Here is a 115,343-nt window from a genome sequence, read left to right on the forward strand (position 1 = left end):
CGCATTGTATGACGAAAGTAAAAAGGATCATACTTGGGATGCCAGGTTCCACCCCAATGCCGTTACGTTAAGCCCGGCGCGGGTCGCTCGTCTCTCGTTGCTCAACTCCAGCGTGGGAATGCCGTGCGGGCGCCGCGCGTCCCGTCTGGTTACACTGGACGCCGAGCCGCGGAACGGGCGCCGGCGGGCGGTAGTCCCGCTGCCGGGGAACCATCTTCCCGCATCGATCTTTGAAATTCTCGGTTGCGCAGCGCGCAGCCGAACCGAACAAAGGGGTGAAACGTGGAGACTGAAGCAATCGCAACCCTGATCCGGGCCGGTATGCCGGACGCGGCGGTGCAGGTGACGGGTGACGGCAGTCACTTCGAGGCGGTGGTGGTGAGCCCGGCCTTCGCGGGGCTGACGCCGCTCAAGAAACAGCGCCTGGTGATGGATACGGTGCGCGAGCAGCTCGCGAGCGGGGAGCTGCACGCGCTGTCCATCAAGGCCCTGACACCCGCCGAGCGAGGGTAGGGTCCGCTGTGCGGACCGCTGCCCACTTCGGCCATGGCTGCGAGGGTTGCGAGGCGCGAGGCCGCCGGTCCGCACAGCGGACCCTACGGGTGGCCTCGCTTTGTCCGTTGGCGTGCCGCGCCGACGGTGCCATACTGCAGGGGACCCGGAATACGCCGACAGCCACCGAGGTAAGACGATGTTTCTAAAACACTCAATGTCCGGCAAGATGGTCGAAGTCCTGAGCCTGCGGGATCTGTTCAACCCGCTGCGCGGGACCGTGATCGGGCGCTATCACTATGGCGATGAGGCGCAGGACCCGGAGAGCTTCGATAAGGGCGATCTGGCCTTCTGCTCGGACGAGCCCATCCCCAAGTGCTGGACCGATCCGCATTACCGCGACGATGGGGTGACGGGGCACGACCAGGCCCCCGGCTGAGCGGCCATCATCCCGGTTTGTGTGCGACCGCCAGGACGTAGTCCAGCCCCCGATAGATGCCCGCCGCATCCATGGACAGGGTCACGCGCGCCGGCAGCCGCATCAGGGGGTGCAGCCGCGCGATCGGCGCCGGGTCCTGGGCCAGACAGCGGTGCAGGGGCGCATAGACCTCGTCGCGGATGGAGTCCACCCGCACCCCGGTGAATCCGCAGGCCGCGAGCCGCCCGGCATACTCTTGCCGCGTGTAGATATTCTCCTTCGGAATTGGAAACTTGCCGGCGACCAGGGTCCAAGACACGCGTTGCTGGAGGCGCGCCCCCCAGCCGCTTGCCGTCGGCATGGGCAGGATGTCGGCGACCACCAGGCGCCCGCCCGGGCGCAGCACCCGGAAGGCCTCGGCGAAGAAGCGCTCGCGGGTGCGGAAGTGGAAGGCGCATTCGAGTGCCGTCACCACGTCGAAGGCGGCGTCCGGCAGAGGCATCGCGGTGGCCGAGCCCTCGCGCAGGTCGATCCGCTCGCAGAGTCCCAGGTCCGCGACCCGGGCGCGGGCGACGGCGACCTGGGAGGCGGTGATGTTGAGCCCGGTGATGGACCGCGGCGCCCGCGTCTGGGCCCAGCGGATATCCTGATCGGCAAAGCCGAAGCCCACGTCCAGTACCGCGTCCGCGTCCGTCATGTCGGCGCGCTCGGCCAGCAGGTCGGCCATGGCGACGCAGGCGTCGTCGAGCGTCCGGGCGTCGCGCCAATAGCCCAGGTTGAGCCAGAGACCGCGCCCGGTGGGCGCGCGGGTGGACAGCAGGTCATAGACCTGGGACACGTCCAGTGACTGGAAGGGGTTGTAGACCCAGTTCAGGTAGCGCAGCGACTCGCGCAGTGAACCGGCGTGGGCGGGGGCGGCAGGCATATTTGAGACCTCGTGCGGGTGTTACCCCCGAACTTGGGTCCTGGCCCGCCGGATCACCAGGTCGCCCACCCCGATATAGCGTCGGGACTGCTGTCCAATTACAACCAGCCGGCACCGTCGTTGATGCGCAACTTTGTGGCCGCCGACTCGCCGGCCTGAGGAGCCTCGCTAGATCTTGAGCCCCAAGGCCAACCCGGCGATGAAGGACGCGGAGTTCGAGAGGTTGTGGCCGATGAAGTCCAGGAAGGCGCCGCCATTGAGCGACAGCCAACTGGCCCAGGTGTCGTACTGGCCCTCCATCCCGGACCAGTCGACGTGTGCGATGCCGGCGTATTGCAGCGCGAAGATGCCGATCAGGATCACGCCGATCATCACCAGCGCGAGCTTGAAGGCGATCTTCAGTGCATAGCCCACCGCCAGGCCGACCATGAAAGAGAAGCCGAGTTTGAGAAAGAAGGCCTCGTTGAACAGGGTGCTGAAATCGGTCACGGGCGGTCCGGGTGGAAGCGCCACCGGCTGCACCGGGGCGGCGGCGTGGGTAACGGCGCCGAAGAGGGCGCCCGGGATCAGGGTGAGGGCGGAGATCCGGCGGTTCAGAGGCGGCATGGGACGACTTGGGCTCGATGCGAAAGGTGGCGCCATTATAGCCCGCGGACGTGATAGCCGGATGTAGGGGCGGGTTTCAAACCCGCCCCCGCCCCTGCACCAGGGGCCTGTCCGGAGGTCAGGTGCGAAGGCTCTATCAACTGATCGGGGCGGTTTCGCTCTGGCTCTGGCCCAGATTGTCCTTCCAGGTGATCTCCACCGGGTCGCCGACCGCGCCGCCCAGGAACTTGAAGGACAGGTAGGGGTTCTTGGAGACGCCGCCGCTCCAGGAGGCGGTGAGTACCACCTCGCCCTTCCACTTGCAGACGACTTCCTCGATGAAGTGGGCCGGCACCAGTTCGCCGGTCTTGGCGTCCTTGCGCAGACCGTTCTCCATGGGGTGGCTGATCAGGCACTTGACCACCGTTTCGGTGCCTTCGAGCTTGGCCCGCACCTTGATATCGGACATGTTCGCTGACCTCGGGAGACATGAATGATGGGGGTCGCGCGCTCAGCCGCCGCAGCCGCCGATGGTGACCTTGACGGTCTTGGTGTTACTGAACAACCGCTCGTCCTGCTTCACCACCGCAATCAGGTCCGCCGTCTTGGCCATCTTGACGCGCGTCGAGACGTAGGGCAGGGCGGCGGGACCCAGGACGAAGGAGGCGACCAGGGGGCGCTCGTTGCCGGCGGCGACGATGGCGATGGTGGTGACGTTCTCCAGGCTGGTCTCCACCGTCACCGGGACCACGGCGCCGTTCTCGGCGAGGTCCGGGGCCTTGATACGGACCTCGTCATTGGTCTCGGGGGCGCCGCTGCCCAGCAGGGCCTTGAGGGCCGAGCCCAGGTCCTGGGACGCGAAGGCGGCCTGGTTCCAGTCCGCCAAGAGCAGCCCCGGGGCCAGCGCGAGCGCGGCGCCGACGGGGCCGACGGCCAGGGAGCCTTTGAGGAGGGTCCTGCGGGTGTCGTCAATCATTCACTTTGCTCCTCTGCGAATATCGATGAGTGTCTTGGGTCCGTCGGCAGCGCCTGCGGCGTTGAGCCCGAAGGGGTCGCGCCCGCGTTTCTTCTGCGCCCGCTCCTCCTCCTTCCAACTCTCCAGCAGGACCTGGATCTGCGCCGCCTCGTAGTAGTCGAGGTCACGCTGGCGCAGGGCGAACTCCAGTTGCTTGATGGCCGGCTCCAGGTCGCCCTCGGCATAGAGCTTCTCGGCGCGATAGCGCAGACTCGCCCCCTTATCGCCCGACTTGATGGCGACCTGGCCCAAGAGGTCGAGCACCATGGCGTTGCCGGGGCGCACCGCCGCGACCGCCTTGAGCTGCTCCATCGCCTTGCGGGGCTGCCCGGCGCTCGTCAGGGCCTCGGCGTAGGCGACGCGCAGCGGCCAGTTGCCGGGGTACAGGCCGACCGCCTCGCGCAGGTGGGCCAGGGCCGCGTCGGTGCGGCCCTGCTTCAGGTCGATGCGGGCATCCAGCACGATGAACTCGGCCAGGCTCGGTTGTCCCGCGAGCAGCCGGGACGCCTCGGCCTTGGCCTCGTCGAGCTGGCCCGAACGCAGCAGGGCCAGGGTGTAACCGTAACGCTCCGCGGACTCGTTGCTGAAGCGGCCCTCCCGCAGCGACGCCTTGAAGGCTGCCAGCGACTTTTCCGGACGGTCATAGGACGCCTCGCGCAGGCGGGCGCGCGCCAGCAGGAAGCGCAGGCTGTCGGGGCGCTGGCGGACCCCGTACTCGGCCGCCCGGCCCAGGGCGTCGCCGATGCGGTTGCTGTTCACCGGGTGGGTGCGCAGGAACTCCGGCGCATTGTTCTCGTAGAGTCGGCTGGTCTTGGAGAGGCGCTCGAAGAAGGCCGCCATGGCGTAGGGATCGCGCCGGGCGTTGGCCAGGGTGGCGATGCCGATGCGGTCCGCCTCCTTCTCATCCTCGCGGATGACATTGATCTGCCGCTGGATGGCCGCCGCCTGGATGCCGGCCAGGGCGGCCATCCCCGCGTCCCCGGACCCGGCCTGGGTGGCGAGGATGGCGGCCGCGATCATCAGTGCCATGGTGGGGATGTTGAACTTGCTCTGGTCCTCGTAGCCGCGCATCAGGTGGTGCTGGGTGATGTGGGCGATCTCGTGGGCTATCACGGCGGCCAACTCGTCCTCGCTCTGGGCGGCCAGGATCAGGCCCGCGTAGATGCCGACGTGGCCGCCCGGTCCGGCGAAGGCGTTGACCACCGGCTGATCGATCAGGAAGAAGTCGAAGCTGCCCTTGGCGCTCTTGTCCGCGGCCACCAGTTCGTTGCCGAGCGATTCCAGATAGGCGGTGATCAGGGGATCGTCCGAGACCGGCAGGGTCGCGCGCACATGGCGCATGAAGGCCCGGCCCAGGCGGATCTCCGCCCCGCTGCTGATGAGCGCGTCCGAGGAGTCGCCCATGTCCGGGAGGTTGAACTGGCCGGCCCCGACGGGCGCCCAGGGCGCGGCGCCCAGGGTCAACGCGCCCGCGAGGCTCAGGTGCAGCGCCGCCCGGCGCCACGCGGTGGTCTTGGTGTTGTAGTTCATGGTCGACTGAGAGGCTCGCCCGCCGATCAGGGTCCGGCCCGCACGGCGGCGGACATGAATGGCGGGCATTATGGACGAGACGGGGTGCGTAAGTGCGCAATTAAGGGGGATATGCGCCGCATCCCGGCCAATCCAAGCCGGTGAGCGGGAACGCAGGGCGCCGACCCGGGATCCTGAAGGGCCGCCCGGGCGCGACACCCGCCCCGGCGTGCCCGCTCCCTTAGGCCCCGCCAGCCTTGATCATCCTTGCGGCCGCCCCGGGCCGGAGTCCAAGGCTTCAGCCTTGGATGGACAGGACCAAGGCTGAAGCCTTGGACTCCAGAGGGTGGTCGCTGGCCGGCGCGCCGATCACGGCCGGCCCCGCCGAACCCCCGCCACGCTCCCCCGGCTTGTCTTCTATTAGAAAACCGCTGTATTCTTATTTTAGTCTCTTGGCCAGGCTCCCGGGTCTGGCCGCCTACCCGGCAAGGCACGCCCCGCGACCGACCGGCGAGACCGCAGAGGACCAGCCCGCGGCCCGACTGCGCCGCGGGGCGACGGTCGCGACCCGCGATCCAAACACCACACAACCAAACGCTCGGAGACCGCAGATGAATCAGTTCTACTACGACGCCGTAACCAAGATGGAGCAGGCGGGCGTCGCTGACGAGTACATCCAGGGCTGGCAGTGCGGCTTCCTGCAGAACCCCAAACGCGAAGACCAACGCCTGACGGAGGCCTACGAGGCCGGCTATGCCGACGGTGAGGAGAAGAATGTCGACAACTTCGCCGACTGGGTCCAGGACTGACCCGTTGCCGAGCGCGGCCGACCGGCCGTGCTCTTGCGCATCTTTCCTGTAGGCTGGGTAGAGCGCAGCGAAACCCATCCCTCGCGTGCGGCTAAGGCGCTGAATGCTGGGTTTCGCTGCGCTCTACCCAGCCTACGGATCAAGCCTCGAGTGATCGGCACACGGTCCCATTTGCGGACCAGTACGCCGTGCAGGACAATCGCTCCATCCAAGCCGAGCGACCCCCAAGCCCCATGTCCTTCCCCGTGCCGTTCCCTGGCGATTCCTCCGGTTCCGCCCCCGCGCGCTTGCGTACCCTGCTGGCGGGGGAGGGCTGTCTCACCATGCCCTGCTGCTTCGACGCCCTGTCCGCCCGCCTGATCGAGCAGTCCGGCTTTGCGCTCAGCTTCATGAGCGGCTTCGCGGTCTCCGCGGCGCGCCTGGCCCTGCCGGACACGGGCCTGATCACCGTGACCGAGATGCTGGACCAGGGCCGGGCCATCTGCCAGGCGGTCGCGATCCCGGTCATCGCCGACGGCGACACCGGCCACGGCAACCCGGCCAATGTGCGTCGGAGCGTCACGCAGTTCGGCCTGGCCGGCTTCGCCGGGGTCATGATCGAAGACCAGGCGGCCCCCAAGCGCTGCGGACATACCGGCGTCAAAGAGGTGGTCGGGCGCGCCGAGGCCCTGGCCCGGGTGCGCGCCGCGGTCGACGCCCGGGACGCGGGGGCCGGCACCCTGATCATGGCCCGCACCGACGCCCGCAGTGCCCTGGGTCTGGAGGAGGCCCTCTGGCGCCTGGCCGCCTTCGCCGACCTGGGCGCCGACCTCCTGTTCCTGGAGGCCCCGCGCGATGAGGCCGAGATGGCCCGCTGCTGTCGGCAGGTCCCCGGGGTGCACATGGCCAATATGCTCGAAGGCGGCCTCACGCCCGTCCTGCCCCCGGCGCGTCTGGCTGAGCTCGGCTATCGCATCGCCGCCTATCCGCTGACCCTGCTCGCGGTCGCCGTCGCTGCTATGCGCGAGGCCCTGGCCGGGCTGGCCGCCGGGCAGATGCCGCCGCACCAGACCGACTTCGCGACCCTGCGTGTCATCCTCGGCTTCGACGCCTACGACCGCCTGCTCGAAGACTACGCTGCCCCCTGAGTCCAGCCCTCGCATGCCACCCAGTCTCGACACCCTGATGTACTGGATCGGCCAGAGCGCCGTGGTCCTGATGGCCGCGGCCGGGGTGCTGGAGGCCGGGCGCAAGCGCTTCGACCTGTTCGGCACCGTGCTCATCGCCGTGGCCGCCGCCCTGGGCGGTGGCTCGGTACGCGATCTCCTGCTCGCGCGCCCCGTCTTCTGGGTCGGCGACCAGACCTACCTCATCTGTGCCGTGAGCGCCGCCCTGGTGACCTTCTTCCTCGCCCGAGTCTTCGTACTCCCGGCCCGCCTCTTCCTGATCCCGGACGCCGCCGGGCTCGCACTATTCAGCGTCGCCGGCACCAAGGCGGCCCTGGTCTGCGGCGCCCCCTGGCTGGTCGCGAGCGTCATGGGCGTCGTCACCGGCGTGGTTGGCGGCATCCTGCGCGACGTCCTGTGCAACGAGGAGCCCCTGGTCTTCCAGGGCACCCTCTACGCCACCGCCGCCTGGGCCGGCGCACTCGCCCTCATCGCCCTGCTGGCCCTGGGGCTCGACGGACGCATCGCCGCCCTGCTCGCCGGCTCCGGCATCTTCCTGCTGCGGGTAGCCGCCATCCGCTGGGACATCGGCCTGCCGCGGTTCACCGCCAAGGGCGCCTGAGCGCCGCGCGCCGCCCCCTGTGGGAGCGGCGTCCCGCCGCGACGAGGCCCGCGCGGACCTGTCAGGACTCATCGGGCTCCTGGGCCGCCCCCAGCGTCGATGCCGTCAAGCCAGACGACGTGCGACCGACGGTTTGCCTCTCGTTCCCAGGTCCAGCCGAGACGCTGGACTGTTGAAGTGCGATCGGGTATCAATAGTCCTCCGGGACCGATCGCCCCGGGAGGACTCACAACCGGAGAAGACAACGATGATCGAACTACCGCTCGCCGCCCTTTCGGTGGAGGAAAAGATCCAGGTGATGGAATCGCTGTGGGACGACCTTTGTCATCGGGCGGACGACTTGGAATCGCCATCCTGGCACGCCGACATACTGGCGCAACGAGCGGCCGACATTGCGCAAGGCACGGAGCAATTCACTGACTGGGAAAGTGCCAAACGGGCAATCCGGGGCCGGTTGCCGTGAAAGTCGGAATACTCTCCGCGGCGTCCTGCCTGCCTTTCGCGGGCCGCATCCCTGCCCTTGAACGAGACGGCAGACAACCAGCACCAGATTGCCGATAATCGCCCTAAGTCGGCCGTCCCACGGTCGCCCACAGCCGCGCCCCCTTCCCCGAGGCAAGGACCCTGACCCATGGCCAAGTTTCTCAACACCAGTGCGACCAACTACTTTCTGGAAGAGCTGATCAAGGCCGCCCGGGAGCGGCTGATCATCATCAGCCCCTTCCTCAAGTTCAACGACCGCATCCGCGAACTGCTCGAAGACAAGGACCGCATGAAGATCGACGTGCGGATCGTCTACGGCAAGAGCGAACTGGCGCCCCATGAGATCAACTGGCTGCGCTCGCTCGCTTTCGTACGCACCAGCTTCTGCCAGAACCTCCATGCCAAGTGCTATCTGAACGAGCGCTCCGCCATCATCACCTCGATGAATCTTTACGATTTCAGTCAGGTGAACAACAACGAGATGGGCGTCTTCGTCGAGCGCGACCAGGAGTCGGACCTGTACCGCGAGACCTACGAAGAGGCCCAGCGCCTGATCCGGGTCAGCGAAGAGGTCAGACTCTCGGCCGAGAAGGTCGAGCAGCCGAAGGATGAGGGACGCGAACCGGCTGCCGGTGCCGCGGATGAAAACGGGTTCGAGAAGCTCACCACGTCCAAGCTCGCCAAGGCGCTTGGGATGCGGACCGGGGAACTGGGCGACAAACTTATCCGTGCGGGGTTGGTCGAGCGGGATGGGGAGGATTTGAAGCTCACCGCCAAGGGTAAGGCGGCGGGAGGGGAATTGAGGGTGTCCGGGAAGTTTGGGCCGTATTTTCTGTGGCCGGCGGATTTGCGCCCTTGATGCTAGCGGCAATGGTTTTCATATACCGTTTCCCGTCGTTTCAAAGGCAAGAGTATAGCCAGCCCCCGGCTACAGACTTCATGCGTAAGATAGGTTACGGCTATGGACGTTGATTTCTTTGCCGAGGATCCCCGTAAAGGGGCTCGGTCTGCCATGGAGCAGGTAATGAACAAGGGCACCGACCAACTGGCCATCGCTTCAGCGTTTTGCACGGCCGCAGGTGTTGCGCTTCTTAAACGCCAAACGAGCCGCCTGAAAACGACGGACTCGTTTGTCGTGGTCTCAGCAGCACCACCAACCGACTATGATCAGCTCGCAACGCTCCATCCCTTGATACCTGCAAGTCTCTTCGTCCATTGGGGAGCGCTGGCGCCTTGGGAGAAGAAGGCTGGTGCAGCGTTGATGCATTCAAAGGTAATCTATGCTCGATCTGGTCGAGAATGTTGGCTGTGGACGGGTAGCCACAACCTGACCGGAAACGCAACGCAAGGCGGAAATTGCGAGGCAGCAGTGTTGCTGCATGGGTCTACCGAGGAAAAGCCGTTTGTCGATGCCCTACGACATCTGAAAGCTTGCCGGAATGAGGCTACGCTCTACGATCCGGATACACCAGCGCCTAGCGGGGTCGAGCGCAACAACATCTTGGTGATTCACGCGGAAGGGGACCCTATACCGCGAATTGCGTTGCCTTGGCGTATTCACCTCTGCTTAGACTCCGCTGATTTTGATGAGCTGATTGCGGCTCCAGCGCAGGTTCGATTGTTTTTATACTCAACAGGAGCGCTTCGTCACGGATGGCAAAGAGCTACGCCGAATGCGGCGTATGCGGGCAAGCTCACAGGCCTAAACCTGACAGCCCTGAATCCAAATGCGGGGCAGGCCGGGACGACTGCTGCATGGAGTGCGGCAGACTTCAATATTGTAGAATCAAGCGGCGTGCCGGTGTTAGCCGCCTCCGGAGCACCGGGTGCGGCAGTGACAACCCAAGCTGTTATCTTCATTAACGCTGTGTCCAGTGCGACTGAGGTGCTTTTTTCGGAGAAACCCCGGGTTGAGATTGAGATGGAACCTGGCGAGCAACGATGGGCTCCTGTCGATCCCGACATGCGAACTTTCTTTCGCGGCAGTCATGTCCGTGGCTCTATGTTGCTTCACATTCCTATCGCTGGTCGTCGACAGGTAATCAGGGTAACCGGGAACGAAGCGCGAGAGCGTGATTTCGATAGAATCCAAGCGGCGGTGGCTGGCAATCGTGACTTCCCTGTCTTGTATGGGGAGATGTCGGAGGCTAGACTTGTCAAACGGCATCCATTTATCGTCCGCGCCAAATATCGGCTACGCGATGGAGACTGAACTATTTCTATTCTCAACGGGACTCAAGTTCGGAAGTCCGGGGACAGCATTCTGATTTCCCTGGCCGCCAAGCGCAAAGCGGATGTGCAACGGAGGCCGGGATGATGAGGAGAGTCAAATGAACACCTTGACGATTGAGCTTCCGGTAAAGGGACTACCCTCACCAGCCGAGTTGGCGGATAATTTCGCCGACGAGGCGCGCTTCCTGCGTGCACTCAAGCTCTTCGAGTTGGGCCGCATTTCCTCGGACAAGGCTGGCCGATTGTGCGGCATGGGTCGCGTCGAATTTCTGTTGACGGCAAGCCGCGCCGGGGTCCCATTGGTCGATTTGAAGGGTGACGATCTCGCGGAAGAGTTCGTCTGATGCCGGCGGAAAGCGCGGTGATCAACGCCGGTCCGCTGGTCGCCCTCTCGTTGGTGGGGCGGCTCGATTTGCTGACCGACCGTTGCTGGATCTGAGACGGGCTGGCTATTACCTGTCCGACGCGATGATCGAGAGCGCTTGTGCGGCCTCGATCATCGTTCCGGCCAGTTCCCTGACGGAGTCCAAGGCTTCAGCCTTGGATGGGCAGGACCAAGGCTGAAGCCTTGGACTCCAGAAGATGGCTGCCGGTTGGGACGATGATTGAGGCCGCTTGTGCAGCGGCCCTGCGCACCTGAAAGGCCGCCATTCTCCGCCATGGCTGACGCCGCGCGAGTCTCTATCGGTCGCGCAAGTGGGTAGGTCGCTCAGGTCGACCGAGAGGCAGCCTTCGACCGCCTCGTAGAACCGCGCCGTTTCAGGGCTGAAGGCCCTTACGAGGGCCTTGATCATAACTCCGGCCCCCCTGCTGGACGGGCGGTCGCTGGTCCGCGCAGCGGACCCTACGGCGTCTCAGGGTCCGGGCAGTCTTGCGTGCAGTGTCAGTGTCTCGGTACGCGGGCGTCACGGGATGTGGCGCCAAGGCTGAAGCCTTGGACTCCAGGGGGCGCGGTGTGCCTCCTTGGCGGATTGTGCCTTCGGGGGGCGTCGGCCTCGCAATTGCCCGCGCCACGGCGCCGCGATTCACCTAAGATTGGCGGTTACCCCGGGCGCACCCCGGCGACCGGTGTCCCGGCGCCGGGGGCGCCCCCCGGTCACTGTGACCCCAGTCAGAGGATTTTGCGATGTCAGACACTTGGCGCTTTGTGGCGCGTCCCGGCGCGACCGATACCATTTATGGGCTGGATCTGAGCCCCGACGGCGGGCGCGTCGCGACGGCGAGTTGGGACAGCGCGGTGCGGGTGATGGACCTGCAGGAGGGGCGCACCCTGCATACGCTCAACGGGCATGAGGGGCGGGTCTACTCGGTCGCGTTCCACCCGGACGGGCGGCTGCTGGCCTCCGGCGGGACCGACGCGGTGGTGCGGGTCTGGGACTCGCTGGAGGGTCGGGCGCTGTGGAGCCAGAGCGGGCACACGAGCCTGATCTACGGTGTCGATTTCCAGCCCCAGGGGGACTTGCTCGCCTCGGGCAGCGAGGATGGGACCGTCGCGATCTGGACGGTGCAGGGGGAGCGGGTCCACCACATCGAGGGCCACAACCAGTATGTGCAGGGGGTCGCCTTCAGCCCGGACGGGCGCCTGCTGGCCTCCGGCAGCCGCGACTGCAACCTGATCCTGTGGGATGTGCGCAGCGGCGCCGAGGTCGGGCGGGTGGCGGTGGTCCACAACGGGATCAACAGCGTGCGCTTCACGGGCGACGGCAAGCGGGTGCTGCTGACCAATGTGGACGGCTCGGTCGGCATCTGGGACCTGGCCAGCGGGACACTGCTGATGGAGCGCAACGAGCACCGCTACCCGGTGTGGTCGGCGGTCTTCAGCCCGGACGGCGGTACCTTCGCCACCGCGAGCGCGGACCGGACCGTGTGCTTGTGGGATACGGCGAGCGGTACCCAGCTAGGGCGCTTCACCGGGTTCGGGGCGGACGTCTACAGCCTGGAATACACCCCGGACGGACGCTTCCTGGTCTGCGGCAGCGCGGATAAGACGATCCGGCTCTGGGGCCGGGACCTGTCGGACGCCGACTGGCAGTCGCTTACCGGGCGCTGGGCCGCGAGCGAGGAGGCCGAGCGTGCCGGGCTGGCCCCGGCGGCGGCCAAGCCGGCACCGGCGGCGGGGCAGGGGGGCATCTTCGGGCGGCTCTTCGGGCGTCGCTGAGAGGAGCGGGGGCGTCCCGCCCCCGTCGGCAAGAGACCCGGGGCGGGACGCCCCGGCTCCTGTCTAGGCCGCCGCCCCCAACTCCCGCGCCCGCTCCCGGCGGGTGTTGAGATCCGGGCTGTCGGCGAGCGGCGCGGACTCCGGCCAGCCGGCGCAGTGACGCTCGATCAGGCCCGCAAGGCCCGCGATGTGCTCGGGTCCGTCGTTGAGGCAGGGGATGTAGCCGTAGGACTGGCCGCCGGACTCCAGAAAATAGTCCCGATTCTCCACCGAGATCTCCTCGATGGTCTCCAGACAGTCGGCCGCGAACCCCGGCGAGATGACGTGCACCGAGCGCACCCCCGTGGCGGCCCACTCCTTGAGGGTCTCGTCCGTATAGGGCTTGAGCCATTCCTGCAGGCCGAAGCGCGACTGGAAGGACAGCAGCCAGCGTTCCTTGGCCAGACCCAAGTCCTCGACTACCAGGCGGGCGGTCTTCTGGCACTGGCAGTAGTAGGGGTCACCGTTGAGAAAATAGTCCTTGGGGATGCCGTGAAAGGAGAACAGCAGCCGCTCGGGCTCCCCGTGCGCGGCCCAGTAGCTGCGGATGCTGGCAGCCAGGGCGGCGATATAGCCGGGGTCGTCGTGATACTGGTTGACGAAGCGCAGCTCCGGCAGCCAGCGCCAGGTGCGCAGTTCCGCCGTCACCGCGTCGAAGGTGGAGGCGGTGGTGGTGGCCGAATATTGCGGATAGAGCGGCAATACCAGGATGCGCCGGGCATGGGCGGCGCGCAGTTGCGCGAGCGCGCTCGGGATCGACGGGTTGCCGTAGCGCATGCCGAGCACGACCTTGACCGGCGCGGCGAAGCGGGCGGCGAGCGCCGTCTGCATGGCCGCGGCCAGGCGTTTTGAGATCACCATCAGCGGTGAGCCCTCCGGGGTCCAGACCGCCTGGTAGTTCCGGGCCGTGCGCGGCGGGCGCGCCCGCAGGATGATCCCGTGCAGGATCAGCCACCAGAGGGGGCGCGGCAGTTCCACCACCCGCGGGTCCCACAGGAACTCGGCCAGATAGCGGCGCACGGCCGGGACCGTGGGGGCGTCCGGCGTCCCCAGGTTCACGAGCAGCACGCCCAGGGTTTCGGGGCTGTCGTGGGGCCCCCCGCGGGTGTTGGCATAGAGGATGGTGCCGTCGCGTTTTCTCGACCCGGCCGTCAGTGTTTCGGCCGCGGCGGGCGCCGCGGGGTTCGTCGGGCGGGGTTCTGACTCAAGTCCAGGCATGTCGATCGGGCCTCAGTCCTGTGCCTGCTCGGACAGGTGTCTGAACAGGGCGCGAAAGCGCTGGGGGTCCGGGGTGCCGAACAGGGGGTCATCGGCACGGGGGGCAAGGGCCTCGATCGCGTCCCAGTCCGCCGTGTCGAGACGCGCCCGCGCGATGGGGAAGGCCTGCGCATCCTCCAGGGTCATGTGGGCGTGCAGCGTCGTGACCAGTTCCCGGCCCTGGCCCTCCACCTCGTCGCGGCGCAGGACCTCCTCGTGGGCGATGCCGTCCAGGGAGCGGCGAAAGCGCTTGTTCATCTGGACCACGACGCTGTGCTGGCGCATCAACACCTCGAAGACATCGCGGTTTTCCGCCCCCTGGTCGAGGGCGCGGCGAAAGATCAGGTCTTCCGTGGGGTGATGGATGGTATCGGCGTAGGTGTCCATGTACTCGAGCAGCTCGCAGAAGAGGTCGTAGTCCGGTTCCTGGCCGTCGCGGAAGCGGTCGAGCAGGGCACTGAGCAGGTCGAGCAGACGCACCAGACGGACGTGGTCCTGGGCGAGACGTTGCATGAGCGGATGCATGGGCGCATGACTCCAAGGTGAAGGGGCCGGACGTCGCGAGTGGACGCTGAGCACGGGCCGCCAGGATGTCCCTGGTCGCGACCGCGCCGGCCCAAACCCCACTAATAAGGCATCACGGCGGCATTGCCAAGCGCAAAGCGCGCACAGTGTGCGCCAAGCGGGACTGCGGCGTCGGCAAGCAGTCCGCGAGGCGGGCGGGAAACGCGCCCTTCGCGCACCAAAAGGGGCGCTGTGGGGGGCATTTGTGGCCTGCCGATCGCCGCAGGAGGAAGGTTTCGAGCCCCGACAGGAGCCGATAACGAGCCCGAAGTTGGGCGCCGGGGCGAGGACGACAAAGAAACCGAAGATGGTCTTCTCGGGGTTTATGGGGACCCCGATGGGACTGCCGGGGCGGTCCGGCAGCCCGGGGGGACGCGGCGCTTGCCGCAATGGCCGGGAAGGGTACCCGGCCTAAGAGGTCGCGATGGGGCGGCCGTCACCGCCTGTCCAGAAGCATCTCAGCAGAACGATTACGCAAGATTCTCCATAATCGTTCCGCTGACTGTCAGACCCCTGGTGCGCCTGCTCAGCGCATATTGCGTCCATTGGCGGCCACCCTCGGCGATCCGGGCGGGGACGCCTTGGATGTCGCAGGTCCGGCGGACGGGGCACATTTCTCCTTGCCGCTGCCGGTCGCTTCGTTACTGCGCGTGGCCAAGCGGTTGACACAACTGCCGATGACGCCTTCCTTGCCGGAGCAAGGTTCACTAGCGCGCCATTCTGCGGCCGCGGACGAAGCGGAAAGGACGGCCAAGACTGCGATCACGAGTTGACCGCTTTTGTCAACAATAATTTTGGCGGTCGATGCCGGGACCGCAGGTCGCTCGAGCGGACCGTCCGCGGTTGGCCTGGACGCTGATCAGGCCCCCGGAATTCCAGTGCCGCACGAGGACTGACGCGACCCGCCCCGCGGGGAACCGGATCACAGATTCCCAATCCCGCGGGTCGCGCGCGCCCGGTCTTTCGACAATTGCGGATGCACGTCACTGTCCGTTCGTCGGATGCTGTTAAGCTCCCATCGACGCAATGTTGCATTCGGTCACGGATGTTGCGTAGCGGCGCGGCCCTGCCCCGGCCTCAGGCCGGGAGCGGACGCCATCTCGCATCCATCGCGGCAGAGGGCCACGGGTCGGTCGGTCAGCCCCGCGATTACTTCTAACGAGTCTGGGAGCTCTATCCATGTCAGCGCAAGAGAACAACAACGGCGTCGGTCTCGATCGTCGCGGCTTCCTCAAGGGCTTCGCCTCCGCGGCGGTGGCTGCCACCCTGGTCGGCCCACGCGAGGTCCTCGCCGATGAGTCCAGTGCACCCGGACGGCTCGGGCGCGAGCTCCTGCCGCCCCCGACCATCACCAAGCCGGCCGGTACCGAGAAATACTGGCGGCAGGTCCGCAAGGCGTTCTCCCTGTCGAGCGACTATATCCACATGAACACCGGCACCACCGGGTCCCAGCCGGAGTTCGTCCAGAACAACCTGGCCGTCTACAACCGCTACAAGAGCGAGGACCCGCGCGACTGGGCGGCCAACCTGGCGGCCGATTTTCCGACCCTGTTCCCGATCACGCCCTCCGCCATGGGCGCCCGCCAGTTGCAGGTCGCCAACGCCTACGGGGCCAACGCCGAAGAGATCGTCCTGAGCTACAACACCACCGACGCCTGCAACCTGATCTTCGCCGGCACCCCCTGGCAGCCCGGTGACCGCATCGTCACCACCAGCTTCGAGCATCCGGGCCTGGCCGGTCCGATTGCCTGGGCGCGGGACTACCATCAGGTCGAGGTCGTCGTGGTCGACATGCCCTCCAGCTTCCCCGCCACCCTGACCCCGGCGCAGGTGGTCGAGTGGTTCCGGCCCGCCTTGGCGGCGAATCTGGGTGCCGGGAACAAGCAGTACCTTGCCGTTTCCGAGGTCTTCTACAAGAACGGCCTGCGCCTGCCGATTGCGGAACTCTGCACGCTGGCCCGCAGTTATGGCGCCTTCACCATCATCGACGCCGCCCATGGCTGGGGCATGTTGCCGGTCGACTGCCATGCCTATGGGGCGGACTTCATCGCCGGGGCCGGCCACAAGTGGCTGTGCGGCGGACCGGGCACGGGCATCTTCTATTGCCGCACCTCCGATGCCGCGGCACACACCCTGCCGCCCCTGGCCCCCGGCAGTTTCTCCAGTTACGGTAACCCGTTCGTGATCCCCAGCGTCTTGTTCAACAGCCGCGCCTTCCGCCCGTCGAGTTCCATCCAGTCGCGCGGCGAGTACAACACCCCGGCCGTCTATGCTATGACCGACTCGCTGGCCTTCTTCTCCCAGATCGGCCTCAACGCCATCTACAACCGCGGTGTAGCCCTGGGCAACTACCTGAAGGGCCTGATCGCCGCCCAGTGGGGCCCCGGGGCCCTGTGGGTGCAACAGAACCCGAACAGCGCCTTCGCCACCGCGGTGACCTCGTTCAACCCCTTTGCCGCCAAGGACGATTCGGCGAGCCACGGCGTCATGAATGCAGCGATTTCGACGATCCTCACCAACCTGGCCGCGGAGATACCGAAGATCTATATTCGCTCGACCACCTGGCGCACCAGCCACCTGCTGACGGCGGACAACCGGGTGGGGTTCCGTATCTCCACCCACGGCGTCTACAACAACTACGACGAGATCGACTACGTCTTCGCCCGTCTGGTCGACCAGGTCAACCTGAGCGGACTGGCGCAGCACGACTGAGTCCAGCCCCGCGAGCGCCGGGCACGGGCCCGGCGCGCCTGCCTCAGGACGGCTTCTTATGCCGCAGCCCGGCCTGGGCGAGTTCGTCCAGATACCCCTGCCAGAGGCGTTCCTGATTGACGCCCAGGTGGCGCAGATATTCCCAGGAATAGATGCCGGTGTGGTGGTCATCGTCGAAGTGCAGGCAGACGGCATAGTGGCCGACCGGCTCGATCCGGTCGATGCCCACGTCCTCCTTGCCCACCTGGAGCGTCCCCTGGCCCGGGCCATGGCCCTGGACCTCGGCGGAGGGTGAGAAGACACGCAGATACTCGCAGGGGAGGCTGAAGCGGGCGCCGTCCTCGAAGGCGACCTCCAGGACGCGGGACAGTTGGTGCAGGTTGAGTTCGGTCGGTGCGGGCATCTGGTACTCCTACCCCGCGCGCCGCCGGCGCGCGGGGTGTTGATGAATATGAGTGACGGCCGTCGGGCCGTACGCCGTAGGATGGGTAGAGCGCAGCGAAACCCATCGTTCCCGATCGCAGAATCGTAGGATGGGTAGAGCGCAGCGAAACCCATCGCTGCGCGGGGCCGCTCCCGCCGCCAGGCCGTCAGAGGATGTAACGCGACAGGTCCTCGTCCGCCGCCAGTTGGGACAGGTTCTGGTCCACATAGGCGGCCGTGACGGTCACGGTCACCCGGTCCAGGTCCGAGGCGTTGTAGGAAACGTCCTCCAGCAGCCGCTCCAGCACCGTGTGCAGCCGCCGGGCGCCGATGTTCTCGGTGCGCTCGTTGACCTGCCAGGCGATCTCGGCCAGGCGGCGAATGCCGTCCGGGGTGAACTCCAGGTTGACCCCTTCGGTCGCGAGCAGCGCCTTGTACTGATCCGTCAGCGAGGCGTCCGGCTCGGTCAGGATGCGCACGAAGTCCTCCGTGGTCAGGGCCTTCAACTCCACGCGGATGGGCAGGCGGCCCTGCAGCTCGGGGATCAGGTCGGAGGGGCGCGCCAGGTGGAAGGCGCCCGAGGCGATGAACAGGATGTGATCGGTCCGCACCGAGCCGTGCTTGGTGGAGACGGTACTGCCCTCCACCAGCGGCAGCAGGTCGCGCTGCACCCCCTCGCGCGAGACGTCGGCCCCGGAGACGCCCTCACCACGGCGGGTCACCTTGTCGATCTCGTCGAGAAAGACGATGCCGTTCTGCTCCACGTTCTCGATGGCGCGCAGCTTCAACTCCTCCTCGTTGACCCGCTTGGCCGCCTCCTCGTCGCGCAGCAGCTTGCGCGCGTCCTTGATCCGCAGCTTGCGCCGCTTGGTGCGGCCCTGGCCCAGGTTCTGGAACAGGCCCTGGAGCTGGCTCGTCATCTCCTCCATACCGGGCGGGGCCATGATCTCCACGCCCAGGGGCGCGGCCGAGACCAGGATCTCCACCTCCCGCTCGTCGAGTTCGTTGGCGCGCAGCTTGACGCGGAATTTCTCCCGGGTGGCGGTAGTCGCCGTGGTGGTGCGGCTCTCCTCCTCGAAGCCGCCCGGGGGCGGCAGCAGGGCGTCCAGGATGCGCTCCTCCGCGGCCGCCTCGGCCAGATCGGCGAGCCGGGCCATCTCCTGCTCGCGGCACAGCTTGATGCCGATGTCCGCCAAATCCCGGATGATGGACTCCACGTCGCGGCCCACATAGCCCACCTCAGTGAACTTGGTGGCCTCGATCTTGATGAAGGGGGCATTGGCGAGACGGGCCAGGCGGCGCGCGATCTCGGTCTTGCCGACCCCGGTGGGGCCGATCATCAGGATGTTCTTGGGCGTGATCTCGGTGCGCATCGGCTCCGGGATCTGCATCCGCCGCCAGCGGTTGCGCAGCGCGATCGCCACCGCGCGCTTGGCCTCGTCCTGGCCGACGATGTGCTTGTCCAGTTCGGCGACGATCTCTTGGGGGGTGATTTCCGACATTGGATTTGGAGGTCCGTGGATGGGCCGCCCGGCCGGCGGCTCGGCGTGACGCTTGAGGTTATATATAGGGTATAAACGCCCTTCAAAGGGCACTAAGGTGTGGGTCGTCCACGGCTTCCGCAAGACTGCCCGGCGTCGGCGCGATCGTCGGTCCGCACAGCGGACCCTACGGGCGCGGCCCGTAGGGTCCGCTGTGCGGACCAAAGCCCTACCCGCACACGCCGCGGCATCGACAGGGCAGAGACCCCGACGTACTCCCGTACTAAGGAACGGTTCACGAATAAGTTAAACAATTCCATTGGGCTGCACGATGGCGTCGTTGTCGTTGTCGTTGTCGTAATCGAGGTTATCGTAGCACCCCGGATTTTCTCGCACCCCAAAGTGCATCGCTTTTCCGATTACGACAACGACAACGACAACGATTGCGTTTAACTCGTTCTTGGCTCGTCACTAACGTCCTTCCCCGACCCCCGCGTCCAACTCCTCGAGCACCAGATTGTGGTTGGTGTAGACACAGATGTCCGCGGCGATATGCAGGGCGCGCTCGACGATCTCACGGGCGGACAGTTCCGAGTTCTCCAGGAGCGCCCGGGCCGCCGCCTGGGCGAAGGGACCGCCGGAGCCGATCGCCATCAGGTTGTGTTCCGGCTCGATGACATCGCCGGTTCCGGAGATGATGAGCGAGGACTGGCCATCGGCGATGCACAGCAGGGCCTCCAGCCGGCGCAGCATCCGGTCCGTGCGCCAGTCCTTCGCCAGTTCCACCGCGGAGCGGACCAGGTGTCCCTGGTGCTTCTCCAGCTTGCCCTCGAAGCGCTCGAACAGTGTGAAGGCGTCCGCGGTGGCCCCGGCAAAGCCCGCGATCACCCGATCCTTGTAGAGCCGCCGCACCTTGCGGGCGTTGCCCTTCATGACCGTGGCGCCGAGCGACACCTGACCGTCGCCGCCGATGACGACCTGACCGCCGCGACGCACTGAGAGGATGGTAGTACCTTGAAAAATTGGCATGGGCGAGGGCTCCGGGGACGGCCCCGATCGGGGGAATCCCCCCATTCTACGCCAGGCCCGCCCGCCGTGGCGTGAGTAGGAGCGGCCCCCCGGCCGCGACGAGCCCCCGCGGATTGCCATGGCGTGGCGGTTTATCCCAGAAAAAGCAGTTTAGCCGCCAATGAACGCAAATAGACGCAAATAATCAGAGACTTGGGCTTTACTGAATGTTCACTGTCCGGGTGACGCCCGCGACGATGCTAACCAGCAGATTTATTTGCGCTTATTTGCGTTCATTTGCGGCCAAATACTCTGATTGGGCTTCTCGCAGCGTCGCGGCGCGGCCGGGGGATCGCTACCGCGGATGCCGTGTCTTCGGCAACGTCACGGCCAGTGCCGCCGCCTCCGCCCGGCAGTCGCGGGTGGGCCTCAGTCCCTTGGCGCGGGCCGCGGCCAGTTCCGCCTTGGCGGCCTCCAACTGGGCGCGAAAGGCCGGGTCCGCGTGCAGGCGGGCGACTACGCCGGGCGCCAGCACCCGGCTGGCCGTCACGTCGCTCTGCCAATGCACGCCGCAAATCACCCGGCTCTGGCCAAAGGCATAGCCGCGCGCGAGGAGCCGGTCGGCACGCTCGGGGGCCAGTTCGGTGAGGATCAGGGTCCAGGTCCAGCCGATCATGGTATGACCGGATGGGTAGGACCCATTGAGCCGCAGCCGCGCCTCATCGTCCGGGGTGCAACTGGCCTGGCGATTGACGACGAAGGGGCGGATGCGCCGGTAGTGCTCCTTGGTCGGCGCGGCGGCAAGCTTCGCATCGGTCGCGCTGCGGCCCAGGAGGGCGTACAGATTCGGCGTGGCCTCTTGCGTGATCGGCGCGTCCAGCGCGCAGGAGAAGGCCTGCGGGCCCTCCGGAAGTTTGAGTACCGCGTCGGCGCTCGCCAGCGCCCAGCGCGGCGTGTTGCGAAAGGCGCGCGTCGCGCGGAACGCCGCCTGGTCGGCGGCCATGGCGGCCGATCCCGGGGCGGGCGGGGGCGGGAGCAGCGTCAGGCCGTCGGGCAGCGCGTCGGGCTGCAGGAAGCCGACCGGTATCCCCGGCTTGAGCTCGGCCACAGCGGCGGGTGGCGGGGCCTGGTTGACCGACGCACAGCCCGCCGCCAGGACCAAGCCGGCCAGCGCCAGCCAAGGCAAGAGCCGCCGTGGGGCTGCGGGCGCGAGCGGTCGAACGGCGGTCGATGGCTTCCCACCCAAGTCCACTGCACGCGATACACCCATTCTCGCTATCTCCTGTTCGCTGGTCTTCATCAATGCGGCCGGCAACCGGCCGCCCTGCCGGATAGCATATCGCCTTCTCGACCCGGTGTCGGGTCAGCTGAAGGCCACCGGGAACCCTGCAAGAGCGAGTCGACGAGGCCTGGGTCTACAACGCCGAGGCCGGCGTGGGCGGCTCCGAGGGGATGACCCAGCGGCTTAAGCTCAAGCTGTGGCCGACCGGACCGGATGGCGAGGCACCGGTGCGTGTCGGCGTCGGCGGCCCCATGCCAAGATAGGGCCGCCGGGGCTGAGTTGACGAGCGGCGAGCGAATGAGGCCGGTCGGCGCCAGGTTCGTGCGCGCAGCGGGGTTACTCGCGTCACCGCGCGGCGCGCTCGTGCAAGAATCGACGGCGCGCCTGCGGCCCCCCGTCCGGCTGAAGCCTTGACCTCCGGTGGGGGCCCGATCGCCCATAGAGGCCGAGATTTTGCGTTTAAGGTCGCGTAGCGACGCTGTGGGAGCGGCTTCAGCCGTGACGCGACCGCGCAAACTGCCGTGGCCTCCATCTATGAGTTCTACGACCGGCGTGATGTACCCATCGCCGGGTTGCTGGGGCTGCAACTGCTGCGAGAGAACCGCCGTGGTGCCCTCTTCGGCGTGCCCGGGCGGTTGTTCGGGCGGACCTTGGCCCGGTTGATCGCGGGCGGGCGATCGGTGGTCGTGGTACGGCAGGGCGATCGGGACTGGACCGGGATCCGCGAGCGGGTGGTGGCGTGGCGGATTTCTCGTGCCTATCCTGTTAATCCTGTCCAATTTCATGCCCCTTGCCCGATCGCCGGCTTGGCCCCGGCAATTCCGCCCCGCGGCACCAGCCGGCGGCCGGTGCTTCTGGCTCGCACGCTCCTGCGTGGGAGCAAGTGCGGGCGCTCCGCGTCCAGTGCCAAGACCGGACGCGGAGCGCCCGCACGGCATTCCCCTGCTTCCGCGTGGAAACGAGAGGCCAGGGAGCCCCGTGAAGGGTTAGAATTCGGCCCCCTCGACTCAATGAACGGACACCGATGAACAGCAAACCACGCCCAATCGTCACACCCGGGGGCCAGGCCCCGGCGCCATCCGGGTCGCCGGTCCCCCTGTCACGCCGGCAATGGCTCCTCGCCGGGGTCGCGATCGGCCTGCTCAACGTGCTCATCACGAACGTGCACCTCGCCGATCGACCGATCGGCGCTTCGACCGGCTATCCCTATCTCGCGGGCCTGGTCGCCGGCCTGGAAGGCGCGGAGTATTTCCGGCAGATCGCGACGGCCGGTTCCTGGGAACTGCTGTTCCTGGCGGGCGGCTTCTGCGGGGCCCTGGCCGGTGCGCTCGCCTCCCGGACCTTTCGCCTGCGCGGCGTGCCGGCCCTGTGGGCGCGGCGCCGGGGGCCGGGCCTGGTGCGGCGGCTCTTGTGGGCCTTCGTCGGCGGCTTTCTGCTGATCCTGGGGGCGCGTCTGGCCGGCGGCTGCACCAGCGGGCATATCCTGTCGGGCGGGATGGAACTGGCCGCCAGCGGCCTGCTGTTCGCCCTGGTGGTCGTCGCCTGTTTCGTGGCCGCCTCCCGCGCCTTCTATGGGGTGTCGCGATGATCGTCGCCTTCCTGGCCGGCGTGGCCTTCGCGCTCATTGCGCGGTGGGTGGGTATCACCCGCTTCGAGCGGATCATCGGGTTCGGGCTGCTCCTGGACTTCACGGTCGCCAAGATACTGCTGGTGGCGATCGGTACCTCGGCCCTGGCCTTCTTCGTCGAGTACCAGCTCGGCGCGGCGGTCCTGGAGGTGAAGCCGCTCCTGATCGGGGGCGTCGTCGCGGGCGGCGTGCTCTTCGGTGTCGGCATGGCGCTGCTCGGCTACTGCCCCGGGACCATGCCGATGGCCTTGGGCGAGGGCAGCCTGGACGCCGGGGTCGGTCTGGCCGGTGGGCTCACGGCCGGCCTCCTCTACACCCTGGTCTACCCCTGGGTGGCGCCCTGGATTGGTCCCGACCTCGGGGCGGTGAACCTCTATGTCCAGGACCCGGTCGCCTGCGCCCTGATCGTGGCGGTCTTCGCGGCGGTCCTGTTCGCCGCGGCCTTCTGGTTGGATCGGCGCCGCCCGTCCGCGCCGGAGCCGGCGGCCGGTGTAGAATCCGCCATGAAATAGGCCGTTGAACGGCCGCCCCTGGCCCCCTGCATCGAGACTGGTGACCCCAAGTGTTAGACCCCCGCCTGCTTCGCACCGACCTGCCCCTGGTCGCCGCCCAACTCGCCCGCCGCGGGATGCGGCTGGATACCGCCCGGATCGAGGCCCTGGAGGGCGAGCGCAAGGGCCTGCAGGTCCGGGTGCAGGAGCTGCAGAACGAGCGCAATACGAGTTCCAAGGCCATCGGCCGGGCCAAGGCGGCGGGGCAGGACGCCGCCCCCCTGCTGGCCGCGGTGGCGGATTTGGGGACCGTCCTGGCGGCGGCCGAGGCGCGGCTGACCGCCATCCAGGACGAGCAGGGCGAGATTGCGCTCGGCCTGCCCAACCTGCCGGACGCGAGCGTCCCCGACGGGGCGGACGAGACCCACAACCGCGAGGAGCGCCACTGGGGCGAGCCGACCCGTTTCCACTTCACCCCCAAGGACCATGTCGATCTGGGGACGGCCCTGGGCTGGATGGACTTCGACCTGGCGGCCAAGGTCACGGGGGCACGCTTCGTGGTCCTGTCCGGGCCGCTCGCCCGGCTGCAACGCGCACTGATCCAGTTCATGTTGGACCTGCATACCAAGGAGCACGGCTACACCGAGGTCTATGTCCCCTACCTGGTCAACGCCGACAGCCTGCGCGGCACCGGCCAGTTGCCCAAGTTTGCCGCGGATCTCTTCAAGGTCCCCGGCGAGCGGGACTTCTATCTGATCCCCACGGCGGAGGTGCCGGTCACCAACCTGGTGCGCGACTGCATCCTGGAGGCCGACCAGGTGCCCCGCCGCTGGGTCGCCCACACCCCCTGCTTTCGCAGCGAGGCGGGCGCCTCCGGCAAGGACACCCGCGGCATGATCCGCCAGCACCAGTTCGAGAAGGTGGAACTGGTCCAGGCGGTGCGCCCGGAGGACTCCGCGCTGGCGCACGAGGCACTCACCGGTCATGCCGAGACGGTCCTGCAACGCCTGGGCCTGCCCTACCGGGTGGTGACCCTTTGCACCGGTGATCTGGGGTTCTCCGCCTGCAAGACCTATGACCTGGAGGTCTGGCTGCCCGGCCAGCAGACCTATCGGGAGATCTCCTCGTGTAGCAACTTCGGCGACTTCCAGGCGCGCCGCCTCCAGGCGCGCTGGCGCAACCCGCGCACCGGCAAGCCGGAACTGCTCCATACGCTGAACGGCTCGGGGCTGGCGGTCGGACGCACCCTGGTGGCGGTGGTGGAGAACTATCAGCACGCGGACGGGCGGATCGGGGTCCCGCAGGCCCTGCGGCCCTATCTGGGCGGGGTGGAGATGATCGGCTGAGGGGGCGGCTCGTTTGTCGGATGGGCAGAGCGCGGCGATGCCCATCTCTCTCTTACGGCTGCCTACCGCGCCATTTTCGTTGTCGTTGTCGTTGTCGTTGTCGAGGTTGTCGGAGCGCCCCGGATTCTCTCGGACCCCGAAGTGTATCGTTTCTCCGATTACGACAACGACAACGAGTGCGCTCAGTTCCCCACCTCCGGCCTTTGTCTAAGCCGGCGCGACGGCGCGCCATTACCCGGCAAGAGGTATCCTGTCGATGAAACTGGTAATCGTTGGCGGCGTGGCCGCCGGCATGAGCGCGGCCAGTCAGGCCCGGCGGATCGACCCCGCGACCGAGATTCTGGTGCTGGAAAAGACCCAGGATGTCTCCTACGGGGCCTGCGGCCTGCCCTACAAGCTCCCGCCGGACGAGCGGATGGAGGACCTTCAGGTCATCACCGCGCAACGCTTTCGTGACGAGCGCCGCATCGACGTGCGCCTGGGTCATACCGTGCTGGCCATCGACCGGGCCGCGCGCCAGGTCGTCGGGCGTCATGCGGACGGCGACTTCCGGCTCGCCTACGACAAGCTGATCCTGTGCACCGGGGCGCGGGTCTGGAGCCCGCCGATCGCGGGTCTGGATGACCTGTGGGGGCAGGGGGCCTATCCGCTCAAGACACTCGAGGACGGGCGGGTGCTCAAGGCCGCGGTGGCGGCGGCCCCGCCTAAGCGTGCGGTGGTCATCGGCGCGGGTTACATCGGGCTGGAGGCGACCGAGAACCTGCGTGCCCTGGGGGCGGCCGTGACGGTGGTGGAGGCCCTGCCCGAGATCCTGCCCTGGCTCCCGGCGACCTTGCGCGGGCGGGTGCTCGATGAGGCCGGGAGGCATGGTGTAGAACTGCTGACGGGCACCCGGGTCGAGTCGATCGCGCGTCAGGGCCGCGACCTCCTGGTGCAGACCACCCGGGGGACCCTGACCGCGGACCTGGTGCTGGTGGCGACCGGGGTGCGCCCCGAGGCGGGGCTGGCGGCGGACGCCGACTTGCCCCTGGGCGCGGCGGGCGCCATCGCGGTGGATGACTGTCTGCGCACGGCCGATGCGGACATCTATGCCGCCGGCGACTGCGCGGACGCACGCCACGCGGTGACCGGCCGCTCGGTCTGGTTCCCGCTGGCCCTGCGCGCCAATCGCTCCGGCAAGCTGGCCGGAGAGAACGTGTTCGGCCGGGAGCGGCGGGTGCCGCCGGTGCTGGGCACGGCCGCGTTCAAGTTCTTCGGGCTGGAGGTGGCGCGCACCGGTCTTTCCGGCGACGAGGCGGCGCCGGCCGGGCTCGACACGGTAAGCATAGAGGTCCTGGCGTCCACACGCGCCGGCTACTATGGGGGCGGGGGCAAGCTCTCGGTGTGGCTCCTCGGGGAGCGGCACACGCGTCGGCTGGTCGGGTGCTGCATGGTCGGCCCCGAGTCCGCCGCCCACCGGATCGACACCGCCGCCGCGGCCATCCAGGCCGGGATGACCGCCGAGCAGCTCTACGACCTGGACCTGGCCTATGCGCCGCCCTTCGGACCCTCCTGGTCGCCGCTGCTGGTCGCCGCCTCCCAATTGATCAAGGCGTTGGACTGATCATGGCAGCCACCGACCGGGTGATGCGGCTGCGCAGCGAGCTGGAGGCCCGGCTGCTGAGGATTTCCTTCTTCGGCACCCTGCTCATCGCCGCGCTCGGGGTCCTGTTCGGGCTCCTGGCGCGCTCGCCGGCCGTGCTGTTCGACGGTCTGTTCTCGCTCGTGGACGCCGCCATCACCTGGCTGACGCTGCATGTCGCCCGGCTGGTGGCGAGCCAGGGGGACCACCGCTTCCAGTATGGGTTCTGGCACCTGGAGCCGCTGGTCATGGCGCTCAAGGCCTCGGTCCTCATGGTGCTGGTCGCCTATGCCTTCCTGAGCGCGGTGAACAGCCTGCTCAAGGGCGGCTACGAACCGGCGTTCGGCACCGCGCTAGTCTATGCGGTGCTGGTGGCCGTGATTGCCTTTGGCATGTGGTGGTGGCTCCGGCGTCAAGCCGAACGTATCGACTCCGCGCTGGTGCTCTTAGACGTGAAGGCCTGGCTGATGTCGGGCCTCATCACCGTCGCGCTGCTCATCGCCTTCGTTGCCGCCATGGCGATGCAGGGCACCGCGGTGGCGCACCTGATCCCCCTGGTGGACCCGGCGATCCTGGCGCTGCTGGCGCTTTTGATCCTGCCGATGCCCTTCCGGGAGGCCCGCGAGTCATTCACCGAGATTCTGGTCATGAGCCCGCCCGAGTTGAACGCAAGCGTGCGCGCGGCGATGGCGCAACTGGTGGCGCGTCACGGCTTCCTGGACTATCGCAGCTATGTCTCCAAGGCCGGGCGCGCGCGCTTCATCGAGGTGGCGGTGCTGCTGCCGGCCGAACTGCGCTTGTCGATCGGTGAACTCGACGCGTTGCGGGCCGAGATCGGGGCGGCGATCGGGGGGGAAGGACCGGAGCGGTGGCTGACGATCGTGTTTACGGCGGACGCGGCGGAGCTGTGACGTGGTGAACCCGAATTGGCGACCACGGCAGATTGACAGCCCCGAATCGCGCGTATCTATTTTTGATATCCACCTGTCGAGCAATCGCCATGACGACCGTCGCCAAACCGGACCGACTGCTGTTCCGCTTCCGTCCCGCGGATTCCAGCAACGGGATCAGCCGCGCCACCCTGGCCCGGCTGGCCGAGACCCTGGGCTTCACGGAAACCCAAGTCATGCATTACGCCCTGAACCGGCTGGCGTCGGAGGTCCTGCCCGCCTACGAGCCCGACGACGGAGAACTGACCCCTGAACAAGTGGACGCGATCCGGCAGGCCGAACCGCAAGGCCGGGTGCACTCGGTCTCATCCAGCCTCTTCTGATGGGCGCCCGCTAGTGGCCGACCCCGGCGGCGGGTGACATTGTGTGGTGCCACTTCCCGCAGGACCGGGTGCCGACACCCGGACCCAAACCGCGCCCCGCGACGGCTCAGGTCGTTGCGAGCCCGGTCACACCATCGGCGCAGCCGAAGACCTCGATCCCCAGGCGCTCGGCCACCGGCCGGGCCTCCGGGCGGACCATCGGTGAGATGACGAGCTTGCGGGTCGCCGTGCGGCCGTGGCGGCGCTGGTAATACTGCACCTTGCGCTCGAAGGTGTAGATGTCCGACTTCGACATGGACGACTTGAGTTGGAGTTCGACGGACATGGCGGACGACCCTCGGGATGGCAGGGACCCTGACACTGGTTCGGTAACGATTGGCTTAGAGTCGCTCGGGGCCGGCGGGGGCAATGCAAGGCACTTCGCGGGTGCCGGACGGACGCCGCCGGGGTTTCGATCGGATCACTGTCAGACTAGCTCCCGCGCCGTCCGGTCGCAAGCGCCAGCCGCCACCAGGGTGCGATCGAAACGGATGTGGGTCGGCTCGATCGTCGATTGCAGGATGGGCAAAGCGCAGCGTGCCCATCCCCCAGACCTCGACGCGGCCTACTATTCGCCTGGATTGCGCACTACCGCGGCTCGTGGTCGATCTCGTAGGCCTCGATCAGGTCGCCGACCACCGCGACGAGCGAGTATAGCGGATGCCCGGCATCGTCCCGCACCAGGTCCAGCAGATCGTTCAGAAACGCCGTGGTCCGCTCATAGTCCGCCTCGCACTCGATGTGTGCGAGGGGCGCCAGGGACTTCAGCGCCTGCCAGGCCGGCACCACCCGACGCTTGGCATGGGGCCTGGCATCCGGGGCGCGCGCGCTCCAGTCAGGACCGCCCGCGCTGCCGCAGGTCGCAGAGGTCGGCGCCCAGGCAGGTGGGCAGGCGCTCGATCAGCGCGTCGGCGGTCAGGTCGTCCAGGCCCTGGAGCACGGTCTTGCCGCACCGCTGGAACCATTCCCGGACCCGCGTGGAGAGACGGGTGCCGTCGCGAGTCCTCGTGCGGCGAGTCTGCGGAAACTGTAGAGCGGGGGTGCGGATCGGGCAAGCGGCGGTTGCCGTACCAGGAATCGAGGAATCCGCGCACTCCGATGCGGGGCCTGCTCCAACTGTTTCGACGCGGGGCGCTAGGGCCGGAAGGTGGCTATAATTGTTGAAAATCGTTGTACGAACCTACGATATGCAACAATTACTCGGCAGAGAGCGGCTCCTTGCCACCGTCCAACAACACTTCGCGGAGGCCCCCGCGGTCGCCTTGCTGGGTGCCCGGCAGGTCGGCAAGACGACCCTGGCCCGCGAGGTCGCTCGCGTCTGGCCGGGACCGACGACCACCTTCGATCTGGAGCGGGCGGCCGATCGGGCGGCGCTGGCCGGGACGCCGGAGGCGGTGCTGTCCGCCTGCACTGGTCTGGTGATCGTCGATGAGGTGCAGCGCCTCCCGGAGTTGTTCGCACTGCTCCGCCCCCTGTGCGACGCGCCGGATCGCAAGGCGGTCTTCTTGTTGCTCGGCAGCGCCTCCTGGGACCTGGTGCAAGGCGTCTCCGAGAGCCTGGCGGGGCGCGTGCGCCTGGTGCGGGTGCCCGGCTTTTCGCTCGACGAAACGGGGGCGGGCGAGCAGGACCGCTTGTGGTTTCGCGGCGGCTTTCCGCGCGCCTTCCTGGCGGAGTCGGACGCGGCCTGGGCGCGCTGGGTCGAGTCCTTCGCCGAGATCTTCCTGGAGCGCGACATCCCGGGGCTGGGCTCGCGGGTGGCACCGTCGGCGCTCGGGCGCTTCTGGCGGATGCTCGCCCATTTCCACGGACAGACCTGGAACGCCGCCGAACTGGCACGCTCGATGGGCGTCAGTCCGACCGCCGTGAATCACTACCGGGACCTCCTGGAGGGCACCTTCATGGTGCGGGTGCTGGCGCCCTGGTTCGAGAACCTGGGCAAGCGTCTGGTGAAGTCGCCGAAGGTCTATGTGCGCGACAGCGGCATCCTGCATCATCTGCTGGGCTTGGACAGCCTGTTCGGCCTCCGAAGCCATCCGCGCTATGGCGCCAGCTGGGAGGGCTTCGCGCTGGAGCAGACCCTGATCCGATTCGGCGAACGGGACGCCTGGTTCTGGGCCACTCAGCGGGGTGCGGAACTCGATCTCCTGCTCTTGCGGCATGGCCGGCGCTTCGGGTTCGAGTACAAGTGCAGCGATGCCCCGACCAGCAGCCGCTCCATGCACATCGCGCAGGCCGATCTCGATCTGGCGCATCTGTGGGTCGTCTATCCCGGCGGGCGACACTATCCGATGGCTCCGGGCATCACCGCACTGCCGCTCGCCGGGCTATCGACCTTGGATCTGGCAACTGCTGCCTGATGCTCGGCGTAGTCAGCTATAACAAAGCTCCGTAGGATGGGCAAAGCGCAGCGTGCCCATCCCCCAGACCTCGACGCGGCCTGCTATTCGCCTGGATTGCGCACTACCGCGGCTCGTGGTCGATCTCGTAGGCCTCGATGAGGTCGCCGACCACCGCGACGAGCGAGTATAGCGGATGCCCGGCATCGTCCCGCACCAGGTCCAGCAGATCGTTGAGAAACGCCGTGGCCCGCTCATAGTCCGCCTCGCACTCGATGTGTGCGAGGGGGGCCAGGGACTTCAGCGCCTGCCAGGCAGGAACCATCTTATCCAGGTCCAGTGCTGCATTCATTTCCGACTCCACCGATTCCGGTCATACTCGGCATGGGTCATGACATCCCGCACATAGGCCCGCTGCTTATCGAAGTGGAGCACTGCGGCGATCCGGTACTTGTTGCCGCCGACATCGAAGATCACGTAGCCGTCCACATAGTCCGCGGACCTGAAGGTCTGCCGCAGCGCCGGGAAGGACAGGGCGCTGCATTCGCTGAGCCGTCGATACCAGTCCTGTAAGGGTGGCTGCGACTCGGGATGGCGGGTCCAGAATTCCGGCCTTGATCATAACTCCGGCCACCGCGCGAGCCGCGAGGCCGCTGGTCCGCACAGCGGACCCTACGGAACGCGGCCTTACCGTAGGGTCCGCTGTGCGGACCGATCGCCGCTGGCCAGAGTTATGATCAAGGCCAGAATTCCCGGATTGGACGTTTGGGGATGACTCGCATAAGAATAACTGTTGGGGTTCCTTCGTCACCCCAAGCTACGCTAAAACGCATCGAAAGGTCGATATTCGCCCGAGGGCATCCGCCAGCCAAGCCAGCGTTTCGCATCGTCTTTGGGTTCGACCCAGCGACGGTTGGGGCCATCCGGGTCGTGCCAAACGACCCAATTGCCGTCGGGGAGCGCCTCCATGGCCCTGTCGCAGGTGGCACGAAGGCCGCCATCCGGTTGCTTCGTGAGCGACCAGCGGCGGATAAGTCCGCTCCGGCCCGCGGAAAATAGCCAGTGATTGTTCGGGTGAAACGCGAGACTCAGGACGGTCCATTTCACGTCGCCGAACGCTCCCGGCTCTTCGTCGCAGGTCAGCTTACAGAGCTGGCGACGCGTCTTCGTTTCCCAAACCCGTATCACCGCCCCTTTGCCTGCTGCCGCCACCAGACGCGAATCCGACGACATCGCAATCGCATGCAGACCGCCTTCATCGCACTCAATCGCCCCCAAATGCTCAATCACAACGCGCTTGCCCGGGCTTTCCGACGACCGTTGCGTTTCGATTCTCAGCAAAGTCACCGACCGATCCCCGAGCAATCCCATGAGCGACCCTTGCGCATCCATTGCCATGGCGTGACTGCAGGGAATTCCTGCTGTGGCCCACGGGATGCGCATTCCCCATCCCATGGGCGTTCCACTAGCATCTCCAAAACCAGCCGCCCACCGGAACGCTCGTTTGATGTAACTGAAAGGGGGAACAGCGCTCGTGAGGAGCCGATCCGAGTCTGGATCATAAATCCATAACTCCGAGGTGGAATCATCAATACTGATTAGCGCCAGCCAATCTGATCGGGGATGCCAAGCCATCGCGCGGACGTTGGAATGTAGATCGTACGGAAGTCCTCCGGTTCTCTCACGTCGGCCAGCGTGACATACGCTCAGCGTAGCCGAGGAGACAAATGTTGCGGACATCTCTCCGACAAGCAAGCCACCATCGTCAAATGCCGCGAACCAACGGTCATCAGCTGAAACCGCGATATATTTCGCCTTCAAGCCGTCATGGTACTCGTGGAACGCGGTGTCGACGGCAATTTTCGGACAGGCGTCCACGGTATCCGTATCACTTCCACAGAGGAAGACCTTTCTGAGATGGGCGGTCACTACGGTCAACTGTCCACGACAGCTCAAGGCGATCTGTTCGCAGAGGGGCGCCTTGATCGATTGCAGCAAGTTGCCGTCGCTTGGATTGACTAGAAATACCAAACCGTACTCCGTGGTGGCGCCAAGACGGCTGCCATCGGGCGCCATGACCAGGTGCAAGTAGACATTTGGTAGCCCGTCGGACCGACCCTTGGCTTCCAACGCTTCCGGAAATACTACTGGCCGCGGCCGATCCCAAATTGGCGGACGCGGGTCACGGAATACACCGCCATTGTCATTGTGGTTGGTTCCCTCGGTCTGCCGCCCTGCCCGAAATTGTTTGCCGATCTCCTCCAGCTTGTCACGCACTACCGACGGGTCGCGAAGGTTCTTCCATTCCAGATGGTTGTCGTTGGGGCCGTGAATCTTTACCGTCCGACGCCAAGGTCGAGCAGCCCCCGCCATGCACCTCGAAATGTGCGGAGGCGAGTGGAATGCTCCCTCGCTCTCCGCGACCGGCAACGATAGTTCGCGCATACCCGCCAACGATGCAGTAGGTCACAAGATGGTTTGGAATGAGCTTCGCCGCGACCGGATGCCATTTCATCGGAAAGATTTCTATAGCCTCAGAGAAGGGATGCGCCAATACGTTCTCGTGCCCGCGCGAAGCCATGAAAACAAAGGGCTCGAATGATCGCCGCACCCACCCAGCCGCCAATCGCTGCCGCGGCGATGGTCGGAAGCGGCTCATGCCACAGGAGGTAGGCCAGGCCGCCGGCGATGAGCACGCCCAGGATCAGCCCGGGCAATTGGGCAACTTGCTCGAACACACGGTACCCGGCAAGGGCCAGGACCAAGCCGGAGAGGATTCCCAGGACGGCCAGCGCGTCCCAGAGGAGATACAGCGGGGCGAGGGTCTGCGGGTCCATGGGCACTCTATGAAGGGCGGAAAACCTCGTAACCGGAACAGTGTAACGCGGCGTCGCGACCCCTGCATGTCGGCGTCGAGCCGAGCCAGCCGCCCCGGCATAAGGGCCGAGGTTTTCCAGTCCGGCATCGGCGGTCTGCCGGCGGGGCCGCGCGACCGGTTGGAGACCGCCTTCAACTTGAGCAGCAACGCCAAGCAGGAGACCCTGGTGCTGACGCGCGCCGCCGCCGAGCCCGCGTTCTGGCCGGATGGCGCCGAATAGCCGGGTAGGTCGGGTCAGGCGCGCGCGGCGGCCTCGACCGTCCTTCCGGCCAGCGACGTTTGTCGGTCGGCCGTCAGGTCGACCAACTGGGAGCGCCGCACCCCAGTGCGGCCCGGCCTGTCCGCACCATGCGACGCCGCAGCCGTCTGCGAGATCGTGCCGCACTGGGGAGCCGCCCGCTAATTCCACCGCGCCAGATCGGCCCGGGCGATGCGAATCCGCTGCATGATCGCCTCGCGTTTGAGATTGAAGACCACCATCCCGCCGGTAATGGCCGCGCCGAGTCCCATCAGGATCAGGGCCCGGGTGTTGCCCTGGTCGGGGTAGAACCGGACCATCTGCCCGCCCACGTTCAGCACCAGGAAGGCCACGCCGGCATAGAGAAAGACCCGGATCTGCAGGGCGATGCCGATGATTATCCCGGCGAGTGCCAAGGCCAGGGCCAGCACGAAGACGCTCAGTTCCGGGCGCAGGAAGAGATCCAGCCCCGCGCCGGCGTACAGTGCGCTGAGCGCCGCCAGCCGCGCGCCGTTGCACACCCGCGGCCGCAGTTCGCGCCGGTGCAGGTGCACCAGCACCAGCACCGAGATCGCCGCCGGGACTATATAGAACTGCCACAGGCCCCAGTGTTCGGCCCATAGGGGTGCCCACAGATAGACCACGCCGTTGAGGGCCAGTACCCCGAGGTACAGGGGCCAGGGATTGCGCAGGGTATGGGCCAGCGACAGATACAGCACCGCGGCGGCCAGCAGGACCCCGCCGGTCCAGTGCGAGGCGAGTTGCCAGGGCGCGGTCGCGATCGCCAGGAGCGGCAGCAGCAGGGCCAGGGGGTACAGGGGCCGCAAGCCGGTGACCCGATGCAGCACCAGGACGCCCGCGGCGGCAGCCAGCAGCGCGATGCTGTCCCAGGGCGTGAAGGGCGACAGCCCCAGGAGCACCAGCCGTCCGTAGACGATCAGCAGCCCAGTGAGGAGCACCCCCGCATAGACCCATTCCGGCTCCTCAGGCTGCCGCCAGGCGCGCACCGCCGCCAGTCCCGCCAGCAGCAGCAGCGCGGTACCCGTCGCCGCGGCGTCGGCCGTCTGGCCGAAATGCCAGGGCGGCGGCCCTGAGCCGGCCAGGTACGTCACGAGGAACCAGGTGTGCCAGCCCAGCCACAGCAGGCTCAGGGTCAGCAAGGCCCAGATCAATCCAGTCACGGTCCGCTCGACCCCGCGCAGGCGCGTCCGCAGGCCCTCGTCCGCCGCGGGGTGAGCCTCCGCCAGCCAGTGCCGCAGGCGCTGCCGGACCACCATGAACAGGGCCAGCAACAGCACGGTCTGCAGGGCGTACCAGGGCAGCATCCGGGTGATCGCCAGGAGCGGCATTCCCGCCAGCCACATGGCATAGCCGCCCGCCAGTGCCGCCAGCGCCAGCAGCAGGCCGAAGTTCAGCCAGAACGAATCGCCCTGCCACCAGCCCCGCGCCAGCGCCGCCAGGGCCAGCAGCAACAGGGTCAGGGTCCAGGCCGGCCAGTCGGTACCGGCCAGCGGCACCAGCAGGCCGAGCGCGGCGATCGGCAGGAAGTCGAGCCACGGCGCCAGGGCGGCACGCCAGAGGTCCGTGCGGTGCGGCCCGTACCGCCAGGCCAGCAGGAGCGCCCCGCACCACAGGGCCAGGCCCAGCGGCAGCCACGCCAGGGGGATCGCCAGATCGTGCAGGAGCGTCGGCACCGTCACCGCGAGCGCCGCCAACAATACCTGGGCGGTCAGTTGTTCCGGCCGCCGCCACACGGCATGGGCGGCCGTGGCCGCCAGCAACAGGGCAAGCGGGCTGTGCAGGCCCGCGGTGGGCGCCAGGCGCAGCGTCCCAAACCACGGCAGACTGCCGGCCGCGACCAGCACCAGCCGGGCGAGCAGCAGCACCAGGATCGCGAAGGGGATCCAAAAGAGCGGCGCCGCGAGCCCCTCCTGCCGCCAGGATAGCCACCGGGCCAGGGTCGGACCCTGGCGCCGCCACAGCGCGAGCAGCAGGAACAGCAGGTTGACCCACAATAGCGCGGCGGCAAACTCGCCGCTCGGGGCGGGCCGCCCCAGGCCCAGGTCCCACCAGGTCCACTCCAGTACGCCCGCGGCCAGCAGGCCGCTGCCCGCCAGGGCCGCGACCGCCAGCCAGGGCAGGCCCGGCCAGGCCGTATTGCTTTGCAGCAACAAGAGATAAAGCGCCAATCCGCCCAGCGCGGCGGCGGGCGACCAGACGCCGGTCAGGACCCCGATCGTCACCCCGCCCAGCACTGCGACCAATCCCAGCAGCAGCCAGGCCGGCGTTGCCACTGCCCAGTCCGGCCGGCGGGCATTCCAGCGGGGGAGCGCCAGATTGCCCAGGGCCGAGAGGGCCAGGCCCCAGCCGACCGCGGTCCAGACCCCGGTGCGCAGGTCGAGGTGCGTCTGTGTCGCCAGGCTCCAGACCAGGGCGGTCGACAGCAGGGCCAGTGCCGGACCGCGCCATTGCGGCGCCTGCGCCAGCGGCCGGGTCACCGGGAAGAGCGCGACACACAGCAGCCCCAGGAGGACCGGCAGGCGCGCATCACCGGCCAGGGCCGCCAACGGCGCCCCGGCCAGCGCCAGCAGGTACAGCCCCCCGCCGGTTGCCTGGAGCGGTGTGCGCCACCAGGCCAGCGGCGTACCGGGTGCGAGTCGGGGCCCCAGCCCCACCGCCGCCGCCGTCAGGCCCAGGGCCAGGAGTGCGTTGAGCCCCGGCTGCCCCAGCGCGAACAGGACGGGCGGGGCCAGCCAGGCGGCGGTCAGCCAGGCGCCCAGCACCAGCGTGATGAGGGCCGCCCAGGCGTGCAGGGGCGTGCGGTGATACCAGCCGGTCAGCAGGAAGGCGAGCAGGCACAGGGTCAGGGCCGGCAGGAGCGACGGCATCGGCACGCCCAGCCGGGCCAGCGTCAGAACGGTCGACAGGACGACCGCGGCGGTCAGGAGGGTGCAGGCGTGCAGGCTCGCCTCGATCTCTCGGCCGCCCCCGGTCCCGCCCGGCACCGTGAATCCCAGGACCCGGGCGAGCTGCCCGGCCAAGGGCTGCGCCAGGAGGGCGACGCCCGCGCGCCAGATGAGCAGCGCATAGAGCATGGCCGCCGCGAGCCGCCAGGGCCAGGTCAGCCCCAGTTGTCCCAGCCCGGCGAGCAGGCCCGCCAGCCCCAGGAGCATCGGCACGGCGATCCAGCGGAACAGGTGGAAATAGCCGACGATCAGCACGCCCGACGCCGCCGCCAGGGCGGCGATCCAGGGTCGCCCCGGCCCCGCCGGGGCCTCCAGGAGACGGGGGACCAGGTGCACCAAGCCGAGCGACCACAGCAGGGCCATCGCCTGTTCCAGCGGCGCTTGGACCACCGCGGTCAGCCCGGTATCCCACGGGCCTGGGGGTTGCGGGTCCGCGTGGTGCGGTACGGCATCCGGGTCCGCCTGCAGGAGACCTTGCAGGCGAGCGCGCCGCTGGAGCCGCCACAGGAAGGCCCACAGGATCGGCACCAGGCAGAAGGCCGCCAGCCCGGTGCCGGGACCGGGGAAATAGCCGCGCTTGATCAACGCACCGATCACACCCGCACAGGCCAGCGCCGCGTAGAACAGCGATTGCCAACGCAGAACCAGACTCAGCCACAGGAGCAGGGTCCCGGCCAGGGCCAGCAACAGGATCGGCTCCAGGCGTCCAAACAGCCCCGGCCACAGGGCGAGTCCGCCCAATGCCAAGGCGAGCGGGATGTTGGTCACGGCGGCGGCGCTGAACAGCCGCCGCGAGGCGGTCGACTGGCGGCGGTCATGCAGGCCCAGTGCAGCCCATGGCACGGCCAGGGCCAGCAGGCCAAAGGCGGTGCGCAAGGCCCAGTCGAGCGGCAGCCAGTCCGGCAGCCAGACGACCGCCGCGGTGCCCAGTACGATCACGGCGGCGTCGGCACTGGCCCAGCGGGGATCGGCCTGCGGCAGGGCCAGCGCGAGACGCACCGCCGCATACATCAGGAGCGCCGCCGTCGCGGCCGTGGCGAATCCCGGGGGTTCGCCCAGGGGGGTCCAGACCAGACTCCAGACGGTCACCCCGATCAGGAGCAGGGCGCCGGCCGCCAGGCACTGGAGCGCCAGGTTGCGCGAACGGGCCGCCGCCAGGCGCGCCAGTCCCAGCAGGGCCAGCAATCCCGGCAGGCTGGCCAGCCCGTGCCAGGCCGGCGGCAGACCTGACAGGACCGCGAAGCCGTAGAGTCCGCCCAGGCAGGCGATCAACAGATACAGCGGCGGCAGGGTCCGATACCGCCAGGTCATCCAGCCATACAGCACCGCCCCCATGGTCAGCGTCAGGAGCGCCGCCGGGGTGCTCTGCACCGCCACGGCCACCGCCACTGCCGACAGACCATAGAGCAGGAAGCTGAAGCGGGACAGGAAGGCATACTTGCTGACCCACTCCTTGAACGCGGCGTCCACCGGCAACAGGAGGCTGGTCAGCGCCATCAGGTAGGGGCCCAGGTAACCGGCCGGCAGCGGTTGCGGCCAGACCCAGGTCAGGTGGATGAAGGAGACGGCCGCGGTATAGACCAGGGTGCCGACGGCGAACCAGGTCGTCAGGCGCCGGTCGACGAAGAGCCGCCGCAGCCATTCGCCCGTGAAGCTCCAGAGCGCATAACTGAGCAGTGCCAGGAGCAGTACGTGCAGTGCCGCCAGGACCGGCCAGCCGGGCGCGACCCAGGCCAGGGGGGCGGCCAGTTGGACCGCCGCCAGGGCCGCCAGCAGCCAGGCAAAGCGGCCCTGGAGCGCCCGGTCCATCAGCGCGCCGGCCAGGGCCGCGCCCCAGGCGAAGGCGGCCAGGGTCGCGAGCCCCAGGGGCACGCTGAGCATCATCAGAACAGCATCCCCGCGGCTGGCGTCGATCAGACGGACCGCATCCGCCAGGACCAGCGGTCCCAGCAGGACCGCGAGTGTCAGCAGCATACTGCTGGTCGCCACCAGTTCCGGGCGGCGGCGGCGGAACTGATAGCCGGCCCAGAGCAGGAAGGCGGCCGCCCCGCACAGACTGCCGAAGACCACCAGCGCATTGACGAAACCGGTGGTATTGGCGACCAGGAACTGGACCCCGGCTACGAAGCAGAAGCCGCCGACGAACCAGCCGATGTTCTGTACCAGGAAGGGTAGGATCAGCTTCGGCCAGCCCGACAGCACCTGCCGCAGCCGTTGCATCCGGGTTGGTGTATCCGGCCGCCGGGCCGGCGCGGGGGCTGAGTCACTCGGTCGCTCTGACATGGTGTTTTCCATTGACCAATGATCGATTCCGGCGGGAGTGTCGTCTTGCACCTGGTGCACCCGCGTCCACCCCCAGGCCCGGCCGGAGAGGGGTTGGGGGAGGGGGGGCCGAAGGGTCGCGGCGAACCGGCGCCGCCAGCCTTCAGCCCGTGATTTCCTTGCGCAAGGCCGCCAGTTCGGCCTCCACCTCGACGTTTGTCTCCAGCCGCAGAAATTCACGTTCGAGCTGGCTGTACTCGCCGGCGAGTTCCTCGCGCGCCTCCATCCGCGCCTCCATCTCGCCCACCCGGTCCGCCATGCGGCCCAAGGAGTGATCCAGATCCAGTCCGGTCTTGAAGCGGTCGCGGACCTGATCCATCTGCTCGAACGCCTGCGCGGCCCGCTGCCGGGCGACCAGACTGCCCTTCTTGAGCCGCGCCTCCTCCAGCTTCGCCTCCAGAGCGCGCAGTTGCGCCTTGAGCCGTTCGCTGGTACGGCGGGCCGACTCCCAGGACGTCTCCAGGCTCGCGACGATGCCGTCGTGTTCCTTCTTGCGCAGCAGGGCCTCCCGCGCCAGGGTCTCATTGCCCGCGGTCAGGGCCGAGCGGGCGCGCTCCTGCCACTCCCCGGACTGGCGGCGCTGGTGCTCGAGCTCCTTCGCCAGTTGCTTCTCGCTGGCCAGGGCGTCGACCACCCCTTCCCGGGCGTTCTGGATATTCTCCTCCATCTCCCGGATGATCTGCTTGATCATCCGCTCCGGGTCTTCCACCCGGTCCACCAGCTCATTGAGATTGGCGGCGATGACATCGCCGAGACGCTTGAACAGATTGGCCACGGAAAACCTCCGAACAGTCAGGCAGTGGCGGGCAATCGGCGGCTGCGATTGCCGATAAGCCTTATATATAGCAGGATTTCGGCCTTGTGCAAGGCGGGCCGGGTCACGGGCCGGACCCGTGGGCGACTGGCCGGGCATCGCCCCCCTTTGCTATCCTGGCGGCGTCGGCAAGGCGCAGCATCGCGGCCCCCGGCGCCACCAATGGACCGGACCTCGGACACCGCCATGACAGGGCCGATTCGCCTCCTGCACCTCTCGGACATCCACTTTCGCGCCGGCACCACCTGGGACCGGGAGCCGGTGCTGCGCGACTTGGCCGCGGCCATCGCCCGCGAGGTGGCGGACGGACTGGTCCCCGACCTGGTGGCCATCACCGGCGATATCGCCCAGGCCGGCGCCCCGGCCGAGTACGCCCTGGCGCGCGACTGGCTGGCCGGGCAACTCTGGCCGCGCCTGACCCCCGGGCGTTCAAAGCCGCTGCCGCGGGACCCGCTCTTGCTGGTACCCGGCAATCACGACGTGGACCGCACCCGGGTCACCCCGACCGTGCAGCACGTCCAGGACGCACTGCTCCAGGGGCGCTCGCAGCCGGGTATTGCCGACCTCTTCGCCGACGATGACGCACGGGCACTGGTCCTGAAGCGTCACGCCGCCTATCTCGCCTTCTACTCGGACTGGCTCGGCCAACCCCAGTCGCTCCCCTGGTGGGAGCGCACCATCACCATCCGCAAGACCCGGCTGCACTGCGCCGGGCTCGACTCCGCCTGGATGGCCCGCGGCGACGCGGATCGCGGTCACCTGTTACTCGGGCTCTGGCAGGTCAACCAGACCATCGACACCGGGAATGCCGCAGGGGCGCACTGGCGCCTTGCCCTGCTGCACCACCCTTGGGACTACCTGGCCGAGTTCGACGCCACTGAGGTGAAAGACCGGGTCCAATTGCACCGCGACCTGCTCCTGCGCGGGCACCTGCATCAGGTGGACTCCGCCCAGATCCTGCGCGCGGATCGCCGGCGCGACTGCCTGGAACTGGCCGCCGGGTGCCTCTACGAGCACGGCAGTTACCCCAACGCCTTCCAATGGATCGAACTCCAGGCGGCCCCCAAGCAGGTGCGGGTCTTGTACCGCGCCTGGGTCAAGGGTGCCTGGCAGGTCGACGGCAACCAGCCTGGCTGCCCGGACGGCGTCGTGCAGTTCGAGCTCGCCCCGGTCGAGCGCCAGCGCCCGCCGGCCAAGCGCCGGAGCCCACCGCCCGCCGACCCGACCCGCTATCTCCAAGACCTCTGGGACGAGACCGCCACCATCGCCATCCGCGGCCTCAAGACCGGCCGCCCCGAGGCCAACCGCATCCCCATCGCCGACCTCTTCATCGAACTCCAGGCGAGCGGTGCCGCCTCCGCCGGGGCGTCCGGGGGCGCCGCGGCGCGCACCGACAAGGGCGGGCCGGCCGACCTCGGCCGGCAAGGCGCCGCCCCGCTGCACGCCGCACTGGCCAACCGGCGCCTGGTCATCGTCGGCGACCCCGGCTGCGGCAAGACCACCTTCCTGCGCTGGGTCGCCCATTGCCTGACCGCGGACCGGCTCGGGCGCCCGCCCGGCCCGCGCGCCGCCGCCCTGCACCTGGGCCTGGGGCGCGCGCGCCTGCCGGTGCTGGTGCGGATCGCCGATTGGCTGCAATTCATGGAACGGGTGCAGGCCCAGGACCTGGGCCCGGCGCTGGTCAAGGGCGCCGAGTGGCTCCCCGAGTACCTGGGCGCCCAGGCGCAGGACCAGTGCCTGGGGCTCGACGCGGACGCCTGGCGCCTGCTGCTGCGCGCGGGCGAGGTCCTGATCCTGCTCGACGGCCTGGACGAGGCCCCGGATCTGGGCCGGCGGCGCGCCCTGGTCGCCGTCATCGAGTCGGCCGCGCGCGCCTACCGGGACTGCCCGCTGGTCGTCACCAGCCGCCCGGCGGCGCTGCGGGAGGAGGTGCTGCTCGCCGGCTTCGCCCACACCCTGATCGAGCGTCTGGACCCCGCCGCCATCGCCCGCTTCCTCGCGCGCTGGAGCGCCGCGCTCTTTCCGGACAGCGCGGCGCAGGCGCAGCGGCACCGCCGGGCGCTCGCCGCCGCGCTGGACTCGCGCCCGGAGATCCGGCGCCTCGCCCGCAATGCCGTCATGCTGACCGCACTCGCCGTCCTGCACTGGAACGACAAGCGCCTGCCCGAGCAGCGCGCCGAGCTCTATGACTCCATCGTCCACTGGCTGATCCGGGCGCGCGAAGACCGTGCCGGGCGCGCCCCGGTCCAGCGCTGCCGCCGGGTCCTGCGGGATCTCGCCTTCGCCATGCAGTCCGACGGTCGGGGCCGCCAGGTCCAGGTGACCCGTCACTGGGCGGCCGAGCGCATCGCCCAGCACTTTCCCGCCGCCGGCACCGGCGACCCCGGGGCCATCGAGCGCGCCGAGGCCTTCCTGCTCGATGAGGAACTCGACAGCGGTCTCATCGTGCGCCGCGGCAACCAGGTGCGCTTCTGGCACCTGACCTTCCAGGAATACCTGGCCGCCCAGGCCCTGGCCGGTCGGGCGGATGCCGAGCGCACCGCGGCCCTACTGGACAGCGCCGACGGCGGCACCCCGGCGCTCTATCGCTCCGAATGGCGCGAGACCGTCCTCTTGCTCGGTGGTGTGCTCCACGAGCAAGGGGGCGAGAAGGTCGAGGGGCTGGTCGCGGCCGTCCTCGACCGGCTGGGCCCCGGGTCCACCCTGGCGGAACAGGCGCGCGCCGCCGGGCTCCTGGGGGCACTGGTGCGCGACCTGGACCCTTTCGGGTACCGCCCGGCCGACCCCCGCTATGCGCGGTGCCTGGCCGCCGCGCTGGCCGTCTTCGAGCCGGAGCAGGCCGACGCCATCCCACTGGCGGATCGCATCGCCGCGGCCGATGCCCTGGCCCAGGCGGGCGACCCGCGGCTGGATTGGGCGCATCCCGAGCGCTGGGTCGAACTGCCGGGCGGGCGTTTCCGGATGGGCGCGCAGCAGCAGGACGCCCAGGCCCCCGGTTATGACGAGAAAGCCAACAAGTTCGAGGCCCCGGTCCATCAGGTCCAGGTCAGCGGCTTCGCCATCGCCCGCTTCCCGGTCACGGTCGCCGAGTTCGCCGAATTCCTGGCGGAGGAGGACCCGGACCCGGGTTGGTGGCGGGCCGGCGGTGCGGACGAGCCGGTCGAGCCCCACGACTGGGAGGACCAGCAGGCGCACCCCAGTCGCCCGGTGGTCGGGGTCTCCTGGTATCAGGCCATGGCCTTCTGCGCCTGGCTGACCGATCGGCTGGCCAGGCCCCAGGGCGCCAAGGGCGATCCCCTGCTGCCGGAGGGCCGCGTCGTCTCACTGCCCAGCGAGGCGCAGTGGGAATATGCTGCCCGCGGTGGGCCGGGTCGGCGCTACCCCTGGGGTGAGGAGGCGCCCGCTGCGCGGCGGGCCAACTTCGACGACACCGGGGTCGGTGACCCGAGCCCGGTGGGGGTCTTCCCGGCCGGTGCGACACCCGAGGGCGTGCTGGACCTGGCCGGTAATGTCTTGGAATGGTGTCTGGATGCGGACGACGACGGGTTTTATGACCGGTGTCAGGCGCAAGGAGTGGTCATCGACCCCCTGGCCCAAGGCGACGGCGGGTCGTCGCGCGTGCTGCGCGGCGGTGCTTTCGTCATCAGGGCCTGGAGCCTGCGCTCCTCGTTCCGGTTCAGGTTCGAGCCCAGGAACCGGGACCCGCTCGTCGGGTTCCGCTGCGTCCTGGCCGCGCCCCGCCAGCCTTGACCCATTGACCCTTTGACCCTTTCTTCCAACGGACCGCGCAGCGGTCCGTTCGCGTTTGACAAGGGGCTGACAGATTGTCAGTGTCATTGTCAGTGTCAGTGCGATTGTCAATGACGGTGTCAGGCAGCGCCGCCGCCCCGCCTGCCCCCGTCGCAACCCCGTGACACCGCTCCAGCGGTGTCACCCAGGTGTCGGCCGCTGCGCGGCCCGGATCGATCGGCGCCCGCCCGGGTCAGGGCGTCGGCCGCTCGGTCCCGCGGCGCAGAGCGCCTGACACAGGCGTGATACCGCTGGAGCGGTATCACGAGGGCGGCGTTCGGCGTTGGCCGAACTGCTGACCAATGCCTTGGGGGCCGCGGATCACCCGTCCCCGGCCCGAGCGGGCGGCCTTGCTCATATTCCCGGGCACCGCGACCACCGCGAGGTCGCTGGTCCGCACAGCGGACCCTACGACTTGCGCCCGTAGGGTCCGCTGTGCGGACCGATCGCCGCCGACCGCAATTTTGTCGAGGCCGAGCGGGCCGCGGCCGGCGACGACTTGGCCTCCCGATCCGCGTTGACAATCACAATGACATGACAATGACAATCACAAAGTGTCACGGCGTTGTCAGTCGCGGACCATCACCTAAAGCTACCGGACGTTCCCACGGACCGGGCGTCGTTGTCATGGTCGTGGTCGGATTGTTCGATTACGACAACGACAACGACAACGACAACGACAGCGTACCCGGGATCTCGGTCACCACATCACTTCTGATCGCCCGCGCCCTGAGGTGCGGCCTTTCCCAGGCGCCCCGTTGGCGCCATACTTTCCCCCACACCCAGAGCCGGGAGGTCATTCACCGTGTCCCAGACCGCCGAGGCATTGACCCGGTCCTACCTCGAGGGCCGGGAACCCGACAGCGATGAGCCGGAGATGGATAGCTCTCTGCACTGGGACCAACTGGCCCTGCTGGTCAGCACCCTGGAGTGGCACTGGCGCGGTCGGGACGACTTTTTCATCGGCGCCAACCTGAGCGTCTATTTCCGCCGTGACCAGTCCGCTCGTCGCGAGTTGCGCGGCCCGGACTTCTTCGTCGTGCGCGACGTGGAGCGGCGTCCGCGCCGTTCCTGGACCGTCTGGCTGGAGGGCGGGCGCTACCCGGACCTCATCATCGAACTGCTCTCCGACGAGACGGCCCGCACCGACCGGACCTTGAAGAAGACCCTCTACGAGACGGTCTTTCGGACCCCGGAATATTTCTGGTTCTCCCCTGAAACCGCTGAGTTGAGCGGTTTCAGCCTGGCCGACCGCCAGTATCGGCCGATCGCGCCGGATGTCCGGGGCCACCTCAAGAGGCACGTTCTGGGGTTGGCACTGGGGGTGCTGGATGGATTGCTGCGCTTCTACGATGACGTCGGCACCCTGGTTCCGACACTCCCGGAGGCGGTGCTCCAGGAGCGGGCGCTGTTCGAGCAGGAGCAGGCATGTGCCGACCGGCTTGCGGCGCGGCTGCGGGCCTTAGGTGTAGACCCGGATCAGTGACCGTTCTCTCAGATCTATCCAAGACTACACATAGGTAGCTTCAGTGCTAAGTTCCTGCTTCATTGAGGCTGCCCCCTTCTTTTCGTTCTTGGCGTCTTTGCGTGACACCTCCGCTTTCCAGGCCAATGGGTCACGACGCCCGCCGAACCTCCAGTACGTCGGGCGTCTGCGCAAGCTTGGCCAGCACCAGGTCCAGGTGCGCCTTGTCGCGCACCTCCACCGTGAAGCGCATGGCGGCGGTGTCGGTGGTGCGCTCGGAGTGTGAGTTGACGCCGAGCACGTCCACGTCGGCGTCGGCGAAGATGGAGGAGATGTCCCGCAACAGGCCCTTGCGGTCGGCGGCGATGACCAGCAGGTCCACCGGGTAGGCGGCGTCGGCCGGCTGGTCGGCCCAGCGCACGCGCAGCAGCCGCGCCGCCTCCCCCTCCGGCAGGTGGCGGACATTGGGACAGTCGCGCCGGTGTACGGTGATGCCGCGCCCGCGGGTGACGAAGCCGACGATGGCGTCGTAGGGGACCGGTTTGCAGCAATGGGCGATCTGGGTCAGCAGGTCGTCGACCCCTTCCACCACGACCTCCCCGGCGCCGGGCTTGGGCTTGCTCGGTGCCTTGGTGCGCGGCTCCGGCTCCCGTGCCTCGGGGCGCCCATCCGGGGTCCGTGGCTCGCCCACCTGGCGCGCCACCACGCCGACCGACAGGTCCCCGCGGCCGATGGCGGCCAGCAGGTCCTCCCCGCGCTTGAAGTTGTAGCGGGGGGCGAGTTGCTCCAGTTGGGGCTTTTCACTGATGCCCAGACGCACCAGTTCGCGGTCCAGGGCGGCGCGCCCGGCCTGCCAGTGCAGGTCGTGATCCTGTTGCTTGAACCATTGGCGGACCCGGTTGCGGGCGCGCGCGGTGATGAGGTAGCCCTGGTGGGGGCTGAGCCAGTCACGGCTGGGGGCGGCGTTTTTCTGGGTCAGGATCTCGACCGTCTCGCCGCTGCGGTGTGCAGCGATTGGTAGAGGTTGCCCAGTTGATTTGTGTGCTTACCAAGGTTCTGGTACAAAAATAGCCGCGTTCTGTGCTATTTTACACTCAGCAGAATCACCCGCAGTCCTGAGCCGTTGCCATCATGCCGACGTACACCCGAAAAGATGTCTGCACTGCACTATGCGTGGATGACCACCGGGTTAGGCAGTGGATGAATCATGCACCCTTTGCGGAGCGGCCCGCGACGCCTCGTTCGCCTCGGCGCTTCGATCTTCAGGACTTGGTGCTCTTGGCCCTCGCCTGTGATTTGGAGGAACGCTATGGTCTCAAGGGGCGGGTTTTCGGGCGTGTCCTGCCGGCCCTGGATGCGTACCTGCGCCGTCCTCGCAGCCCAAAGCCGGACGAACGCATCGTGCTTTCCGTCGAGACCTGGCAAGTCGAAGACATCCTGCCGAGTTCCCCCCTGGTGGCTGGCTTCATCATCGATGTCGCCAAGGCCCGGGAGCGTATCGGTCTCTTTTTGGGCGTGGTCCCGATCCAGCGCGAGTTGGCGCTTGGTCCAGGTCGCGCTCGGTATCTGCCGTCATGAGTCTGGAACTCGCGTGCAAGTACCTTGGCTGGCCCGAGCCTGGGCTGGTGATCAACCCGTCCGGCGAGGGGTTGCGGGCGCTCAACACCCTCGCGCGCAAGAAGATCGGCGATCGGCTCGCCCAGGATTTCCCCGAGACGCGAGGCTGCCGGATCGCGATTCTGGCCAACGACTTCAATGCCCCAGGTACCCCGGTACCCCTGGCAATCGTTTGCGTATTCGCGCGCGCCGTTCCTCAACGCGCCCTTGCTGCCTTGCATCGGCTCGCCTGGAACTTCAGTCACGCTCCGACCCTGGTGGTCGCCGAGGCCCAGCGACTTCGCGTCTTCACCTGCTGCAAGCCGCCCCCGTCAGGCAACCAGCTGTTGGAGGAATGGGAGAATCTCCCCTCCGAGATTCCAGACGAAGCAGTTGACTTCGGCACAGCGCTTCAGGGCACTGCCGCGAAGGCGCTGCATTGGGTCAATTTGGCCAGTGGCATCCTCAGTGTCCGGTACCCGCAGCTTTTCGACCGTAATCAATGTGCGGATCGGATGCTGCTGGAGAATCTGAAGGTCGTACGTGACAGACTGCACAGCGGTTCCGCCGAGCGATCGGCCCTTGCGTTGGATATCATCCACGACCTGCTGGCCCGACTGATCTTCGTGCAGTTTCTTTTCCAACGCATGGACTCCCACGGCCAGGCGGCTTTGAACCGCGAGTTTATGGTCGGACTTCATGAACAGGGCCACCTGCGGTGTCGGCACGAAGACCTCGAATCGGTTCTCCGCGACCACGCCGATACCTACGCACTTTTCCGCTATCTCGATCAGCGTTTCAACGGCGATCTTTTCCCCGGCAAGGACAAACCGGCGATGCAGCGGCGCGACCTGTGGGCCGACGAGATGGCCGTGGTTCAACAGACGCATCTGGACCTGATGGCCGAGTTCATTGCCGGACGCATGCGAGTCAGCAGCGGTCAGTATGCCCTTTGGCCCCTGTATTCCTTCGATACGATCCCATTGGAGTTCGTCAGCAGTATCTACGAGGCATTCGTCACAAAGCAGAAAGGGACCGTCTATACCCCAGTTCAGTTAGTAGACTTTTTACTTGATGGTGTATTGCCATGGACGGGAGACGAGTGGAATCTCACCATCCTGGACCCCGCCTGCGGTTCCGGAGTTTTTCTGGTGCGCGCCTTTCAGCGCCTGGTTTACCGCTGGCGCACGGCCAATCCCGGGTCCGAACCCACCGGTCGGTTCCTCTCGCGGTTCTTGGAACAGAATTTCTACGGGGTCGATATTGACCCCGCGGCGATCCGTGTTGCCTCCTTTAGTCTCTACCTCGCGCTGTGCGACGAGATCGATCCGCGCCGTTATTGGACCGAGATCCGCCTTCCCTGCCTTCGCGATCAGCGCCTTATCAGTGGGGATTTCTTCGACGACCGCTTACCCGGACTGAATACGTCCTTGGATGCCGGGCGTTATGACCTCGTGATCGGCAATCCGCCATGGGGGAAAAGGACCGTGGCGCCGAAAGATGCTCATAATCAATTGCGGGCTCCGCGGCGATGGGCGAAGGAGCATGGCTGGCCGCTGAGTTATCACGACATCGGTTCATTGTTTATAGCAAAGGCGGGCCAGCTGACCAAAGCAGAGGGCTGCTTCTCACTCATCCAGCCTGCCGGTGCCCTCCTTTGGAATCGATCCGGACCGGCAAGTCAGATTCGCCGACGCTTACTTGAAACGTTCGCGGTTCGGGAGATTGTCAACCTCTCTGCCGTGCGTTTTGGACTTTTTATCAAGGCGCTTGGTCCATGCGCGATTATTACCGGTTTTCCCACCCTGCCCCGGCAGGATGCAACGATCAGCTATGTCGTGGTCAAGCCGGTCAATGAACTGGGCGACGAATATGGGTTTGAGGTTGGACCTTATGATTCGCACGAGGTCCCACTGCATGAGGCGACCAACGATCCGCTCGTCTGGATTACCTTGACCTGGGGCGACCAAAGAGATCGCGTTCTCCTTAGAAAGTTGACGAATTTCGGAAATCCTCATGACCTGGTCGAGAGAGGTGGGCTGCGCAAGCGGCGGGGTCTGATTCGAGGTCGAGGCGGGCGCCAGAAGGAACAGCCAATATTGAATCGCCCAATCCTAGAAAGCAAGAAAATACCGTCCTCTCGGCTTCTGACGCTCGATTCGGCGACTCTACCTACGAATATCGATCCCTATACCGCCTCGTCCGATTCTACAGACTGGCGTGCCTTCGAGCAACCGCAGGCACTGGTGAAGATGGGATGGACTAAAGAGACAGGTCGATTTCGTGGCGTGCGCGTACGCGGAGAGGCCGCGCTCTGCAACGACAGCTACATCTCGCTTGGTGGGAGCGATGCCGATCCTAATCTCGTTGACTCCGCGGTTCTGAGCTTCAACAGCAAGTTCGCGACCGCCTTCCTATTGCTGACCAGTGGCCGCTTTGCCAACTATCGGCCCGCGCCGAGCATGGATGACCTGATGCAGGTCCCTTGTCCGGCTCCGCGCCCCGGCCTTCTTGAAGGTTTGGACACGCTCGATCAGGTCGATCAGCGCACCTATGAGGCCTTCGGGTTCTGCAACAGCGAGCGGGCGCTGATTGAGGATCTGTTTCATTACACTATCCCGTTCTTCAAGGGCAATGGAACCGCAGTGCCAAGGTTACCGACCCGTCGTGGCGAACAATCGGAACTGGTAGTTTACGCGCAGTGGTTGATCGATGTGATGCATGCTAGCTTCGGTACGCGCCGAGAGTGTTCGGCGACCATCTTCAATGATGTCGGCGAACAGTTGCCTGTGCGTCTGGTCGCATTGCACCTTGAAGCGATCTCGGGGGAGATGGAGGGCGTGCGGATGCGGTCTCTCGACGACGCTGAACTGGTTGGGACACTGCTCGGACTCCAGACCCTACTGACCCAGCAAGAAGCGGGCAGCGGATTCGTCTACCGGCGCATTCTGCGCGTCTACGACAAAATTGAGTGGGCTGGTCGGTCGGTTCCCACCGTCTTTATCGCCAAGCCAGATGAGGCCCGGTTCTGGACTCGCACCATGGCGATGCGCGATGCCGACAGCATCGTCGCGGACATCCTATCGGCGGGGTTTGCCGGAGTGTCTTCGTGAACCAGCGCTGGCCGGGCCGCAACGCACGCCTGAGACCGACGCCCTTGCATCGCGCCTTCCCACAGACCGGGGAATTCACCGCGCTTGCTGCTGCATTCTCGGCAGATGCCGTCAATGAAATGCTCGCTTTGGTGTGGCGGGGATTCGATCGTCTCTGCCGCGATTTCGGGCTAGTGATCGCGAGTCTGGATGATCGCCAAATCGAGCGTAGCATCACCAGTGCGCTGGAGAGCTACATGTCGTTGGAGCGGGACCCCATGACCGCGTATCACACCAAGCACGAGGCATGGGAAATGGAGACCGCCGAATCGGATGGGGCGCATCCGCCGGCCTATGACATCGCCTTCGTGCTCAACGCTAACTTCCGAGTCATGTGGCCGCTGGAGGCCAAGCTGCTGCGCACCGATAGGCAGGTGGCCGACTATGTGAACGATCTGCGTGGGAACATGTTGACCGGCCGCTATGCGCCGTTCTCAAAGAGCGCGGGGATGCTAGGCTATCTCTTGTCCGGTCAGGCGATTGTCGCGGTGAAGGCAATTGAGGCGCAGCTTTCGGTGGCGCTACTGCCATATCCGCTGTTTCACCCGAAGCGAGAGCACTATCTCTCTTATCACGAGCGAAATCTGGAGCACCTAGAGGACATTTGCGATATCTTCGACTGTCATCATTTAATCATGTCGATGGTGATGGCGCCTGACGTTTTATCCCCTGCCAGCCCGGCTGAGACTCCTACGTGACGCGGAGGGATTGTGCGAAACCTAGACGAAACGATCAGGCCGCACTGGCACCCATTTCTTCGGCGAGGATTTCGTTCAGCCTATCTACGTCTTTGCCTTCAGGCTGTTGCTGTAGTCGACGTTGGGCAAGGGCAACCAACAGCTCGCGGTGACGACCGGTTTGCCAAACAGGATCGAAAGCGGCGATCCAGTGTGGGTGATCGACGGCGTGCTTCAACCAGAGGACACACAGATCTTCTAACTGTGGATTGCCTGGGGTGGTTCGCCAAAACAAGGCAAAGGCGTGAGGCCAGGAAACGTTCGCAATCGGCATTTCTTGAAGATATCGGGGTCCATAGCTATTCAGGTTTTCGTCTTGCGGGTTGGCAGCAAGCAGAGCTTGCCAGACCAAAGCCCACGACCCTTGCAGCATTGAGATTTTGTCGATCCACTGGCTGCCGAGGCGTGCCAGCTCCGGATGCCCGGGTTCTTCCGTCCATAAACATCTCCAAGCATTGGGCCATGATTTGTTGGTTTGGTCAGAGTTTACCAACCAACTGATACCGGAAGAGAAAAGCTGCGGGTCCCTTGGGTTGTTGTGAGGTTGTTGACCCAACATATTCGGCGATGACTCATGTTCGGGCGGGTCACCAGCAAGCCGTTCTTGACCGGACTTTATCAGCCCCGTGTCGTTTGAGTTGTTATTCCAAAGAGATAGCCACAGAGTAATCCAATGCCGATGATCCAAGGGTACGGTAGCTAGCCAGCGTTGTCCATGCCGGATCAGATTCTCGTCGCTGGGGCTACGGTGTCTTAACGATTGCCAAATCGCTGTCCACCAGGGATGCTCGGGTTGGACAGTCGTCAACCAGTTTCGGGCAAGCTCTGCCTGTTCCGGGATGGCGCGAATAGTTCGAGGCATGAAGTTCTTGAGTTTGAGCCACGAGCCAGATTCGTAAGATCCGCGGGATGCCCATTCCCAAGCGATAGCGTCGACCTCGGGCATGTAGGGTATCGTGCCGTGAATCAAGCGCCAGACGTGGGGCCAGGAATTATTTTCCGGTGGTGTATGAATGAGCCAGCGGCGTGCCAAGTCGTGCAGTTGGATGTCATGTCATCAGGGGTACGGCCGAATAGAGCCTCCCAGGCATATGGCCATGATTCGTGTCCCAGAGAGGCATTCGCGAGCCAGTGGCAGGCGAGATTCGCTAGCTCCGGGTCGTCCGGACTGTTTTTCCGCAGGGCCTCCCAGACGTAGTTCCACGATCGATGCTCGGGCGGGGCGGCGGCAAGCCACTGGCGCCCCAGACTGTCTAGCTCCGGGTCGTCCGGACTGCCTTTCCGCAGGGCCTCCCAGACGTATTTCCACGATCCATGCTCGGGCGGGGCGGCAGCAAGCCGGTCTTTGGCAAGTTTCGCTTGTTCCGGAATCGAGCGAATCGCTTTCAGCAAGAAGGCCCGAAGTTTGAACCAAGACCCAACGTCACACGAGCCGCTCGACACCCAGTCCCAAGCAATGGAGTCGACATCCGGCACGTAAGCTGCCGTCTTGTGGATAGAACGCCAGACGTGAGGCCAAGCGGCATTTTGCGGCGGCATGTGAAGGAGCCATCGTCGCGCAAGCGCCTCATTATCGTGAGGATTGCACTCGAACAACACCTCCCAGACATGTGGCCACGACTCATGGTCAAGCGGCAAATTCGTGAGCCACGCGCGCCCTATGTCGCTCAGTTCGGCATCACCTGGACTGCCTTCGCGCAGTGCCTCCCAGACGTACTGCCATGACCCGTGCTCGGGCCGGGCGGCCACGAGCCAATGGCGCCCAAGACTGGCTAGCTCCGGGTCGTCCGGGCTGCCTGCGCGCAGGGCATTTCAGACATAGACCCACGACCCTTGCTCTGGCGGGGCGGCGGCAAGCCACTGGCGCCCCAGACTGGCTAGCTCCGGGTGTGACGGATTGCCTTTGCGTAGCGCCTCCCAGACGTATGTTCACGACCCGTGCTCGGGCGGCGCGGTGGCGAGCCACTGACGTCCAATGCGGGCTAATTCTGGGTCGTCTGGAGTGTCTTCGCACAGGGTATTCCAAACGTGCGTCCACAACTTATGCGCCGGTGCGGCGGCGAGCCACTTGTGACCGAGATTGGTTAGGTCCGGGTCCCGTGGGCGTTCTTTCCAAAGGGATTGCCACACATATGTCCATGACTCGTGTTCCGGTGCGAGATCACGCAACCGGTTATATGCTAGTGGGATTAAATCCTGGTCGTCCGGGTTGCGCTTTCTCAGCAATTCCCAAACGATTTTCCACCAGCCATGATCGGGCTGATGTCCAACAAGCCAATTCTTGGCGAAAGTTGTCTGTTCCGGCATGTTGCGAATGGCCTTGAGTAAGAATTTCCGAAGTTTGAACCAAGAGCGAAACTCGGAGGACCCTTGAGATGCCCATTCCCATGCGAGTGTGTCCACTTCAGGAATATTAGGTAGTGTCTTGTGAATAGCGCGCCAGACGTAGGGCCAGGAAATATTTTCCCGTGGCGTATCAAGAAGCCAGTGGTATGCCAATTTCTGAAGCTCGATGTCTTCAGGGTTAAGAAAGTACAATGTATTCCAGGTGTATGGCCATGATTCATGCTCTAGAGAGACTTCCGTGAGCCACTGGCGGCCGAGATTGGCTAGCTACGGGTCGTCCGGACTGCCTTCGCGCAGGGCATTCCAGACATAGACCCACGATCTAGGGTGTTCAATATCTCACCTATATCGCAAATTAAATTCATGCAGTTTTCGTGTTTGACACAAAATCAATGAGAGCACGCCGACGCCGGGCCAGCATCGACGCACCGAGGTGCGTTGTCGCCCACTGCTCGACATCAATAGTACGCACCGATTCCATCGCCTCCTGAATCAACGGAGTCGCCAGGTCGGCGATGAAGGCAGGAATCGCAAGCACCAGCTTACCGATCTCCTTGAGCGGCCCCCTGGTGGTGAAGCATTTGTATTTCCCGAAGACCGATTCGATGATATCGGAGGAGGCCAGCCAGACACTATCAGTCGGGATCTTGGCGGATTCCAATGCGACCTTCGCGAGAATCTGTTGGGTAAAGGCCGCCGCCCGTGGGGTGAGCGTTGACGGCGGTGGCAGCGTGGCCTGGAGTGATTCTTGGGAGCCCTGCTGAAGACCCGTGGATTTGAGATGCGACTGAATCAGCTTGGATTGCGCCATCATTTGCGCGTAATCCACCAGGTCATCCCGGTAGGACAGTAGCCAGGCAAAGCCGTCAAGGAAGCGACTGTACCCGGCGTCCGCTTGCTGCCAGAACACATCGTCGAGCGTATCACTCTCGAGGTCTGAGTGTGTCTGCAGTGCCTGGCAAAAAGCCGCCCGGTCGGGATAGCGAATGCCGACGATGGCCCGCAATGGGTGCGCCCGGGCGGCGCCGAACCGCGCGCACAGGTGCTCCCATGCCGGCCACTTCAGGACGTATTGCGCGCGGATCGCGCTGAAGTCGCCGCGATCATGGTAGGCGAGGACGCGTTGTGCCCACCGCACATGGACATCCAGATTCATAAAACGCGCCTTGATGCGCTGCCGAGGCGGCAGCAAGAAGGCGAGATCGGTCTGCTGCAAGGACGACCACGCGCGGCGACAGTGCGCCAGCAAGGACTCCCAGCGCGCATCTCGGCCCATCTCGGCCTTGAGCCGCGTCGCAATAAGATGCGATATATCATAAGTATAGACGCAGGCAGTGGCGTGCTCCTGAAACAAGGCGATGCCCTTGTGCAGGTCGCTGCCGTGGTCGGCAACGATCTGGACTGGTGGACCGGTGCGTTGCGCAACGCGCCTGAGCACTTGTGCGACCCACGCTCCCGTGCTGTGTGTTGTGATCTCCACGGCCAGCACCTGCATGGCGCCGTGACAGGGTGCGGCCTCCGAATAATGTGCCTAACCGTAGCACTCAGCCCCAAACTGGTCGATCTTCTGCCAGAACTGTGCCCATCGTCCGGTGGTCTGCGTCAGTGCGCGTAGGCTGAGCACAATCTTGGCCCCTTTGTTCTTCCAGCGCATCCCGGAGGCACATAGCCGTTGCTTGACCAAGGTCTTGCAGGCGGCCTCGGTGACGCCCGATCCGATCGGCAGTCCCGCGGCGACGAAGCCCGGGTAGTCCATTTGATGGCGATGGTTGGTGAAGTAGGTCCAAGCGCTGAGAACGTCGTCGCGCAGCGTCTGCGAGAGGGTGTGCCGCTGCGACAGGCGCGCGGCCTCGCCGATGAGCAGGTCAAGGGCGGCGGGGTCGTGCTTGAGCGTCGTGCAGTGCGCGCTCTGCCACTGCGCGCGCGGGCCCTCGGCGTGGCGCTGCGGATGGGTCGCTTGGGCGATTTTGCCCACGTATTCCGTTGCATGGAAAAAATCGATCAACTGGCGGTCGGTGTGTTGCTCGAGGAACCGCCAGTTGCTTGCCGCCCCGTCGGCGATGCCCAGGTACAGTGCCTCGGGGAGGTGCCGCTTGACGCGTTGGATCTCGCGCTCCATGCGTTGCCGGAACTCCTGCTTGCCGTACTCGGGTGCCGCAGCGAGGTAGATGGTGTGCTGGCGCTCGCCCTCGCCGTCGTAAAGCGAGAGGGTTCCGACCATGGCTTCGCGCCAGCCCGCACTGTCGGCCATGGGGATCATGGCGCCGTCGAGGCTGACCACGACGGTCGCGATGGGCGTCTCAAGCGCCGGCATCGCGTACTCCCAGTCCTCCTCTTTGGCCGTGGCGATGGTGCCTACCCACTCCGCAACATTTTGAATATACGAGGTAGCGATCGTCCGACCGTGGTTCTGCTCAAGGTCAGTCTGCACCGCGCGCACGTTGAGCTGCGCATACTTGTGGCTGAGTTGACTGGCGAATCGGGGGGTCGCCCCGCGCACGATCCGCGCCTGGTGCTCGAGCGGACAGTAGATCCGCCCGCCGCGCGAGCTTTGGTAGACATAACGCTCGACCTCGACCGGCCCGTAAGGCGTCTGGTACTCCTTCGGATCGCGCCCGCGCGCGGTCAGCTTGATCGCGCCGACACGGATCGCACTGCCGTCGGTGTCGAAACGCTGCAGCGCCTCCTCGGTGGCGCAGCGCCCCACCGCGTTGGTGGCCTCCTGGATGGCTCCTTCCATGTCCAGCAGGCTACCGCTGAGCCGCACCGTTACCTCGACCGTCACCTCGTCACCCGAGATCCTGACTACCTTCGCCACGACTGCACCTTCTCGTCTAGTCACAGAAGGTTACGAAATACTCCTCAAAGGCACATCATGTCAAGGCCGCACCCCCGTGACACGGGCTGTAACCGCTCTGGGCCAGTGCACTCACCGGAATACCCAGGATGACGAGGCACTTGGACGCCCCCAAGGCGATCGTATGGTCGGCGACGTAGATCCAATCCGTGCGCCATTGCGGTTGGCGATTGAGAATCGCGAGACCGCAGCGATAGACCCAGTTGAGCACGGTGGTGTGGGCTGGCGCCGCCACCGGGAGTGACGCGCCGAACAGATTCAATACCCGCGCCACCCCGCGGCTGCCGAGCCCCGCGTGCAGATACAGCCGCATGGTTAACTGCATGACCATGACCGAATAGTGATGGCCGACCGGCGGGGACAGCGCAAGGTGTGGTGGCTCATCCGCTGGTTCGTCATCCGCCGGCGCCGCGGCCTCTTCGGCTCCCGTTCGCGCACGCTCCGCCTTTAGCGCACGCGCCTTCCACTGCGCGCGGCTGTGCTCCAGATCCCGAATCTTGACCTCCGCGGCCCGCAGGCGCTGCTGCCGCTCCAACGCTTTCGCCTTCCAGGCATCACGTGATCGCTGGAACAGGTTGGCCAGACGGCTCGCTGGGCTCTTGAATGCATTCATCACGTCGTGCGTGCTCCGGCAAGGCGGTCAGATCACCGCGCCAGTAGACTGATCAAGCGTTCGTCGTTTGTCAACGGCTTGGCATGAGAAAGTGGCGCACGCGTCATCGTACTCCCCCAAGCACAGAACCGACCGCCGGGCCTTCCAGGCAACACGCTTCTTGCATCGACTTTTCGGCGCCTTTTTAGGTCAGATTGAACACCCTACCCACGATCCATGCTCGGGCGGGGCGGCGGCGAGCCAACGGCGCCCGAGGCCGGGAAGTTCCGGATCGTGTGGACTAGCTTCACGCAGGGGCTGCCAGACGTATGTCCAAGACGCATGATCGGCGGGAATATCACCGAGCCACCGCCGACCAAGTGTTGTTAACTCGCGGTTCTCTGAATTCGCCTTCAGCAGGGAGCGCCAGATATATGTCCAGGATGCGTGTTCGGGGGGGGTATTTGTGAGCCACTCAGCGGTGACGTTCTGTACCATCGCATCTTCGGGGAATGTTCCGATGAGCTTTTCGAGCAAGAAGCTGGCATCTGCGTGCGGTGGACAAGACCTGATCCAGGCGAGATACCAGGGCTTCAGTACCTCCGGGGAAACCCCTTGATCCCAGAGTGGCTCCAAGACATAGTTTGCAGCACGTTCCCGATGCCACAGGTTCGCCCAAGTCAGACCCCAGCCGATCGCCGGGGCGTGGCTGTCGCCCACTAGCCGACCCAGGACGAAGCATTCTTCGACTCGGAATTGATGCCGTTCAGTCCATTGAAGCACGGCCGTAGGCGGAGTCTCAGAATGCCCCAGGAACTGGAACGCAATGTCGCCCCAATCGAAGCTCGCTGGCGCATGCGGCAGCAGGGCCTCAGCGGCTGCAAGCAGGTTGGCGTCATTCGGGGCGGCACGGAGCGCGCCGATCAGGATGGCGCCAATATGACTGCGGGGCGCGTATCGCGGGATCCAATCAGCGATCAGCCGGGTAACCTCCCGTTGCTGGGTTTGCCAGAGGACATCCAGGGCCACCGGTGCCCATTCGCGCCACTCCGGGGTGCGCCGCAACAGATCGAGAATTGCCGCGATAGCCCGAGCGCGGAGCACCTCATTCATCCGCTCCAGGTGTTGCAGCAGCTTGTGGCAGGTGAGGCGCAGTCCCTGTTCGGCCACGTCAGCATCACCAAGGCGACCGATTGCGACGCCGATCGGGTCCGGGGTCAGGGGCAGGTCCGGCACCAGCGCGGCGAGGTGGACCCAGACGGGCAACTCGGCGGTGACCATTGGACTTTCGGGAACGCCGGCGCGCAGGGCATAGATCTTGCCCAGCAGGTCGATGGTCGGCGCACGGTCGACCCGCCGGGCGACCCGGTCCGCTTCGTCGATCCAGTGCGATTCGCCGGGCGCCAGGGCGCGGGTCAAGGCCCAGAGCGGGGCGGTTCGCTCGCCTGGGCTGGCGGCGCTGGCGAGTGCATCGCCGATGGCTTCTTCGAGGTGCTTCGCGCGCACGTACAGGTGCCGTGCGCCCGGGTACCAGGCCTCGTAGATGGCGTTGGACAGGTGTGGATGGGCCAGCCAGACGCCGTGGCGTCTGGAATCGGCGTATTCGGCGATGTGATGCTCGACTCTGAGTTGGTCCAAGACCCCACGCAGGTGGGGGCCGAGGCGCTCGTCCATGATCCCGGTCGGATAGCCGGCGTACAGGCGGTTCAGCGCCAGCACCCGGGAGAGGACGGATTCGAGTACCCCACCCCGGTCGCTGGCCTGGATGCGGCCGCGGAACCGCTTTGCGAAATCCGGCAAGGACTGGCCGACGCGCCATTGGAAGAAGAGTTGTACCAGCAGCACGTCCTCGTCCCGGTCCAGGTGGGGCGGGTCCTCATTGGTGCGCTGGCGGTACCAGGCGCGCAGGGCGTCGAGTTCGTGAGACTGCTCGCGGGGCAGGTCGAACTGCTCCAGCATCAGGTCCGTGCCGTAGTCGTCGGCCAGTCGTTGCGCCTGCTCCGTGGGGCCGCAGCAGATCACCAACGGCAGCGCGTCGCCCTCGCCCTGCTGACGCAGGTCCTCCAACTCGATCAGGGCGGCGTTCCAGAGTGCGCCGGTCTCCTGTGCGTCCGGAGCGTAGGGGTCGTCCATGGCGATCAGGGGTTGCAACTCCGGTCCCTGGAGGTGTCGGCACCAGCGCACCGCCTCGGGCAATAGCTCCGGACGGTTGCCGAGCCAGAGGATGGGACCGAACCCTCAGTCATGGAGTGCCGCGAGGACGTGGAGGAGGGCCGCGCTCTTGCCGCAGCCTGAACGTCCGCCGATCCAGAACAGGGGCAGGCGCAGGGTCTTGTCCGGGTGATGTCGGCAGCGGGTCGTCCACTCACTGATCCGGTCGGTCAGCTCGGGATACAGGGGTTCGCGAACGGCGAGATAGCCCTTTCGCAAATGATGGACCTGGGGGCGTTCGCCGGTGAGGACTTCCCCCTGGGTGATGGTGTCGGGCGCACGGTCGGCCGAAGTCCAGAAGGTGATCCCGGCCGGGCGTTGATTGTGCTGTTGGTTGAGTCGGTGGAGGTCGTTCCAGACCCTGGCGGCCGCCTGCACGAAGCCTTCGGAGCCGGCATCGGGGGCGGCGAGCAGGTCGCCGACCCAGCCACGGACTTGAGCGAGAGGGCTCTCGGCGCGCAGCTCGTTCGCCAACAGGGTCAGCAGGTCGTCCAGCGGGTCGGCGAGGATCTCGGCGCTCAGCGCGGAGCGGAAGCGGTCCAGGTCTTCCGGGTTCGCATCTGCGGTAGGTATCCAGGTCCGGGCGACGCCCTCGACCTTGGATAGGTCTCCGCGCGCTGCCTGGATTCGGTAGCGCAGGATGGGTACCAGCTCCGGTTGGTCGGTGACGGCAGTCGTGTGAACTGACCACAGGTCACGGAGCGCATCGCCGATCTTCGCGGGCGTCAGGCTCCGCTTGATCTGGCTGACGAGCAAGGTGTCGTCGCCGTCCGCCCGAACCAGATCGGAGAGGGTCTCGGTGAAGACCCGGGGGCCGCTGTCGCCCGTTGCGGAGCGTGCCTTCAGCCAGACCTGGGCGCTCGCAAGCAATGCGCAGAGGAACTGGTAGTGGAATCCGGCCAGCGCCAGACGCCCGCCCGCCGCTGAACGGGGATGGGCTGCTTCCCAGGCGGTCCTGAGGGCGGCAATCTGCCTTTGTCGCGTCAGTAGTTGCGCCATCACCGATCAGCGTCAATCTCCATGCGTCGCGGAATCTTGAATGGCCGATTATTATCGGACGGGGGCCGTTTTGACCAGCATACACTCGTGGCCGAGTGTGGGCGGCGAGGGCACATGTGGCACCGACTCGTTGGCGGTCGGTGCGATAGAGACCGCGGGGATATCTCGGCCCGCGACCTTCGCCACGGTGGACGGGACGGTCTCGCTCCATAATGGTACAAGGCATTCCGCGGTTCGCCTTGAGGCTCGACCTTCCCCACGAGGCGCGCCGGGTCCGCGGTCGTCCGCGGGCAACTGTCGCGGCGGGACGCTGCTCCCACGGGCGGACAGGTCCGTTCAGACTAGATTAAGAGGCCCGCCGGACCTCCAGTACATCCGGCGTCTGGGCCAGCTTGGCGAGCACCAGGTCCAGGTGCGCCTTGTCGCGCACCTCCACCGTGAAGCGCATGGCGGCGGTGTCGGTGGTGCGCTCGGAGTGTGAGTTGACGCCGAGCACGTCCACGTCGGCGTCGGCGAAGATGGAGGAGATGTCCCGCAACAGGCCCTTGCGGTCGGCGGCGATGACCAGCAGGTCCACCGGGTAGGCGGCGTCGGCCGGCTGGTCGGCCCAGCGCACGCGCAGCAGCCGCGCCGCCTCCCCCTCCGGCAGGTGGCGGACATTGGGACAGTCGCGCCGGTGTACGGTGATGCCGCGCCCGCGGGTGACGAAGCCGACGATGGCGTCGTAGGGGACCGGTTTGCAGCAATGGGCGATCTGGGTCAGCAGGTCGTCGACCCCTTCCACCACGACCTCCCCGGCGCCGGGCTTGGGCTTGCTCGGTGCCTTGGTGCGCGGCTCCGGCTCCCGTGCCTCGGGGCGCCCATCCGGGGTCCGTGGCTCGCCCACCTGGCGCGCCACCACGCCGACCGACAGGTCCCCGCGGCCGATGGCGGCCAGCAGGTCCTCCCCGCGCTTGAAGTTGTAGCGGGGGGCGAGTTGCTCCAGTTGGGGCTTTTCACTGATGCCCAGACGCACCAGTTCGCGGTCCAGGGCGGCGCGCCCGGCCTGCCAGTGCAGGTCGTGATCCTGTTGCTTGAACCATTGGCGGACCCGGTTGCGGGCGCGCGCGGTGATGAGATAGCCCTGGTGGGGGCTCAGCCAATCGCGGCTGGGGGCGGCGTTTTTCTGGGTCAGGATCTCGACCGTCTCGCCGCTGTTGAGCCGATAGCTCAGGGGGACGATGCGCCCGTTGACCCGGGCGCCCCGGCAGCGGTGGCCGATCTGCGAATGGACCTCGTAGGCGAAGTCGAGCGGGGTCGCCCCCTTGGGCAGCTCGATCACCTTGGCGTGGGGGGTCAGGACATAGATCTGGGCGGGCTCGAACTCGGCCTTGAAGCGCTCCAGGATGTCGGTGGCGTCCTCGCCCTCGCTCTTGAGCTCCAGGAAGCTGCGCATCCAGTTGATGCGACGCTGGAACTCGGCGTCCGGGCCCTTGCCGGCCTCCTTGTAGGCCCAGTGGGCGGCCACCCCCAGCTCGGCATGGCCGTGCATCCCGTGGGTGCGGATCTGGATCTCCAGCGGCTTGTCCCCGGGGCCGATGACCGCGGTGTGCAGCGATTGGTAGAGGTTGCCCTTGGGGCTCGCGATATAGTCGTCGAATTCCTTGGGGATGTGGCGCCAGAGCCCGTGGGCGAGCCCGAGCGCGGCGTAGCAGTCGGCCACCGTGTCGACCAGGACCCGCACCGCGCGCAGGTCGAAGATCTGTGAGAGATCCACGCCCTTGCGCTGCATCTTGCGCCAGATGCTGTAGATGTGTTTGGCCCGGCCGGTCACCTCGGCCTTGATCCCGGCCTCGGCGAAGGTGCGCTGCAGGGTCGCGATGACGTCCTTGATGTAGCGCTGCCGCTCCTCGCGCCGCTCGTCGATCGCGCGGGCGACACGCTGGTAGGCCTGGGGCTCCAGGTAGCGCAGCGCCAGGTCCTCCAGTTCCCACTTGACCTGCCACATGCCGAGCCGGTTGGCGAGCGGGGCATAGATGCGCTGGGTATCGCGGCTGATCCGGGCGCGCTGTTCGCGTTCCAGATTCTTGATGGCGCGCATGAGGTGCAGGCGCTCGGCGAGCACCACCAGCACCACCCGCACATCCTCGGCGATGCCGAGCAGGAGGCGGCGCAGGTTCTCCTCATGCTGCTCCTGGTCCTTGGCGGCGATGATCGCCTCCACGTTGGCGATCTGGCCGATGCGCGCCAGGTCCCCGATCATGCGGGCGATGCCGGGTCCGAAGCGGTCGGCCAGTTGCGCCTCGGTCAGGTCGCCCAGGCCCAGACAGCCGTTGAGCAGGGCGGCGATCAGGGTCTCGTGGTCCATGCGCAACTGGGCCAGGATGTCCGCGGTGGACAGGACATGGCGCACATGGGTCTCGCCGGTCTCGATGCGGCGGTCGCCGCGGCAGCGGGTCAGCGCGGCGCAGGCCCCGGCGATCAGCTTGCGGTCCTCCAGGGCATAGTTGGGCACCAGGTTGTCCAGCCAGTGCCGGATCGCGTCGTCGTCGCCGGTATCCTGCTCGGGGAGGTTGTAGACGGGTTTAACCATGTAAGCCAGAGGGTATGTGGGTCGTCCGGCGATGCAGGGTCGCCGTGGGCGCCGGGTCCGCCGGACTGGGGCCTGGCGCAGATTCACGCGTGGCGGATCGGTTTCATCGCCATCATAGCAGCCTAAGTCCCGACACGACCCGAGAAACCGCAACTGTCGTCGATCGCGACGAATTCCAGGGTTGCCCCGGCGACCCGAGCATTGCGCCGCGGTGTGGCTAAGCCGCAGGGGCGCCGTGGTTTGTCACCCGGAGCCGCCGCGGGGCTTAACAATATGATAAACTACCGTTTAATCAATGCCCATAGGTAAGTACCCCAAATACTGACAGGCCGGAGGATACGGGACCCATGAGAACCTCAGTCGTCATGACGATCGATGTCGAAGCGGATATCGCCGGCGGCATCGAAAGCTATTCGGATGGCTTTCGTCCAGTCATCGACCAGCAAGTCGCCTGCAACATTGACGGACACAGCGAGGGACTGGGGTTTATCATCCGGACCTTGCGCGAGCGGGGGCTGCGTGCGACCTTCTTCGTGGAGGCCGCGCAGGCGAACTATTTCGGGCCGGCCGCCATGGGGCGCTATGTCGATCTGCTCCTGTCCGCCGCTCAGGACGTGCAGTTGCATGTCCACCCCTGCTGGTTTTCCTATCACAACGGTGTGCCTGACTTACAACAATTGCCCGGCGATTCCTGTGCGGCGCTTGCGGAGCCGGTGTTGGAGGACTTTTTCGCTCGCTCCATCGCGACCTTTCGCGACTGGACCGGCGGCCAACCCCTGGCCGTGCGTACCGGCAGCTTCCGCACCGGGCGCAACGTCTATCGGGTGATGAAGCGCTTGGGTATCCCACTTTCCTCCAATCTCTGCATCGGGCTGAGCGAGCCCGCGGAACCGGACTACCGACTGCCTGGCGGATGCCGTCTGATCGAGGGTGTCAGGGAATATCCGTTGACCTCTTTTCTGGACCGACGCGGACTCGGGTCAGCGCGATTCCGGCCCCTGCAAGTCAGGTCGTGCTCGAGCCTGGAGATGATCGCCATCCTCGATGGGGCACAGGCCGCCGGCTACGAGACCGTGGTCATCCTGACCCATCCGTTCGAGTTCGTGAAGTCGGCCACCGAGAAGAACCGCAACGCCTGGACGCACGAGATGTTGATTACCAATCGCACCGTGCGCGCGCGCCTGCGGCGGCTGTGCGATTACCTTGTCAAACATGAAGAGCGGTTTGAGGTATGCACCTTTGCCGACTTGGCGTCCCGCCCGCCGACGTCGGTGCGCCCCGTTCGGCCGTTGCACGGATCGCCGGTTCTGTCATGGCTCCGGACCCTGGAAAACGGCTTCAGTGATCGTGTGAAATGGCTATGAACCGATCGGTGCACCGGGCTGCGCACCAGGTCATGGTACTGGGCGTGGACTCCCCCATCGGCCTGGCGATGATACGTGAGCTCGGCAGGCACGGGGTGCTGGTGCATGGCATCGGCCGCTCCTCCCGGAGTCTGGGGCTGTATTCCCGCTATATCGCCTCGCGGCATGTGCGTCAGGATGGTGACGAGGCCCTCCTGGCCCAGCTTCTGGGCATCGCCGAGGCGACCGGCTGCCACTGGCTGATGACCGTCTCTGAAGGTGATATCTGCTGGCTGCAACGGATGCGTGAGCGGCTTGCCCCAGCGGTGGTCGCCTTGGTGCCGGAGGCGCTCCCGATGGCGCGGGTGCTGGACAAGGCGACCACCATTGCGGCGGCCCAGGGGCTGGGCATCGCTACCCCCGAGACTTGGTCGTGGCCGGATCTCGCCGCCATGGAACGGGCTCTGCCGGGGCTGAGCTTTCCGCTGGTACTGAAATGGAGTCATCCGGCGCGCGTGCAGGTCAAACTCGATGAGATCGGCGTGGCATGTGAGAAAGCCCTTTACGTTCATGATGCCGCGCAGCTGCGGGCCTATCTGGAACTGGTCAGTCCCGTGGGGGAGTTGCCGTTGGTCCAGCGATTCTATCCCGGTTACGGTCTCGGGCAGATGGCTTACATGGCCGGCGGCACGGCGCTCTTGCGTTTTCAGCATCGGCGGATCGCGGAATGGCCGCCGGAGGGCGGGTTTTCCGCCGTCTGCGAGTCGGTGGGCCTGGACGCCCATCACGACTTATTCGAGCGTTCCCTCGAGCTGTTGCGCCGACTGGAATTTTCCGGGCCGGCGATGGTCGAGTATCGGTTCGATCCGCAGACCCGTCAGGCGGTGCTCATGGAAATCAATGGGCGCTTCTGGGGCAGTCTACCGCTCGCCTACCACGCGGGTGCCGGCTTTGTCTGGACCGCCTATGCCGTGGGGGCGCTTGGCCGTACCGACACTGTCCAACCGGCTTATCGCGCAGGTATGCGGTGCCGTTACATTGTCCCGGAGCTGAAACGCCTGCTCCGGATTACTTTCAGTCCGGGGAAGATCCAGAATCGCGCCTTGAAATTCAGTCCCGCGAAGGAGTGGCTTGGCTTTCTGGCGGCCTATGTGGATCCGCGCACCCGGTACTTCGTATTTGAGGTCGGCGATCCGCTGCCCTTTTTCTCTGATCTCTGGTTCGCCCTTACCCGCCGCTGGGGTCCTTGAATGCCGTTGTGACCTGCTTGCCGCCAGGACTGCACGAGGCCGGACACACTGCGCTCGATGACGCGCAGGCAGGTGTCGAAGTAGGCTGGGCTCAGGGTCATGGGGTCGTGAATATGCGGTCGCCGCGGCCTGCCCCAGAGTCCCAGCAAGGTGATCGGCGCCGGACAGTCGCCGAGTCGGCGCCGCAACTCCCGCGCCTGGCGTATCTCCATCACGACGTACAAGTCGGTTTCCCGGGGTGAGAAATCCTCCCAGGCGGTGGCGCGATGCGCCGTCAGGTCGGCGCCGACCCGTGCCGCGGCAGTGATCGCATCCGCACAGGCGGCCTGCCCCGTCACCGTAGACAGTCCGAATGAGGCAGAGGGTACCCTCAGTTCCCGGGCGAGTTGGTGTGCATAGGGACTGCGACAGACGTTGCCCGCACAGACCCAGACCAGACGCTCCACGCGCGCGAGCGCGGGTTGGTCGAACGGGCGTAATCTGCCCGCTGCCAGTTCGCTCCAGGCGAGGCACAGGCGCACCAGTCCACGCCAGGTGCCGAAGCGATCGTCCAGTCGGGTCAGGAGGGTGCGGTGTGCGGGTGGGGATCGGTGCATTATGGTGTCGCTGGTCTTTTCGGTAGCCGGATAGAAAAAGGGCCTGACCTGCGGCGCCCCGTCAGGCGCCGGATGCGGCTTCAGTCCAGGCAATGACTGACCAGTCCGTCCGCCAGTTTGGGCTCAAACCAGGTGGACTTGGGGGGCATGACCTCGCCCAAGTCCGCGACCGCCATCAGTTCGTCCATCGGGGTGGGGTAGAGCGAGAAGGCGACTGCCAACTCGCCCGAGTCCACCCGCTCCTGCAGCGCCCCGAGACCGCGGATGCCGCCCACGAAGTCGATGCGCTCGTCGCGGCGGGGGTCCGCGATGCCGAGCAGGGGGCCGATCACTTGGTCCTGGAGCAGGCTGACATCCAGTCGGCGCACCGGGTCCGCGGCGGGGATGCGGGCGGGGTTCAGATCCAGCCGGAACCAGCGGCCGGCCAGGTACATGCCGAATTGGCCCGGCCCTTGGGGGGCGATGGGCCCCGGGGCCGGCGTGATGGTGAAGGCGTCGGCCAACTGCCCCAGGAAGGTCTCCGGGGTCTTACCCTGCAGGTCCCGCACCAGGCGGTTGTACGGCAGGATCTGCATCTGATCGTGCGGGAACAGCACGGACAGAAACCAGTTGTAGGGCTCGTCGCCGGTGTGATCGGGGTTGGCGGCACGGCGTGCCGCGGCCACCCGGGAGGCGGCGGCGGAGCGGTGGTGGCCATCGGCGATATAGAGCGCATCCAGGGCGGCGAAGGTCGCGGTGAGCCCGTCGATGGTGGGCTGGTCGGCGATGGCCCAGAGTTCGTGGCGCACCCCGTCCGGGGCCGTGAAATCGACCTCCGGGGCGGCGACGCTCACGCGGGTCAAGACCTGGTCGATGCCCGGCGTGGCGCGGTAGACCAGGAACGCGGGGCCGGTCTGGGCATTGAGCACATCGATCTGGCGCACCCGGTCGTCCTCCTTGACCGGCCGGGTGAATTCGTGTTTCTTGATCCGCCCCGCGTCATAGGCGGCCACCGAGGCGGCGGCTACCAGTCCGGTTTGCACCTGCCGACCCATGGTCAGGCGATAGCAGTAATAGCGCGCCGTCGGGTCGCGGACCAGCACGCCCTCCGCGCACAGCCGCTCCAGGTTCTCGCGTGCCTTGGCATAGACCGCCGGGGCATAGGGGTCGGTGTCCGGCGGCAGGTCCACCTCCGGGCGCGAGATGTGCAGAAAGCTCAGGGGCCGCCCCGCTACCATGGTGCGGGCCTCCTGGGCGTTCATCACGTCATAGGGCGGCGCCGCCACCGCGGCGGCACGGCCGGGGGCGGGGCACAGTCCGGCGAAGGGTTTGATCAATGGCATGACGAAACTCACATCGAAAGTACGTTAGTACGGGAAGAAAGTACGTTTGTAACGAGCCAAAAGGTTAAGCACAATCGTTGTCGTTGTCGTTGTCGTTGTCGTTGTCGTTGTCGTTGTCGTTGTCGTTGTCGTTGTCGGAGAAGCGATGCACTTTGGGGTGCGAGAGAATCCGGGGCGCTGCGATAAGGACGATTACGACAACGACAACGACAACGAAAATGGCGCTTAGGCAGTCCCAACTTTCTTAACGGACGGGAGGGGCATAAAGTACGCCCCCATCGCGCCACAGCGCATTGGCCCCGCGCTCGATCTTAAGCGGTGACCCCGCACCCAGGTTGCGCTCGAAGACCTCCGCGTAGTTGCCCACCTGGTCGATGATGCGGTAGCTCCAGCCGCGGTCGAGCCCGAGCAGCTTGCCGGTCTGGCCGTCCACGTCTAGCAGGAGTTGAATGTCGTCGGCATGGGCACGCGCGCGCGCCGCATCGACATTGCCGGAGTCGATCCCGGCCTCTTCGGCGTTGATCAGGGTGAAGAGGGTCCAGCGCACGATGTCGAACCAGCGGCCGTCGCCGGTGCGTACCACCGGTGCCAGGGGTTCCTTGGAGATCATCTCCGGCAGGATGCGATGGGCGTCCTCGCCCGCCAGTTCGGCGCGCATGGCGTAGAGCTGGGAGAGGTCCGCGGTCAGGGCATAACAGGTGCCGGCCAGGTAGGCCTTGGTTGCCGCCGGGGTATCGGGGAACTCCTTGAGATCCAACTCCATGCGATTACGTGCGAAATAGGTGCGCGCGTTCTGCGGGCCGCTGCTGCCGGCGGCGCACACCGGCTTCTTGGACAGTTCACGCGCGCTCAGGGTGCTGGTGTTGCGGTGGACCATGAAGCCCTGGCCGTCGTGGTAGAGAATGCCGACGAACGTGAGTTCCGGATCGAGGTCCCGCTCGAGGGTCCAACTGGTGTTGCGTGCGAGCAGGTCCGCTTTTCCCTGGCGCAGCGCAGCGAAGCGGTCGCCGCTGGGGGTGGGCACCAGTTCCACCTTGTCCGCGCGGCCGAGCACCGCCGCTGCCACCGCCCGACAGAAGTCCACGTCGATCCCGCTCCAGTGGTCCTGCGCATCCTTGAAGGAGAGGCCGGGAACGGCACCATTGACGGCGCAGCGCAGCACCCCGCGCGCCCTGACGTCCTGCAGGGTGTCGGCCTGGGTTGGCGTTGGGGCCAGCGGCAGGGCACCCAGAAGGGCCAGGGCGGCGAGCCGACGGGACAGTGGATGCATGGGGCTCTCCTTCACGTTGGGGGCGGTACGCCATCCTACCAGCATGGGCGAGGGGGGGCGATGGGACCAGGGCGGGTGTTATCCTTTGCCCGCGCCGCGCTGCGCCGCCGCGGTGCGCGCCCGGTCTGGGTGGCCGGGGCCTTGCTGCTCGTGCCGGCGGTGGTCAAGCGGCCCCTGCTCGACCTGGCCGTGACCGGCACCGTTGCCCGCATCGTCGCCTTCATCGGCGTGGGGGTCATGATGATCGCCATCGGCTCCGCGGCGCTGCGGGCCGCGGCGGCGACCGGCAGTCAATCCCTGATGACGTCACAACCCGGAGGCCATGAGATGCCGCTGCGCCGCATGAAACAGCAACCCGCCACTGCCCGCCGGCGCTGCCCGGCGCTGTTGCTGAGCCTCCTCGCCGCCGCCTTTTCCGCCACGGCCGACCCGCGCCTGCGCTGTCAGATCGAGCAGGGCGGCACCGTGCAGGTCCTCGACGTCGCCCCCGTGGCCGATCCCTACAGCGTCGCGCCCGTCACCATCAACGGCCGGTTCCGCTTCAAGGCCGTCGTCATCGGTGACGCGCGGCGGATTGCCTATATCAATCTCTATACCTATTTTCAGACCGAGCGGCGCCTGGTCCTGCTGCATCAGGCCAAGTATATCGCCCCCACGATTGCGTCCGACCCCGCCGCGACGCTCACCGGGTGGAACTATCTGTATTCTCCCGGGCGGGAGCGTGAATTGCAGTATCGTTGTACCCTGGTGGAGGTAGCCCCATGACCAGACGATTGCGCCTGGCCGCCGCGCTGTGCTGCGCTTGCTGCTGGTGCGGCATGGCCGCTGCGATGGGCTTGATCATCGATCCGGCCGGCGCCGCTTCGTCCGCACCGCGGACCCCAGGGCTGGACGCGCAGCCCTTAGGGTCCGCTGTGCGGACCAACGACCTCTCGGTAACCGGGGTGGTCGGCACGAGGATCGAGGCCGCCGCGCCGCCGGATGGGTCCAACGTGACCCTGGTCCTGGTAGGCGACATCATGCTGGATGAAACACCCGGCGCGGTGATCGCCCGCGGGCAGGACCCCTTCGCACCCTTTGCCGCGATCCTGGACGGTGCCGACATCCGGATCGGCAACCTGGAGTGCGTCGTGGCGACGAGCGGCGAGGCTGAGCCCGGGAAGCCCTACACTTTCCGCGCCCACCCGCGCACCCTGGAGCCGCTCAAGCGTCATTTCGATGCCGTGACCCTGGCGAACAATCACTCCGGCGACTTCGGACCCGGCGCCTTCGGCGAGATGCTCGGGTTATTGGATCAGGCGGGCATCGGCCGCTTCGGCGGCGGTGCGGACCTGGCGCAGGCGCACCGGCCCCTGATCGTCGAGCGCAAGGGGCTGCGGATCGCGCTGCTCGGCTACGACGGCTTCCTGCCGCGCAGTTTCGAGGCCGGCTACGACTGGCCGGGGGTCGCCTGGGGCGAGGACGAACAGGTCGCGCGCGACATTGCCATGGCCCGCACGGCGCATCAGGCCGATCTGGTCATCCCGGTCATGCACTGGGGCTGGGAGCACGAAACGATCGCCAACCCGCGCCAGCGCCAATTGGCGCGGCTCATGATCGACGCCGGGGCGGACGCCGTGGTCGGCGGCCACCCCCACGTCATCCAGGACACCGAGCAGTATCGCGGCCGGCCCATCATCTACAGCCTGGGCAATTTCGTCTTCAACGGCTTTAGCGAGGCCAGCAACAACACCGGCTGGGTGCTGCGCATGGAACTGGACGGGCAGGGCGTGCGCCGCTGGCGGACCCTGGTTGCGCGCATCGATGCCGAGGGGATTCCGCATCCCGACCCGGCGGGCGGGGGCGATTGTTGGGAGCGGGGGCAGGAAGCGGCGGCGCCCTGCGGGGGCGAATAGGAAAAGAGTGATGGTCCGCAAATGAACGCAAATGAACGCAAATCAGAATGCGCCTGAGCGTAGCGCAGCGAACAGCACGCCACACCGGAGGTCGAGGCTTTAGCCGGTCGGCGCCGATGCTGCTCCACCTGAAATCGGCAATTAGTCACGCAAAGACGCAAAGAACGCAAAGAAGAATAGAGCCCTGCAAGCGATGATCCCGTAACCCGGCAGGTGAACCGTGCGACAGAGATATCGCATTGGAATATTCTGTATCTTTGCGTCTTTGCGTGAAACAAATCCTTCTTCCAGGCTCCAGCCCGCCTCCGGCTAAAGCCTCGACCTCCGGTTTTCATCCGGGCTTGGGGCTGGGGGCCTGGCACGACGATCAGCCCGGAAAGAGTAGTCCTCACGCCAAGGCGCCAAGCTCGCCAAGGTTTTTCAGTGCGTTATCGGCGTTGCGCGATTCACTCGGCGGTGATTTGGATGCTGCATCTACGCGATTGTATTCTTGGCGAGCTTGGCGCCTTGGCGTGAGCAACTGGCGGATTTGGGATCAGGCGCGCCGCATCCGCCAGCCGGGATGGTTGCGGCGCGTCTTGGTGGATGCGCTGCGCTTACCGTGCAGGCTGGCGACCTCGCTCTCCAAGCGGCCGAGCCGGGTCTTGATTTCGCGCACGTCCTCGCGGACCTCGCGCTGGGAGTCCAGCACCCGCTGGACCATGGTCATCAGGAGTTCCAGGCTGGCGTCGGGCATGATGGTCTCGCCGGGGGGGCTGCTGGTTCATGGGCAGTCTCGAATGGTATCGTCGTGTCCTTCCGGCAAGGCTGCATGAATGCCGAGCGCGGTTCCGGTAGCGTGGGAGCCCCGCGTCATTGGCGAACCCAAGGCCCGCCGTTGTCGCTGTTGGCGGAGCGGGCGAGCCGCCAGTAGCAAGCTGGGATGACGTCTGCCTGCCCGTGCGCGCCCACGCCCCAGCGCGGTGACGGGTCGGGACCTTGGGCGGTGTGGGGAGGAGGCCCGCACGGGCGGCACGGGGCCGCCGCGGGATCAGTCCGGCGCGGGTTCGGCGGCCAGGCGCGCCAGCGCCGTGGTGTAATTCCAGGGCATCCAGGCCGGCGGGTCGAGTGCCACCGCGGCGGGATGGCGCTGCAGCGCGACCAGGTAATCAAACGGCGCCACTTGGTGCAGTTCCGCGGTATGGATCAGACTCATGAACAGATCGCCGACCTTGGCGCCGTTCAAGGTGCGATAAAACAGCGAATTGTTGCGATGCAGGATGGCCTTCTTGAGCGCCCGCTCGCAGATGTTGTTGCTCAGCGGGGCGCCGGGTACGCGCAGAAACAGGGTCATTTTTTGCCAATGATTCTGCATGTAGCGGATCGCCTGACCGAGCCCCGAGTTGGGCTCCACGGCGTGCGTCTCCAACTGCGTGGCCATCCAGTCGTGGAGCGCCTGCATCCGCGGGCCGCTTTCCTGTTGGTGCAGGAGTAAGCGCGCGTGCGGGTCGAGTCCCTGGTGCTGGGCCTGGTGGTCAGTGTGGAACACGGGACGCAGGGTTTCCAGCACGAAGGCGACCTCGTCGGGAAAGGCGTCATGGACCTCGACGAACTTGCGGCGCCCATGGGGAATACAGGACGCGGCCTGCGTGGGATGATCCCCCGGGGTGTTGCGCGCCAGGGCGTCGGACATCTGGATCGGGGGCACGGGGTCGTGGCGCCGGTTGAGGACCTCGGCGAGGTGCTCCCCGGCATGACAAGGTCCGGTTTTGAACAGGGCGATCGGGCCATTGACGGTCTCGGCGACGACGCCGCTGGTGAACACCCCGGTGCGCTCGGCGTTAGCTCCCGGGGGCAGCGCCTCGGCCCGCGCCTCGGCGGTGAATTTCAGGATGCGCATGGTGGTGTCGTCGTTATAGAGCACCGTGCCCTGCGCCGCCTGCTGGGCCAGCTCCTCCACCGCGGGGGCGAGGCACGGCGCGGCCGCCGCGACCACATCCCATTGGGTAGTGGCCGGCAGGGGGATGGCCAGCGCCTGCTCCAGGCGTTGGATGCGATGAAACGGCAGCCCGCAGCCGTATTTCAGCAAGGCGATCATGGCGGCGGCGGTCGCGTCGTATTTCGCCGCGCCCACGCCCGCGGGGGGGTCGGCCGTAAACACCGTGCCGCACAGCCCACAGCGCAGCCGCTCCAGGGTGTAGACCTGCGCCTGCAGGGGCGCCACGCCGGTGACGCGCACCAGGACGGCGGGCTCCTGGCGTTGGACATAGACCCGGCCGGTGCAACCGGGCTCGGGACAGGGGTCGCCCTGCTTCAAGGTGGCGTGGGCAACCGGGATGCGCGGGGCGCGGGGATACTTGTCGGCCCCGTTGCGGCCGTGGCCAGTGCGTGTCTTTTGGTGGGGCGGCAGCGTGGCATCGCCGTCGCTGGCGCCCGGCGCCGCCGGGTCGGCGTCGGCCGGCGGCGCCGGGGCATCGCGCGGCGCTGGCTGGTCCTTGCCCAGGACCGTGTCCGTGGTCTCGGTGCGGGGTCCGAAAATCAGCCGACGCACCCGCTCCAGGGTGGTGGTCGTGGTCTCCAGTTCCTCGGTCAGGCGCGCCAAGGTGTCGACCGCCGCCTTGAGGGTGGCGTGGTCATCCACCGGCAGCGCTTGGGTACGGGTGCGCTCGACAATGGCATCGAGTCGCGCGATGGGGACCGACACCCGCGGGGTGCGCGGGTTCTTACGCCGGCTCATGCCGCGACTGGCCGGTGGTGCAGGAGCGTCGTGTTCATACACGGCGTTATACCGCATCGTACACCGCCACGTCACGCCCCCGGCGTCAACGCCCGCCACACCGGCGCCCCCGCCGCGGCGCGCCAATCCCCACCGGCGAGCAATACCGCCAGTTCCTGGGGGGCCAGCACCTGCCCCGGCGGGCCGCTCGGCCAGTGCCGAAAGCGGCCTTCGGACAGGCGCTTCTGACACAGCCAGAAACCCTGGCCGTCGTAGACCAGGAGCTTGATCGCGGTACCGCGGCGGTTGCGGAAGACGAAGAGTGCTCCACTCATGGGCTCGTCCGCCAACACCTGGCGCACCCGCCGGGCAAGACCATCAATGCCTTGGCGAAAGTCCGCCGGGTCCGTCGCGACCAAGACCCGCAACTGCGGGGTCAGGGCAAGCACGGCGCCGCCTCCCACAGGCGACACGCCACCGTCGCGACCTCGCCGGTCGCCGCCCCGGTCCACTCGATGCGCAACGAACGACCACGGGCGTCGGACAGGGTCAGCACGCAGCCCGGCCCCGACGGTGGTAAGCCCAGCATCATTTCCACAAAGGCCGGCGGCGCCGTGGTGGGCACCGGCAGGGGCGCTGTCCGCGCCGTCAGCCGCCGCTTCAAACCGGCGTAGTCCAGTCGCAGCGTCGTGGCGACCTTGCTTACCCCATGGCGGGCGGCCAGTTCAACCGCCCGCGACCACAGTTCCGCGGGAATGCGCGCGCCCTGGGACGTGGTGTTGCGCCAGTGGGCAAAGGCCGCGGCCGTCTGTGCCAGATCGGCCGCGGCGGGAAGTGACAGTGACATCGTGGAGCCTCCGGATCACCAAAAACGGGGCTCCTACGCTACCGGGCTAGGGACGGGATTTCATGCAGCCTTACCGGAAGGACACGTTCATGGGCAGTCTCGAATGGTATCGTCATCTGCGCTCCGGGTGTCGTTGTCGTTGTCGTAATCGAACAATCCGACCACGACCACGACCACGACCACGACAACGACGACAACGTACCCGGGATCTCGGTCACCACATCAGTTCTGATCGCACCCGCCCCATCGCGCTGCGCGTGCCTTACCCCGCCCGCCGCAAGGTCTGCAACGGCGGCCGGATCAGCAGCGGGTAGGTGGCCAGGGTCCCGGCCAGGCCGATCAGCAGGCCGGAGCCCAGGACGCCGGTGACCCAGAGCAGCGGGTTGAAGGCGAATTGGAGCCCGAACAGGCGCTCGGCGATGAGCCAGCCGGTCAGTTCCGCGAAGATGGAGGCGAGCAGGCCCGCCAGCAGGCCGGTGGCGGTGAATTCGACCGCCAGGCTGCCGAGCAGGGCCCAACGGCCGGCGCCCAGGGTGCGCAGGATGCCGTGCTCGGTGCGCCGCTCCGCGAGGCTCGCCTGGATGCCGGCGAACATCACCAGCAGCCCGGCGGCCAGCGTGAAGAGGAAGACATATTCCACCGCCAGCACGCCCCGGTCGACGACCGCTCGCACCTGTTTGAGCAGGGCATCGACATCGAGCAGGGTGACGCTGGGGAAGCGTTGCACCAGTTCCGGGATCATCGACTCTCCCGCCCGCGGCAGGTGGAAGCTCGTGATATAGGTGGCCGACTCGGTGCCTAAGAGGCCGGGCGGGGAGACGACGAAGAAATTCACGTTGAAGCTGTCCCAGCGGACCTCGCGCAGGCTGGTTACCGGGGCCGTCACCTCGTGACCGGAGACGAAGAAGGTCAGGCGGTCGCCCAGCTTGATGCCCAGGGTCTCGGCCAGGCCCTGTTCCACCGAGAATTGCGGGGCCGCGGCGGGCGCGTCCCACCACTGTCCGGCGCTGATGCGGTTGTCGGCCTGGGGCCGGTCGGCGAAGCTCAGGTTGAACTCCCGGGCGGCCAGACTCTCGGCGCGGGGGTTCTCGTAGTCCGACGGGTTGACCTGGTGCTCGCCGATGCGGATCAGGCGCCCGCGGATCATCGGGAAGATCTCGGCCTGGGCGATCCCGTGAGCCTGCAGGAAGTCGCGCAGCGGCTCCACCTCCTGGGGTTGGATATTGATCAGGAAATGATTGGGGGCACCCGCGGGCAGCCCCTCGCGCCAGGTCTTGAGCAGATCCACCCGCACCACGGCGAGCAGCAGCAGGGCGAGGATACCGAGCCCGAAGCCGGCGATCTGCAGTACCGCAAAGGTGGGCCGCCGGGTCAGGGCCGCGAGCCCCAGCCGCCAGACCCCGCGGGCGCGCCCGGCGAGGCCCCCCGCCAGGCGCACCAGCCCCAGCACGGCCAGGACCAGGGTCACCAGGGCCAGGGCCACCCCGCCCAGGAGCTTCCAGGCCAGGTCCGGGTCACCCGCCTGCCACAGGATCAGCAGGGCCAGTGCCAGCAGGGCCCCCAGCGCGGCGAGTGCGGTCGAGGCGCGCGGCGTCCCCAGGTCACGGCGCAGCGCCCGCAGGGGCGACACCCGCGTCAGTTGCAGCAGCGGTGGGACCGCGAACCCCAGCAGCGCAATCAGGCCGGTCGCGACCCCGACCGCCACCGGCCGCAGCGAGGCCGCGGGCAGGTCCGCGCCGAACCAGTCCGACAGGGCCGCCACCAGGCCGAGCTGACCGAGCCAACCCGCCAGACAGCCGACCAGGCTCGCCCCCAGCCCGAACAGGGTGAGGCGCAGCAGGAAGACCCGCATCAGCAGGTGCCGCGGGGCGCCGAGACAGCGCATGATCGCCACCGCGTCGATCTGGCGCTCCACCAGGCGGCGGCTGGCGAGCGCGATGGCGCTGCCGGCGACCAGCAGCGTTACCAGGGTCGCCAGGTGCAGGAAGCGGGAGGCGCGGTCCAGGGCCGACTCGAACTCGGGGCGGGCAGTGCGCCCGTCCACCAGGTTGAAGTTGACCGGCAACCGCGGCTTGAGCCAACCGGTATAGGCGTCCACCGCGGCGACCTCACCGGCCAGCAGCAGGCGGTGCTTGACGCGGCTCGCCGGGCTGACCAGGCCGGTGGCCGGCAGGTCCGCGGCGTTCATCAGCAGTCGGGGGGCGAGTTGGAAGAGGCCCCCGCCGCGGTCGGGTTCATAGCTCAGGATGGCGCCGATGCGCAGGCGCGCCTCGCCCAGGCCGACTTCGCTCCCGAGCGGCGCCTCCAGGAGTCGCAGCAGGCGCGCCTCCACCCAGACCTCGCCGGGCGGCGGCCCCTGTTCGACGATGCGCTCCGGGTTGGTGAAGCCGTCCTGCACCCGCAAGCGCCCGCGCAGGGGGTAGGGCGCGTCCACCGCCTTGACCTGCACCAGTTGCGGCCCCTGCGCGCCCATGACCACGCTGGGGAACTCGAGCGTGCGGGTGCTGACCAACCCCAGCCGGGTCGCCTGCCCCAGATAGTCGGCCGGCGGGGCCGCGGAGCCGTCGATGGCCAGGTCCGCGGCGATCAGCTCCCCGCCCTGGCGGGTCATGGACGACTCGATGCGCTCGGTGAAGAAGCCGACCGCGGTGATGGCCGCCACCGTCAGGACCAGGGCGGCGCCGAGCATATAGAGCTCGCCGCTACGCCAATCCTGGCGCAGGAAGCGACGGGTGATTCGCCATGTCGATGGGGTCATAAAGAGTTCCTGGTGCGAAGTCGATTGTGGACAATAGAGAACGGTTCGCTGATAAGCCATTAGGCAGCGTCGTTGTCGTTGTCGTAGTCGTAATCGAGGTTATCGTCGCGTTCTGGATTTTCTCGCACCCGAAATTGGATCGTTTCTCCGATTACGACAACGACAACGACAACGACAACGACAACGATGGTGTTTGTGTTTAATAATCTCCCCGGATTTACGCCATCGCCGACAAGGCCCCGTCGTGCATCCGCAGCCGCCGGTCGCAGCGTTCGGCCAGGCGCGGGTCGTGGGTCACCAGCACCAGGGCGGCGCCGGATTCGCGCCGCAGGTCGAGCAGCAGGTCGATGATGTGCTCGCCGGTCGCCTCGTCCAGGTTGCCGGTGGGTTCGTCCGCGAACAGGACCCGCGGGCGCGGGGCATAGGCGCGGGCGATGGCGACCCGCTGCTGTTCCCCGCCGGAGAGTTGGCGCGGGTAGTGACCGGCGCGCGGGGTCAGACCCACCCGCTCCAAGGCCTCGTCGGCGCGCACCTCGGCGTCGCTATTGCCGGTGAGTTCCAGCGGGAGCAGGACATTCTCGCGGGCGGTGAGGGTGGGCAGGAGTTGGAAACTCTGGAACACGAAGCCGACGCGCCCGGCGCGCAGTGCCGCCCGCCCGTCCTCGTCCAGCCCCGCCAGGTGCCGGCCGCAGAGCCAGACCTCGCCGCGGCTCGCGCTGTCGAGCCCGGCCAGGAGCCCGAGCAGGGTCGACTTGCCGGAGCCGGAGGCGCCCAGGATGGCCACCGCCTCACCGGCCTGGATCTGGAGGTCGAGCCCGTCCAAAATGGTCAACTCGCCGCTCGGAGCGCTGATATGCTTGCCGAGCCCCTGGGCCCTGGCTACGACTTCGACCGGATTGACTGTCATGATGCGCCTGCTGTGGATTGCCTTTCTCAGTGTGTCCGTGCTCGGACTGCCGCCCGCGGCGCGCGCCGACGCCGCGCCGCCCGTGATCCTGGTCCTGGGGGATAGCCTGAGCGCCGCCTATGGGATTGCGCTTGCGGACGGTTGGGTCGCCCTGCTCCAGGGCCGCCTGCGCGAGCGCGGCCTGGACTGGCGGGTGGTCAATGCCGGCCTCTCCGGCGACACCACGGCCGGGGGCCTGACGCGCCTGCCGGAACTTCTCAAGCGCCACCGCCCGGCGATCCTGATCGTAGAACTGGGCGCGAATGACGGCCTGCGCGGTCTGAAGCCGACGGTGGTCCGGGACAATCTGGCCCGGATCATCCAGGCGGGGCGGGCGGCCGGCAGCCGGGTCCTGCTCACCGGTATCCAATTGCCCCCCAACTACGGTGCGGCTTACAACCAGGCCTTTCAAGCCGTGTTCCAGGACCTGGCGGCGGCGCAGGGGGTGCCGCTGGTGCCCGGGCTCCTCGCCGGGGTGGCCGAGGACCGCGCCCTGATGCAGGCCGACGGGGTCCATCCGGGCGCCGCGGCCCAGCCGCGCATCCTCGATAACGTCTGGCCGGTGCTGGAGCCGCTGCTGGTGACGGACCCACCGGCGGGCAACTGATCGGCCGTTCCCGTCACCGCGTCGTCCGCCAGGCATCCGGCGGCCGGGAAGGCGCTACAATCGGCTGCCCCGGCCTGTGCATCGGTCGGGTCCCATCTGCCAACGGAGTCGCTTATGCATCGCATCACCATCGTCGGCTCGGGTTTCGGTGCCTTGAACGCCGTCACCAGGCTGCGCGAGTCGGGTCTGAGCGCGGACCTGACACTGGTCAGCCGCCGGCCCGAATTTGTCTACTATCCCAGCCTGATCTGGGTCCCCAGCGGGCTGCGCACCGGCGATGACCTGCGCATCAATTTGAGGCAGTTCTTCAAGCGCATGGGGGTCAATCACGTCGCCGCCGAGGCGACCGGGCTCACCAACGGCGGCCGGACCCTGGAGACCAGCGCGCGGCCGATCGACAACGACGGACTGATCATCGCCAGCGGCGGGCGCTTCATCAAGAAGCTCCCCGGGATCGAGCACGCCATCACCCCCTGCGAGGGCATCGCCGCGGCGCAGGCGATCCGCGACCGGGTGCAGGCCATGGATGGGGGCACCATCGCCATGGGCTTTGCCGGCAACCCCAATGAACCCGGTTCCATGCGGGGCGGACCGGTCTTCGAGTTCCTGTTCGGGATGGACACCCAGTTGCGCCGCCAGCGGCGGCGCGAGCGCTTCAAGCTGGTGTTCTTCACCCCGGCCGACAAGCCCGGCAACCGCCTGGGCCCCAAGGCCGTGGGCGGTCTGTTGCAGGAGATGGCCCGACTCGGCATCGAGACCCACTTGGGTTCCAAGCTCAAGGGTTTCAGCGAGCGCCAGGTCACGACCGAGGCCGGCAGCTTCGATGCGGATCTCATCATCTTCATGCCCGGCATGACCGGCGACGCCTGGTTCGACAATACCGACCTGCCGCGCTCCCCGGGCGGGCTGCTCCAGGGCGACGCCCAGTGTCGGGTACCGGGCTTCCCGCGAGTCTATGTGGCCGGCGACGCGGGCAGCTTTCCGGGGCCCGATTGGATGCCCAAGCAGGCGCACATGGCGGACCTGCAGGCGCGCGCCGCCGTCCACAATCTGGTCGCCGAGTTGCAGGGACGCGAACCCACCGAGACCTTCCGGGTGGAACTGCTCTGCATCGTCGATGCCAACGACCGGGGCATGTTGGTCGGACGCAACGAGAAGTACAACATCGTCCTGCCCGCCATGCGCATTCTCCACTGGATGAAGCGCGCCTTCGAGTGGTGGTATCTGCGGCAGTATCGGTAAGCGCTGCCGCCAAGATGCCGTCGTTGTCGATTGGTGAACCCTTCCAAAGGCTGGATTCCAACACCATGACCACCGATCTCACCATCGAAATCTTGCGCGAGATCCGCGACGGCATCCGGGAACTGCGTCAGGACTCCAATGAGCGGCTGGACCAGATCAACGCGCGGCTGGACCAAAGCAATGCACGGCTGGAGCGCGTGGAGATCGGGCTGCAGGACCTGGGTACCTTCATGCGCCGTATTGCCTTGGATCAGGCCAAGCATGAGCGCTTCCACTCACACCATGTGGAGCGGCTGGAGGAGGACGTCTCGGACCTGAAGGTGCGGGTCCAGCGGCTCGAGGAAGGGGCCGGCGCCTGAGCCGCGTCGGCCCATGGTTCCGGCCAGCCGCGGCACTGGCCGGCTGGAGTCCAAGGCTTCAGCCTTGGATCAGCAGGCCAAGGCTGAAGCCTTGGACTCCAAATGCGCAGCGCTGGCCGCAACGATGATCCAGGCCGGCGCATCCGCCAACCGCCCGACAGGAGGATGACGTGTCCCTGGACCCACTGCGCGCGGCCATCGAGGGCCGACACCCGCTGATCTACATCCACTGCGCCGAGGAGGTACGGGTAGCCCAGCGGTTGTGGCGCCTGGCCGCCGAGGTCGCTCCGGGGAGCGCGCTCTGGACCTGGACCTGCACCCGGGGGCTGCAGCCCGCGGCCGACGGGTCGGCCGCCCCTGTCGTCTCGCCGACGGCGGGCGACACCCGCGACCCGGTCGCCGCCATCCAGGCGGTCGCCGCGGCGCCGGCGCCCGGCCTTTATCTCTTTCACGACCTGACCCCCTTTCTGGAGCGGCCCGAGGTCGCACGGGCGCTGCGCGACGCCCATGCGGCCCTGATGGGTCGGCCGGGCAGCGCACTCCTGATGATTTCGCCGGAGGTACTGATCCCGCCCGCGCTACGCGCCAGTGTGCTGTTGCTGGAGATGCCCCTGCCCGATACCGATGAGATCGGGGAGCGGGTACGCTCGGTGTGGGTCGGCTATACGGCCAAGCCCCTGCCGGACGAGGCCCTGGGCGAACTCACGCTGGCCCTGAAGGGACTGACGCTCGACGAGGTGAGCCATGTCATGCACCGCGTCCTGGCGACCGGGCGCCTGACCCGCGACGGGATGCTGACCGCGGTCGGCGCGGCCAAGAAGGCGGCGGTGAGCGGCGCCGCCTTCCTCGACTATGTGCCGGACCTGGTGGACCCGGAGCGCATCGGCGGCCTCACCGTCCTCAAGGACTGGATCGTCCGCCGCGCCCCGCTGTTTAATCAGCGCACCGTGGACGCGGGTCTGCCGGTACCCAAGGGGCTGCTGCTCATGGGCATCAGCGGGTGCGGCAAGAGCCTGTGCGCCAAGCTGATCGCCCACGCCTGGCGCGTGCCGCTGTTCCGGCTGGACATGAACCTGATCTATGCCGACCTCTACGGCAACCCCCAGGCGACCTTCCACAAGGCCCTGCGCACCATCGAATCGGTCGCCCCCGCGGTGCTGTGGATCGACGAGATCGAGAACGGCCTGGGTGGGGGCGAGGGCCGCGCCGACGCCGCCTCCCACATCCTCTCGGCCTTCCTGACCTGGATGCAGGAGAAGCCGCCGCTGGTCTTCGTCGCCGCCACCGCCAACCGCATTGAGGCCCTGCCGGCGGAGATGATCCGCAAGGGCCGCTTCGACGAGGTCTTCTTCTTCGACCTGCCCAACGACGAGGAACGCGCCGCGATCTTCGCCGTCCACATCCGCCACAACCGCGGCGACCCCGCCGCCTTCGACCTGGAGCGACTGGTGCGCGACAGCCGCGACTGGACCGCCGCCGAGATCGAACAGATCGTCATCGCCGCGCGTATCGACGCCGAGCGCGACGGCGGCCCCTTCGCCACTGAGCACATCGCCGTCCAGGCGCGCCGCCTGGTGCCCCTGTCCAAGTCCATGAACGAACAGATCCGCTTCATCCGCGACTGGGCCTGGGACCGCGCCACCCCGGCCTCCGCCAATCCGAAGGTGCGTTTCGACTGAGTGCGGCGCTACACTGAGGGGGCCCGCGGCCGCGGACCCCGGTCCGGGTGGACGACAAGCGTCCGTCCTATTCTTGACGCAGCAGACAGGGGTGATCGATCGATGAATCAGGCAGACAAGTCGGAAACGCTCAAGGTCTCACTGCTCGGGGCTGAACTCGGCGCGGACGAGATCCAAGTGCTCGCGGACCAGATGGGGGTGATGACGCTGCACGATGGTGAGACGCTGCTCGTCGAGGGCGATGAGCACCGTACCCTTTTAATGCTCGCCGCGGGCGCCATCCAGGTGGTCAAGGTCGTCGGCGACACCGAGGAGACCATCTACCAGTTGCGCGCCGGCGAATGCGCCGGCACGCGCGCCTTCGTCGATGGGTCGCCGCGCAAGGCCGGGCTGCGCTCAGTCGGCGACAGCCAGGTGTTGACCTTGGAACCCGACGCCTTCGAGTCCCTGGTCGAGACCCATCCATGGCTCGTCTACAAGGTCATGCGCGCCCTGTTCCGCATCACCCACGCCAACCTCGTGCGCGTTAACTCAGAGACCAGCGAGCTTCGCAATTACCTGTTGAAGACCGGCGGACGCTATTGACCGCCGGGGATCGTTGGTCCGGGAACCCCCGGCATCCGGCTCCCAGGCTCCAGCGCTTGACCGGCGAAACGAGGACGACCGCCATCACCCTGGCCCTGCGCGAACGGCTGGAGCGCCTGGAGCGGACAATTGCCAGGCGCCGATTGGCGGACGAACTCGACGTAATTGCGCACCACAGCGACGGATCGCTGCGTGCTTGGCCGCCAACGAGGCTCCGACTGCGGCGTTGCGAGAACTGATGCGTGGCGAACCACACTGACTTGCTGATTCGGCCTCTCCAGCAGACCGACGACCGCTCTGCATTCTACAGCGGCGATGTCGATCTGGACCGCTTCTTCCACCTAAGGAGAGATAGATGAACCCCATGGCCCTGATCAAAGTCCTTGGCAGCCTGTTTTCATGTCAAGCTGCCTATGCGGTTCCTGATTATCAGCGCAGCTATGCCTGGGTGCGACAGGAAAATAATTCCAAAGACCATCAGGTAGATGACTTTTGGTCCGACCTCTTACAAGCCTACCGAAACTCGGCAGCTAGGGAACAGAACGGTGACGCCGCTCAACCCTACTATTGGGGAACCATCACCGTCAATAAGACAAACCGAACGCGAGCTAATGGAATATTGGCGATACCCATTTACGATGTCGTCGATGGGCAACAGCGCCTGATCACCTTGTCGCTTCTCCTCGCCGCATTTGATCATGTGGTTTTCAAGGATTTGCAGAAGCAACTTCTACCCGGCGGTGCACCTATCATCACCCCCGGTAGCCTGAATCTCGACTCGTTTAACGACCTTATAAGCAACGTGCCCGAGAACCAGATTCGCGGCCTCGATCTGGCGACGAATACCCGATTGATGGAGGCGAAAAAGTATCTTTCAGAACAGATTAGGCAGCGTCAACCGGCCGAGCAACAGGGATTGCTAGACTTCTTTCTCAACAGCACCATCGCGCTTGAATTCGACGCCGGCAACGAGCAGTTGGCGATGCAAGCCTTCCTTACGCTCAACGACCGCGGCAAACCGCTATCGGTACTCGAAAAACTGAAAGGAACTCTGTTCGCTATCGATCATACGCAGGGTGGCAGGCGCGCCGCGCAAATCAACCAGGTGTTCGGCCTGGTCTACCGCACCCTGGACACGATCAATGAGCTAGGGAGGACGGAGCAGCTACCGTTTTTCAGGGACTTGAATGACGAAGGATTCGTGCGCCTTTTCTATCACTATTTTGCCCATCAAGCCATCGCGGTGCATCATCTCGACAATCCGGTTGACAAGTTGGCGCATAATGCCCTAGCGAGCGCAGCCTCCGCATTGGACTTTTTCCAGAGGGCGGCATCGCAACTGGCAAATGGAGCTGCCGGGGTCGGCGGCTTCCTTACTGACTTATTGACGGACATGGAGAATGTTGCCAACGGATTGAACGATATCGCGTTGTCCAGCAAGGCGCAGGCGAACCCCGCTCTGCTGAAACTGTTTGGCTTTCTCGGTATCCATCCCTCGATGATGCCGATTCTGGTTGGAGCCCAGATCCATGGATGGTTGACACCTCAGTTCATCAAAGCGATCGAGACGACGGACGTCCGCGTCTTCAAGGTGGCGAACAAGACACGCATTACACCGCTGTATCAGGACACGCTACCGTATTTACGTGCCATAAATGAACAGCCCATGATTGCGGCCCTGAACGGTTACTGGAACAACTGGCAACCCGATGCCTATTTCAGCGCCAACCTCAGCAATCCTTACGGAAGACCAGGGCTCAAGTATTTGTTGTGGGAGTTCATTTCCTCCAGCCATCCTGGTTTTATTTCTACGAATTTGCGATTGTTCAAGGACGTGACGATCGAGCATGTGTTTGCACGGACGCCAGCGATCACCCTGCCTGGATCTGGATTCACCAACCCCGATGACTATGCCTCATCTAACAACTTGGCCGGCAATCTATCGTTGCTTGAGAATGTCCTTCAAAATATCGCTAATAATCAACCTCCACCCCTGAAGGTGCCTGCTTATGGGCGGTCCGCGAATCCCTACATTAAGGGTCTCGGGAACTATATCGCAGCGCAGGGATTCAGCAAGGCGGATGTGATAACCAGGACGAGCCAGTTTCAGAACTTCGCTGTAGCGCACTGGTGTTAGCTATCGCGGGCAGTTGCGGCGTTTTCCCGTCGTTTCTAAGCTTTGCTTGGGAATGCGACGACGAAGCTCTGTTTCGCGTATCACGGGAAGTAGATCTCCCCCTTTGGGTTCCCAAGCAGAGCTTGTGAACCAGGGCATATCCCGCCCGGCCCGGAAGCGCCCCGCTCAAGAAAAAAGGGCCTCTCGGCCCCTTCTTCTTGCCCGGCCATCCGCGGATGGCCGAACCGGTCTTTACACTAGGCAATCACTCGCCCAACTCGATCGCCTTCATGCTCAACCGAATCCGTCCCTGCTTATCGACCTCCAGCACCTTGACGCGCACCACGTCGCCCTCCTTGAGCTTGTCGGTGACGGACTGCACCCGCTCTTCGCAGATCTGGGAGATGTGCACCAGACCGTCGCGGCCGGGGAGGATGGTGACGAAGGCGCCGAAGTCCATGATGCGGGCGACCTTGCCCTCATAGATCTTGCCCACTTCCACATCGGCGGTGATGAGGCGGATGCGGCGCTTGGCCTCTTCGCCGGCGGCCTTCTCCACCGAGAAGATCTTGACCATGCCGTCGTCGCTGATGTCGATGGTGGCGCCGGTCTCCTCGGTAATGGCGCGGATGACCGAGCCGCCCTTGCCGATCACGTCGCGGATCTTCTCCGGGTGGATCTTGAGCTCGATGATGCGCGGGGCGTGCTCGGACATCTCGGAGCGGTGCACCGTGATGACCTTGTTCATCTCACCCAGGATGTGCAGCCGGCCGACCTTCGCCTGGGCCAGTGCGACCTCCATGATCTCGCGGGTGATGCCCTCGATCTTGATGTCCATCTGCAGGGCGTTGATGCCCTCGGCGGTGCCGGCGACCTTGAAGTCCATGTCGCCCAAGTGGTCCTCATCACCCATGATGTCGGTCAGGACGACGAACTGGTCGCCTTCCTTGATCAGGCCCATGGCGACGCCGGCCACCGCGCCCTTGATGGGTACGCCCGCGTCCATCAGCGACAGGCTGGTGCCGCAGACGCTGGCCATGGAGCTTGAGCCATTGGACTCGGTGATCTCGGAGACGACCCGCACCGAATAGGGGAAGGCCTCGATGCCGGGCATGACGGCCAGCACGCCGCGCTTGGCGAGGCGCCCGTGGCCGATCTCGCGGCGCTTGGGGCTGCCGACGCGCCCGATCTCCCCGACGCAGAAGGGCGGGAAGTTGTAGTGGAGCATGAAGTGCTCGCGCCGCTCACCCTCCAGGGCGTCGATGATCTGGCTGTCGCGCTCGGTGCCGAGCGTGGTGATGACGAGCGCCTGGGTCTCGCCGCGGGTGAAGAGCGCGGAGCCGTGGGTACGCGGCAGCACACCGGTGCGGATGGTGATGGGGCGCACCGTCTTGGAGTCGCGCCCGTCGATGCGCGGCCGGCCTTCGAGGATGCTGCCGCGCACGATGCGGCTCTCCATGCGCTCGATGGCGGCCTGGACCTGCGCCTCGCTCCAGGGGCAGTTCTCGATGGCGCGGATGCGCTCGACGACATCGGCGCGCACCGCGTCCAGGACGCCGTAGCGGGCCATCTTGTCCTTGATGGTGTAGACCTCGGCGATCGGATTGGTACCGAACCGGTTGACCGCCTCTTCCAGCGCGGGGTCGGGCTTGACCGGGTTGAAGACGATGGGCGCCTTGTGGACGGCCGCCGCCAGTTCCCGGATCGCTTGGATCACCACCTGCATCTGCTCGTGACCATACAGGACGGCCCCGAGCATGATCTCCTCGGAGAGCCCGCGCGCCTCGGACTCCACCATCAGGACGGCGTGCTCGGTGCCGGCCACGATCAGGTCGAGATCGCTGTCCGGTCCCAGGCCGACGACGGCGGGGTTCAGGGTGTATTCGCCGTCCTTGTAGCCGACCCGGGCGGCGGCGATGGGTCCGTTGAAGGGGGCGCCGGAGACGGCGAGCGCGGCAGAGGCGCCGATGAGGGCCGGGACCTCCGGGTTCACCGCCGGGTTCAGTGACTTGACCGTGGCGATGATCTGGACTTCGTTGGTGAAACCATCGGCGAACATGGGACGGATCGGCCGGTCGATCAGGCGCGAGGTGAGGATCTCGTTCTCGCTCGGGCGGCCCTCGCGGCGGAAGAAGCCGCCGGGGATGCGGCCGGCGGCGTAGGTCTTCTCCTGGTAGTCGACGGTCAGCGGCAGGAAGTCACGCTCCGGGCCGGCCTTCTTCTGCACCACCACGGTCACGAGCACCACGGTGCCGCCCATGTTGACCAGCACGGCCCCATCCGCCTGGCGGGCGATCTCGCCGGTCTCCAGGGTCATGGTCTGGTTGCCGAACTGGAATTGTTTAACGATTGGCGTGGGAATCACGGGTCTTACCTCGGGTCTGTGCCTCGGGCCTGGATCGCCGGTCCGGTTCCCCGCCGTCGATCGCTGGTTTGGGCCTCGGGTGTTGAGTCGCCGCAGCTTCAAGCGTCCTGGTGCGTCGGGGGCTCGGGGGTGTCGTCCTCGCGGCGGCACCTTCAGTGGGGCCCCGGCGGCGCCTCGCGCCGCGGGACCCGGGACCGGACGACCGCCGTCGCCGGTCCTGGGGGCTCGCCTTAGCGGCGCAGGCCCAGACGCGCGATCAGTTCGCGATAGCGGTCCAGGTTCTCACCCTTGAGATAGTCGAGCAGCTTACGCCGGGAATTGACCATCCGAACCAGACCGCGGCGCGAGTGGTGGTCGTGCTTGTGGGTGCTGAAGTGATCGGCCAGACCCTGGATGCGGGCGGTCAGGAGCGCGACCTGCACCTCGGGGGAACCGGTGTCGTTCTCGGCACGGGCATAGGCCGTGACGACTTCTTTCTTCTGGGCGGCAGTCATAGTCATTGCGGGTCTCCTGATTCGTAATGGGGACTTGAGGATGTGGACCCTGGCGCGGCGGCACCTGCCGCCGCTGACCGCCCCGACAATGACATCAGGGGATCGGGCCGTGGTTAGTTAAGAGTTAGGAGTTAGGAGTTAGGAGTTAGGAGTTAGGAGTGAGGAGTTGATAAGACAGATGGAGCGAGCCGGAACCCATTGCTGGGCTAACAACTCCTCACTCCTCACCCCTCACCCCTCACCCCTCACCCCTCACCCCTCACCCCTCACCCCTCACTCAATCATTATACCAAACGTTTCGGCTGCACCTTCCCGTCGTCCTGGATCTCGCCGACGCCCAGGAAGTGCTTGGAGACGTCGTAGAGCCGCACCAGGCCCTCGGTCGGGGCCTGGGGCACCAGCACGGCCTGGCCCTGCTGGAGATAGAAGGCGGCATCGGCGGAGAGGCGCACCGCCGGCCAATGGCCGAGCGCCGAGTCGAGCGGGAGAAGCAGGGCGTCGAGCCGCGCCGCCGCGCCCTCCTGGTCCGCCAGGTCACGCACCTGATCCAGGGTGATGAACTCGACCACGTTCTCCGCGTAGGGCCCGACCCCGGTACGGCGCAACCGGCTCACATGGCCGCCGCAGCCGAGTTCACGGCCGATATCCTCGGCTAGGGTACGGACATAGGTGCCCTTGGAGCAGTGCACGTCGAGCTCGATCTCCGGCCACTCGCAGGCGAGCAGATCAAGGGAGAAGATATGGATGGGGCGCTTGGCGCGCTCGACCTCCACGCCCTGGCGGGCCAGTTTGTAGAGCCGCTCGCCCCCCTGCTTAATTGCCGAATACATCGGCGGGAGCTGGTCGATCAGGCCTAAGAACTGCTCCAGAACCGCGCGCACCCGGGCCTCGTCGACCCCCACCACGGGCTTGGTCTCTACCACCTCGCCCTCGGCATCGGCCGTGGTGGTGGTGACACCGAGTCGTACCCGCACCCGATAACGCTTATCCGCGTCCAGCAGGAAGGCGGAGAACTTGGTGGCCGCCCCCAGACACACCGGCAGGAGCCCGGTCGCCAGGGGGTCCAGGCTGCCCGTATGCCCAGCCTTGGCGGCCCGATACAGGCGTTTGATACGCTGCAAGGCGTCGTTGGAGGTGAGCCCGAGCGGCTTGTCCAACAGCAGGATACCGGTGACGTCACGTCCTGGATTGCGCCGTTTGCCGCCCATCATCGCGGCTGCTCCGGTGTGGCTCCGGGTGTCGGCACGTTCCCCTGGTCATCCGCACCGCCGTCGGTGTCGTCCTCCGCCGGGTCCGCAAGTCCTTCGACCGCATGGTCGATGAGGGCCGACAGGCGCATTCCGGCACCGATGGACTCGTCATAGACGAAGTGCAGTTCCGGCATGGTGCGCAGCCGCACCCGTTGGGCCAGGGCATGGCGCAGAAAGCCGGCGAGCCGACCATTGAGCAGCCGCGTCTGTGCGACCCCGTGAGTACCGTCGGTGTCGAGGCCAGCCGCGGCGTCGCCCACCGTCGGCAGGCAGGTGAAAAAGACCTTGGCGTGTGACAGGTCCTTCACCACGCGGACCTCATGGATGGTGAGATCGGCGAGGCGCGGGTCCCGCACCTCGTCGCGCAGCACCTCGTAGAGCTCACGCTTGAGCTCGGCGCCGATCCGCTCGGTACGATCGAATTCCTTCACAGGACCCGCGCCCGCTCGGTCCGCTCGAACACCTCGATGTGGTCGCCGACCTGGACATCGTTGTAGTTCTTCACGCCGATGCCGCAGTCGGTACCGGCCCGCACCTCGGCCACGTCATCCTTGTAGCGGCGCAGCGACTCCAGCGTGCCCTCGTAGATCACGACGTGGTTGCGCAGGACGCGGATCGGGTTGTTGCGCTTGATCATCCCGTCGACCACCATACAGCCGGCAATGGCGCCGAACTTGGAGGAACGGAACACATCGCGCACCTCCACCATGCCGATGATCTCCTCGGTGATGACGGGCTTGAGCAGGCCCGAGATGGCCTTCTTCACGTCGTCGATCAGCTCGTAGATGATGCTGTAGTAACGCAGATCGAGCGCCTTTTCCTCCACCACCCGCCGCGCCGCCGCGTCCGCCCGGACGTTGAAGCCCAGGATGATGGCGCTGGAGGTCACCGCCAGGTTGGCGTCCGACTCGGTGATGCCGCCGACCCCGGTCGCCACCAGGATGACCTTGACCTCGTCGTTGGTGAGCTTGAGCAGGCTCTCGCGCAGGGCCTCCAGACTGCCTTGCACGTCCGCCTTGACGATCAGGTTGACCGATTTCAGTTCCCCGTCCTTGAGCTGGGAGAAGATCTGATCCAGGCTCACACCCCGGTTCTCGTCCAGCTTGGAGCGGCGCATCCGCGAGGAACGGAACTCCGCGACCTCACGGGCGCGCCGCTCATCGACCACCGCCAGGACATCGTCACCGGCATCGGGCGGGGCGGAGAGGCCCAGGACCTGCACCGGGATGGAGGGTCCGGCGGCCTCGACCGGGTTGCCGGCCTCGTCGAACATGGCGCGGACCCGGCCGTATTCGCCGCCGCTGACGATCATGTCGCCACGCCGCAGCGTGCCCGCCTGGACCAGGATGGTGGCCACCGGGCCGCGGCCCTTGTCCAGGCTCGACTCGACGATGGTGCCGCGGGCGGGGCCGTCCACCGGGGCCTTGAGCTCCAGCACCTCGGCCTGCAGCAGGATGGCATCGAGCAGATCGTCGATCCCCTCGCCGGTCTTGGCCGAGACCTTGACCAGCATGGTGTCCCCGCCCCAGGCCTCGGTCAGTACCTCGTGTTGGGACAGTTCCTGCATGACCCGGTCCGGGTTGGCATCGGGCTTGTCCATCTTATTGACGGCCACCACGATCGGTACCTTGGAGGCGCGGGCGTGGGCGATCGCCTCGATGGTCTGGGGCATGACGCCGTCGTCCGCCGCCACCACCAGCACCACGATGTCCGTGACCTTGGCGCCGCGGGCCCGCATCGCCGAGAAGGCGGCATGACCGGGGGTATCCAGGAAGGAGATGACCCCGCGGGTGGTTTCCACATGGTAGGCGCCGATGTGCTGGGTGATGCCGCCGGCCTCGCCGGAGGCGACCCGGGTGCGCCGGATATAGTCCAGGAGCGAGGTCTTGCCGTGATCGACATGACCCATGATGGTGACCACCGGGGCGCGCGGCTGGGCTTCGGCCAGGCCGGACTGCTCGTCGGCCTCCTCGATCAGCGTATCCTCGGTGGTGCGCAGATCGGCGATGACGGCCGTGTGTCCCATCTCCTCGACGATCAGGACGGCGGTGTCACGGTCCAGCATCTGGTTGATGGTGACCATCATCCCCTGCTTGAACAGGGCCTTGACGACATCGCCGGCCTTGACCGACATGCGGCTGGCCAGTTCGCCGACGGAGATGGTCTCCGGCAGCGCCACGTCACGGATCACCGGCGCGGTGGGCCGCTGGAAGACGTGCTTATCCTGCAGTTGGGGTTTGGTGGTCTTGCGCTTGCGGCGCGGACGCCCGCCGGCCGCGTCGCCGTCCACCTCTTCGTATTCGACCCGTGGGGCCTCCTGGTCCCGACCGCGCAGCGAGTCCTTGCGTCCGGCCTTCTTGACCGATTTCTCCTTCTCGGAGAGTTCCGGCGGCTTCTTGGCGGCGACGACGACCGGCGGCTTCTTGGCGGGCTTGGCGGCCTCGCCACGACGGCGCACGACCGGCTCCGCCTCATCGGCGACCATTTCCAGGGGCGCGGGGACCACGGCCGCGGCCGCGGCGACGGGGGCGGTCTCGACCACCGCCTCGGTCTCGCTGAGGTCCGGCTCCGCGACCGGGCGTGCGGCCTCATCGGCCAGGCGTTTCGCCTCGGCCTCGGTCTCCGCACGGCGTTGCGCCTCTTCGGCCTCGCGCTGCCGCTCGGCGGCCTCACGGGTCTGGCGCTCGTGATCTTCCAGTTCACCCAGGCGGCGTGCCTCCTGCTCGGCGCGCATGGAGGCCAGTTCGATTCGCCGCCGCCCGTCGTCCATGGGGCTGCTGCGCAGTGTCTGGCGTTCGCGGGCGGGGCGCGGGGGCGGTGCGGCGGGCCGGCGTGAGGCCGGGGCGGCGGGTCTCACCACCGGGGCGGGCGGCGGCGCGGTCGCGGCTGCCACTTCCGTCGGGGCCCCCGTCGGAGCTGGCGTCGGCGCCTGCGTCGGCGCTTGCGCCGCCGCCGGTTCGTCACCGCGCTTTACATAGGTGCGCTTGCGGCGGACCTCGACGCTGATGGTCTTGGCGCGTGCGGCCGGTGTCGGTCGGGAATTGCTGCCGCCCCCGGCGCCCGGTACCCGCGGGGTCACGGCCGGCTGACGCAATTCGCTCACGCTCTTACGCTTCAAGGTGACCTGGCTGGGATCGGCGCCGCCCTCGGACCCGCCGCGGCCGTGGCTGCGGCGCAGGAAGGTCAAGAGTTGGACCTTTTCCTGTTCGGTCAGGGTGGAGTCGGCGTCGCTGGCGCTGATGCCGGCCTCACTGAGTTGGGTCAGGAGACGTTCGACTGGGATGCCGACCGTGGAGGCGAGTTGTTTCACTGTCACTTCACTCATGTAACGAACCTCCTAACGGGATTCCCCGCCCGCATCGGCAAACCAGGGCTCACGTGCCTTCATGATGAGGCGCGCCGCCCGCTCCGCGTCCATGCCTTCAATCTCCATCAATTCATCGACCGACTGTTCGGCCAGGTCCTCCACGGTCGCCATCCCGGCGGCGGCCAGGGCCAAGGCCAGGCCCTCGTCCATTCCCTCCATGTCGAGCAGGTCCTGCGCCGGTTCACCGCCGACCACCTCTTCGGTGGCAATCGCGCGCGTGAGCAGTATGTCCTTGGCGCGTTCGCGCAACTCATTGATAGTCGCATCGTCCAGCTCATCGATCGCCTGCATCTCGGCGAGCGGCACATAGGCCACCTCATCGACGCTGGTGAAGCCCTCGTCGACCAGGATGGAGGCCAGATTCTCGTCCACCCCGAGTTGGTCCATAAAGCTCTGGACCGAGCGGTGGGCCTCCTGCTCGCTTTTGGCGGCCGCCTCTTCCTCATTCATCACGTTCAACTCCCAGCCGGTCAGTTGGCTCGCGAGTCGCACGTTCTGACCGCCGCGGCCGATCGCCTGCGAGAGGTTCTCCTCCTTGACCGCCACGTCCATGCTGCGCGCCTCCTCGTCGATGACGATGGAGACCACGTCCGCCGGTGACATGGCGTTGATCACGTATTGGGCCGGGTTGTCGTCGTAAAGAATAATGTCCACCCGTTCGCCGTTGAGTTCGTTTGAGACTGCCTGGACGCGCGAGCCGCGCATGCCGACGCAGGCGCCCACCGGGTCGATGCGCGGGTCCTTGGTGCGCACGGCGATCTTGGCCCGCGCACCGGGGTCCCGGGCGGCACCCAGGATTTGGATCATACCCTCACCGACCTCGGGGACTTCGAGCTTGAAGAGTTCGATCAGCAGTTCCGGCGCGGTCCGGCTGACGAACAGTTGCGGCCCCTTGGCCTCGGCGCGCACGTCGAACAGATACCCGCGCATGCGGTCGCCCGCGCGCACCGATTCGCGTGGGATGACATGCTCGCGGGGAATCAGGGCTTCGGCATTGCTGCCCAAGTCCAGGAGGATAGAGCCCCGATCGGCCTTCTTGACGATGCCGGTGACCAATTCGCCCTTGCGCTCCGTATAGGCATCGACGATCTTGGTCCGCTCCGCCTCGCGCACCTTCTGCACGATGACCTGCTTGGCGGTCTGGGCGGCGATGCGACCGAAGAGTTCGGAATCGATCTCCTCTTCCATGAAGTCCCCGGCCTTGAGCCCGGGCTCCAGCATCTCCGCGGCGGAGAGGGTGATCTGGCGCTCCGGGGCCTCCAGTACGCCCGCCTGCGGGTCCTCCATGACCTCCCAGCGGCGGAAGGTCCGATAGTCCCCGGTCTTGCGGTCGATGACCACGCGGGCATCGATCTCACCGCCGTGCTTCTTGCGGGTGGCCGAGGCAAGCGCGGCCTCAATGGCCTCGAAGATCACATCTTCGGGGACATCCTTCTCATTGGATACGGCTTCAACGACCAGCAGGATCTCTTTGCTCATACCTTCCCATACTCTAGCGCTGTGCCATATTTTCAGCAGTGGTGCCGGCAGTGACCGCCGCTCAAGGGTGCGCGGCCGCTGCAAGATCAGGGATCAGCCGGGCGGATTCGAGGGCCGCCAGGGGCAGGTCCCAGGTACGGCCCTCCGCTTCCAGTCGGACCACTGCGTTTCCCCCCGTCGCCGACCCCAGGCCGAGCAGCACCCCTTCCAGGTTGCGTCGGCCCTCGACCTTCTCGGCCAGCCGGACCTTGATCCGCTGCCCGGCGAAGCGCGCGAAATGCTCCGCAAACACCAGGGGCCGATCCAGCCCGGGCGATGAGACCTCCAGGTCATAGTGCCCCGGCAGCGGGTCCTCCACGTCCAGGACGCCGCTCAACTGGTGACTCACCAGGGTGCAGTCATCCAGGGTGACGCCGTTGGCGTGGTCGATGTAAATGCGCAGGGTGGAGGCGCCGCCGCCGCGCTGGAAATGCTCCACCCCGACCAGTTCATAGCCCATGGGCTCGACCACGCGGCGCGCCAACTGGGTCAGGGTGCTGTCAACCGGCTGCATGGAAAAAATCGTCCAAAAACAAAAAATGGGCCAGCGGCCCACTGCGTTGGTGCGCCGATCTCACGGTTGACCGCGGATCGGGCGACCTACCTCGTGACGTACAGAAAAACCCCGGGTGCGGGGTTCATGACGGGGAACCTCGAGGATCGCGAACCTTCCTGGGGGGCCTTAGTCCGTCACAGATTTAGCGCCGGAAGTGTAGGTCCTTCGCGGCCGTTGTGCAAGGCCGTTGTCGGCGGCGGGGTGTGATTAGTCCTTGGCGCCGGCCCGCGGGCGGGGCTAGACTCACGCCCATCGTTCGCCCGGTTGCGCCTCCGACACCATGAGCCCGCCCCTCAAAAAGTTGCCGATCGGCATCCAGACCTTCAGTGAGATCATCACCGAGGGTTACACCTATGTCGACAAGACGGCGCACGCCCTGGCCCTGGCGAACGGGGGCAAATACTATTTTCTGTCGCGCCCGCGCCGCTTCGGCAAGAGCCTGTTCCTGGATACGCTCAAGGACCTGTTCGAGGGCCGCGAGGCGCTGTTTCGCGGGCTCGCCATCCACCGCCACTGGGACTGGTCGCGCCGCCACCCGGTGATCCGGCTCGATTTCGCCGGCGGGGTGGTGCAGACGCGCGCGGCGCTGGACCTGCGCATCGGGCGGCTGTTGCGGGAGAATGCCGAACGCCTCGGGGTGGACTGCGACTGGATCAACAACGACATCCCGGGGTGTTTCGGCGACCTGATCCGCGCCGCCCAGGCCGCCCACGGGAGCCGCGTGGCGATCCTGGTCGACGAGTACGACAAGCCGATCCTCGACAACATCGATCAACTCGAGCGCGCGGCCGAGTTGCGCGAGGGGCTCAAGAACCTCTATTCGACCATGAAGGCGCAGGATGCCCACATCCAGTTCGTCCTCATGACCGGGGTGACCAAATTCAGCAAGGTCAGCCTGTTTTCGGGGTTGAATCAACTCAACGACCTGACGCTCGATGAGCGTTTCGCCACCCTCTGCGGCTACACCCAGGCGGACCTTACGACCACCTTTGGCGGGCATCTGGCCGGTATCGATTGGAATAAGCTCAAGCGCTGGTACAACGGCTACAGCTTTCTCGGCGAGCCGGTCTACAACCCCTTCGACATCCTGCTGTTCATCGATAAGGGCCAAGTGTACCGCAACTACTGGTTCGAGACCGGCAGCCCGAGCTTTCTGATCAAGCTCCTGCAACAGCGCCGCGCCTTCCTGCCCGAGCTGGACGGCATCGAGGCCAGCGAGGAGATCCTCGATTCCTTCGACCTCGAGCGCATCGACCCGGTGACACTGCTGTTTCAGACCGGTTATCTGACCATTGCCGACACCCGTTGGCGGCGCTCGCGCCGGCTCTACCGGCTGCGGCTGCCCAACCAGGAGGTCAAGATGGCCCTGGCCGACCACCTCATCGACGGCTATCTGGGCACCTTGCCTGGTGGGCGCGACGCGCCCCAGGATGAACTCTATGATTGCCTCAGCGAGGGCGATGTCGCCGGTCTGATCGACGCGATCCGTCGGCTTTTTGCCGGCGTACCCTGGCGCAATTTCACCGGCAACAGCCTGCCCGAGGCTGAGGGCTATTATGCCAGCGTGCTCTATGCCTTCTTCGCCAGTCTCAACGCCGAGATCATCCCGGAAGACATCAGCAACCAGGGCCAGGTGGACCTGACCATCAAGCTGGCCGATTACATCTATGTGATCGAGATCAAGCTGATACATGGTCAGGCCCCACGCGAGCCGTCCCGAACGGCGCCGCCGACCGCACCGCTGCCGGGGGATGAGTGCGCGCCCGATCCGGTCCATGACGGCGGCGTCGGCAATCCCGCCCTGGCGCAGATCCGCGCCCGCGGCTACAGCGCCAAATATCGCGGTCTGCCGGGCAAGGGCCTGTTCGAGGTCGGGCTGGTGTTCGACAGTCAAGCGCGTAATCTGGTGCAGGCCGACTGGATGGCGGTGGTTTGACGGCTGCCCACCTAGCCCATAACCCTAGAAAGAGCAGTTCTCACACAGAGACACAAAGATCACAAAGATTTTCAACGCGATATCTAGGTCGAGGAGGTCGTCCGCGCGGTGACCGGCACAACGCCTTCTAATGATTTGTTTTTGTTTGTGTTCTTTGTGTTCTTTGTGTGAGCAATTCCCGGATTTAGGATGACCGAACCAATGGTAATCCCCTGGTGAGTCCCTTATGCACCCCGCTGACGCCATGAGAGTGGACCGCAATCACAGCGCCCAGGGGAGCGGCGGCGGGCCGGTCGCCGCGCGAACCCGCGACGAGGCGGCCCTGCAAGCGCGCGTCGTGGCCCACACCCGCGCCCTCCTGGCGCAGGGCGGGCACTGGCTGGGGATCAGCCCCCCGGAGGCGCAGATCCGCTTCGATCTGCGCGGACGTGCCGCCGGTCAGGCCCGCTTCAGCCCGCGCGGGCCCTGGGTGGTGCGTTACAATCCGGTGCTGCTCGGGGCCAACGCGGAGGATTTCCTGGCCACCACGGTCCCCCATGAGGTCGCGCACCTGGTCGCCTATGTCCGGCACGGGGCGCGCATCCGTCCCCACGGGCCCCAGTGGCGGGCAATCATGCAGTTCTTCGGCGTCGCGCCCGAGCGCTGTCACCGCTACGACCTGTCGGCGGTGCGCGGCCGTGCCCTCCAAGAGTTCGACTACCACTGCAACTGCCGCGGCCATCGCCTGAGCAGTATCCGCCACAACCGCGTCCTGGCCGGCGGGAGCTACATCTGTCGGCGCTGCGCGACTGCGCTACGCCCCGGTCTTCACCCCGGCGGGGGCGGGCACTTGAGACCTGACGAAGAAGTTTTGTCCGCAAATGAACGCAAATGAACGCAAATAAGACCAACGCCTCGCGGGCTCTTCAGCCTGAACAGGGCCGTCGATGCGTAAACGTGAATGCAGCGCGGAGAAGAGTCGGTGGCGTCGAAGGTGGGGTCAGTTCACGCCCTGGTGACGAATATCAGATCTCCAGGATATTCTCTTAATTTGCGTTCATTTGCGTTCATTTGCGGACAATACTCTTCGGCGGCGGGGGTCAGGAGGCCGCCGCCAGCGCCGCCAGGATACGTTCGACCTGCCCCGTGCAGTGCGCGATGTGACCGTCGATCTCGGCCATGGTGATCGCGCCCGCCGTCTTGCCGGCGGCCCAGTTGACGACGAAGGCGAGGCAGGCGTAACGCAGCCCCAATTCCCGGGCCAGGGCCGCCTCGGGCATGCCCGTCATACCCACCAGGTCACAGCCATCGCGCTCCATCCGGGTGATCTCCGCCGCCGTCTCCAGCCGCGGTCCTTGCGTCGCCCCATAGGTCGCGGCGGCGAGCGCCGGGACCCCGGCGGCGGCGCAGGCGCAGAGCAGGTCGTGGCGCAACCGCGGGCAGTAGGGTTCGGTGAAGTCCACATGGCGGACGGGGAGCGACTCGCCGTCGTGGAAGCTGTGCTCGCGCCCCCAGGTATAGTCGATGAGTTGGTCGGGGACGGCGAAGGTGCGCGGGCTCAAGCCCGCGGTGATGCCGCCGACGGCGGCCAGCCCCACCACGGGCCCGGCCCCGGCGGCGTGCAGGGCCCACAGATTCGCCCGGTAGTTGATACGGTGCGGCGGCAACCGATGGCCGTCGCCGTGGCGGGCAAGAAAAAGCACCGGTCGGCGGGCTAGGTGCCCGCGCAGGACCGGTGCCGAGAGGGGGCCGAAGGGGGTGTCCGGCCGGAGTTGCGCCGTGACCTCGAGGCCCCCCAGCCGCTGAAAGCCCGAACCCCCGATGATCGCAAGAAGACCTGTCACATGCACCGCGCCTCATGGAACATGCCGATCTCCACCAGTTTGGGGAAGAGGACCTGCTCCTCGCGTTCGATGCGCTGCCCGACCATCTCGAAGACCTCGTGGGTCTCGGTCACGAAATCGTCGCTGAAATTGAAGTCACAGTTTTTCAGCCAGTTCTTGTGATAGTCGTCGAAGATCTTGCGCAGCGGGCGCTCCCCGCTGATGAACCCCCAGGCGATGGACTTCACCTTGGGGTCCTCGTGGATCAGCAGGCTGGGATAAAGGCCGCGGTCCTCTTCGGCCAGGTGCCGACGCACCCGCTCACCGAGATCGCACAACAACTCGTGCGCGGTGCGGGCGTTCGGGCGGATGCGCAGCTGCTCCGTGGTCAGCAGCGAGCGCAGGTCGTCGATCATCTGTCGCAGCTCCGAGTGCGTGCTGCGGTAACCGTCTAGGGTCTGCATGGATCATCCTCCTCTTCGTTGTTTCGTGAAAACCACTCAGAGACGAACTGGCGACGGGCCAAACCGATCCGTGACGCCGAGTGGTAGGCACGCTTGCGGCGCGGTACCCCCAGGGCCGGTGCGCGAGCGATCTTATAGCCCTAAGAGATACTCCAAAATCGGCTCGAGGTCAAAAAGCTATCGCTTATATTGTATTTTTAGAGGATTGTTTTTCGTTGTATTGGTTTTTCGCCGTCCCGCGGTTTCCGCCGTCTATCGGTCCTGCTCGGCAACGGCGAAGATGCCGGGGACGTTGCGAAAATAGCCCTTGTAGTCTAGTCCGTAGCCGAACAGGTAGCGGTCCGGAACCCTGATGCCGACAAACTCCGCCGCGTAGGCATGGGGGCGCTCCTTCTCGATCAGGACCGCCGCGTGTACGGCGGCCGCCCCGTCCTCGCGGCAGGCGCGGGCGATCGCCTCCAGGGTCAGTCCCTCGTCGAGCACGTCATCCAGGATCAGCACCTGCTCGCCGCGCACGGCCTCCGCGGGGCGGTACTGCCAGTCGAGATCACCGCCGCGGGTGGTCCCGTGGTAACGATTCACATGGACATAGCTCAGTCGCAACTGAAAATTCAGCCGGGGCAACAGGAGCCCCGCGGCGATGACGCCGCCGGTCATCACACACAGGACGACCGGATCGGTCCCGGCCAGACGCTCGGTGATGGCGAGCGCCAGGCGGTCGAGGGCCTCCTCCATGGCCTCCTCGGTGACCAGGCAGTCGGCGCGGTCGGCGACCGCGGCATAGGTTTCGGGGGACAGTTTCATGAGTGCTTTACCGGTCTTGTGGGGTCGTCCAGGGCCAGGTCAAGGTCCAGGGTTTCCAGGTCTTCCAGGCGTGCGACCTGATGCACGCCCTCCTGCCAGCGCGGTTCTTCGTGCAGACGTTCGCGGGTCAGGTGCCCGCGCCCGTGCATGCGCAGCAGGCGCAACTGGGCGGTCGGGTCGGACTGGTCGTGAAACGCCGCGACGATCGCCTCGGCGGCCGGGCGATTGTTACAAATCAGCAGCATGTCGCAGCCGGCCCGGGCGGCGGCCCGGGCGCGCTCCACATAGTCGCCGCCGGCACCGGCGGCGGCCATGTTGAGGTCGTCGCTGAAGATGACGCCGGCGAATCCCAGGCGTTCGCGCAACACGTGCTGGAGCCAGAACGGGGAGAACCCGGCGGGCTCCGGGGCCAGACGCGGATAGACCACATGGGCCGGCATCACCGCCTCCAGTCCGTGCTCGATCAGCCGGCGGAAGGGCACCAGGTCCGCGGCCAGGAGGTCCGCCAGGTCCCGCTCGTCGCGGGGTAGCTCGGTGTGTGAGTCCGCGGCCACGCCGCCATGCCCGGGGAAGTGCTTGCCGACCGCGGCCATGCCGGCCAGGCGCACCCCCGCCGCCCAGGCGCCCGCCAGGGCGCAGACCGGTTCCGCCGCGGACCCGAAGCCGCGGTCGCCGATGACCTGACACAGGCCCCGGTCCAGGTCCAGCACCGGGGCGAAGCTGAAGTCCACCCCGGCCACCAGCAATTCCGCGGCCATCAGCCAGGCGACCGCGGTGCAGGCGGAGCAGGCGCGGCGGGGGTCCCGGGCGTAGAGCGCGCCGAAGCGCCCGGCCGGGGGCAGGCGGGTGAAACCCGCGCGAAAGCGCTGCACCCGGCCCCCCTCCTGATCCACCCCGATCAGCAGGCGCGGCTCGCGTAGGGCATGGATAGCCGCGGTCAGTTCCCCGAGCTGGGCCGGGTCCTGATAGTTGCGGGCGAACAGGATGACCCCGCCGACCGCCGGGTGGCGCAGCAGTTCGCGGTCTTCGGCGCCCAGTTGGGTGCCCGCCAGGTCGACCATGATGGGGCCCAGTGACATGGTCAGTTCTCCCGTCCGGGCCGCTGGCGGCCGAACCTCATCTCGGGGGTTGCAGCGGGTCGTGCGTGTCGTGGTGGCATCTCATCGCCTGGGGCCGGTGACCGGGTGCCTGCCACCCGGTCCTTCGTCGCTGTTTTTAGCACAGCGGCGAGCGCTTGTCTGTGGCGACGCGGGGCAGGGGCGCGATCAGAACTGATGTGTTAACGCACATGTCGTAGGGTACGCATCGCGTACCCTATTTAGGTATGGCTACCGGACGTTCTCGGGGAGCGGGCGTCGTTGTCGTTGTCGTTGTCGTTGTCGTAATCGTGGTCGGATCGTTCGATTACGACAACGACAGCGTATCCGGGATCTCGGCCGCCACATCAGTTCTGACCGCACCCGCGCGCGACCTTGGGTCAAGCGGGGCCCGGCCGTGCCGCGGACCGCTCACGGCTGGTCAGGCGCCACAGCCGATAGGCCGCCAGCGCGAAGCAGGCGGTGCCGAGCGCCGTAAGTGTCTGCTCGGTCCAGTGCATAGCAAGCGTCTTGGGGTTCATCATGGCGATCGGCTGCAACGCGAAGATCATCAGCAGATTGACCGCGAACAGGAGCGCCGTGCCCCACCGGCGCAGGCTCACCGCGGCCCGGATCAGCAGCAGGCTGGCGGCGAGGTTGCCGAGACTGGCGAGCACCAGCAGCGGCAGGAACCAGCCCCGCGGGATCGCGAGCACCCAGTACCGCAGCGCCGCCGCGGCGAAGGCGAGCGCCACCACGGCCAGCGCGACCCGCCACAGCCCCGCGGAGACCGGTCGCCCCCGTTGGCCCCGCACCGCCCCCCACAGGGCCACGGCCAGCAGGGCGAAGCCGGGGGCCATCAGTGGGAACAGGGCAGCGGCCAGCCAGACCAGGTCCGTCCCGGTGGTCGCGACGATCAGCTTCCAGGACACCTTCGCCAACCCGCCCGCCAGGATCAGCCCGGCGCCCAGGAGTGCGAGCCCCCGGTCGGCCGGGTCCTGCTGCGCGACGTAGCGCGTCAGGAACCACAGGGCAAGGCCGGTCAGGGCGACCGGCAGGACGTTGTAGAGCGCGAGCGAGAGTGGAAAATCGGGTAGATTGGACATGCTGTGGCGACCATTGGGCGTCCGCAGGGGGGACGACGACGTTTCTCTTGGTGGGAACATTGCGTCAGTATTGCGTTCTTGCCAAGCGACCTGGCCGCCGGATTGAACCCAGCGAGGCGGCCGGAGTCAACCAGAGGAAGAGCAGGTCCCAGGCGCGGCCCCGGGCGAATCCAGACCAGCGCCTTTGGTTTTTGCGCGTCCTGCCCCGATGTACTCGGTTGCGCGGCTTGGTGTCGGGCCGCGCGCCACGGTGCCCCATTTTGCGAGGATTGATCGGATGATGAATGCCAAGAACTTGAATATCCTGCTCTGGGTCGCCGTGTCCCTGTGGCTGGTGATGATGCTGAGCGGTCTGGCCGGACCCGGCCAGAGCGAGGCCCGGACCCTGAGCTACAGCCAGTTCCTCGCGGAACTCGGTGAGGGCGCCATCCAGGAGGTGCGCATTCAGGACCAGACCATCAAGGGTACGCGCACGGACGGCAGCCACTTCGAGACCTTCAACCCCGGCGACCCGGGGCTCGTGGCCGATCTGCTCAAGAACGCCGTCACCATCCGCGCCGAGCCTCCGTCGCAGCCCAGCATCGTCGGTCAACTGCTGTCCGCCTGGCTGCCCTTCGTCGTACTGATCGGCGTCTGGGTCTGGTTCATGCGCCGCGGCGGTGCCGGCGGCGGCGGACCCGGGGGCATCTTCGGCTTCGGCAAGAGCCGCGCCCGCCAGCACGCGGAGGGCGACATCAAGGTCACCCTGCGCGACGTGGCCGGCTGCGAAGAGGCCAAGGACGAGGTCGGCGAACTGGTCGAGTTCCTGCGCAACCCACAGAAGTTCTCGAGCCTGGGCGGACACATCCCGCGCGGCGTGCTGATGGTCGGTCCGCCGGGAACGGGCAAGACCCTGCTGGCGCGGGCCATCGCCGGCGAGGCCAAGGTGCCGTTCTTCAGCATCTCGGGCTCGGACTTCGTGGAGATGTTCGTCGGCGTGGGCGCCTCGCGCGTGCGTGACCTCTTCGAGCAGGCCAAGAAGAGCGCCCCCTGCATCATCTTCATCGATGAGATCGACGCCGTGGGCCGCCGCCGCGGGGCCGGCCTGGGCGGCGGGCACGACGAGCGCGAGCAGACCCTGAACCAACTCCTGGTCGAGATGGACGGCTTCGCCGGCAACGAGGGCATCATCGTCATCGCCGCCACCAACCGGGCCGACGTGCTGGACCCGGCCCTGCTGCGCCCCGGGCGCTTCGACCGCCAGGTGGTCGTCGGCCTGCCGGATCTGAGCGGCCGCACCGCGATCCTTGAGGTGCACATGCGCAAGGTGCCCCTGGCCGATGACGTGGTCGCCCGCACCATCGCCCGCGGCACCCCCGGCTTCTCCGGGGCGGATCTCGCCAACCTGGTCAACGAGGCGGCCCTGTTCGCCGCCCGCGCGGGCCTGACCGCGGTCAACATGCAGATGTTCGAGAAGGCCAAGGACAAGATCATGATGGGTGCGGAGCGCCGCAGCATGGTGATGTCCGACACCGAGAAGAAGCTCACCGCCTACCATGAGGCCGGCCACGTCATCGTCGGGCGCCTGGTGCCGGAACACGACCCGGTGCACAAGGTCAGCATCATCCCGCGCGGCCGGGCCCTGGGCGTCACCCTGTTCCTGCCCGAGCGTGACCGCTACAGCATGAGCAAGCGCCAATTGGAGAGCCAGATCTCCAGCCTGTTCGGCGGGCGCCTGGCGGAGGAACTGGTCTTCGGGCCTGAGCACGTTACCACCGGCGCCTCCAACGACCTGGAGCGCTCGACCGCCATCGCCCGCAAGATGGTCACCCGCTTCGGCCTGTCCGACAACCTGGGCCCCCTGGCCTACGCCGACGAGGAGGGCGAGGTCTTCCTGGGCCATTCGGTGACCCAGCAGCGCCAGATCTCGGACGACACGGCCGTGGCGATCGACAACGAGGTCCGGATCATCGTCGACCGCAACTACCAGCGCTCCAAGGACCTGCTGCTGGCGAACATGGACAAGCTCCATCGCATGGCCGAGGCCCTCCTGCGCTTCGAGACCATCGACCGCGACCAGATCGAGGACGTCATGAACGGCCGCCCGGTGCGCGAGCCGCCCGAAGACAGCGGTCAGGCCGCGCCGGCCGCGGGCAGCGGGGCGCCGACCGGCGGGCAGCCGCGCGGCGAGCCGCCGATTGTCGGCGGGCCCTTGGGTGGTCGGGTCTGAGCCTGGCTGGCCGGGGCAACGTCCCCGTGCGAGCGGCTTGCAGCCGCGATGCGAGGCCGCGGTAACCCGCCACGCAACGGCAGAGGGTATCCGTCGCGGCCGGGGGGCCGCTCCTACGGCGTAGGAGCGGCCCCCCGGCCGCGACGGGTTGCCGCAAGGGCAGGTCGCCGGAGCGCAAACGATGGGCAGCGCTCTCGCTCGGCCCATCCTACGGGCTACGATTACGACAACGACAACGACAACGTGGGAGCGAGAATCAGAGACAGTTATCTCGCAGCATCTTCAGGTAAACCAGCCCCTTCTCGCGGGCAAAGGCGATATTCCTGTCCGCGATTCCTTCCGGATCGGTGTAATGGGCCAAGGCCTGGTCGATGCCCTCTTCGCGGATCAGGTGCAGCATCGGGTAGAGTGACCGGTTGGTATAATTTGCCGGGTCGTCCGCCGGGGCCTCGGCAAAGCGGTAATCCGGGTGGAAGCCCGCGACCTGATAGACGCCCTCATAGCCTTGCGCGGCCAGCAGGTCCTCCGCCAGCGCGACCAGGTCCAGATAGTCGTCGAACCCCGGATAGGCCTCGGGAAAGATCAGCAGCGTGGTCTCGATCGCCGGCTGCTCATCCAGCCGGTGACACTCGCGCAGGAGGGCGTCCAGGCAGGACTGCTCGTCGGCGGCGGCCTCGACCTGGTAATGGATACTGCCGCGCCTGACCGGCTTGGCGGCAAAGGGACAGAAATTGCATCCGACCACGACCTCGGCCACCCATTTTTTGGTCTGGGTGATGACCTGTTCAGTGTCGATCATAAGGAGAATAAGGGTCCGGTTGAAATGATGGTCGAGACCTAAGGAACGGTTTACTGATAAGTTAAACAAGTCCATCAGGCAATGCTTGTCGCGTCGTTGTCGTTGTCGTTGTCGTAATCGTAATCGAGATTATCGTAGCGTTGCGGATTCTCTCGTACGCGAAGTGGCATCGCTTCTCCGATTACGATTTACGACAACGACAACGACAACGACAACGACAACGACCGCGACAACGACAACGACCGCGATAACGACAACGATTGTGTTCCGGAGTGTCCCATGGGCCACCTGCTGAGCGCCAAGTCTTCCCTGGTGCCCCTGATCGATCGTCTCAACCGCTACCCGATCGGACTCGTGGACAGCGCCAAACTCAGGGAGATCCTGGCCCTGCTGTTCACCGAACGCGAGGCCTTCGTCGCCTCCCGCTTCCCCCTGCACGAGGCGACCGCCGCCGAGCTCAGCGACCTGACCGGGATCGCACCCCCGCACCTGCGCCCGCTCCTGGAATCCATGGCCGACAAGGGCCTGGTGATGGACCTGCCCTACGGGGCCCAGACCTATTATCTGCTGGTCCCCGGCCTGATCGGCTTCATGGAGTTCACCTTCATGCGCCGCCGGCCCACCCTGACCGCCCCGGTCCCGGTTGCGGAGCTGGCCCGGCTCATGTCCGAGTATCTGCACGAGAACGGGCGGGCGGGGCAGGGCGGGGAGTTCTTCGGCAGCCCCACCCAACTCACCCGCGCCCTGGTCTACGCCGAGCATATCCCGGTCACCTCGCGCATCACCGCCTACGAGGATGCCCGCCGCATCATCATGGACGCCGACTACCGCGCCGTCACCCTCTGTTACTGCCGACACAAGAAGGAGCATCTGGGCGAGCCCTGCCGCAAGGGCGCCCCGGTCGAGGCGATCTGCATGGTGCTGGGCGAGGGCGCCCGCTTCCTGGTGCGCCGCGGCTTCGCCCAGGAGCAGGACCAGGCGGCGATGCTCGCCACCCTGGAGCGGGCGCGCGCCCTAGGCCTCACCCACGTCACCGACAACGTGCGCGAGCGCCCCAGCTTCATCTGCAACTGTTGCCGCTGCTGCTGCGAGCTGATGGCCGGGGTCCAGTCCGGCTTCAGCGACGGCATCGCCAAGACCCCCTTCCTCGCCGCCGTGGACCCGACCCGCTGCGACTATTGCGGCGAGTGCCTCAAGACCTGCAACGTCAAGTGCATCGGCCTGGCCGACGCCGCCCGCACCCTGCCCAAGCCGCAGCGCTGGGCCGCAGTCGACACCGCCACCTGTCTCGGCTGCGGGGCCTGCATCGCCGTCTGCAAACGCGGCGCCATCCAACTGGTGCCGCGCCCCCACCCCAAGACGCCGCCCAAGAACAAGGGCCGCCTCTTCGCCCGCATCCTGTGGGAGAAGGGCCGCCTCTGGCCCTTCATCGCCGACCGGGCCAAACAGCAATGGCGGCTGCTCACGCGTGCCGCCCGCCGGCCGTGAGCGGAACCGCCGCACCTACTGGGAGCGCCGCACCCCAGTGCGGCGAGCCCCTCAACCAGGATGCACCTGAAGGCGAAGCACCATCCCCCAGCGTCGCCACCCCCGCGCCCACTGGGAGCGCCGCACCCCAGTGCGGCGAGCCCGCCACCCAGGATGCCCCAGAAGGAGAAGCGCCACCCCCCGAAGGCCGCGGCTGGTACTCCCGCGGCTACCTCCCCCACTGCGACTCAAGCCATGTCATCCAGTCGCTCAGCTACCGCCTGGAGGACTCGCTACCCATCCAAGTCCTGGCACGCCTGCAGGCCGAGTCCCGACGCGAGATCGCAGACCCCAAGACCCGCGACATCGAACTTCGCAAACGAATCGAAGACTATCTCGACGCCGGCCACGGCTCCTGCATCCTGCGCGAACCGCAGATCGCTGCGTGCATCGTCGATACCTGGCTGCACTTCGACGGCAAGCGCTATCGCCTCCTGGAATGGGTCGCCATGCCCAATCACTGCCACGTCCTGATCGAACCTCTGCCGGGCGTCGCCCTGGCGACCATCGTGCTGTCCTGGAAGAACTACACGGCCCGGTTCATCAATCGGTTCTTGACCCGCACCGCGCAGAATGGCGCAGAAGTCCACGGACAGGTCTGGCAACGCGAGTATTGGGACCGCTACATCCGCACCGACCAACACCTCGCCGCCGCACGTCATTACATCCGGATGAACCCGGTCAAGGCGGGCCTGGTCAAGACGCCGGAGGAATGGCCCTGGGGGAGCGCTGGAATGGGTGTAAAGAGCGATTCCTGAAGGCGCCGCGACTGGGAGCGCCGCACCCCAGTGCGGCGCAGCCTATCGACAGGACGCGGCGCCGCGGTCGCTTGCGAGGCTCGCCGCACTGGGGTGCGGCGCTCCCAGTGCGGCGCGGCCTATCAGCAGCACGCGGCGCCGCGGTCGCTTGCGAGGCTTCGCCGCACTGGGGTGCGGCGCTCCCAGTGCGGCGCGGCCTATCAACAGGACGCGGCGCCGCGGTCGCTTGCGAGGCTCGCCGCACTGGGGTGCGGCGCTCCCGGTGGCGTGCCGCGTGGCACCGATATTGAGGGCGCCGCCGATCCGTCGCCTCCTGCATGGTTTATGCTATCGCCCTGACACCGCATCGAGACACAACCCCGGAGCACCCCATGGCACTGCGCGAGATCACAATCAACGGCCAGACGATCCTGGTCGAGGTGGCCGACCTGAAGGTCGAAGGCCAGTCGGCCGACAACCGCCGCGAGCCCACCGCGGCCAGCGCGGAGAGTGGCGATATGACGGATCGCATCGACCAACTCCTGAAAGCCCTCACCACCCCGGTCCAGGCCGCCTGCCAGGCCGCCGGTGCCGCCGAGTGGTCGCTGCGGATCAACATCGGCTTCGGGGGCAAGGCCGCGCTCCCCTTCATCGCCTCCGGCGAGGCCAATGCCGCGGTCAGGGTCACCGCCAAATGGAAGCCGGCGGCCTGAGCCGATGGCCCTCGCCGACCTCATCGTCAGCCTCTGGGGCGATCAGGCGGCGTCCCGGTTTCTGTGCTCCGGCGTGCATGTCGCGCCGGGTCATATCCTGACCGTCGCCCATGCCTTCGAAGACTTGGCGCCCGACGGCCAGACCTTTGTCTGTCAGTTGCCCGGCCAGCACGGCGCCAAGGCCGCAACCCTCTTGGCTCGTCACACGACGCTCGACGCCGCCATCTTCAAGTTGACGAAGCCCATCGGCGACCTGCGCCTGCCCCTGCCCGATGCCATCGGCGCCCAGGAGGGCCGCCGGCCCTGGTTCCATGCCATCGACCCCGACACCCATGATGTGGTGAGCCTGGACCACGGTTGCATCGGCGACTATGACGGACAGCACTGCGAGTATGTCGTTGCGCCGCAGACCGCCCACGGCTACAGCGGCGGCCTGCTGGCGGTGGGTGAGCAGCCGCTCGGCCTGCTCAACTGCCGGATCGAGAACGAGCCCATCGCCCGTGCCATCGCGCTCGCGCAGTTGCGGCCCTGGATCGCCTTCCATATCGACCGCCCCCAGGGCCCCGACGACCAGGCGGGCCCGGACTACGAGGCCCTGGCCGCCCTCCTCGGGCTGCGCGCCCTGCAACTGCTCGCCAACCCCGGCACCGCGGACCTGCGCCGCCTGGGCGGCTTTCCCCGGCGGGCCGGCGAACTCGTCGGCTGCCCCCCGCGCGACTGCTTTGAAACCCTGGTCCCCGACCTCCACCAGGCCACGCAAGACTGTCTCGACGCCTGGCGGACCCTGGGGGTCCCGGTCCCGCGCAACTTCAAGGCCGACTGCCACGCCCTGCTCGGGGAACTGCTCAAGGGTGCCGTGGACCGTCAGGGCCGCACGCCGGGCGAACTGGCGGAGTTGGCCGCCGCTACCCCGGATCGCATGTTCGTCGCCTGCCGGACCCTCGGCGCCGCGGCCACCGTGTATTGCTCCATCACCGACATCCCCTTGCGGCTGGCCGAGCCCAAGGGCGCCCTGGACCTGCACGGCGGTTCGGTCATCGACCTCACCGACCTGGCCCAAGGCGTCGGCCCCGATGCCGAGCGGGACGCCTTCGACGCCGTCTGGCTATCCTACAAGGGCACGCCGGTGCCGGTGGACTTCGGCAACGGGGAGCAGCGCCTGCCCTATCTCAAGAACCTCATGAGCCACATCGATATGAAGCGCAGACTCTACCGGGACGACCCCCGGTTCCTGGTGGCCCGGGGGCCGCGCGAGTGGTTGCACGGCGTCGGCCTGGCCAGCGCCGGCGAGCGGCTGCGCATCGGTCTCGTCATCCACGCCGCGGGCAGCGACTATGCCTACCTCGCGGTCGAGGAGGACCTGCTGATCAACCTGGCTTGCGAGTATCTCCAACTCCTGGAGCGGCCCTGATGCCCATCCCCGACTACCCCATCGATCGGGACCTGGACCTGGACCCCTGCGGCACCTGGCCGCTGTCGGTCCACCGCTTCGACCGCGACACGGCGGCGGCCCTGCGCGCGGCGGAGGCGGCCGGGCGGCCCCTGCTGCTGCGCGGTGTCCCCGGCACGGGCAAGAGCCAGACTGCCCGCGCCGCCGCGGCGGCGACCGGGCGGCTCTTCGTCCCGGTGGTGATCGACGGGCGCAGCGAGGCGGCCGACCTGCAATGGCATTACGACGCCGTCGGGCGCCTGTCCGACGCCCATGCCCCCGGCGCCCAGGCGCGCGACGCCGCCCATTATCTGAGCCCCGGCCCCCTCTGGTGGGCCTTCGATTGGGCCGGCGCGCACCGCCAGTGGGACCTGCGCCGCCAGGGCGAGGCCCCCGTGCTGCCCCCAGGCTGGACGCCGGGACTTGGCGCGGTGCTCCTCATCGACGAGATCGACAAGGCCGACCCGGACCTGCCCAACGCCTTCCTGGAGGTCCTGGGCAACCAGGGCTTCAGCCTCCCCTTCCTGGGTCAGTGCGTCGTGCGCGGCCCGGTCGCGCCGCTCGTGGTCATCACCACCAATGAGGAGCGCGAACTGCCCCCGGCCTTCCTGCGCCGCTGCCTGGTGCATATCCTCAAGGCCCCCGCGGACCTGCCGGACATGGGCCGGCGCCACCTGGAGCGGCGGGGTCTCACCGGTTACCCGCGGGTCCTGGCCGAGGCCGCGCGCCTCCTGGACGGGGATCGCGCCCGCGCCCGCGAGCAGAAGACCTATGCCCCCGGCCTGGCGGAGTATCTGGATCTGGTGATCGCCGTCGCCACCCTGGGGGCCTCGGAGGACGAGCAGTGGGCGCTCCTGGAGCAGACCGCCGGCTTCGTCCTCGACAAGGCTGCGCTCCTGCCCGACTGAGCCCGGGTGGACGCCTCAAGCCTCAGGTCCCGGGCCGCCGTCGGCCGTGCCGACCTGCTGCGCATCCTGGCCGCCCTGCCGCCGCACCAGTGGCCCGCCGCGGCGCGCGGCCTGGGGTTCTCCCCGGTGCCGGAACCGCCGCGAGCGCCCCGGCCCGCGCCCGGTGCGCCCGCTGACCCCGGGGCGGGGGGCGCCCCGCGGGGTGGGCCCGAACCCTACCAACCCGCGGACCTTCCGGACCTGCCCTTCTGGTGCATCGCCGCCGACGAGACCCAGGCGCCGGACCCCGGGGCCGCGGACGCCTTAGCCCCGCTGGTGCAGGCCGCGCCCTGGGACGCGCTCCCCCTGAGCGATCCCGCGTGCCCAAGACCAGCGCAGCCGCAACTGGTGCCGCGCCCCCGCCAGGGGCGCTTCCTGCGCCGCCACCTGGCGACCGCGCGCCCCGGCACCGGCCTGGACCTGGAGCGCCTGTGCCGCGACCTGGCCGCGCTGCGGCTGCCGCCGCACCTGCCGCGCCGCCCCTGCCCCCGCTGGCCGGCGCGGGTCGATCTGGTGCTGGATCTGACCCTGTCGCTGCGGCCCTATTGGGACGACTTCTGGCAGCTTCAGGACGGACTGCGGCGTCTCCTGGGCGGCCGTCTGCACCTCTGGCACAGCCGCGGCGGCGATCCCCGGGACCTGGTGTCCGCCCGGGACGGGCGCCCCGGCGGGCCGCCGCCAGGGGCAGGCGCCCTCGTGGTCCTCAGCGATGCCGGACTTTATAGCCCCGGCAGCGGGCGTCACCGCCGCTGGCAGGACCTGGGCCGCCGCCGGCCGGCCGCACCGGGGGCCGGCGCCCTGCTCATCGCCCCGGTGCCGCCGCGCCTCGCCGCCCCCGGCCTGGTCCCCGGGTTCCGGCTGGTCCCCTGGGACCGCGGGGCGCCCCTGCACCCCCTGCGCCCGGGCGCGGCGCCCGGGTCCGCGGCGCCGTCGGCCCCGGACCCGGCGGCCGAGCGCGCGACCGCGGCCCTGCTCGCCGCCCTCGCCGCGGCCTCGCGTGTCGAGCCCGCGCTCCTGCGCGCCCTGCGCCTGGGCCTGCGCGACCTGGGGACCGACGTCGGCAGTGAATACGCGGTCTGGAACCACCCCCAGGTCCGCGCCAACCTGCTCGCCTGCGCCCTCGCAGCCGAACATCGCGCCGCGGCGGCGGACGACTTCGGGCGACTCCCGGACGCGGTGAGGCCCCGGATCATCGCCCTGCGCCGCGCCTACAACCGTCACCAGTCCCCTCTGATCCAGGCTGAGGAGGCCCTCGCCGACGGGCCCTTGGCCCCGCCCGCCGACCTGGCCGCCGCCCGGAACCTGGTCTGGCGCCTGGCCGCCACCCTGGAGCGTGGGTCCGACGCCGTCCGCGGCGGCGAGTTGGCCGGCTATGTGGTCCACCTGGCCGCGCGCCGCCCCGAACTCCTGGACCAGAATCGCGAACTGGCCGCCGCCTGGGTCCTGGCCCGGCGCGAGGACCTGCGCCGCGGTACCCTGCACGAATTTCCCCGCGGCCTGGACCTCGACACCCTGGGCCGCCTCCTGGCGGAGCGGGGCGCGTCCCCGCCCGCCGTCCTCGGCCAGCTCGGGGATGCGCTCGGCCTGTTTCCGGCCGGGCCGTCCCAGCCTGCCTGTCCCTTGGCAGAGTTCGCCGCGGGCGCCGCCGACTGGCAGGTCGAGACCCTGATCGGCGGGCAGACCGGGTCCCCCCGGGTGCTGCGCCTGGGCGAATCCCTGCCCCTGGACCCCGCAACCCGCTACCGACTCACCATCGGGCGCCGTCGGCTGGAGCTGGCGTCCGTGCGCCGCCCGGCCTGGGCCGCCGGTCTGGGGCGCGACCGCGCCGGGCTCTTCGCGGAACTGGCGGACGGCCGGCGGCAGACGTTGGAGCGCCCCGGCTGGGCGTTGCGCCACGGCATCGACCAGGCCGGCTGGTGGGCCGAGTTCGCGGTCGGCCCCGTGGTCCAGCGGATGCGCTGGGTGCCGCCCGGGGAGTTCTTGATGGGGTCGCCCGCGGACGAGCCGGAGCGCTTCGGAACAGGCGACTGGGCGGAGACTCAGCACCCGGTGGTCCTCAGCCAGGGCTACTGGCTGGCGGATACCGCCTGCACCCAGGCCCTCTGGGAGGCGGTGCTGGGGGAGAACCCTAGCCAATTCAAAGGGGCGGAGCGACCGGTCGAGCAGGTCAGTTGGGACGACGTGACAGGGCGCTTCCTGCCCGCGCTGAACGCCCGGGTCCCGGGTCTGGAGGCGGTCTTGCCGACCGAGGCGCAATGGGAGTGTGCCTGCCGGGCCGGGACCCGGACCCCGTTCAGCTTCGGGTCGAACATCACCACGGATCAGGTCAACTATGACGGCAACTACCCCTACGCGGGGGGCGCTAAAGGGGAGTATCGAAACCAGACGGTCGAGGTCAAGGCCCTGCCGGCGAATGACTGGGGCCTGTATCAGCTGCACGGCAACGTCTGGGAGTGGTGCGCCGACTGGGTTGGCGATTATCCTGGTGAGGCCGTGGTCGACCCACCGGGGCCGCCTGAGGGCCGCGAGCGCGTGCTGCGTGGCGGCAGTTGGATCAACCACGCCAGGTACTGCCGGTCGGCGGCCCGTCGCGGCTTCGAGCCGGCCTACCGCAGCGTGTACTTCGGCTTGCGGCTGTCCCGAGGGTCTTCCCCCAGGCCGGCAGGAGGAGGCGTGGGCGTGGCGGGCGTGGTTGCCGGGGGCAGAGCCCCGGCAGCCGCGCCTGCCGCGCCCGCGCCGGGGGTGCGCGGTGTCTTCAAGAGCTTCGTGGACCGCTTGCTCAAGCGCTGAAACCCGCGGGCCGCACTGGGGCCGCCGCACCCCAGTGCGGCGCGGCCCATCAGCCGCGGCAAGGCCCGCTGCACGGCGCCGCACTCGCCGCACTGGGGTGCGGCGCTCCCAGTATGCACAGACCGGCATCGGCAAGGTGACCCAACCAATGAAACTCAAGTTCTTCACCATCCCCGTCGCGAGCCCCGAGGGCGCCGAGGCGGACCTGAACCGCTTCCTGGGCGCCCATCGCGTCTCCCAAATCGAGCGGCACTTCACCGCCGACGGCGCGGCGAGCTTCTGGGCGGTCTGCGTGACCTGGGTCGAGGGCGCAGAGGGCTTGGCCGCATCTGCCCCGGACGCCGCGCGGCGCGGGCGCATCGACTACCGCGAGGTCCTGGAGGCCGACGAGTTCGCCCTCTACGACCGCTTGCGCACCCTGCGCAAGCAGTCGGCGGAGGCGGAGGGCCTGCCGCCCTTCGCCGTCTTCACCAACGAACAACTGGCCGACATGGTGCGTCGGCGCGTCAACACCCTGGCGGACCTGGCCCGGATCGACGGCATCGGCGAGGCGCGCCTGAGCCGCTACGGGGCCGCCTTCCTGGAGGTCCTGTGCGCCGGGGTGCCGCGGCTGGGTCCGCCCGCCGCCGCGCCGGCGGCCCCGGCACCGGCGACCGGCTGATGCCGCGGCGCACCCGCGTCGAACTGGCGCAGATCGCCGCCTGGGACAATCTGGAGTGCGCCCTCTGGGCCGCCGCCCGCGGCAAGCATGGCCGCCCCGAGGTCGCGGCCTTCCTCGCCGCAGCCCCCGCCGCCCTGGCGCTGGTGCAGGCGGCCCTGGCCGCCGGGCGCCTGCCGGTGGGGAGCTTCCGGCGCTTCGCCATCCGCGACCCCAAGCCGCGGGTGATCCATGCCGCGCCCTTTCCCGATCGGGTCGCCCACCACGCCCTGGTGCGCCTGTTGGAGCCGCGCCTGGAACTGGCCCTGGTGCCGACCAGCTTCGCCTGTCGCCCGGGCCTGGGTGCGCAGGCGGCGATCCTGCACGCGCGCGAGTGCGCCCGCCGCTGGCCCTGGTATCTCAAGCTGGACGTCGAGCACTATTTTCCCAACATCCCCCATGACCGCCTGCTGGCCCTCCTGGCGCGGCGCTTCAAGGGCTCGGTCCTGGGGCTCATCCGGCAGGTGCTCGCGACCCACCAGGCCGCCCCCGGGTGCGGGCTGCCGATCGGCGCCCTGACCTCCCAGCACTTTGCCAACCAGTACCTGGGCGAGGCCGACCGCTACGCCTTGGCGCGCCCCGAGTGCCGTGCCCATGCCCGCTATATGGACGACCTGATCCTGTGGTGTGACGGGCGGGCACAGGGCCGCGCCCTGCATGGCGCACTGAGCGCGTACCTGGGTGAGACGCTGGGCCTGCGTCTGAAGCCGCCCTGCCTGATGCCGTCGGCGGCTGGGCTCGGCTTCTGCGGCATGCGCATCTACCCGGGGACCATCAAGCTCGGCGCGCGGCGCCGTCGCGCCTGGTCCCAGGGCCGCCGCCGCTGGGAGGGGCGCTGGGAGCGCGGCGAGATCGGCGCGGCGCAGTTGCAGCGCGCCTATGACAGCCTCTGGTCGGCGACCCTGCCGGCCGACAGCCGCAGCCTGCGCCGGGCGCAGCTCGTCCGGCGGCCGGCGCCGGACCCGGGCCCTGCGCCATGAGCGGGCCGCGCGCCCCCAACCGGAGGTCGAGGCTTCAGCCGGCGGCGGCTTTGGATGGGCTGCGTTGCGCGGGTGCGGGTCCGGCTAACGGCCATGGCGCCCGCGCCACCCCGAAAGATGAAAGTTGCGGGCGCCATGGCCGTTCCCTCACCCCGCCCTCTCCCAGAGGGAGAGGGGGAATTGGAGCGCGCTCCCGGCGCGACTTTCACGGTAAAGCCTCGACCTCCGGTTGGCGTGCTTGGGCCGGCCCCCGCTGTACCCTGGGTCCGGTTGGCGTTACTCTTGGCACGGTGTCGCGGCGTCAAGGGCCGCAAGCGCGTGCTGCGTGGCGGCAGTTGGATCAACCACGCCAGGAACTGCCGGTCGGCGAACCGTAACGGCAACGAGCCGGCCAACCGCAACGAGAACATCGGCTTGCGGCTGTCCCGAGCGCCTCCCCCGCGTGGCGGGGAAGCCCAGTCGCGGCACCCGTTCCCGTCCGGGAGATCCCGGCCGGGGCAAACAGGCAGGGCACCGGCGCGCTGGTAGGGCCAGACCCGAACGCCCGCCGGTGGCCCGCCCCAGGTCGGCACCGGCGCTCGCGGCGCAGGGCGCCTGACATCCGGTGGAGAGACTGGGTAAGTCATCGCTGCAACCGTTGCGTAGCCCGGATGGAGCGCAGCGGAATCCGGGGACGGCCTCGCGGATACTCGCGCAATCCGCGGGTTGCCGCGGGGACCTGGATTGCGCTGCGCTCCATCCAGGCTACGACCTTCGCGGAGGACTGCCATGAACGCCTATGTCCGCCAACTCCCGCCCTGCTTTCCCGAACCCTGGGCGTCCGGCTGGGGGCAGGACCGCCGCGGGCTCTGGCAGTCGTTCAGCGTCAAGGGCGTGGTCCAGGTCTTGCGGTGGATTCCGCCCGGGGACTTTATGATGGGGTCGCCGGCGGACGAGCCGGAGCGCCTGACTTACGGCGATGAGACACGGCATCGGGTGGTCCTGACGCAGGGTTACTGGCTGGCGGACACCGCCTGCACCCAGGCCCTTTGGCAGGCGGTGCTGGGTGAGGACCCGAGCCGCTTCAAGGGTGCCGAGCGGCCGGTCGAGCGGGTCAGCTGGACGGACGTGGTGGAGCGTTTCCTCCCCGCACTGAACGCTTTGGTCCCGGGCCTGGAGGCGTCCTTGCCCACCGAGGCCCAGTGGGAGCTTGCCTGCCGCGCCGGGACCGACACGCCCTTCAGCTTCGGGTCCACCATCACCACCGACCTGGTCAACTACGACGGCAACTACCCATACGGCGACGGGGCCAAGGGCGAGTACCGGGCGCAGACGGTCGAGGTCAAGGCCCTGCCCGCCAGTGCCTGGGGCCTTTACCAGATGCACGGTAATGTCTGGGATTGGTGCGCGGACTGGCTCGGCGACTATCCTGCGGACGCCGTGGTCGATCCCCTGGGGCCGCCTGAGGGCCGCAAGCGCGTGCTGCGTGGCGGCAGTTGGCTCTACCACGCCGGGAACTGCCGGTCGGCGCTCCGTCTCGGCCGCGGGCCGGCCAGCCGCCACGGGAGCATCGGCTTGCGGCTGTCCCGAGGGTCTTCCCTCAGGCCGGCAGGAGGCGTGGGCGTGGCAGGCGTGGTTGCCGGGGGCAGAGCCCCGGCAACCGCGCCTGACGCGCCCGCGCCGGGCAGGCCGGCAGTCGCGTAGGGTGGACGCCCGCAGGGCGATCCGCCATGGGGCGCCGCGGTGACTGCCGAGGCCGCGTTCCCCGCGCGGCCCGTCGCGGCTGAAGCCGCTCCCACGGCCGCGGATGCCCGCGGGGCGATCCGCCATCGCTGAACCCAGAAAGAGCAGTTCTCACTCGGAGACACAACGATTACAAAGATCGTCGACGCGATCCGCAGGTCGCGGCGCTCACCCCCGCGGTGATCGCCCCAACGCCTTCAATGATCTTTTTTCTTCGTGTCTTTGTGTCTTTGTGTCTTTGTGTCTTTGTGAGAGCAATCCCCCGATTCAGATTGCACCGCCCAAGCCCCGGAGGCCCCATGACCGACTGGACCCTGATCGCCCGCCACATCGCCGCGGCCACCGGCCGGCCCTTCGCCCCGACCGCGGCCCCGCGCCCGGTGGGCGGGGGCTGTATCAACGCCGCGGCGATCCTGGGTGACGGGGAGCGCGCATTCTTCGTCAAGACCAACACCGCCGCCCGGCTCGGGATGTTCGAGGCGGAGGCGGCGGGGCTCGCCGAACTGGCCGCCGCCCGGGCGCTCCGGGTGCCGGCGCCGGTGTGCTGGGGCGCGACCGACGCCCTGAGCTATCTGGTCCTGGAGCGCCTGGTGTTGGACGGACCGAGCCGGGGCGCCGTCGCCGGGCGTCAGTTGGCCGCGCTGCACCGCAGTACGGCGCCGAGCTTCGGCTGGTCGCGGGACAACTTCATCGGTTCCACCCCCCAGGTCAATACCCCAAGCGAGGACTGGGTAGACTTCTGGCGCGACCGGCGCCTCGGCGTGCAACTCGCGCTCGCCGGGCGCAACGGCCATGCCCGCGCCCTCCAGGACGCCGGGGAGCGCCTCGGTGCGGACCTGGGCATCCTTCTGAATCACGGGCCCCGGCCGTCACTGCTGCACGGCGACCTGTGGGGCGGCAACCTGGGCTATCTTCCCGATGGGCAGCCGGTTATCTTCGACCCGGCGGTGTACTATGGCGACCGGGAGGCGGACCTGGCCATGACCGAGCTGTTCGGCGGTTTCGGTGCCGATTTCTCCGCCGCCTACCGGGAGACCTGGCCGCCGGCGCCGGGCTACGGGGTCCGCAAGACCCTCTATAACCTCTATCACATATTGAACCATCTGAATCTGTTCGGGA

The 115,343-nt window shown here is 67.1% G+C and carries 98 protein-coding genes and 1 pseudogene (1 of these 99 running past the window's edge); 49 read left to right on the plus strand and 50 right to left on the minus strand.

What is annotated here, in order from left to right:
- Positions 1-282 precede the first annotated feature (282 nt).
- Together THSYN_RS09070 and THSYN_RS09075 are read left to right on the plus strand one after the other, a co-directional pair.
- On the plus strand, positions 283-513 hold the full coding sequence (locus tag THSYN_RS09070) for a BolA family protein (protein WP_100918849.1): 231 nt from the start codon (positions 283-285) through the stop codon (positions 511-513).
- 178 nt (positions 514-691) lie between these two features.
- On the plus strand, positions 692-931 hold the full coding sequence (locus THSYN_RS09075; protein WP_100918850.1) for an acetyltransferase: 240 nt from the start codon (positions 692-694) through the stop codon (positions 929-931).
- Positions 932-938: 7 nt separating this feature from the next.
- On the opposite strand, the gene THSYN_RS09080 is transcribed toward THSYN_RS09075, so the two are convergent.
- From THSYN_RS09080 to THSYN_RS09100, 5 genes are all read right to left on the minus strand, one after another.
- Positions 939-1,835 (minus strand): class I SAM-dependent methyltransferase, encoded by an 897-nt coding sequence (locus THSYN_RS09080; RefSeq protein ID WP_100918851.1) that lies wholly within the window; start codon positions 1,833-1,835, stop codon positions 939-941.
- Between the two features lie 168 nt (positions 1,836-2,003).
- The gene (locus THSYN_RS09085) at positions 2,004-2,441 is read right to left on the minus strand and encodes an FUN14 domain-containing protein (RefSeq protein ID WP_100918852.1); all 438 of its coding nucleotides are present in this window, start codon (positions 2,439-2,441) and stop codon (positions 2,004-2,006) included.
- Positions 2,442-2,577: 136 nt separating this feature from the next.
- Positions 2,578-2,889, minus strand: a complete 312-nt coding sequence (gene soxZ, locus THSYN_RS09090; protein WP_100918853.1) for a thiosulfate oxidation carrier complex protein SoxZ — start codon at positions 2,887-2,889, stop codon at positions 2,578-2,580.
- 42 nt (positions 2,890-2,931) lie between these two features.
- A complete protein-coding gene (soxY, locus tag THSYN_RS09095; protein WP_100918854.1) occupies positions 2,932-3,396 on the minus strand; it encodes a thiosulfate oxidation carrier protein SoxY in 465 nt (154 codons plus the stop codon).
- Positions 3,397-4,965 carry a M48 family metalloprotease gene (locus THSYN_RS09100; RefSeq protein ID WP_100918855.1) on the minus strand — a complete coding sequence of 523 codons (1,569 nt, stop codon included), beginning with the start codon at positions 4,963-4,965 and terminating at the stop codon, positions 3,397-3,399.
- 590 nt (positions 4,966-5,555) lie between these two features.
- Between THSYN_RS09100 and THSYN_RS09105 the strand changes: the two genes are divergently transcribed.
- From THSYN_RS09105 to THSYN_RS09140, 8 genes are all read left to right on the plus strand, one after another.
- Positions 5,556-5,753, plus strand: a complete 198-nt coding sequence (locus THSYN_RS09105; RefSeq protein WP_100918856.1) for an Alvin_2107 family globule sulfur oxidation protein — start codon at positions 5,556-5,558, stop codon at positions 5,751-5,753.
- A 188-nt stretch (positions 5,754-5,941) separates the two neighbouring features.
- Positions 5,942-6,880: an isocitrate lyase/PEP mutase family protein gene (locus THSYN_RS09110; protein ID WP_236848835.1), complete on the plus strand. Its 939-nt coding sequence runs from the start codon at positions 5,942-5,944 to the stop codon at positions 6,878-6,880.
- 13 nt (positions 6,881-6,893) lie between these two features.
- Entirely contained in the window at positions 6,894-7,520 is a 627-nt protein-coding gene (locus THSYN_RS09115) for a trimeric intracellular cation channel family protein (RefSeq protein WP_100918858.1), read from the plus strand.
- 247 nt (positions 7,521-7,767) lie between these two features.
- Positions 7,768-7,983 (plus strand): addiction module protein, encoded by a 216-nt coding sequence (locus THSYN_RS09120; RefSeq protein WP_100918859.1) that lies wholly within the window; start codon positions 7,768-7,770, stop codon positions 7,981-7,983.
- A 168-nt stretch (positions 7,984-8,151) separates the two neighbouring features.
- Positions 8,152-8,862, plus strand: a complete 711-nt coding sequence (locus tag THSYN_RS09125; RefSeq protein ID WP_100918860.1) for a phospholipase D family protein — start codon at positions 8,152-8,154, stop codon at positions 8,860-8,862.
- Positions 8,863-9,027: 165 nt separating this feature from the next.
- The gene (locus THSYN_RS33590) at positions 9,028-10,215 is read left to right on the plus strand and encodes a phospholipase D-like domain-containing protein (protein WP_157817541.1); all 1,188 of its coding nucleotides are present in this window, start codon (positions 9,028-9,030) and stop codon (positions 10,213-10,215) included.
- A gap of 118 nt (positions 10,216-10,333) precedes the next feature.
- On the plus strand, positions 10,334-10,579 hold the full coding sequence (locus THSYN_RS09130; RefSeq protein WP_100918861.1) for a UPF0175 family protein: 246 nt from the start codon (positions 10,334-10,336) through the stop codon (positions 10,577-10,579).
- Positions 10,580-11,361: 782 nt separating this feature from the next.
- On the plus strand, positions 11,362-12,393 hold the full coding sequence (locus tag THSYN_RS09140) for a WD40 repeat domain-containing protein (protein WP_100918863.1): 1,032 nt from the start codon (positions 11,362-11,364) through the stop codon (positions 12,391-12,393).
- A 63-nt stretch (positions 12,394-12,456) separates the two neighbouring features.
- On the opposite strand, the gene hemH is transcribed toward THSYN_RS09140, so the two are convergent.
- Together hemH and THSYN_RS09150 are read right to left on the minus strand one after the other, a co-directional pair.
- Positions 12,457-13,554 carry a ferrochelatase gene (gene hemH / locus THSYN_RS09145; RefSeq protein ID WP_418219935.1) on the minus strand — a complete coding sequence of 366 codons (1,098 nt, stop codon included), beginning with the start codon at positions 13,552-13,554 and terminating at the stop codon, positions 12,457-12,459.
- Positions 13,555-13,662: 108 nt separating this feature from the next.
- The gene (locus tag THSYN_RS09150) at positions 13,663-14,214 is read right to left on the minus strand and encodes a hemerythrin domain-containing protein (RefSeq protein ID WP_100918865.1); all 552 of its coding nucleotides are present in this window, start codon (positions 14,212-14,214) and stop codon (positions 13,663-13,665) included.
- A gap of 1,218 nt (positions 14,215-15,432) precedes the next feature.
- On the opposite strand from THSYN_RS09150, the gene THSYN_RS09155 reads away from it, so the two are divergent.
- Entirely contained in the window at positions 15,433-16,965 is a 1,533-nt protein-coding gene (locus THSYN_RS09155) for an aminotransferase class V-fold PLP-dependent enzyme (RefSeq protein ID WP_100918866.1), read from the plus strand.
- A gap of 43 nt (positions 16,966-17,008) precedes the next feature.
- Here THSYN_RS09155 and THSYN_RS09160 read toward each other — a convergent pair whose 3' ends face one another.
- The 4 genes from THSYN_RS09160 to THSYN_RS09175 all read right to left on the minus strand — a co-directional run bounded on the left by THSYN_RS09160 (position 17,009) and on the right by THSYN_RS09175 (position 21,147).
- Entirely contained in the window at positions 17,009-17,368 is a 360-nt protein-coding gene (locus tag THSYN_RS09160; protein WP_100918867.1) for a gamma-butyrobetaine hydroxylase family protein, read from the minus strand.
- A 187-nt stretch (positions 17,369-17,555) separates the two neighbouring features.
- Positions 17,556-18,890: an ATP-dependent protease ATPase subunit HslU gene (gene hslU / locus THSYN_RS09165; RefSeq protein WP_100918868.1), complete on the minus strand. Its 1,335-nt coding sequence runs from the start codon at positions 18,888-18,890 to the stop codon at positions 17,556-17,558.
- Between the two features lie 450 nt (positions 18,891-19,340).
- Positions 19,341-19,898, minus strand: a complete 558-nt coding sequence (gene hslV / locus THSYN_RS09170; protein WP_100918869.1) for an ATP-dependent protease subunit HslV — start codon at positions 19,896-19,898, stop codon at positions 19,341-19,343.
- Positions 19,899-20,232: 334 nt separating this feature from the next.
- Positions 20,233-21,147 carry an acid phosphatase gene (locus tag THSYN_RS09175; protein ID WP_100918870.1) on the minus strand — a complete coding sequence of 305 codons (915 nt, stop codon included), beginning with the start codon at positions 21,145-21,147 and terminating at the stop codon, positions 20,233-20,235.
- Between the two features lie 1,036 nt (positions 21,148-22,183).
- Here THSYN_RS09175 and THSYN_RS09180 point away from each other — a divergent pair.
- From THSYN_RS09180 to THSYN_RS09205, 6 genes are all read left to right on the plus strand, one after another.
- Positions 22,184-22,747 (plus strand): YeeE/YedE thiosulfate transporter family protein, encoded by a 564-nt coding sequence (locus THSYN_RS09180; RefSeq protein WP_100918871.1) that lies wholly within the window; start codon positions 22,184-22,186, stop codon positions 22,745-22,747.
- Positions 22,744-23,298 carry a YeeE/YedE thiosulfate transporter family protein gene (locus THSYN_RS09185; RefSeq protein WP_100918872.1) on the plus strand — a complete coding sequence of 185 codons (555 nt, stop codon included), beginning with the start codon at positions 22,744-22,746 and terminating at the stop codon, positions 23,296-23,298. The genes THSYN_RS09180 and THSYN_RS09185 overlap by 4 nt, the downstream gene beginning before the upstream one ends.
- Positions 23,299-23,348: 50 nt before the next feature.
- Positions 23,349-24,623 (plus strand): serine--tRNA ligase, encoded by a 1,275-nt coding sequence (serS, locus tag THSYN_RS09190; protein ID WP_100918873.1) that lies wholly within the window; start codon positions 23,349-23,351, stop codon positions 24,621-24,623.
- Between the two features lie 256 nt (positions 24,624-24,879).
- Positions 24,880-26,226, plus strand: a complete 1,347-nt coding sequence (locus tag THSYN_RS09195; protein ID WP_100918874.1) for an FAD-dependent oxidoreductase — start codon at positions 24,880-24,882, stop codon at positions 26,224-26,226.
- 2 nt (positions 26,227-26,228) lie between these two features.
- A complete protein-coding gene (locus THSYN_RS09200; protein WP_100918875.1) occupies positions 26,229-27,155 on the plus strand; it encodes a cation diffusion facilitator family transporter in 927 nt (308 codons plus the stop codon).
- 89 nt (positions 27,156-27,244) lie between these two features.
- Positions 27,245-27,517 carry a hypothetical protein gene (locus tag THSYN_RS09205; RefSeq protein ID WP_100918876.1) on the plus strand — a complete coding sequence of 91 codons (273 nt, stop codon included), beginning with the start codon at positions 27,245-27,247 and terminating at the stop codon, positions 27,515-27,517.
- A gap of 106 nt (positions 27,518-27,623) precedes the next feature.
- On the opposite strand, the gene THSYN_RS09210 is transcribed toward THSYN_RS09205, so the two are convergent.
- Positions 27,624-27,842: a hypothetical protein gene (locus THSYN_RS09210; protein ID WP_100918877.1), complete on the minus strand. Its 219-nt coding sequence runs from the start codon at positions 27,840-27,842 to the stop codon at positions 27,624-27,626.
- A 302-nt stretch (positions 27,843-28,144) separates the two neighbouring features.
- The gene (locus tag THSYN_RS09215) at positions 28,145-28,342 is read right to left on the minus strand and encodes a transcriptional regulator, XRE family protein (protein ID WP_236848836.1); all 198 of its coding nucleotides are present in this window, start codon (positions 28,340-28,342) and stop codon (positions 28,145-28,147) included.
- Positions 28,343-28,743: 401 nt separating this feature from the next.
- Here THSYN_RS09215 and THSYN_RS09220 point away from each other — a divergent pair, with 401 nt between their 5' ends.
- A complete protein-coding gene (locus tag THSYN_RS09220) occupies positions 28,744-29,913 on the plus strand; it encodes an ATP-binding protein (RefSeq protein WP_100918879.1) in 1,170 nt (389 codons plus the stop codon).
- A gap of 103 nt (positions 29,914-30,016) precedes the next feature.
- Here the strand turns inward: THSYN_RS09220 and THSYN_RS09225 are convergent, their stop codons facing one another.
- The 4 genes from THSYN_RS09225 to THSYN_RS09240 all read right to left on the minus strand — a co-directional run bounded on the left by THSYN_RS09225 (position 30,017) and on the right by THSYN_RS09240 (position 32,729).
- A complete protein-coding gene (locus THSYN_RS09225) occupies positions 30,017-30,244 on the minus strand; it encodes a transcriptional regulator, XRE family protein (RefSeq protein WP_100918880.1) in 228 nt (75 codons plus the stop codon).
- Positions 30,241-30,426 (minus strand): type II toxin-antitoxin system HigB family toxin, encoded by a 186-nt coding sequence (locus THSYN_RS09230; RefSeq protein WP_100918881.1) that lies wholly within the window; start codon positions 30,424-30,426, stop codon positions 30,241-30,243. Before THSYN_RS09230 ends, THSYN_RS09225 begins: the two co-directional genes overlap by 4 nt.
- A gap of 288 nt (positions 30,427-30,714) precedes the next feature.
- Positions 30,715-32,169, minus strand: coding sequence for a WD40 repeat domain-containing protein (locus THSYN_RS33595; RefSeq protein WP_157817542.1), 1,455 nt, complete (start codon positions 32,167-32,169; stop codon positions 30,715-30,717).
- A gap of 257 nt (positions 32,170-32,426) precedes the next feature.
- On the minus strand, positions 32,427-32,729 hold the full coding sequence (locus THSYN_RS09240) for a hypothetical protein (protein ID WP_100918883.1): 303 nt from the start codon (positions 32,727-32,729) through the stop codon (positions 32,427-32,429).
- A 66-nt stretch (positions 32,730-32,795) separates the two neighbouring features.
- On the opposite strand from THSYN_RS09240, the gene THSYN_RS09245 reads away from it, so the two are divergent.
- On the plus strand, positions 32,796-32,990 hold the full coding sequence (locus THSYN_RS09245) for a hypothetical protein (protein ID WP_100918884.1): 195 nt from the start codon (positions 32,796-32,798) through the stop codon (positions 32,988-32,990).
- Between the two features lie 179 nt (positions 32,991-33,169).
- On the opposite strand, the gene THSYN_RS09250 is transcribed toward THSYN_RS09245, so the two are convergent.
- Together THSYN_RS09250 and THSYN_RS09255 are read right to left on the minus strand one after the other, a co-directional pair.
- Positions 33,170-38,194 (minus strand): hypothetical protein, encoded by a 5,025-nt coding sequence (locus THSYN_RS09250; protein ID WP_100918885.1) that lies wholly within the window; start codon positions 38,192-38,194, stop codon positions 33,170-33,172.
- A gap of 205 nt (positions 38,195-38,399) precedes the next feature.
- A complete protein-coding gene (locus THSYN_RS09255; RefSeq protein WP_100918886.1) occupies positions 38,400-39,071 on the minus strand; it encodes a PspA/IM30 family protein in 672 nt (223 codons plus the stop codon).
- 225 nt (positions 39,072-39,296) lie between these two features.
- On the opposite strand from THSYN_RS09255, the gene THSYN_RS09260 reads away from it, so the two are divergent.
- The gene (locus THSYN_RS09260) at positions 39,297-42,860 is read left to right on the plus strand and encodes an SUMF1/EgtB/PvdO family nonheme iron enzyme (protein ID WP_172965252.1); all 3,564 of its coding nucleotides are present in this window, start codon (positions 39,297-39,299) and stop codon (positions 42,858-42,860) included.
- 844 nt (positions 42,861-43,704) lie between these two features.
- Positions 43,705-44,385 carry a Uma2 family endonuclease gene (locus tag THSYN_RS09265; protein ID WP_216644718.1) on the plus strand — a complete coding sequence of 227 codons (681 nt, stop codon included), beginning with the start codon at positions 43,705-43,707 and terminating at the stop codon, positions 44,383-44,385.
- Positions 44,386-44,515: 130 nt separating this feature from the next.
- Here THSYN_RS09265 and THSYN_RS09270 read toward each other — a convergent pair.
- A pseudogene (locus THSYN_RS09270) lies at positions 44,516-45,364 on the minus strand (ACT domain-containing protein); the annotation flags it as partial.
- Between the two features lie 200 nt (positions 45,365-45,564).
- Here THSYN_RS09270 and THSYN_RS09275 point away from each other — a divergent pair.
- The 3 genes from THSYN_RS09275 to THSYN_RS09285 are packed head-to-tail and all read left to right on the plus strand — an operon-like array spanning position 45,565 to position 49,810.
- Positions 45,565-45,942, plus strand: coding sequence for a hypothetical protein (locus THSYN_RS09275; protein ID WP_157817543.1), 378 nt, complete (start codon positions 45,565-45,567; stop codon positions 45,940-45,942).
- Entirely contained in the window at positions 45,939-49,073 is a 3,135-nt protein-coding gene (locus THSYN_RS09280) for an HsdM family class I SAM-dependent methyltransferase (RefSeq protein WP_100918889.1), read from the plus strand. Before THSYN_RS09275 ends, THSYN_RS09280 begins: the two co-directional genes overlap by 4 nt.
- Positions 49,070-49,810, plus strand: a complete 741-nt coding sequence (locus THSYN_RS09285) for a hypothetical protein (protein WP_157817544.1) — start codon at positions 49,070-49,072, stop codon at positions 49,808-49,810. The genes THSYN_RS09280 and THSYN_RS09285 overlap by 4 nt, the downstream gene beginning before the upstream one ends.
- Before the next feature lie 34 nt (positions 49,811-49,844).
- Here the strand turns inward: THSYN_RS09285 and THSYN_RS33600 are convergent, their stop codons facing one another.
- The 8 genes from THSYN_RS33600 to THSYN_RS09315 all read right to left on the minus strand — a co-directional run bounded on the left by THSYN_RS33600 (position 49,845) and on the right by THSYN_RS09315 (position 61,426).
- The gene (locus THSYN_RS33600; protein WP_157817545.1) at positions 49,845-50,795 is read right to left on the minus strand and encodes a hypothetical protein; all 951 of its coding nucleotides are present in this window, start codon (positions 50,793-50,795) and stop codon (positions 49,845-49,847) included.
- Positions 50,796-51,778: 983 nt separating this feature from the next.
- Positions 51,779-52,387: a hypothetical protein gene (locus THSYN_RS33605; RefSeq protein ID WP_157817546.1), complete on the minus strand. Its 609-nt coding sequence runs from the start codon at positions 52,385-52,387 to the stop codon at positions 51,779-51,781.
- Positions 52,388-52,556: 169 nt separating this feature from the next.
- Positions 52,557-53,690, minus strand: coding sequence for a hypothetical protein (locus tag THSYN_RS09290; RefSeq protein WP_100918891.1), 1,134 nt, complete (start codon positions 53,688-53,690; stop codon positions 52,557-52,559).
- A 36-nt stretch (positions 53,691-53,726) separates the two neighbouring features.
- On the minus strand, positions 53,727-55,013 hold the full coding sequence (locus tag THSYN_RS09295; RefSeq protein ID WP_100917720.1) for an ISKra4 family transposase: 1,287 nt from the start codon (positions 55,011-55,013) through the stop codon (positions 53,727-53,729).
- Positions 55,014-55,068: 55 nt separating this feature from the next.
- Positions 55,069-55,665, minus strand: a complete 597-nt coding sequence (locus THSYN_RS09300; RefSeq protein ID WP_100918892.1) for a hypothetical protein — start codon at positions 55,663-55,665, stop codon at positions 55,069-55,071.
- A gap of 189 nt (positions 55,666-55,854) precedes the next feature.
- A complete protein-coding gene (locus tag THSYN_RS09305; protein ID WP_100918893.1) occupies positions 55,855-57,840 on the minus strand; it encodes a hypothetical protein in 1,986 nt (661 codons plus the stop codon).
- A gap of 42 nt (positions 57,841-57,882) precedes the next feature.
- A complete protein-coding gene (locus tag THSYN_RS09310) occupies positions 57,883-58,854 on the minus strand; it encodes a hypothetical protein (protein ID WP_100918894.1) in 972 nt (323 codons plus the stop codon).
- A gap of 346 nt (positions 58,855-59,200) precedes the next feature.
- Complete coding sequence (locus tag THSYN_RS09315; RefSeq protein WP_100918895.1) at positions 59,201-61,426, minus strand: RelA/SpoT family protein; 2,226 nt, start codon at positions 61,424-61,426, stop codon at positions 59,201-59,203.
- A gap of 347 nt (positions 61,427-61,773) precedes the next feature.
- On the opposite strand from THSYN_RS09315, the gene THSYN_RS09320 reads away from it, so the two are divergent.
- Both THSYN_RS09320 and THSYN_RS09325 read left to right on the plus strand, forming a co-directional pair.
- On the plus strand, positions 61,774-62,790 hold the full coding sequence (locus THSYN_RS09320; protein WP_157817547.1) for a polysaccharide deacetylase family protein: 1,017 nt from the start codon (positions 61,774-61,776) through the stop codon (positions 62,788-62,790).
- Between the two features lie 95 nt (positions 62,791-62,885).
- Positions 62,886-64,019, plus strand: coding sequence for a carboxylate--amine ligase (locus THSYN_RS09325; protein WP_157817548.1), 1,134 nt, complete (start codon positions 62,886-62,888; stop codon positions 64,017-64,019).
- On the opposite strand, the gene THSYN_RS09330 is transcribed toward THSYN_RS09325, so the two are convergent.
- The 3 genes from THSYN_RS09330 to THSYN_RS09340 form a co-directional block, all read right to left on the minus strand.
- Entirely contained in the window at positions 63,917-64,615 is a 699-nt protein-coding gene (locus tag THSYN_RS09330; protein WP_100918898.1) for an arsenate reductase/protein-tyrosine-phosphatase family protein, read from the minus strand. The genes THSYN_RS09325 and THSYN_RS09330 overlap by 103 nt on opposite strands.
- Before the next feature lie 80 nt (positions 64,616-64,695).
- Positions 64,696-65,937 carry a DUF1015 domain-containing protein gene (locus THSYN_RS09335; protein WP_100918899.1) on the minus strand — a complete coding sequence of 414 codons (1,242 nt, stop codon included), beginning with the start codon at positions 65,935-65,937 and terminating at the stop codon, positions 64,696-64,698.
- A gap of 244 nt (positions 65,938-66,181) precedes the next feature.
- Positions 66,182-67,207 carry an amino acid ABC transporter substrate-binding protein gene (locus THSYN_RS09340; RefSeq protein ID WP_100922354.1) on the minus strand — a complete coding sequence of 342 codons (1,026 nt, stop codon included), beginning with the start codon at positions 67,205-67,207 and terminating at the stop codon, positions 66,182-66,184.
- A 75-nt stretch (positions 67,208-67,282) separates the two neighbouring features.
- On the opposite strand from THSYN_RS09340, the gene THSYN_RS33610 reads away from it, so the two are divergent.
- Both THSYN_RS33610 and THSYN_RS09350 read left to right on the plus strand, forming a co-directional pair.
- Positions 67,283-67,972, plus strand: a complete 690-nt coding sequence (locus THSYN_RS33610; protein ID WP_172965253.1) for a DUF2339 domain-containing protein — start codon at positions 67,283-67,285, stop codon at positions 67,970-67,972.
- Positions 67,969-69,102: a CapA family protein gene (locus THSYN_RS09350; protein WP_236848837.1), complete on the plus strand. Its 1,134-nt coding sequence runs from the start codon at positions 67,969-67,971 to the stop codon at positions 69,100-69,102. Before THSYN_RS33610 ends, THSYN_RS09350 begins: the two co-directional genes overlap by 4 nt.
- A 535-nt stretch (positions 69,103-69,637) precedes the next feature.
- Here the strand turns inward: THSYN_RS09350 and THSYN_RS09355 are convergent.
- The 6 genes from THSYN_RS09355 to THSYN_RS09380 form a co-directional block, all read right to left on the minus strand.
- Positions 69,638-69,838: a hypothetical protein gene (locus THSYN_RS09355; protein WP_100918900.1), complete on the minus strand. Its 201-nt coding sequence runs from the start codon at positions 69,836-69,838 to the stop codon at positions 69,638-69,640.
- 294 nt (positions 69,839-70,132) lie between these two features.
- Complete coding sequence (gene tnpC, locus THSYN_RS09360; RefSeq protein WP_157817550.1) at positions 70,133-71,818, minus strand: IS66 family transposase; 1,686 nt, start codon at positions 71,816-71,818, stop codon at positions 70,133-70,135.
- A 71-nt stretch (positions 71,819-71,889) separates the two neighbouring features.
- On the minus strand, positions 71,890-72,246 hold the full coding sequence (gene tnpB / locus THSYN_RS09365) for an IS66 family insertion sequence element accessory protein TnpB (protein ID WP_100918902.1): 357 nt from the start codon (positions 72,244-72,246) through the stop codon (positions 71,890-71,892).
- On the minus strand, positions 72,234-72,644 hold the full coding sequence (locus THSYN_RS09370; RefSeq protein ID WP_100918903.1) for a hypothetical protein: 411 nt from the start codon (positions 72,642-72,644) through the stop codon (positions 72,234-72,236). Before THSYN_RS09370 ends, tnpB begins: the two co-directional genes overlap by 13 nt.
- A 262-nt stretch (positions 72,645-72,906) precedes the next feature.
- Positions 72,907-75,402 carry an ABC transporter permease gene (locus tag THSYN_RS09375; protein WP_100918904.1) on the minus strand — a complete coding sequence of 832 codons (2,496 nt, stop codon included), beginning with the start codon at positions 75,400-75,402 and terminating at the stop codon, positions 72,907-72,909.
- 217 nt (positions 75,403-75,619) lie between these two features.
- A complete protein-coding gene (locus THSYN_RS09380) occupies positions 75,620-76,309 on the minus strand; it encodes an ABC transporter ATP-binding protein (RefSeq protein ID WP_100918905.1) in 690 nt (229 codons plus the stop codon).
- On the opposite strand from THSYN_RS09380, the gene THSYN_RS09385 reads away from it, so the two are divergent.
- The 7 genes from THSYN_RS09385 to THSYN_RS09415 all read left to right on the plus strand — a co-directional run bounded on the left by THSYN_RS09385 (position 76,308) and on the right by THSYN_RS09415 (position 82,957).
- The gene (locus THSYN_RS09385; RefSeq protein WP_100918906.1) at positions 76,308-76,955 is read left to right on the plus strand and encodes an arylesterase; all 648 of its coding nucleotides are present in this window, start codon (positions 76,308-76,310) and stop codon (positions 76,953-76,955) included. The two genes, THSYN_RS09380 and THSYN_RS09385, sit on opposite strands and share 2 nt — an antisense overlap.
- Before the next feature lie 114 nt (positions 76,956-77,069).
- Entirely contained in the window at positions 77,070-78,197 is a 1,128-nt protein-coding gene (locus tag THSYN_RS09390) for an NAD(P)/FAD-dependent oxidoreductase (RefSeq protein ID WP_100918907.1), read from the plus strand.
- Between the two features lie 65 nt (positions 78,198-78,262).
- Positions 78,263-78,556 carry a hypothetical protein gene (locus THSYN_RS09395; protein ID WP_100918908.1) on the plus strand — a complete coding sequence of 98 codons (294 nt, stop codon included), beginning with the start codon at positions 78,263-78,265 and terminating at the stop codon, positions 78,554-78,556.
- Between the two features lie 170 nt (positions 78,557-78,726).
- Complete coding sequence (locus THSYN_RS09400; RefSeq protein ID WP_100918909.1) at positions 78,727-80,235, plus strand: AAA family ATPase; 1,509 nt, start codon at positions 78,727-78,729, stop codon at positions 80,233-80,235.
- 102 nt (positions 80,236-80,337) lie between these two features.
- Positions 80,338-80,820: a Crp/Fnr family transcriptional regulator gene (locus THSYN_RS09405; RefSeq protein ID WP_100918910.1), complete on the plus strand. Its 483-nt coding sequence runs from the start codon at positions 80,338-80,340 to the stop codon at positions 80,818-80,820.
- A gap of 56 nt (positions 80,821-80,876) precedes the next feature.
- Positions 80,877-81,059: a type II toxin-antitoxin system VapB family antitoxin gene (locus THSYN_RS09410; RefSeq protein WP_236848838.1), complete on the plus strand. Its 183-nt coding sequence runs from the start codon at positions 80,877-80,879 to the stop codon at positions 81,057-81,059.
- A 116-nt stretch (positions 81,060-81,175) separates the two neighbouring features.
- Positions 81,176-82,957, plus strand: coding sequence for a GmrSD restriction endonuclease domain-containing protein (locus THSYN_RS09415; protein ID WP_100918912.1), 1,782 nt, complete (start codon positions 81,176-81,178; stop codon positions 82,955-82,957).
- Between the two features lie 244 nt (positions 82,958-83,201).
- On the opposite strand, the gene pnp is transcribed toward THSYN_RS09415, so the two are convergent.
- The 7 genes from pnp to THSYN_RS09450 form a co-directional block, all read right to left on the minus strand.
- The gene (gene pnp / locus THSYN_RS09420; RefSeq protein WP_236848928.1) at positions 83,202-85,253 is read right to left on the minus strand and encodes a polyribonucleotide nucleotidyltransferase; all 2,052 of its coding nucleotides are present in this window, start codon (positions 85,251-85,253) and stop codon (positions 83,202-83,204) included.
- 278 nt (positions 85,254-85,531) lie between these two features.
- The gene (rpsO, locus tag THSYN_RS09425; RefSeq protein WP_100918914.1) at positions 85,532-85,801 is read right to left on the minus strand and encodes a 30S ribosomal protein S15; all 270 of its coding nucleotides are present in this window, start codon (positions 85,799-85,801) and stop codon (positions 85,532-85,534) included.
- A gap of 278 nt (positions 85,802-86,079) precedes the next feature.
- Entirely contained in the window at positions 86,080-87,006 is a 927-nt protein-coding gene (gene truB / locus THSYN_RS09430) for a tRNA pseudouridine(55) synthase TruB (protein WP_236848839.1), read from the minus strand.
- Entirely contained in the window at positions 87,003-87,476 is a 474-nt protein-coding gene (gene rbfA / locus THSYN_RS09435) for a 30S ribosome-binding factor RbfA (RefSeq protein ID WP_100918915.1), read from the minus strand. The genes truB and rbfA overlap by 4 nt, the downstream gene beginning before the upstream one ends.
- Positions 87,473-90,370: a translation initiation factor IF-2 gene (gene infB / locus THSYN_RS09440; RefSeq protein WP_100918916.1), complete on the minus strand. Its 2,898-nt coding sequence runs from the start codon at positions 90,368-90,370 to the stop codon at positions 87,473-87,475. Before infB ends, rbfA begins: the two co-directional genes overlap by 4 nt.
- A gap of 12 nt (positions 90,371-90,382) precedes the next feature.
- The gene (nusA, locus tag THSYN_RS09445; RefSeq protein ID WP_100918917.1) at positions 90,383-91,891 is read right to left on the minus strand and encodes a transcription termination factor NusA; all 1,509 of its coding nucleotides are present in this window, start codon (positions 91,889-91,891) and stop codon (positions 90,383-90,385) included.
- Positions 91,892-91,952: 61 nt separating this feature from the next.
- The gene (locus tag THSYN_RS09450; protein ID WP_100918918.1) at positions 91,953-92,444 is read right to left on the minus strand and encodes a ribosome maturation factor RimP; all 492 of its coding nucleotides are present in this window, start codon (positions 92,442-92,444) and stop codon (positions 91,953-91,955) included.
- 322 nt (positions 92,445-92,766) lie between these two features.
- On the opposite strand from THSYN_RS09450, the gene THSYN_RS09455 reads away from it, so the two are divergent.
- Both THSYN_RS09455 and THSYN_RS09460 read left to right on the plus strand, forming a co-directional pair.
- Positions 92,767-94,422, plus strand: a complete 1,656-nt coding sequence (locus tag THSYN_RS09455; RefSeq protein WP_100918919.1) for an ATP-binding protein — start codon at positions 92,767-92,769, stop codon at positions 94,420-94,422.
- Between the two features lie 226 nt (positions 94,423-94,648).
- Positions 94,649-95,296: a SprT family zinc-dependent metalloprotease gene (locus THSYN_RS09460; RefSeq protein WP_236848840.1), complete on the plus strand. Its 648-nt coding sequence runs from the start codon at positions 94,649-94,651 to the stop codon at positions 95,294-95,296.
- 205 nt (positions 95,297-95,501) lie between these two features.
- On the opposite strand, the gene THSYN_RS09465 is transcribed toward THSYN_RS09460, so the two are convergent.
- From THSYN_RS09465 to THSYN_RS09485, 5 genes are all read right to left on the minus strand, one after another.
- Positions 95,502-96,245 carry an S-methyl-5'-thioinosine phosphorylase gene (locus THSYN_RS09465; RefSeq protein ID WP_100918920.1) on the minus strand — a complete coding sequence of 248 codons (744 nt, stop codon included), beginning with the start codon at positions 96,243-96,245 and terminating at the stop codon, positions 95,502-95,504.
- Positions 96,242-96,688, minus strand: coding sequence for a hemerythrin domain-containing protein (locus tag THSYN_RS09470; RefSeq protein WP_100918921.1), 447 nt, complete (start codon positions 96,686-96,688; stop codon positions 96,242-96,244). Before THSYN_RS09470 ends, THSYN_RS09465 begins: the two co-directional genes overlap by 4 nt.
- 252 nt (positions 96,689-96,940) lie before the next feature.
- Positions 96,941-97,492, minus strand: coding sequence for a hypoxanthine-guanine phosphoribosyltransferase (locus THSYN_RS09475; protein WP_100918922.1), 552 nt, complete (start codon positions 97,490-97,492; stop codon positions 96,941-96,943).
- Positions 97,489-98,571, minus strand: a complete 1,083-nt coding sequence (nagZ, locus tag THSYN_RS09480) for a beta-N-acetylhexosaminidase (protein ID WP_100918923.1) — start codon at positions 98,569-98,571, stop codon at positions 97,489-97,491. Before nagZ ends, THSYN_RS09475 begins: the two co-directional genes overlap by 4 nt.
- Before the next feature lie 398 nt (positions 98,572-98,969).
- On the minus strand, positions 98,970-99,674 hold the full coding sequence (locus tag THSYN_RS09485; RefSeq protein WP_236848841.1) for a hypothetical protein: 705 nt from the start codon (positions 99,672-99,674) through the stop codon (positions 98,970-98,972).
- Positions 99,675-99,954: 280 nt separating this feature from the next.
- Here THSYN_RS09485 and ftsH point away from each other — a divergent pair, with 280 nt between their 5' ends.
- The gene (gene ftsH / locus THSYN_RS09490) at positions 99,955-101,883 is read left to right on the plus strand and encodes an ATP-dependent zinc metalloprotease FtsH (protein ID WP_100922359.1); all 1,929 of its coding nucleotides are present in this window, start codon (positions 99,955-99,957) and stop codon (positions 101,881-101,883) included.
- Positions 101,884-102,139: 256 nt separating this feature from the next.
- Here ftsH and THSYN_RS09495 read toward each other — a convergent pair whose 3' ends face one another.
- Positions 102,140-102,682, minus strand: a complete 543-nt coding sequence (locus tag THSYN_RS09495) for a DUF1415 domain-containing protein (protein WP_100918925.1) — start codon at positions 102,680-102,682, stop codon at positions 102,140-102,142.
- Between the two features lie 279 nt (positions 102,683-102,961).
- Between THSYN_RS09495 and THSYN_RS09505 the strand changes: the two genes are divergently transcribed.
- The 11 genes from THSYN_RS09505 to THSYN_RS09550 all read left to right on the plus strand — a co-directional run.
- Positions 102,962-104,170, plus strand: coding sequence for a 4Fe-4S binding protein (locus tag THSYN_RS09505; protein ID WP_100918926.1), 1,209 nt, complete (start codon positions 102,962-102,964; stop codon positions 104,168-104,170).
- Positions 104,167-104,967, plus strand: coding sequence for an REP-associated tyrosine transposase (locus tag THSYN_RS09510; protein WP_236848842.1), 801 nt, complete (start codon positions 104,167-104,169; stop codon positions 104,965-104,967). The genes THSYN_RS09505 and THSYN_RS09510 overlap by 4 nt, the downstream gene beginning before the upstream one ends.
- Before the next feature lie 371 nt (positions 104,968-105,338).
- On the plus strand, positions 105,339-105,659 hold the full coding sequence (locus THSYN_RS09515; protein WP_100918927.1) for a CU044_2847 family protein: 321 nt from the start codon (positions 105,339-105,341) through the stop codon (positions 105,657-105,659).
- 4 nt (positions 105,660-105,663) lie between these two features.
- Positions 105,664-107,070 carry a serine protease family protein gene (locus tag THSYN_RS09520; RefSeq protein ID WP_100918928.1) on the plus strand — a complete coding sequence of 469 codons (1,407 nt, stop codon included), beginning with the start codon at positions 105,664-105,666 and terminating at the stop codon, positions 107,068-107,070.
- Positions 107,070-107,996, plus strand: coding sequence for an AAA family ATPase (locus THSYN_RS09525; protein WP_100918929.1), 927 nt, complete (start codon positions 107,070-107,072; stop codon positions 107,994-107,996). Before THSYN_RS09520 ends, THSYN_RS09525 begins: the two co-directional genes overlap by 1 nt.
- Before the next feature lie 6 nt (positions 107,997-108,002).
- Entirely contained in the window at positions 108,003-110,825 is a 2,823-nt protein-coding gene (locus tag THSYN_RS35775; RefSeq protein WP_236848843.1) for a formylglycine-generating enzyme family protein, read from the plus strand.
- 148 nt (positions 110,826-110,973) lie between these two features.
- Positions 110,974-111,486 (plus strand): HRDC domain-containing protein, encoded by a 513-nt coding sequence (locus tag THSYN_RS09535; protein WP_157817551.1) that lies wholly within the window; start codon positions 110,974-110,976, stop codon positions 111,484-111,486.
- Positions 111,486-112,502 carry an RNA-directed DNA polymerase gene (locus THSYN_RS09540; protein WP_157817552.1) on the plus strand — a complete coding sequence of 339 codons (1,017 nt, stop codon included), beginning with the start codon at positions 111,486-111,488 and terminating at the stop codon, positions 112,500-112,502. Before THSYN_RS09535 ends, THSYN_RS09540 begins: the two co-directional genes overlap by 1 nt.
- A gap of 135 nt (positions 112,503-112,637) precedes the next feature.
- Complete coding sequence (locus THSYN_RS37215) at positions 112,638-113,030, plus strand: SUMF1/EgtB/PvdO family nonheme iron enzyme (protein ID WP_418219910.1); 393 nt, start codon at positions 112,638-112,640, stop codon at positions 113,028-113,030.
- A 240-nt stretch (positions 113,031-113,270) separates the two neighbouring features.
- Positions 113,271-114,185: a formylglycine-generating enzyme family protein gene (locus THSYN_RS09545; protein ID WP_100918932.1), complete on the plus strand. Its 915-nt coding sequence runs from the start codon at positions 113,271-113,273 to the stop codon at positions 114,183-114,185.
- 338 nt (positions 114,186-114,523) lie between these two features.
- On the plus strand, positions 114,524-115,343 hold the 5' portion of the coding sequence (locus THSYN_RS09550; protein ID WP_100918933.1) for a fructosamine kinase family protein. The gene runs 59 nt beyond the window's last position; 820 of the gene's 879 nt are visible here — the first part of the coding sequence; the start codon lies at positions 114,524-114,526; the stop codon falls past the right edge of the window.

The organism is Candidatus Thiodictyon syntrophicum (genome assembly GCF_002813775.1).
In the GTDB taxonomy this organism is placed as follows: domain Bacteria; phylum Pseudomonadota; class Gammaproteobacteria; order Chromatiales; family Chromatiaceae; genus Thiodictyon; species Thiodictyon syntrophicum.

Coding starts and splice junctions, on each gene's coding strand:
- THSYN_RS09075 (WP_100918850.1), top strand. CDS start 692: ATGTTTCTAAAACACTCAATGTCCGGCAAGATGGTCGAAGTCCTGAGC.
- THSYN_RS09080 (WP_100918851.1), bottom strand. CDS start 1,835: ATGCCTGCCGCCCCCGCCCACGCCGGTTCACTGCGCGAGTCGCTGCGC.
- THSYN_RS09085 (WP_100918852.1), bottom strand. CDS start 2,441: ATGCCGCCTCTGAACCGCCGGATCTCCGCCCTCACCCTGATCCCGGGC.
- soxZ (WP_100918853.1), bottom strand. CDS start 2,889: ATGTCCGATATCAAGGTGCGGGCCAAGCTCGAAGGCACCGAAACGGTG.
- soxY (WP_100918854.1), bottom strand. CDS start 3,396: ATGATTGACGACACCCGCAGGACCCTCCTCAAAGGCTCCCTGGCCGTC.
- THSYN_RS09100 (WP_100918855.1), bottom strand. CDS start 4,965: ATGAACTACAACACCAAGACCACCGCGTGGCGCCGGGCGGCGCTGCAC.
- THSYN_RS09105 (WP_100918856.1), top strand. CDS start 5,556: ATGAATCAGTTCTACTACGACGCCGTAACCAAGATGGAGCAGGCGGGC.
- THSYN_RS09115 (WP_100918858.1), top strand. CDS start 6,894: ATGCCACCCAGTCTCGACACCCTGATGTACTGGATCGGCCAGAGCGCC.
- THSYN_RS09120 (WP_100918859.1), top strand. CDS start 7,768: ATGATCGAACTACCGCTCGCCGCCCTTTCGGTGGAGGAAAAGATCCAG.
- THSYN_RS09125 (WP_100918860.1), top strand. CDS start 8,152: ATGGCCAAGTTTCTCAACACCAGTGCGACCAACTACTTTCTGGAAGAG.
- THSYN_RS33590 (WP_157817541.1), top strand. CDS start 9,028: ATGAACAAGGGCACCGACCAACTGGCCATCGCTTCAGCGTTTTGCACG.
- THSYN_RS09130 (WP_100918861.1), top strand. CDS start 10,334: ATGAACACCTTGACGATTGAGCTTCCGGTAAAGGGACTACCCTCACCA.
- THSYN_RS09140 (WP_100918863.1), top strand. CDS start 11,362: ATGTCAGACACTTGGCGCTTTGTGGCGCGTCCCGGCGCGACCGATACC.
- THSYN_RS09150 (WP_100918865.1), bottom strand. CDS start 14,214: ATGCATCCGCTCATGCAACGTCTCGCCCAGGACCACGTCCGTCTGGTG.
- THSYN_RS09155 (WP_100918866.1), top strand. CDS start 15,433: ATGTCAGCGCAAGAGAACAACAACGGCGTCGGTCTCGATCGTCGCGGC.
- THSYN_RS09160 (WP_100918867.1), bottom strand. CDS start 17,368: ATGCCCGCACCGACCGAACTCAACCTGCACCAACTGTCCCGCGTCCTG.
- hslU (WP_100918868.1), bottom strand. CDS start 18,890: ATGTCGGAAATCACCCCCCAAGAGATCGTCGCCGAACTGGACAAGCAC.
- hslV (WP_100918869.1), bottom strand. CDS start 19,898: ATGCCAATTTTTCAAGGTACTACCATCCTCTCAGTGCGTCGCGGCGGT.
- THSYN_RS09175 (WP_100918870.1), bottom strand. CDS start 21,147: ATGGGTGTATCGCGTGCAGTGGACTTGGGTGGGAAGCCATCGACCGCC.
- THSYN_RS09180 (WP_100918871.1), top strand. CDS start 22,184: ATGAACAGCAAACCACGCCCAATCGTCACACCCGGGGGCCAGGCCCCG.
- THSYN_RS09185 (WP_100918872.1), top strand. CDS start 22,744: ATGATCGTCGCCTTCCTGGCCGGCGTGGCCTTCGCGCTCATTGCGCGG.
- THSYN_RS09195 (WP_100918874.1), top strand. CDS start 24,880: ATGAAACTGGTAATCGTTGGCGGCGTGGCCGCCGGCATGAGCGCGGCC.
- THSYN_RS09200 (WP_100918875.1), top strand. CDS start 26,229: ATGGCAGCCACCGACCGGGTGATGCGGCTGCGCAGCGAGCTGGAGGCC.
- THSYN_RS09205 (WP_100918876.1), top strand. CDS start 27,245: ATGACGACCGTCGCCAAACCGGACCGACTGCTGTTCCGCTTCCGTCCC.
- THSYN_RS09210 (WP_100918877.1), bottom strand. CDS start 27,842: ATGTCCGTCGAACTCCAACTCAAGTCGTCCATGTCGAAGTCGGACATC.
- THSYN_RS09220 (WP_100918879.1), top strand. CDS start 28,744: ATGCAACAATTACTCGGCAGAGAGCGGCTCCTTGCCACCGTCCAACAA.
- THSYN_RS09225 (WP_100918880.1), bottom strand. CDS start 30,244: ATGAATGCAGCACTGGACCTGGATAAGATGGTTCCTGCCTGGCAGGCG.
- THSYN_RS09240 (WP_100918883.1), bottom strand. CDS start 32,729: ATGGACCCGCAGACCCTCGCCCCGCTGTATCTCCTCTGGGACGCGCTG.
- THSYN_RS09245 (WP_100918884.1), top strand. CDS start 32,796: ATGTCGGCGTCGAGCCGAGCCAGCCGCCCCGGCATAAGGGCCGAGGTT.
- THSYN_RS09250 (WP_100918885.1), bottom strand. CDS start 38,194: ATGCAACGGCTGCGGCAGGTGCTGTCGGGCTGGCCGAAGCTGATCCTA.
- THSYN_RS09260 (WP_172965252.1), top strand. CDS start 39,297: ATGACAGGGCCGATTCGCCTCCTGCACCTCTCGGACATCCACTTTCGC.
- THSYN_RS09275 (WP_157817543.1), top strand. CDS start 45,565: ATGAATCATGCACCCTTTGCGGAGCGGCCCGCGACGCCTCGTTCGCCT.
- THSYN_RS09280 (WP_100918889.1), top strand. CDS start 45,939: ATGAGTCTGGAACTCGCGTGCAAGTACCTTGGCTGGCCCGAGCCTGGG.
- THSYN_RS33600 (WP_157817545.1), bottom strand. CDS start 50,795: ATGCCCGAGGTCGACGCTATCGCTTGGGAATGGGCATCCCGCGGATCT.
- THSYN_RS09290 (WP_100918891.1), bottom strand. CDS start 53,690: ATGCAGGTGCTGGCCGTGGAGATCACAACACACAGCACGGGAGCGTGG.
- THSYN_RS09300 (WP_100918892.1), bottom strand. CDS start 55,665: ATGAATGCATTCAAGAGCCCAGCGAGCCGTCTGGCCAACCTGTTCCAG.
- THSYN_RS09310 (WP_100918894.1), bottom strand. CDS start 58,854: ATGGCGCAACTACTGACGCGACAAAGGCAGATTGCCGCCCTCAGGACC.
- THSYN_RS09315 (WP_100918895.1), bottom strand. CDS start 61,426: ATGGTTAAACCCGTCTACAACCTCCCCGAGCAGGATACCGGCGACGAC.
- THSYN_RS09320 (WP_157817547.1), top strand. CDS start 61,774: ATGAGAACCTCAGTCGTCATGACGATCGATGTCGAAGCGGATATCGCC.
- THSYN_RS09330 (WP_100918898.1), bottom strand. CDS start 64,615: ATGCACCGATCCCCACCCGCACACCGCACCCTCCTGACCCGACTGGAC.
- THSYN_RS09335 (WP_100918899.1), bottom strand. CDS start 65,937: ATGCCATTGATCAAACCCTTCGCCGGACTGTGCCCCGCCCCCGGCCGT.
- THSYN_RS09340 (WP_100922354.1), bottom strand. CDS start 67,207: ATGCATCCACTGTCCCGTCGGCTCGCCGCCCTGGCCCTTCTGGGTGCC.
- THSYN_RS09350 (WP_236848837.1), top strand. CDS start 67,969: ATGACCAGACGATTGCGCCTGGCCGCCGCGCTGTGCTGCGCTTGCTGC.
- THSYN_RS09355 (WP_100918900.1), bottom strand. CDS start 69,838: ATGCCCGACGCCAGCCTGGAACTCCTGATGACCATGGTCCAGCGGGTG.
- tnpC (WP_157817550.1), bottom strand. CDS start 71,818: ATGAGCCGGCGTAAGAACCCGCGCACCCCGCGGGTGTCGGTCCCCATC.
- THSYN_RS09370 (WP_100918903.1), bottom strand. CDS start 72,644: ATGTCACTGTCACTTCCCGCCGCGGCCGATCTGGCACAGACGGCCGCG.
- THSYN_RS09375 (WP_100918904.1), bottom strand. CDS start 75,402: ATGACCCCATCGACATGGCGAATCACCCGTCGCTTCCTGCGCCAGGAT.
- THSYN_RS09385 (WP_100918906.1), top strand. CDS start 76,308: ATGATGCGCCTGCTGTGGATTGCCTTTCTCAGTGTGTCCGTGCTCGGA.
- THSYN_RS09380 (WP_100918905.1), bottom strand. CDS start 76,309: ATGACAGTCAATCCGGTCGAAGTCGTAGCCAGGGCCCAGGGGCTCGGC.
- THSYN_RS09390 (WP_100918907.1), top strand. CDS start 77,070: ATGCATCGCATCACCATCGTCGGCTCGGGTTTCGGTGCCTTGAACGCC.
- THSYN_RS09395 (WP_100918908.1), top strand. CDS start 78,263: ATGACCACCGATCTCACCATCGAAATCTTGCGCGAGATCCGCGACGGC.
- THSYN_RS09405 (WP_100918910.1), top strand. CDS start 80,338: ATGAATCAGGCAGACAAGTCGGAAACGCTCAAGGTCTCACTGCTCGGG.
- THSYN_RS09415 (WP_100918912.1), top strand. CDS start 81,176: ATGAACCCCATGGCCCTGATCAAAGTCCTTGGCAGCCTGTTTTCATGT.
- pnp (WP_236848928.1), bottom strand. CDS start 85,253: ATGACCCTGGAGACCGGCGAGATCGCCCGCCAGGCGGATGGGGCCGTG.
- rpsO (WP_100918914.1), bottom strand. CDS start 85,801: ATGACTATGACTGCCGCCCAGAAGAAAGAAGTCGTCACGGCCTATGCC.
- truB (WP_236848839.1), bottom strand. CDS start 87,006: ATGATGGGCGGCAAACGGCGCAATCCAGGACGTGACGTCACCGGTATC.
- infB (WP_100918916.1), bottom strand. CDS start 90,370: ATGAGTGAAGTGACAGTGAAACAACTCGCCTCCACGGTCGGCATCCCA.
- nusA (WP_100918917.1), bottom strand. CDS start 91,891: ATGAGCAAAGAGATCCTGCTGGTCGTTGAAGCCGTATCCAATGAGAAG.
- THSYN_RS09450 (WP_100918918.1), bottom strand. CDS start 92,444: ATGCAGCCGGTTGACAGCACCCTGACCCAGTTGGCGCGCCGCGTGGTC.
- THSYN_RS09455 (WP_100918919.1), top strand. CDS start 92,767: ATGAGCCCGCCCCTCAAAAAGTTGCCGATCGGCATCCAGACCTTCAGT.
- THSYN_RS09460 (WP_236848840.1), top strand. CDS start 94,649: ATGCACCCCGCTGACGCCATGAGAGTGGACCGCAATCACAGCGCCCAG.
- THSYN_RS09470 (WP_100918921.1), bottom strand. CDS start 96,688: ATGCAGACCCTAGACGGTTACCGCAGCACGCACTCGGAGCTGCGACAG.
- THSYN_RS09475 (WP_100918922.1), bottom strand. CDS start 97,492: ATGAAACTGTCCCCCGAAACCTATGCCGCGGTCGCCGACCGCGCCGAC.
- nagZ (WP_100918923.1), bottom strand. CDS start 98,571: ATGTCACTGGGCCCCATCATGGTCGACCTGGCGGGCACCCAACTGGGC.
- THSYN_RS09485 (WP_236848841.1), bottom strand. CDS start 99,674: ATGTCCAATCTACCCGATTTTCCACTCTCGCTCGCGCTCTACAACGTC.
- ftsH (WP_100922359.1), top strand. CDS start 99,955: ATGAATGCCAAGAACTTGAATATCCTGCTCTGGGTCGCCGTGTCCCTG.
- THSYN_RS09495 (WP_100918925.1), bottom strand. CDS start 102,682: ATGATCGACACTGAACAGGTCATCACCCAGACCAAAAAATGGGTGGCC.
- THSYN_RS09505 (WP_100918926.1), top strand. CDS start 102,962: ATGGGCCACCTGCTGAGCGCCAAGTCTTCCCTGGTGCCCCTGATCGAT.
- THSYN_RS09515 (WP_100918927.1), top strand. CDS start 105,339: ATGGCACTGCGCGAGATCACAATCAACGGCCAGACGATCCTGGTCGAG.
- THSYN_RS09520 (WP_100918928.1), top strand. CDS start 105,664: ATGGCCCTCGCCGACCTCATCGTCAGCCTCTGGGGCGATCAGGCGGCG.
- THSYN_RS09525 (WP_100918929.1), top strand. CDS start 107,070: ATGCCCATCCCCGACTACCCCATCGATCGGGACCTGGACCTGGACCCC.
- THSYN_RS09535 (WP_157817551.1), top strand. CDS start 110,974: ATGAAACTCAAGTTCTTCACCATCCCCGTCGCGAGCCCCGAGGGCGCC.
- THSYN_RS09540 (WP_157817552.1), top strand. CDS start 111,486: ATGCCGCGGCGCACCCGCGTCGAACTGGCGCAGATCGCCGCCTGGGAC.
- THSYN_RS37215 (WP_418219910.1), top strand. CDS start 112,638: ATGGCCGTTCCCTCACCCCGCCCTCTCCCAGAGGGAGAGGGGGAATTG.
- THSYN_RS09545 (WP_100918932.1), top strand. CDS start 113,271: ATGAACGCCTATGTCCGCCAACTCCCGCCCTGCTTTCCCGAACCCTGG.